Origin of the sequence: Enterobacter cloacae complex sp. P27C (assembly GCF_014895705.1) — a bacterium.
In the GTDB taxonomy this organism is placed as follows: Bacteria; Pseudomonadota; Gammaproteobacteria; order Enterobacterales; family Enterobacteriaceae; genus Enterobacter; species Enterobacter bugandensis.
This window is the reverse complement of the sequence record NZ_JADBQB010000002.1, coordinates 344,733-458,551: the sequence shown is the minus strand read 5'-3', so window position 1 is coordinate 458,551 and position 113,819 is coordinate 344,733. Positions and strand designations below refer to the sequence as shown.

Below are 113,819 nucleotides of genomic sequence, written 5' to 3'. Positions count from 1 at the left end.
CCGCTGGTGATGGCGGCGCTGGCGATCGGCGGCGGGTTTGCCACGCTTGCGATTCCGCTCGCGCTCTCCGCGCGGTGGACGGCGATGGCCTGGGCGCTGGAGGGGCTGGGCATCCTCTGGCTGGGCGTGCAGCAGCACCAGCGGCGCATGAGCTATAGCGGGACGGCGCTGCTGGTGCTGGCGCTCGGCAGCGCGCTGTGGGCGCAGATGAACGGCGTTACGCCGCTGAGCCTGCTGCTTATCTTCGCCATCCTTAGCCTTTGCTGGCTGGCTGCGGCCTGGCTGTGGCGGAACCTCTTTCTGCCGGTTAGCTGGGCGCTGCTGGCAGGCGGGCTGCTGTTCTGGCTCGTGGCGCTATTTGGCGCGTCGCGGCTGGTGTTGAAGCAGGAACTGCCTGTTCTGGCAGGCGTGCTGGCGCTGACGGCGGCGTCGGTCTGGGGCTGGCGGCAGGCTGCCGTTCGTCTGGCGTGGCGGGAGCTGGATGCCAGCAAATGGCTGCTGTGGCCGCTGATGCTGGTGATGGTGGGCTATCAGCTCTCGCACCAGCAGATGTTCGCCGCCGGCTGGTCAAATCTGGCCTGGGGTATTGCGCTTCCCGCCGCGCTGATGCTGCTGCGGCGCGACGGCGCCCGTTTAGCGCCGCGCATCTCTATGGGGCTGCATCTGGCGCTGTTCTGGATGATATTACTGGCGCTGGCGGCGGAGCTTTACTGGTTTGCCCGGTCGCTGCCGTGGGGCATGGCGGCCTGGGGCAGCGGGCTGGCGATGGCCGCAGGCGGCGGGGTGATTATGGCGCTCTCTGCGGCGGTGCGCCGTCGCGGGTGGCCGTTCCGGGAGTGGCCCGCGCTCTACGCGTGCATAGCACCGATCCCCGTGCTCGCGGCGCTGCTGGTATTGCTGGTGGTGACCAATTTCCAGGACGGCGTGGTTTATCGTCAGACCTGGCTGCCGCTGGTGAACCCGCTTGAAGAAGGCGCGGCGTTCGCGCTGCTGGGGCTGGTGGTCTTTTACCGGGCGGTGGATCGCTACTACCCGACGCAGCTCTTGCAGGCCCGTCCGTGGCCTGCCGTCGCGATTATGGCGTTTGGCTTCTGGTGGCTTAACGGTGCGCTGATGCGCGCCCTGGCCTGGTACGGCGACGTGGCCTGGAATATGGCGTCGCTGTGGGATTCGCGGCTGATCCAGACCTCGTTTGCCCTGTTCTGGATGCTGAGCGCGCTGGTTATCATGGTCCACGCCACCCGTAGAGCTTCCCGTCAGGAGTGGCTTGGCGGTGCCGCGCTGCTGGGCGTGGTGATGGTTAAACTGATGCTGGTGGACAGCGCGGGTGGAGGCGGTCTGTCGCGTGCGGTGGCGTTTATCGGCGTGGCAATACTGGTGCTGATCGTGGGGTATTTCTCACCGCTACCGCCCAAAACAGGAGATGAAAAATGAAATGGATGAAAGCGGTAGCTTGTATCGCTCTGCTGGCGCTTGCAGGCCCGGCGTTCTGCGACGAGGTACAAACGGAATCGCCCCGGGACTATGCCTTTGGCCGCTCGCTGGATACGTCTGCTCCTTCCCAGTGGTATCGGGTGACGCTGCCGCTCGCCGTCTATACGCAGAGCACGTCGCCGGATCTGCATGACGTTCGCGTCTTTAACCAGTCGGGCGAGCCGGTTCCTTTCAGCCTGGTCACCGCGACGCGTCCGCAGGTGGCAGCGCAATCCACGGCGCTGCGCCTCTTTCCTCTGGACGCCTCACCGCTTGCGCCTGCGCGTGGGGATGAGGGCAGCGATAAGATCCTGCTCCGTTCCGGAAACGGCGTAGAGATTGTGCTGCAGGGGCAAAAAGCCGCCGCAGCCGGGCAGCATTATCTGCTGACCCTGCCGGAGCAGTCTACGGGTGAGATTGCCCTGTCCCAGCTGCAGCTGCTCTGGAATACCCCGCAGGCGCCGTGGCAGGGAACGGCGTCGGTCTTTTACAGCGAGGATCTTAAGCGCTGGTATACCCTGCGCGAGGATATGCCGCTGCTGGACGTGATGAGCGGGCAGGATCGTCTTAAGCTCGATCGGATCGATACCGATATCGTTTTGTCTCCCGATACGAATCGCTATCTCCTGGTTGTGCTGAATGCTCAGAGCCAGGGGGTGACCTTAACCGGCGTTAACGCGATTAGCGCCCCTGCGCGGGCGACGCCGGACGCGATCGATCTTGAGGGGGTAGGGGAGCAGCTATCGACAAGCGAAGCGCAGTGGCACTGGGCGCAGCCGCAGCCGCTGAGTGCTATCAGCATTTTACTGAATGGCGACGGCGTCCTTCCCGTGGAGATAGCGTGGCGGAGTACGGAAAAAGACACATGGCACCCCCTGAAAAAAGAGGTGCTTTACCGTCTGGAGGGCAACACGTCTCCACCGGTTTCGCTTAGCGGAGGCCTGGTGCAGGCGGTGAAAATCACGACGCTGAATGCGCGCCTGCCGGAATACCTGCCGGGCGTCACCGGGCATCGTGACCGATATGATCTGGTGTTCAACGCGCAGGGAAAAGCGCCATACGTGCTTGCCTGGGGTAATGGCGCTGCAAAGCCTGCCAGCGTGGAGCCTGACATGCTGATCCCAGCCGATCTGCGCAAAACCTATGATATGGATCACCTGCCGCAGGCCGACATTCTGGATGATGTCGCGTTAGGCGGCGAGGGGCGTCTGACCGCTACCTCTGCGTCCGAGCGGGAGAGCCGGATGAACGCGCTGCTGGTGTGGGGCGTGCTAATTGCGGGCGTAATTCTGCTGGCGGGAATGGCCTGGCGCATCTGGCGAGAGACGCAGCGTAAGGCATAAAAAAAGGCCCGCATAAGCGGGCCTTCTTCGTAAACCGTGCCGATTACAGGCTGGATACGTTCTCAGACAGGTATTTAGCAACGCCGTCTGGGGACGCAGCCATACCTTCTTTACCTTTTTCCCACTGAGCCGGGCACACTTCGCCGTGCTCTTCGTGGAACTGCAGCGCGTCAACCATGCGCAGCATTTCGTCGATGTTACGACCCAGCGGCAGATCGTTCACAACCTGGTGACGAACGATGCCGTTTGCGTCGATCAGGAAGGAGCCGCGCAGCGCAACGCCAGCGTCCGGATGTTCGATACCGTAAGCCTGCTGGATTTCGCGTTTGATGTCCGCAACCATTGCGTATTTCACCGCACCGATGCCGCCTTTGTCGACAGGGGTGTTACGCCATGCGTTGTGTACAAATTCAGAGTCGAAGGAGACGCCAACCACTTCCACGCCACGCTTCTGGAATTCTTCATAACGTTTGTCGAACGCGATCAGCTCAGACGGGCAAACGAAAGTGAAGTCCATTGGCCAGAAGAACAGAACGGTCGCTTTACCGTTGGTGTGCTGTTTGAAGTTGAAGTTTTCAACGATTTCACCGTTGCCCAGAACTGCTGCAGCTGTAAAATCCGGAGCCGGACGAGTTACCAGAACCATATGATTCTCCTGTAGATACTAAGGTTATTTGGAACGCAACGCGAGCCAGTATAGAGAGTGTTCGTGGATAAGACAAAGAGGTGGTGACAATCGTTCCGCCAGCTTTTACCTATCAATGATCGTGCTGTCAGAGCTGCTTGTTTTTCGCCTGCGCCATCATGCGCGGATAAAACTGCCAGAATTGGCTCTCCAGCGCATCGTAATGCTCATCCAGGTCGTACCAGGAGTCCCGCAGCGCATCCAGCCGCGGGCGACGGCTCGCCATGCCATTCAAGACATTCTGGATAAAGTCCATCTCGCGATAGCGCTCCAGCCAGCGTTCCGACCACAGGTAGTTATTCAGATTCACAAAGCGCGGCGGCGAATCGGGCAGAATGATCGACACCTGCTGGTGGGCGTAGCGCACAAACGCCGGCAACGGCATCTCCGGCGAGAGCTGTTCCCAGTGGCGAGACAGGAAGTGGTCCCACATCACGTCGAGCGTGATCGGCGCAACGCGGCGCGTTTCAGGGCGAAACCACGCTTTCGCTTCCGTCACCTCGGGCAGATTATCAGTGATGACATCAATGCGGCGGTGCATAAAAATCCCGTCGACAACCTCGGGAGAATACGCTTCAGCGGGGTTGCCGCGCACGAAATCGGCCAGCAAATTGCCGGAAAGGGAGCTGTCAGCGAGGTGTGCGAGATGCAGGTGAGCGAGAAAATTCATGCGTTTTATTTGTCCAGTGGCGGCTAGTTGTTGCAGCAAAAGGGTGTGAGCACTAGACTATGCCGCCTGTTTTTAAGTCACGAGTATACGTCATGCGCGTCGCCGATTTCTCCTTTGAACTACCTGAATCCCTGATTGCTCACTATCCCATGCCTGAGCGCAGCAGCTGTCGCTTACTGTCACTGGATGGGCCAACGGGCGAGCTGACGCACGGTACTTTCACCGATTTGCTCGACAAGCTCAACCCTGGCGATCTGCTGGTCTTTAACAATACCCGTGTGATCCCGGCGCGCCTGTTTGGCCGTAAGGCCAGCGGCGGCAAGATTGAAGTGCTGGTCGAACGTATGCTCGATGATAAACGTATTCTGGCACATATTCGCGCTTCCAAAGCGCCGAAGCCGGGCGCGGAGCTGCTGCTGGGTGATGACGAAAGCATCAAGGCGACCATGACCGCGCGCCACGACGCGCTGTTCGAGGTGGCGTTCGACGACGAGCGCACGGTGCTCGACATCCTGAACGCCATCGGCCATATGCCGCTGCCGCCGTACATTGAGCGCCCGGACGAAGAGGCCGATCGCGAGCTGTACCAGACCGTCTACAGCCAGAAGCCAGGCGCGGTCGCGGCACCAACCGCAGGTCTCCACTTTGATGAACCGCTGCTGGAAAAGCTGCGCGCGAAGGGCGTTGAGATGGCGTTTGTGACGCTGCACGTCGGCGCGGGCACCTTCCAGCCGGTGCGGGTGGACAGCATTGAAGACCACATCATGCACTCCGAGTATGCCGAAGTGCCGCAGGATGTGGTGGACGCGGTGCTGGCGGCGAAAGCGCGCGGTAGCCGCGTCGTGGCCGTCGGTACGACGTCCGTGCGTTCACTGGAAAGCGCCGCGCAGGCTGCAAAGCGCGATCTTATCGAGCCGTTCTTTGGCGATACGCAGATCTTCATCTACCCGGGCTATCAGTACAAAGTGATTGACGCGCTGGTGACCAACTTCCATCTGCCTGAATCGACGCTGATTATGCTGGTCTCTGCGTTTGCGGGTTATCAGCATACGATGAATGCGTACAAGTCTGCGGTAGAACAAAAATATCGCTTTTTTAGCTACGGGGACGCGATGTTTATCACGTACAATCCGCTGGCTTTGAATGAGCGTGTCGGGGAATAAGTCCGCGGCACCGTATGACAACGTTGGACTGTTTTTCTGACGTCGGAGAAAAAATGAAATTTGAACTCGATACCACCGATGGCCGCGCGCGTCGCGGTCGCCTGGTGTTTGATCGCGGCGTGGTGGAAACCCCCGCGTTTATGCCTGTGGGCACGTACGGCACCGTAAAAGGGATGACGCCGGAAGAAGTTGAAGCCACGGGCGCACAGATTATCCTCGGCAATACCTTCCACCTGTGGCTGCGTCCGGGTCAGGACATCATGAAGCTCCACGGCGATCTGCACGATTTTATGCAGTGGAAAGGCCCGATTCTGACCGACTCCGGCGGCTTCCAGGTCTTCAGCCTGGGCGATATCCGCAAGATCACCGAGCAGGGCGTACACTTCCGTAACCCGATCAACGGCGATCCGATTTTCCTCGATCCCGAAAAGTCGATGGAGATTCAGTACGATCTCGGCTCCGACATCGTGATGATCTTCGACGAATGTACGCCGTACCCGGCAGACTGGGACTACGCGAAACGCTCTATGGAGATGTCTCTGCGCTGGGCGAAGCGCAGCCGCGACCGTTTTGACTCCCTGCAGAACAAAAATGCGCTGTTCGGCATCATTCAGGGCAGCGTTTACGAAGATTTACGCGATATCTCTGTTAAAGGTCTGGTAGAGATAGGTTTTGATGGCTACGCTGTCGGCGGTTTGGCTGTGGGTGAGCCGAAGGAAGACATGCACCGCATTCTGGAGCACGTCTGCCCGCAAATCCCGGCGGATAAACCACGATACCTGATGGGTGTGGGTAAACCCGAAGATCTGGTGGAAGGCGTACGTCGCGGCATTGATATGTTCGACTGCGTGATGCCAACCCGCAACGCGCGTAACGGTCATCTGTTCGTTACCGATGGCGTGGTGAAAATCCGTAACGCGAAGCATAAGAGTGACACCAGCCCGCTCGATTCCGAGTGCGATTGCTATACCTGTCGCAATTATTCTCGCGCGTATCTGCATCATCTCGATCGTTGTAATGAGATTTTGGGCGCGCGTCTCAATACGATTCATAATCTTCGCTACTATCAGCGCTTAATGTCTGGTTTACGCAAGGCTATCGAAGAGGGTAAATTAGAGAGCTTCGTGACCGATTTTTACCAACGTCAGGGGCGGGATGTTCCACCGTTGAACGTTGATTAATATTAATAATGAGGGAATTTGAATGAGCTTTTTTATTTCTGATGCGGTAGCGGCAACAGGTGCTCCGGCGCAGGGCAGCCCGATGTCTCTGATCCTGATGCTGGTTGTGTTCGGTCTGATCTTCTACTTCATGATCCTGCGCCCACAGCAGAAGCGTACCAAAGAGCACAAAAAGCTGATGGACTCCATCGCGAAAGGCGATGAAGTGCTGACCAACGGTGGTCTGGTCGGCCGCGTAACCAAAGTGGCTGAAAGCGGCTACATTGCTATCGCCCTGAACGACACCACTGAAGTGGTTATCAAACGTGACTTCGTAGCTGCCGTTCTGCCGAAAGGCACCATGAAGGCGCTGTAATCCCAACTTTTCCCAAAGGGAACTGCCGTGTTAAACCGTTATCCTTTGTGGAAGTACATCATGCTGGTCGTCGTGATTATCGTCGGCCTGCTGTACGCGCTTCCCAACCTGTATGGTGAGGATCCGGCCGTTCAAATCACTGGCGCGCGCGGTGTCGCCGCCAGTGAGCAAACGCTGATCCAGGTCCAGAAAACGTTACAAGAAGAAAAAATTACCGCTAAGTCTGTGGCTCTGGAAGAGGGTGCAATTCTTGCTCGCTTCGACACCACCGACACGCAGCTCCGCGCTCGCGAAGCGCTGATGGGCGTGCTGGGTGACAAATATGTCGTGGCGCTTAACCTTGCTCCTGCAACCCCTCGCTGGCTGGCTGCGCTGAACGCAGAGCCAATGAAGCTGGGTCTTGACCTGCGTGGCGGCGTTCACTTCCTGATGGAAGTGGATATGGATACCGCGCTCGGCAAGCTGCAGGAACAGAATATCGACAGCCTGCGCAGCGATCTGCGCGACAAAGGCATCCCATACACTACCGTGCGTAAAGAAGATAACTACGGCATGAGCATCACGTTCCGCGACAGCGCGGCGCGCGATCAGGCTGTAGATTACCTGACCCAACGTCACCGTGACCTGGTGATCACCTCTCAGGGCAGCAACCAGCTGCGTGCGGTGATGACCGATGCGCGTCTGAAAGAAGCGCGTGAATATGCCGTTCAGCAGAACATCAACATTCTGCGTAACCGTGTAAACCAGCTGGGTGTGGCTGAGCCGCTGGTACAGCGTCAGGGTGCTGACCGTATCGTGGTAGAACTGCCGGGTATCCAGGATACCGCGCGTGCGAAAGAGATCCTCGGTGCGACCGCGACGCTGGAATTCCGTCTGGTGAACTCCAATGTCGATCAGTCTGCCGCGGCGTCTGGCCGTATTCCGGGTGACTCCGAAGTGAAACAGACCCGCGAAGGTCAGCCGGTTGTGCTGTACAAGCGCGTGATCCTGACCGGTGACCACATCACCGACTCCACTTCAAGCCAGGATGAGTACAACCAGCCGCAGGTTAACATCTCGCTGGATAGCGCGGGTGGTAACATCATGTCTAACTTCACCAAGGACAACATCGGCAAACCGATGGCGACCCTGTTCGTGGAGTACAAAGACAGCGGTAAGAAAGATGCAAATGGTCGTGCGGTGCTGGTGAAAGAGGAAGAGGTGATTAACATCGCCAACATCCAGTCTCGTCTGGGTAACAGCTTCCGTATTACCGGTATTAGTAACCCGAACGAAGCGCGTCAGCTCTCGCTGCTGCTGCGTGCCGGTGCGCTGATTGCGCCAATTCAGATTGTTGAAGAACGTACCATTGGTCCAACCCTGGGTATGCAAAACATCCAGCAGGGTCTGGAAGCGTGTCTGGCCGGTCTGGCGGTCTCTATCCTCTTCATGATCTTCTTCTATAAGAAGTTCGGTCTGATTGCGACCTCCGCGCTGATCGCAAACCTGGTGCTGATCATCGGCATTATGTCCCTGCTGCCGGGGGCGACGCTGACCATGCCGGGGATTGCGGGTATCGTTCTGACCCTTGCGGTGGCGGTCGACGCCAACGTACTGATTAACGAACGTATCAAAGAAGAGTTGAGCAACGGTCGCTCTGTCCAGCAGGCGATTGACGAAGGTTATAAAGGCGCGTTCAGCTCTATCTTCGATGCGAACGTAACAACACTGATTAAGGTTCTTATCCTGTATGCAGTGGGTACTGGCGCGATCAAAGGCTTTGCGATTACCACCGGTATCGGTGTCGCAACGTCAATGTTTACCGCTATTGTCGGCACCCGTGCCATCGTGAACCTGCTGTACGGCGGCAAGCGCGTCAAAAAGCTGTCTATCTGAGGAGTGCGTTGTGGCACAGGAATATACTGTTGAACAATTGAACCATGGCCGTAAAGTCTGGGACTTTATGCGCTGGGACTACTGGGCCTTCGGCATTTCAGGTTTACTGCTGATTTTGTCCATCGTCATTATGGGCGTGAAAGGCTTTAACTGGGGTCTCGATTTCACCGGTGGTACGGTCATCGAGATCTCCCTGGAAAAACCGGTCGATATGGACCAGATGCGCGAATCGCTGCAGAAAGCGGGCTTTGAAGAGCCGCTGCTGCAGAACTTCGGCAGCAGCCGCGACATCATGGTGCGTATGCCGCCGGTGCACGATGCCAACGGCAGCCAGGAGCTGGGCAGCAAGGTCGTACAGGTCATTAACGAGACCACCAGCCAGAGCGCGGCGGTCAAGCGTATTGAGTTCGTCGGCCCGAGCGTGGGTGCGGACCTGGCGCAAACCGGCGCCATGGCGCTGCTGGTGGCGCTGATCTCCATCCTGGTGTACGTCGGTTTCCGCTTCGAGTGGCGACTTGCGGCCGGTGTGGTTATCGCCCTGGCGCACGACGTGGTGATCACCATGGGCATACTGTCTCTGTTCCACATTGAGATTGACCTGACCATCGTGGCATCCCTTATGTCCGTAATCGGTTACTCACTGAACGACAGTATCGTGGTATCTGACCGTATCCGTGAAAACTTCCGTAAGATCCGTCGCGGCACGCCGTACGAAATCTTTAACGTGTCGTTGACCCAGACGCTGCATCGTACCTTGATCACCTCCGGTACTACCCTGATGGTGATCCTGATGCTGTTCCTCTTCGGTGGCCCGGTGCTGGAAGGCTTCTCGCTGACCATGCTGATCGGTGTCTCCATCGGTACGGCGTCGTCTATTTACGTGGCGTCCGCTCTGGCACTGAAACTTGGCATGAAGCGCGAGCACCTGCTCCAGCAGAAGGTCGAGAAAGAAGGGGCGGATCAGCCGTCCATTCTGCCGTAAGGCGACGTTTAGCGCGTTATCGGAATCCCGGTCTGTTGACCGGGATTTTTTTTATCTGCTCCTGACAAACACTCCTGACAGTATGCTGTCAGGAGCCCTGCCGTAGACTCCTTCTGAACCCACACAACAGGCAGGAGGATGTATGAAAAGCGTAATTAACTGGTTTGAAATTCCGGTTTCGGATATGGATCGCGCCATCAAATTTTATGAGCAGGTGATGCAGCTCGCGCTGCGTCGCGAGAAAATGGACATTGCCGAGCTGGCGGTTTTCCCGCATGAGGATCCCGCCACCGGAGGAGCGCTGGCAAAATTTGACGGCGTTACGCCCTCTTTGCAGGGCGCTATTATTTACCTGCATACTGACAATCTGGCGGCCACGCTCGATCGCATTGCCTCTGCGGGCGGCGAGTGCGTGTTTGGCCCGCTGGAACTGCCGCATGGTATCGGCACTATCGCACTGTTTACCGACAGCGAGGGTAACCGCGTCGGCCTTCATCAACCTGCCTGAGAGCGAATGACGTTATGACCCGACGCGCTGACCGTTTGTTTCAGATTGTGCAGATCCTGCGGGGCAGGCGTCTGACAACGGCTGCGCATCTGGCGGACCGGCTTGGCGTGTCCGAGCGCACGGTCTACCGCGATATCCGCGACCTGTCGCTTTCCGGCGTCCCGGTGGAAGGCGAGGCGGGAAGCGGATATCGGCTGATGTCGGGTTTTGACCTGCCGCCGCTGATGCTGACAAATAAGGAATCCGAAGCGCTGATGGTCGCGATTCGCCTGCTCAAAACCTGGGGAGGTGAATCGCTGTCGCGCGAGCTGGAGTCGGCCCAGGAGAAGGTGCTTGCTATTCTGCCCGAGGAGAGCCGCAGAAAGGCGGAGCAGACGCGGATCTACGCCCCGGATTTTTGCATGCAAAGCCACTCCCGCAGCGATTTTGACATGATTCACCAGGCGATTTCCGCTCAGCGCGTATTGGCGCTGCATTATCGTGATGAAGCCGGGCTACTCTCAAAACGTGAGGTGCAACCGCTGGGGTTGTTCTTCTGGGGAGAGCGCTGGCTGCTGGCGGCATGGTGTGAACGGCGCGATGACTACCGCTGTTTCCGGCTCGACCGGTGTCTCAATGTTGTAATGACGGAGAGGCGGTTCAGTGAGAGTGCGGACAGGTCTTTGGCGGATTTTTTGCGCAAGGTGAAGCAGTAAAAAGCCGGGTGGCGAGGTAAAAGCAAAACGGCAACGATGTTGCCGTTTTTTGTGTTTGCACCCTCTCCCATGGGAGAGGGAAGGGGTGAGGGCACCAGCCCGCACAATCCCGCACTGATTAGAAGTTGTAACCCACGACCAGGTAACCACCCCAGCCGGTAGAGCGGACGCTAAAGTCGCCGTTACCGAAGTTCAGGCTCGCGTCGTCGTTCCACTGGCCACCGTTGTGCCAGTAACGCGCAACAACAGAGTAGTGCCAGTGATCGTAGTTCAGCGCCAGGATGTGGCTGGAGGCGATGGAATCGTTGGTACGCGCTTTCTTGCCGTTCAGGTCACGGAAATCGTCGTCGCCCAGGTCTGAGCCCCAGTCAAAGTTAGTGAAACCGATGTAGCTCAGATTACCGCCCCACAGCTGGGTAATTGGCACGAAGTATTTCACTTTGAAACGGTAGCCGTCCCACTCGTTTTCATTCGCTGCGCCGTAGTTCTGCCACTGGTATTTTGCATACACGTTCAGGGACAGGCTCATCGGCAGGCCGGTGTCAATGTCAGTACCCAGACCCATATACCAGGTGCTCTGACGACCGGACTTATTGCGGCCCATGTCGTAGATGTAGTTGTTCGCGAAGTACCACTCTTTGAACGGACCAAACGCCAGGCTGGTACCGGTCAGTTTGTCGATGGAGAAGCGCGGTTCAATCTCCATGAACAGTGGGGAACCGTGGTTCCAGATACCTTTTGCATCGGTGTTACCACCGAAGAACACAGGCGCATCCATATAGCCGTAGAAATCAAACCAGTCTTTCTTGGCGAACGCTTCATATTCCAGGTAGGTATCGTTGCGGATCTGCGGTCCGAAACGGGTGTGGTAGCTGCCTACCACGTTAACGCTCTGGTGCCACCAGTCGGAGAGGTATTGTGGTTTCTCGTTTTCCGCTGCGTTAACAGTGAAAGAGGAGGACAGTGCCAGAACTGCACCGGCTGCGAGTAATGTTTTTTTCATAATCATGCCACTGATTGAAATTCCCTTCCGGGAGTGAAAAATGCGCGAATTGCGTTTCTAAATATTTCGTGTTTCTGCGGTGCCTATTATAGGAATCCCTGCTCACAAAAATATGTGTTGTTTCACATATCTCTCACACGCGTAATCGATTGCGTTCACGTTTGCGTACTTTAAACGGCCGGGATTGTAGCGGCAATCATTTCTGTTGCCAATCCATACGAAATGTAAATGTTAGCGGAGTGACATTTCACTCCGCTCAAAAGGAAGGGATTACTGCGCGGCAGGTTGGATGTCGTGAATGCGGATAAAGCCTAACTGCTCAGGCGTAAGTCCGCTTAGCTGAAGTGGAATATCCACATCGCTGGGCGCTAACACGCTGGCCGGAGCGGTGAACAGCTGGTTCTTCACGTTCACCTCCTGGTAGCTCTCCGTGGTGCCCTGGATCTGGCCCCACTCTACGGTGCCGCTGAAGGCGGGCAGCGGCTCGTTGGACTCACCGTGAATACGTAATGTTGCGCGCGTACCATCCGCATTCGCCGCCACATTCACCAGAGACATCTTCAGCGTGCCAATCTGGCTATTAAGCAGGGCAGGCGTATTCGCTCCTGGCAGCAGATATACCCCGCTGGTGGATTTGGCGTTCAGCGCGTTTTGCTGGGTGATCTTCACCGTTTCTTTGTTCAGTTTGTCCATCGCCGTGTTGAGCGTATTCACGCTTTGTTTCATCTGGCGGACTTCGGTTTGCTGTGCACAGGCACTAAGGGTGAAGAGGCTCCCCACCAGTAAAATTTTCAGGTAACGTCTTGTCATAGCGTTTATTCCTTGAAATGACGGATCCCCATAATGGTAGCCAGCAACGTACCGCCAGACATAGATCCTTTATCTCAAAAGCTCCTCCTTTGTTGTCAGGCCAGATCAGGGTAAAATGAAAATCAGTTAACCAGATAACAGGGATACCGTATGCATTGCCCATTCTGCTCCGCTGTGGATACCAAAGTCATCGACTCTCGCCTTGTGGGCGAAGGGTCTTCTGTACGCCGTCGTCGGCAGTGTCTGGTGTGCAACGAGCGTTTCACGACCTTTGAGGTTGCAGAGCTGGTAATGCCGCGCGTGGTAAAAAGTAACGACGTGCGCGAGCCGTTTAACGAAGAGAAACTGCGCAGTGGAATGCTGAAGGCCCTCGAAAAACGGCCCGTCAGCGCGGATGATGTCGAAATGGCGTTAAACCACATTAAATCTTACCTGCGTGGCCTGGGCGAGCGTGAAGTGCCGAGCAAAATGATCGGCAACCTGGTGATGGAGCAGCTGAAAAAGCTCGATAAGGTCGCCTATATCCGCTTCGCCTCTGTCTACCGCAGTTTCGAAGATATCAAAGAGTTTGGCGAAGAGATCGCCCGCTTACAGGATTAAGCCCATGCAGGATGAGAAGTACATGGCGCGAGCCATGAAGCTGGCGCAGCGCGGTCGTTTTACCACCCATCCTAACCCCAACGTCGGGTGCGTTATCGTGAAAGATGGCGAGATCGTGGGGGAAGGGTTTCACTATCGCGCAGGCGAGCCGCATGCTGAAGTGCATGCCCTGCGTATGGCGGGGGAGAAAGCGCGAGGCGCGACGGCCTACGTGACGCTGGAGCCCTGCAGCCACCACGGGCGCACGCCGCCGTGCTGTGAAGCGCTGATTGCGGCAGGGGTTTCGCGCGTGGTCGCCGCTATGCAGGATCCTAACCCGCAGGTGGCGGGCCGCGGCCTGTATCGTCTGCAACAGGAAGGGATCGACGTCAGCCACGGCCTGATGATGCAAGATGCGGAAGCCATCAACAAAGGCTTTCTGAAGCGCATGCGCACCGGCTTCCCGTTTATTCAGCTTAAGCTGGGCGCCTCGCTGGACGGCCGTACGGCAATGGCGAACGGTGAAAGCCAGTGGATCACCTCGCCGCAGGCAAGGCGCGATGTGCAACGTCTGCGCGCGCAAAGCCATGCTATCCTCACCAGCAGTGAAACCGTTCTGGCTGACGATCCGGCCATGACCGTGCGCTGGGATGAGCTGAATGCCGATACCCAGGCGCTTTATCCGCAGGAGAACCTGCGCCAGCCGCTGCGTATTATTATTGATAGCCAGAACCGCGTGACCCCGGCGCACCGCATCGTGCAGCAGCCGGGTGAAACCTGGATTGCGCGCACCAAAGAAGATACGAGCGAATGGCCGGAAGGCGTGCGCAGCATTATGGTGCCGGAGCATAACGGACATCTGGATCTCGTGGTGCTGATGATGTTGCTCGGCAAGCAGCAGGTGAACAGTATCTGGGTCGAAGCCGGTCCGACGCTCGCCGGCGCGCTGCTCCAGGCGGGGCTGGTGGATGAACTGCTCGTCTACGTTGCGCCTAAACTGTTAGGTCACGACGCGCGCGGCCTGTTTGTGCTGCCTGGCCTTGAAAAACTGGCCGATGCACCGCAACTCACATTCAGCGAGATTCGTCCGGTGGGTCCGGATGTCTGCCTCCATTTAACGACAGCGTAATTGCTCCCGAAATAGGGAAGCAGTGCGCAAAGTATTATGATAAAATCCGCCCCCCTGCGGGGCCAAATGAACCCGTAAAGGAAGAGTATGAACATTATTGAAGCTGCTGTAGCTACCCCGGACGCTCGCGTCGCCATCACCATTGCGCGTTTCAACAACTTCATCAACGATAGCCTGCTGGAAGGTGCGATTGACGCCCTGAAACGTATCGGCCAGGTTAAAGATGACAACATTACCGTTGTTTGGGTTCCAGGCGCTTATGAACTGCCACTGGCGGCGGGCGCGCTGGCGAAAACCGGTAAATACGACGCGGTGATTGCGCTGGGTACCGTTATTCGTGGCGGCACTGCGCACTTCGAATACGTTGCGGGCGGTGCAAGCAACGGTCTGGCACACGTTGCGCAGGATGCTGAAATTCCTGTCGCGTTCGGCGTGCTGACCACCGAAAGTATTGAACAAGCCATCGAACGTGCTGGCACCAAAGCCGGTAACAAAGGTGCAGAAGCTGCACTGACCGCGCTTGAAATGATCAATGTATTGAAAGCCATTAAGGCCTGATTTTTTTGTAAGGGGAATTCCGTGAAACCTGCTGCTCGTCGCCGCGCCCGTGAATGTGCCGTCCAGGCACTTTACTCCTGGCAGTTGTCCCAGAACGACATCGCTGATGTTGAATACCAGTTCCTGTCAGAACAGGACGTGAAAGACGTTGACGTTCTGTACTTCCGTGAACTGCTGTCGGGAGTGGCGACTAATAGCGCGTATCTCGATGGCCTGATGAAGCCATACCTGTCCCGTCTGCTCGAAGAGCTGGGCCAGGTGGAAAAAGCAGTGTTGCGTATCGCGCTGTTTGAGCTGTCTAAACGTGATGATGTGCCGTACAAAGTGGCCATCAACGAAGCGATCGAACTGGCGAAAACCTTCGGCGCTGAAGACAGCCACAAGTTCGTTAACGGCGTACTTGATAAAGCCGCACCTGCGATCCGTCCCCACAAAAAGTGATCCGCAAACCGGAGTTCTGCATTGCCTGACGGGCAGTGCGGCTCCGGTTTTTTCTTTTATTTGCTGAGGCATAACGTATGGCATGCGGCGAATTCTCCCTGATTGCCCGTTATTTCGACCGTGTCAGAACCTCTCGTCTTGATGTTGAAACCGGCATTGGCGATGACTGTGCACTTCTCAATATTCCTGAAAAGCAGACGCTGGCAATCAGCACCGACACCTTAGTGTGCGGACGTCATTTCTTACGTGATATCGATCCTGCCGATCTGGCGTATAAAGCGCTGGCGGTCAACGTCAGCGATCTGGCGGCAATGGGCGCCGACCCGGCCTGGCTGACGCTGGCCCTGACGCTGCCGGAGGTGGATGAAGCCTGGCTTGAAGCGTTCAGCGATGCGCTGTTTGAACAGCTGAACTACTACGATATGCAGCTGATTGGCGGCGATACGACTGCCGGGCCGCTGTCGATGACCCTGGCGATCCACGGCTATGTGCCGCTCGGTCGCGCGCTGAAGCGCTCGGGCGCTAAACCGGGCGACTGGATCTACGTGACCGGGACGCCGGGAGACAGCGCGGCAGGGCTGGCGATCCTTCAGGATCGCTTAAACGTGAAGGACGCTGACGATGCGGCGTATCTGGTGAAGCGCCACCTGCGCCCGACACCACGTATTCTGCACGGTCAGGCGCTGCGCGAGCGGGCCAGTTCGGCTATCGATCTCTCTGACGGTCTCATCTCGGACCTCGGCCATATCCTGAAGGCCAGCGGGGTGGGCGCGCGCGTTGACCTGGATCTGTTCCCGCTGTCGGAGCAACTGCTTCGCCATGTGGAGCCTGAGCAGGCGCTGCGCTGGGCGCTCTCCGGTGGGGAAGACTACGAGTTGTGCTTCACGGTGCCAGAGCTGAACCGTGGAACGCTGGACGTGGCATTGGCCCATCTTGGCGCAAAGTTTACCTGCATCGGTCAGATCATGCCGGAGAGTGAAGGGCTGAAGTTTGTGAAAGACGGTGCGCCCGTTACGCTGGACTGGAAAGGGTACGATCACTTCGGGTAAGTTTGTGCGCTCAGTATTGCCGGGTAAGCGTACGCCACCCGGCAAGTGTTTACTTAAACCCCACCACCGGATGCTGCTGATACGGCGTCTCCAGCTCGGCAACCTGCTCCGGCGTCAGCGATAAATCCACCGCGCTTAACAACTCGTCCAGCTGTTCTTCCCGCGATGTACCAATAATCGGTGCGGCGACACCCCGCTTGCCCAGCAGCCACGCCAGCGCCACCTGCGCGCGCGTTGCGCCGATATCGTCGGCGATCCCGGCTAAACGTTCGGCAATCAGCGCATCGCTGGCTTCGGTACCGGAATAAAGTTTTTTACCCACTTCATCCGATACCAGCCGCGCCGTGGTTTCTCCCCACGGACGGGTTAAGCGTCCGCGCGCCAGCGGGCTCCACGGGATCACCGCCACGCCTTCCTGATAGCAGAGCGGCAGCATCTCGCGTTCTTCTTCCCGGTAAATCAGGTTGTAGTGATCCTGCATGGTGACAAAGCGTGCCCAGCCGTGCTGCGCCTGGAGATCGAGCGCCTGAGCAAACTGAGATGCGTGCATTGACGACGCGCCGATATAGCGCGCTTTACCTGCTTTCACGACATCGTTCAGCGCTTCAAGGGTTTCTTCAATTGGCGTGTTGTAATCCCAGCGGTGAATTTGCAGCAGGTCGACGTAATCCATGTTCAGGCGTCTGAGACTGTCATCAATGGAGCGCAGGATCTGCGCGCGAGAGAGGCCTTCAGCCAGATCGCCTGACGGGTAATACACCTTGGTGGCGACCACAATCTCATCCCGACGAGCAAAATCACGCAGAGCGCGGCCCACAATCTCTTCGCTGCTGCCGTCAGAGTAGCTGTTGGCGGTATCGAAGAAGTTGATGCCGCCGTCTATGGCGCGCTTGATGATAGGGCGGCTGCTCTCTTCCGGCAGCGTCCAGGCGTGATTTCCCCGGTCAGGCTCGCCAAAGGTCATGCAGCCCAGGCAAAGCCGGGACACCCTGAGGTCCGTTTTTCCTAATGTCGTGTATTGCATGGTTCCGCTCCTGCTGTTTAAACAATACGTTTAAGCATAGCAGGAGCGGAAAAGGGGAGGGATCAGGCCAGCCAGCTGCGGATTCTGGCTTCGATACCGGCGGCGTCCAGGCCGATGTCGGCACGCGCCTCGTCCTGTGTGCCTTGCGGGATGAAGTGGTCCGGCAGGCCGAGGTTCAGCACCGGAACCAATTTACGGTTCGCCATCAGTACCTCGTTAACGCCGCTGCCCGCACCGCCCATGATGGCGTTCTCTTCCAGCGTGACCAGCACGTCGTGGCTTTCCGCCATGCTCAGAATCAGAGATTCATCGAGCGGCTTCACAAAGCGCATATCCACCAGCGTCGCGTTCAGGGTTTCAGCGACTTTTGCCGCTTCCGGCATCAGCGTACCAAAGTTCAGGATCGCCACTTTTTCGCCGCGACGTTTCACCAGACCTTTACCGATCTCCAGTTTTTCCAGCGGCTGAAGTTCAACGCCAAGGGCATTGCCGCGTGGATAACGTACCGCGCAGGGGCCGTCCTGATAGTGGTAGCCGGTATACAGCATCTGACGACACTCGTTTTCGTCGCTTGGCGTCATGATGACCATGTCCGGAATGCAGCGCAGGAAGGAGAGATCAAACGCCCCCTGGTGCGTCTGGCCGTCGGCCCCCACGATGCCCGCGCGATCGATAGCAAACAGCACCGGCAGCTTCTGGATGGCAACGTCATGGATCACCTGGTCGTAGGCGCGCTGCAGGAAGGTGGAGTAAATCGCCACCACCGGCTTGTAGCCGCCAATCGCCAGGCCCGCCGCGAAGGTGACCGCGTGCTGCTCGGCAATGGCGACGTCGAAATACTGGTCCGGGTATTTTTTGGAGAACTCGACCATGCCGGAGCCTTCACGCATGGCTGGCGTAACCGCCATCAGCTTGTGATCTTTTGCCGCCGTCTCGCACAGCCAGTCGCCAAAGATTTTTGAGTAGCTCGGCATTCCGCCGCTGCTTTTCGGCAGGCAGCCGCTGGTATGGTCGAACTTTGGCACCGCGTGGAAGGTGATCGGATCTTTCTCCGCCGGTTCGTAGCCACGCCCTTTTTTAGTCATGATGTGCAGGAACTGCGGGCCTTTCAGGTCGCGCATGTTTTTAAGCGTGGTCACCAGACCCAGCACATCGTGCCCGTCCACCGGGCCGATATAGTTAAAGCCCAGCTCTTCGAACAGCGTGCCCGGTACGACCATGCCTTTGATGTGTTCTTCGGTACGCTTGAGCAGCTCTTTGATCGGCGGCACGCCGGAGAAAACTTTTTTCCCGCCTTCCCGCAGGGAGGAGTAAAGCTTGCCGGAAAGCAGCTGCGCCAGATGGTTGTTCAGCGCGCCGACGTTCTCGGAGATCGACATTTCGTTATCGTTGAGGATAACCAGCATGTCCGGCTTGATATCGCCCGCGTGGTTCATGGCTTCAAAAGCCATCCCGGCGGTGATCGCCCCGTCGCCAATCACGCAGACGGTGCGGCGCTGCTTATTCTCTTTTTCGGCGGCAACGGCAATACCGATGCCCGCAGAAATGGAGGTCGATGAGTGGCCGACGCTCAGCACGTCATACTCGCTCTCACCGCGCCACGGGAACGGGTGCAGGCCGCCTTTCTGACGAATGGTGCCAATTTTATCGCGACGTCCGGTCAGAATTTTGTGCGGATAAGCCTGGTGGCCCACGTCCCAGATAAGCTGATCGAACGGCGTGTTATAGACGTAATGCAACGCCACGGTCAGCTCAACCGTGCCAAGCCCGGAGGCGAAGTGGCCGCTGGAGCGGCTAACGCTGTCGAGCAGGTAGCGACGCAGCTCGTCACACAGCTTCGGCAGACTCTCTTTCGGCAACAGACGTAACTCCTGGGTGGAGTCAACTAACGCCAGTGTCGGGTATTTGGCAATATCAAAACTCATCAAAGGCTCATCGAGATATATAGTTTATTTATCACGCTGGATTATATAGTCCGCTAGCGCTTCCAGTGCCGAGGTATCCAGCGATTGCGCGGCCAGCTCATTCAGCGACTGGCGGGCATCGTCAATCAGATCCCGGGCTTTACGTTGGGCTTGCTCAAGACCCAGCAGGGCGGGATAGGTACTTTTGCCAAGCTGCTGGTCCGCACCCTGACGTTTACCCAATGTTGCAGTATCGCCCACCACATCCAGAATGTCATCCTGAACCTGGAATGCCAGACCGATACTTTCTGCGTATCTGTCCAGAATCGGCAGGGCTTTGCGCCCTTGCTCACCCGCGCTCAGCGCGCCCAGGCGAACGGCGGAACGAATAAGCGCGCCCGTCTTATGGCGATGAATACGCTCCAGCTGTTCCAGATTAACCTGACGTCCTTCCGCTTCAAGATCCAGCGCCTGACCGCCGCACATGCCGGCCACGCCGCTGGCCATTGCCAGTTCGGAGATCATCGCCAGGCGGTCGCGGTCGGCCACTTCCGCCATCGGCGCATCACTGAGAATCGAGAACGCCAGCGTCTGCAAGGCATCGCCCGCCAGAATGGCATTCGCCTCGCCAAACTTAATGTGGCAGGTTGGCTGACCCCGGCGCAGATCGTCGTCATCCATCGCCGGGAGATCGTCGTGGATCAGCGAGTAGGCGTGGATGCACTCCACGGCGGCAGCCGGGGCGTCCAGCGTATTATCACTGATGCCAAACATATTGCCCGTGGCATACACCAGGAACGGACGCAGGCGTTTACCCCCTAAGAGTGCGCCATAGTGCATGGCTTCAACCAGTGGAGTGTTCTGAAAAGGCTGCGGCTCAATAAAACGGCGTAGGGCGTCGTTGGCGCGAACGACGCGCGCCTGAAGCGCGTTGGTAAAATCCATTTACTCGGCGTCCGGTGTGAATGGCGTGGTTTTAGCGTCTTCGCTGTCGGAAAGCAGGATCTGCACACGCTGCTCGGCCTGCTGGAGTTTTACCTGCCCCTGGCGCGCAAGCTGCACACCGCGCTCAAATTCGTTGAGGGCGTCTTCCAGCGGTAAATCGCCGCTCTCGAGGCGGGTAACAATCTGCTCAAGCTCACTCAGCGCAGTTTCAAAACTGGCCGGTGCGTCGTTCTTCTTCGGCATAGTGAATTAACTCTTATATTCTTCGCCCCAACATGGTAACGGACTCGGGGCAATTATCAAATAACGCGAGTGGCGCGATGGTGGTATACTTGCGCGCCTGGATGCAGCCACGGGTGTGGGCTGCTGTATCATTTTCCACTACAAGCCTTTATAAGCTTGCCTAAGAAACATTGCCGCCATGAAGTTTATCATTAAATTGTTCCCTGAAATCACCATCAAAAGCCAATCTGTGCGTTTGCGCTTTATTAAAATTCTCACCGGGAACATTCGTAACGTATTAAAACACTACGACGAAACGCTCGCCGTGGTGCGTCACTGGGACCACGTTGAAGTCCGCGCGAAAGACGAAAGCAAACGCCTTGATATTCGCGACGCGCTGACCCGTATTCCAGGTATTCACCATATTCTGGAAGTGGAAGACGTTCCGTTCAGCGATATGCACGATATCTTCGAAAAGGCGCTGGTACAGTACCGCGATCAGATCGAAGGCAAAACCTTCTGCGTGCGCGTGAAGCGTCGCGGTAAGCACGAGTTCAGCTCGATTGAAGTCGAGCGCTACGTTGGCGGCGGTCTGAACCAGCACGTTGAGACGGCGCGCGTGCGCCTGACTAACCCGGACGTCACCGTTAACCTTGAGATCGAGAACGATCGTCTGCTGCTGGTTAAGGGCCGTTATGAAGGTATTGGTGGTTTCCCGATCGGCACGCAGGAAGATGTGCTGTCGCTGATCTCAGGCGGCTTCGACTCCGGCGTCTCCAGCTACATGCTGATGCGTCGCGGCTGCCGCGTGCACTACTGCTTCTTCAACCTCGGCGGCGCGGCGCATGAAATTGGCGTTCGTCAGGTGGCGCATTACCTGTGGAACCGCTTCGGCAGCTCCCACCGCGTGCGTTTTGTGGCGATCAACTTTGAGCCGGTAGTGGGCGAAATCCTTGAAAAAGTGGATGACGGCCAGATGGGCGTGATCCTCAAACGTATGATGGTTCGCGCGGCGTCCAAAGTCGCCGAGCGCTACGGCGTGCAGGCGCTGGTCACCGGCGAAGCGCTGGGCCAGGTCTCCAGCCAGACGCTGACCAACCTGCGTCTGATCGACAACGTATCAGATACGCTGATCCTGCGTCCGCTGATCTCCCACGATAAAGAGCACATCATCGACCTGGCGCGCGAAATCGGCACCGAAGACTTTGCCCGCACCATGCCGGAATACTGCGGCGTGATCTCAAAAAGCCCGACCGTCAAGGCAGTGAAGGCGAAGATCGAAGCGGAAGAAGAGAACTTCGATTTCAGCATCCTGGAAAGAGTGGTGGCAGAAGCGTCCAACATCGACATCCGCGAGATTGCCCAGCAGACCGAGCAGGAAGTGGTTGAAGTGGAAACCGTGAGCGGTTTCGGTGCGAACGATGCGATTCTGGATATCCGCTCCATTGACGAGCAGGATGACAAGCCGCTGAAGGTTGAAGGCGTAGAGGTGGTTTCTCTGCCGTTCTACAAGCTGAGCACTAAGTTTGGCGACCTCGATCAGAGCAAAACGTATCTGCTGTGGTGTGAGCGCGGGGTGATGAGCCGCCTGCAGGCGCTGTACCTGCGCGAGCAGGGATTCGCGAATGTGAAGGTGTATCGTCCGTAGCGTGCGGCCTGGTGCCCTCACATTAAAAACGGCAACCAAAGGTTGCCGTTTTGCTTTTACCTCGCACCACCCGGCTTTTTTTATGCACTACTCTTCATAGTAATTATAAATCCCCGCCGGCATCACCAGCGACGACGCCACTTCGTAGGCCTTCTCCCGCCCGACCAGCAGATCAATTATCTTTAAGCCAAAATCAATCGCGGTGCCGGGGCCCTGGCTGGTCAGCAGGTTGACGCGCGGATCCCAGACGACGCGTTTATCCACCCAATGATCTTCCGGGATCGTATCCTTAAGCCCCGGGAAGCCGGTCATATTGCCGATGGGGAAGATATCGTGCGGAATCAGAACTGTTCCAGCGGCGGCACAAATTGCCGCGACGATGCGGCCGGACAGATGAAACTGACGCACGGTTTCAACCAGCAGCGGGCTGTCGCGGAAACATTCCGCGCCTTTTAAGCCGCCGGGCAGGACGATGATGTCGTAATCGCCGTCAGCAACCTGGACAAGCGGTGCGTCTGCCAGGATTTTCACCCCTCGTGAACAGGTGATTGCCAGATTGCCGTCGCTGGCTACGCTGGCGGTTGTTACCTTAATGCCGCCACGTACCATTAAATCAATAGTGGTGACCGCTTCCATCTCTTCGCTACCAGGAGCGAGGCAAATCAGTGCCGACGCGCTCATATTCACTCTCCTTACGTTTAACCAGGTCATACAGACGGGCGTTTTCCGGCACGGCGATGCCGTGCGAGCGGGCGCGCTTTAGCAGATAGCCGGTAATGTAATCTATCTCCGTATGGCGTAATGCCCGAACGTCCTGCAGCATCGAGGAGATGTTCTCAGCCGTACTCTCAATAACCTGCTCGACATAACAGCGTAAATCCTCTGCTGAGGTGTGCAGGCCTTCTCGCTCAATGACCGACGCGACTTCTGCACACAGGGACGCCACCTCCTGCGGATGGTTTTTCAGTTCCCCGTTCGGGCAGTTCCACAGCGCCGTCAGCGGATTGATCACGCAGTTTACGGCCAGCTTGCGCCACAGCTGAGGGCGGATGTTGTTGTGCCAGGCGACGTCCGGCAAGACCTTTTGCAGAACATCGGCCAGATAGCTGTAGTCGCCATCCTGTGTTCTGGCCGGGCCGATGTGCGTCACGCCGCTGGCGACATGCACGATAATAGTCCCGTCGCGACGCGCAGCGTGGGTGGTGGTCGCCATTAGCAGAGGCTGCGGGACGCTTTTCAGCTCATCAAGGGTTCCCATACCGTTATGCAGCAGCAGAATGGGGGACGTGGGGGGGAGCTGCGCGGCCAGAGTCTTAACCGCATCTGAGACCTGCCACGCCTTGAGCGTCACCAGCAACAGGTCGCTTTGCGCCAGGAAATCAGGATCGTTTGCGGTGAGGGATTCGTTAAAAATGCTTCCGTCTTCACCAATCAGGTTGACACTGCAATAGGGCTGGGGCACGCGCAGCCAGCCCTGAACCTCATGTCCGTGCTTGCACAGCGCGGTCAGCCACAGCTGGCCGAGCGCTCCGCATCCGAGCACCGTAATTTTCATTGTTCCTCCTCACCTGCAACTGCGCCAGGTGTTACAGCTTAATTATACAGCTAAGCTTCTGTTGAGTTATGCCTCGTAGCGGGTATTATGCAACGCAACAAAAGTGAAGGGAGAAGAAAAGATGCCATCTTTCGATATTGTTTCCGAAGTTGATATCCAGGAAGTTCGCAACGGCGTTGAGAACGCAACCCGCGAAGTTGAGTCACGTTTCGATTTTCGCGGCGTTGAGGCGTCGTTTGAGCTGAACGACGCAAATAAGACTATTAAGGTGCTGAGCGAGTCTGATTTCCAGGTGAATCAGCTGCTCGACATTCTGCGCGCCAAGCTGTTAAAACGTGGCATCGAAGGAACGTCTCTGGACGTGCCGGACGAGTTTGTCCACAGCGGTAAGAACTGGTTTGTAGAAGCCAAACTGAAGCAGGGCATCGAGAGCGCGGTGCAGAAGAAGATCGTTAAGCTTATCAAAGACAGCAAGCTGAAGGTGCAGGCGCAGATTCAGGGCGAAGAAATTCGCGTGACCGGTAAATCTCGCGATGACCTCCAGTCCGTGATGGCGCTGGTGCGCGGCGGGGATTTGGGTCAACCTTTCCAGTTTAAAAACTTCCGCGATTAAGACAAAAAAGCCCGGTTCAACCGGGCTTTTTTTCAGGCCTTCAGCGCCTGCTCCACCTCAAAGCGGTTCGTCACTTTGCTGTCAATTTTGACATAAGCGCTGCGCTCTTCGGGGACAATCAGCACCTCTGTGACCCCTTCTTTTCCTTCCAGACGCTGCTTCAGCGCGTCGCTAATCTCCACGTCATCCGGGATTTCTACCCGCAGGCTGCTCACGTAGCGTGGCTCTTTCATGGTGCTGGCAACCAGCAGCCAGACTGTTGCCAGCAGCGCGCCCGCGAGAAACACGGTTTGTGAATCAAACAGGCCGTCGACCCAGCCGCCAAGCGAGCCGCCGATCGCCACGCCGAGGAACTGGCTGGTGGAGTAAATGCCCATTGCCGTGCCTTTGTAACCGGCGGGGGACTCTTTGCTGATCAGCGACGGCAGCAGCGCTTCCATCAGATTAAACGCCAGGAAGAACAGCTGCACGCCTGCGATCAGCTCCCAGAAGTGCGGGCCAGCGCCCCACAGCACAATCTCGGCAATCAGCAGTAACGCCACGCAGCCCACGAAGACGCGCTTCATTTTGCGCTTCACTTCGGCGTAGATGATGAACGGCACGACAGAGACAAACGAGATTAGCATCGTGACCAGATAAATTTTCCAGTGCTCGGCCGCCGGGAAACCTGCTGCGGCAAGCTGGCCGGGCAGGGCGACGAAGGTGGACATCAGCAGAATATGCAGGCACATAATGCCGAAGTTAAGCTTTAGCAGACGCGGCTCGGCGATGACTTTGCTAAAGCAGCCTTTAACCATCCCGGATTCACGGTTAAGAACGTGATTTTTACTGTCTGGCACAACCCACAGGGTGAGTGCGATCCCGATAGTCGCCAGCACCGCAATCATCCAGAACAGGGCATGCAGACCCAGTTTGTGCGTAATGATGGGACCGAGCACCATCGCAATCGCAAACGTTACGCCAAAGCTCACGCCGATGAACGCCATCGCTTTGGTGCGGTTTTGCTCACGGGTTAAATCTGACAGCAGCGCCATCACCGCAGCGGCAATCGCACCGGAGCCCTGCAGGGCGCGGCCCAAAATAATGCCCCAGATGGAGTGGGAGAGGGCGGCAATAACGCTCCCGAGCACAAAGATCAGCAGCCCGCCGACAATCAGCGGCTTGCGGCCCACCCGATCAGAGAGCAGGCCAAAGGGGATCTGGAAAATTGCCTGCGCCAGGCCGTAGATACCGATCGCCAGACCAATCAGCGCTTCGCTGGCACCCTGTAACGCCATGCCGTACGTGGTCAGAACGGGTAGGACCATAAACATGCCAAGCATCCGCAGCGAGAAAACAGTCCCTAAACCCCAGGTCGCACGCAGCTCGCCCGGCGTCATTTTATAATCGTTCATTACCACCTCAGTTCAAAAGCAGGCCATAGTGTAGTGCGGGGAAGGGGCGGGGTAAATAAAGGCTTATTTAACAAATATTACATGCGTAATTAATAGATTTCGTGAATAAAAAAGGGTGCCGAAGCACCCTTTTCATCATCACATAAACTTACCAGACGTAAGTCAGCAGGTTTTGCGAGTCCGGCACCATGAAGTCTACGGACATCATCACGGACAGGGAGGTGATGGCGACAATCGAGAACACAAACAGCTTGCGCGCCCAGACTTTGTCATCTTCCACCTTGTAGCCGCGCAGGGCCATGCCGAGCCACCAGACGCTCACCGCGGCCGCTACCACCAGATATTTATATCCGGCGTAACCGCCCAGAGAGAGCATCAGCGTTGCCACGGCAAAAGCGATGATGTAGAGCGTGATGTGGTTCTTGGCAACTGAAATGCCCTTCACGACCGGCAGAACCGGAATGTTCGCTGCCTGATAATCCTTGAAGCGGAAAATCGCGATGGCATAGGAGTGCGGCATCTGCCACAGGCTAAAGATAGCCAGCAGGATCAGCGCACCGCTGTCGAACTCGTTCGTGACGGCGCAGTAGCCAATCACCGGCGGCGCAGCGCCGGAAAGAGAACCAATCAGCGTGCCATAGACGGAGTGACGCTTCATATATAGGCTGTAGACGCCTACATACACCACGAACCCCATCACCCCCAGCCAGCAGGCCAGCGGGTTAGCACCAAACCACAGCAGCATAAAGCCAGCAATACCCAGCAAGGTGGCGTACACCAGCGAGACGGAAGGGGCAATCAGGCCTTTAACCAGCACCCGATTCTTGGTCCTTTCCATCTTCTTGTCGATATCCATGTCGATGTAGTTGTTAAATACACAACCGGACGCAACCACCAGTGACACACCGACCAGCGTGTAAATAAAGAGGGTGTAATCAATGCTGCCTTTAGAGGCCAGCAGGAACCCTCCGATTACGGAGATCAGGTTGCCAAAGATGATGCCTGGTTTCGTGACTTGCAGGTATTGCTTAAACATACTCGCCGCTCTTAGTGAACCATCATGTTGTAGTTGAGGTTCCACATAATCCAGATGGAACCGACTACCAGGATAGCGATGATAATCACGGTAAAGATAAAGGCAGTCATATTCCAGCCTTCATCGGACTTGGTGTTCATGTGCAGGAAGCAAACCAGATGCACCAGAATCTGAATCACCGCGGTCACCAGGATTGCTCCCAGGATAACCGGCTTGGACGCAGAACCGCTCATCACCATCCAGAACGGGATCACCGTCAGGATGATCGACAGGATGAAACCTGTCATGTAGGTTTTTACGCTGCCGTGGGAAGCGCCATGATCGTTAGAATGACTCATTACATCGCCCCCATCAGATAGACAACAGAGAACACGCAGATCCATACCACGTCCAGGAAGTGCCAGAACAGGCTCAGGCACATGATACGGGTACGGTTAGTGCTGGTCAGGCCGCGGCGGGAGATCTGGAACATCAGTACTGCCATCCAGATCAGACCCGAGGTCACGTGCAGACCGTGGGTACCCACCAGCGCGAAGAACGCGGACAGGAAGCCACTGCGATCCGGACCGAAGCCTTCCATAATCAGGTGGTGGAATTCATAGATTTCCATCCCGATAAAGCCAGCACCAAACAGCCAGGTCAACGCCAGCCAGGAGACAACCTGGCTCTTGTTGTTTTTGTACATGGCGATAGCCGCCATGCCGTAGGTGATGGAGCTGAATAACAGCAGTGCAGTTTCAACCAGAACGAACGGCAGTTCAAAAATGTCCTTGCCGGTCGGGCCGCCCGCTGTGCCGTTCACCAGAACGGCATAGGTCGCGAACAGACAGCAGAACAGAATGCAGTCGCTCATCAGGTAGATCCAGAAACCGAAGACTTTGGTCGGTCCTGTATCATGGTGCGCATGTTCATGCGCGTGGGCAGTTGAGTGCGCCAGAGTATCAGTTGCCATTTTTCAGCCCCGCTTTAGAAATCTCGTCGAAATGCTGATTTTCCAGCTTTTCAACTTCACGGACTGGTACGTAGTAGTCCACGTCCTCGTCAAAGCTCTTCACAATCCAGCTGATTACGATGCCAGCGAAGCCAACAATCGCCATCCACCAGATGTGCCAGATCATTGCGAAACCAAATACCGTTGCGAAAGCGGCAATCACGATGCCCGCAGCGCTGTTTTTCGGCATATGGATCTCTTCGTAATGCTCAGGTTGCTTGTACGCTTCACCTTTTTCTTTCATTTCCCAGAATGCGTCACGCTCGTGAATGTGCGGCACTACGGCAAAGTTATAGAACGGTGGTGGAGAAGAGGTTGCCCACTCCAGCGTACGGCCACCCCATGGGTCACCGGTCAGGTCGCGGTTCAGGTTACGGTCGCGGATGGACACGTAGTACTGAATCAGCTGGCACAGAATACCGCAGGCAATCAGCGCTGCACCGCCCGCTGCAACCATCAGCATTGGGTGGAACTGCGGATCGATCTGCTGGCTCAGACGACGGGTCATACCCATGAAGCCCAGCACGTACAGCGGCATAAACGCCACGAAGAAGCCAATGATCCAGAACCAGAACGCGCGTTTACCCCAGGTTTCGTTCAGCGTGAAGCCAAACGCCTTAGGCCACCAGTAAGTCACACCTGCGAAGCAGCCGAAGACCACACCACCGATGATAACGTTATGGAAGTGCGCAATCAGGAACAGGCTGTTGTGCAGAACGAAGTCAGCACCTGGCACCGCCAGCAGTACGCCGGTCATCCCACCTACGGAGAAGGTCACGATGAAGCCGATGGTCCACAGCATTGCTGAGTGGAATACGATACGGCCCTGATACATGGTGAACAGCCAGTTGAAGATCTTCACCCCGGTAGGGATGGCGATAATCATGGTGGTGATACCGAAGAAGGCGTTTACGTTCGCGCCCGCACCCATGGTAAAGAAGTGGTGCAGCCAAACGATGAACGACAGAACGGTAATACACACGGTTGCCCACACCAGAGAGGTGTAACCAAACAGACGCTTACGCGAGAAGGTTGCCGCGATTTCGGAGAACACACCGAAGACAGGCAGAACCAGAATGTACACTTCCGGGTGACCCCAGGCCCAAATCAGGTTGATGTACATCATCATGTTGCCACCCATATCATTCGTGAAGAAATGGGTGCCCAGGTAGCGGTCCAGGGTCAGCAGCGCGATGGTGACGGTCAGAATTGGGAACGACGCGATAATCAGTACGTTGGCGCACAGAGATGCCCAGGTAAATACTGGCATCTTGAACATCGTCATACCTGGTGCACGCATCTTCAGGATGGTCACGAAGAAGTTGATACCGGTCAGGGTGGTACCGACACCGGAGAGCTGAAGCGCCCAAATCCAGTAGTCAACGCCTACACCCGGACTGTATTCAATTCCCGAAAGCGGTGGGTAAGCCAGCCAGCCGGTCTGTGCGAATTCGCCCACGCCCAGTGACAGGTTAACCAGGATAACGCCGACAACCGTGAACCAGAAGCTCAGGTTGTTCAGGAACGGGAACGCTACGTCGCGCGCGCCAATCTGCAGCGGAACGACAACGTTCATCAGACCGATTACCAGCGGCATCGCCACGAAGAAGATCATGATAACGCCGTGGGCGGTAAAGATCTGATCGTAGTGGTGCGGTGGCAGGAAGCCGGCTTCGCCCGCAGACGCGAGTGCCTGCTGGCTACGCATCATGATTGCATCCGCAAAGCCACGAATTAACATGACGATACCGACGATGCAGTACATGATACCGAGTTTTTTGTGGTCAACCGAAGTCAGCCACTCATTCCACAGGTAGCTCCACTTACCGAAGTAAGTGATCAGGCCAACTAAGGCCGCGCCACCAATGATAATTGCAGCCACCGTAACCATGATAATCGGTTCATGGTAGGGCACTGCATCCAGTGTCAATTTTCCGAACATTTTCTTCCTCGGCCCCTTAGTGAGCGGTTTCCGCGTGGCTCATGTCCATGCCTTCCATACCTTCGTGCGCGCTGTGCTCGCCTTCTGGCTGGGTCATGTCCATGCTCTTGCCGTGATCCATAAATTTGCCAATAACGTCTTTGAACAAATCTGGTTTCACGTTAGAGAAGTACTCCACCTTGTTGTATTCGCTAGGTGCAGCCACTTTTTCGAACGCCGCCATGTCAGACATGGTGTTTGGAGACTGCTTCGCTTTTTCAACCCACTGGTCGAAAGCGGCACGGTCCGGCGTCGCAATAGCTTTGAACTTCATACCTGAGAAGCCCGGGCCGCTATAGCTGGCGGAGATACCATCGTAGGTGCCTGCTTCATTCGCGATCAGATGCAGGTTCGTCTGCATACCGGCCATCGCGTAAATCTGGCTACCCAGACGCGGGATGAAGAAGGAGTTCATTACGGAGTTGGAGGTCACTTTGAACTGAACCGGAGTGTTCGCCGGGAAGGCGATTTCATTCACGGTAGCAATGCCCTGCTCTGGATAGATGAAGAACCATTTCCAGTCCATGGAGACCACTTCAATGGTAATAGGTTTTTCATCGTGAACCAGCGGCTTGCTTGGCTCAAGTGAGTGAGTGGTTTTCCAGGTCAGCACGGCAAGGAACAGGATGATCAGGATAGGTACCGTCCAGACCACAGCTTCAACTTTGTTGGAGTGTGACCAGTTCGGGCTATACTTCGCATCTTTATTGCTCGCACGATACTTCCAGGCGAAACCAACAGCCATCAAAATGGCAGGAATAACCACAATCAACATCAGGCCAAAAGCCGTCAATATCAGTGAACGTTGTTCCAGTCCAATCTGTCCTTTGGGGTCTAGTAGTGCAGAATCACAGCCACTGAGTAATACAGTACCTGCGAATAATGACAACCATCCCAAACTTTTATTGTATTTCCTGAGTCTCATTTAACGACCTCAATTCCACGGGAGTCTGGTGGCGTTTAAAGTGTGCGGGCATTTTACGGGAAGGTTACATTACTGTAAACATCATTAGGCCTGTGTCAGGAAGGTGTTACCGGGTTCTGCCGCACGTGTCACAAGTGTTGCAGATTATGTCGGTTTTTATGACCGAAGCCGCATGATATGGGCTTTATAACGAAAGGACCCCCAAGCATACCCTAAAAGGGGCAATTGGTATAACCATTGTTAAAAATATACAAAAAATTAACAATTAATTATCAATAAAAAGACATCTAAAAAACGAAAAATCAAACTTTCCAATGCTGAATCGTTTAATGAAAAATAGCGTTTTGGAATTGGCTCCAATAATTTCCAAATCCTATCCCGCACAAAACAACAAATATTTTTTTAGCGGCTGTTGGCTATTTCACCGTTATAATTTCGGTTAGTGATTACAACGGGAAATAACCTTTCACTTTTTCTTCAGGTCATCTGCGTTTTACGCAATGCCATAAAATCGAGCAGACCCCCCGTCAGGATCCCGGCGATGGCCAGCAGGGCTCCAGCATCCAGCAGAAGGGCTTCGAGGGGGAGCGCCAGAGACGTACTGGCGTTAACGATAAGTACCACAAGCCATAGCGCCAGCGCGCCGCAGCCCGCCATTAGCAGACGTAACGCAAATCGGTAGGCGCGGTGATATTCAGTACGCGGCATAAAGTGTTCGGTCCGCTGGGTATATTCCAGCGTCTGGCGACACACCAGCAATAATAAAATCCCCGGCACGGCAGCCGCGACCGAGAAGAGATAAAACGTTGGCCAGCCGTGGGCTTCTACAAACCAGCCGGCAATCGGGCCTACGTACACGCGCCCAACGGCCGAGAGCGCCGAGAGCAGCGCAAACTGCGTAGCGGAAAACGATTTATTGCAAAGGGTCATCAGCAGGGCGACAAACGCCGCCGTCCCCATGCCGCCACAGAGATTTTCAAAGAACACCGCCGCGGCCATGCTGAACATATGCTTGTCAGTCACCGACAGCAGCCAGTAGCCCGCGTTAGATGCGCCCTGCAGGATGCCGAAGATCAGCAGCGCGCGGAACAGCGTCAGGCGCTGCATCAATACGCCGCCATAAAGCGCACCGACGATGGTCGCAAACAGCCCCAGCGTTTTATTCACCACGCCCACTTCACCGGCATCAAAACCGACGCCGCGGATCAGGAAGGTGGTGGTCAGGCTCATGGCAAAGGCATCGCCCAGCTTATAAAGGACGATGAGCAGCAGGATCAGCCAGGCATTGTTGCGGCCAAAAAAGTCACGCAGCGGTTCGGCCACGGCCTGTTCCAGCGAGCGGGGAACCGGAATGACGTCGCTCGGTTCGGGTGCAAATAGCGTAGCGATAATGCAGGGGATGAGCAGGGCAGCCATCAGCCAGTACATACCCTGCCAGCCGAGATAACGGTCGGCCAGCCACAACGCCAGCCCGCCGGAGACCAGCATCCCGAGGCGATAGCCCAGCACGCTGATCGCCGCACCGGCACCGCGCTCTTCCGCAGGTAACACGTCCGTCTTCCAGGCGTCGAACACGATATCCTGAGAGGCGGAACAGAAGGCTATCATCACCGCAAGCGCGGCCATCCAGCGGAGCTGTGTGGTCGGCTCAAGAAAGCCCATCGCCGCAATCGCCAGCAGCAGCAGGACCTGTGTCATCACTAACCAGCCGCGACGACGCCCCAGAAACGGCGGCGTATAGCGATCCATCACCGGCGACCACAGGAACTTAAAGACATACGCCTGACCGACAAGCGAGAAGAAACCAATGGTTTTGAGATCGATGTTCTCAACCGTCATCCACGCCTGAAGCGTGCCGGAGGTGAGCGCGAGGGGTAAACCGGAGGCAAAGCCGAGGATCAGCAGAATTGCTGATTTCGGTTGCTGGAAAATGCGTAAGTAGTGACTGGACATGTTCTTATGAACTGACCCGGTGAAGCACCGGGCCAGTGAGCAGGATTAACGTGCGTTCTGCTTGATAAAGTCGTGAATGCTGGTGTCCTGCGCCATATCGGCGATGGTGTCCGTCAGCACGCTGTTAACGGCGTTAGCAATATTCTTGTTAGAGGCCTGGAACGCGCCTTCAACAGAGTAGCTGGCGCGGTAGTTTTTGGTCATCTTGTTGCCGTTCTTCGCGGTGGCAATGATGGCGATATCCGCTTTGGTCGCAATGTTGTAGCGCACGTTGCCCTGAGAGACGTCTGCGTACAGGTTGTTGACGATAATCTGCAGATCAACCGCGCCGCTTGGGCCAATCATGTAGCCGCGAGCGGTCATTTGCTTCTCAAGCACTTCCTGCAGCAGGAAGCGCAGGTCGCGGGACGCGGTCAGCGTCACCTGCTGGTTGTCGCGGGTCACTTTTGCCAGCGCCTGGTCCTGACGCTGATCGGCACCGTTAATGCTCACGGTGACGCCCATCAGGCTTGGGTCCTGCTGAGGCAGGGTGATTTTTGGTGAGACATCAATAGTGGTAGGCGGAGTCGCACAGCCTGCCAGCATAAAAAGGGCTACCAACGGAAAGAAGAGTTTTTTAAACATTTTCAGGTTCTCAACGAATCGTAAGCATTAAAGAGAGAAAAATTGCCGCCATCATATCATCGACTACGGCCAGGGGAAGTGGTCAACGCATGTAAATTCATCGTCTTGTCTGAAAACTGACCAGCTCATCCTTTTTCTCCTCCCGCCAGAGACGACAGGTATGAGTCTCACAGTGAACTTCATGCATTTGAATGAGAAAATCAGACGAAAGCTAAATATTTGTTGTCAAGGTGTAATGAAAACGGTAAAAGCGGCTAACATTTAAAGGGATGGGTGACATCTTAGCGTTGTCGGAGGAGTAATTTCATGATGATACGTGAACAGATAGAAGAAAAATTAAGGGCAGCGTTCAACCCTGTGTTCCTCGAAGTCGTCGACGAAAGCTATCGTCATAACGTGCCGGCAGGTTCTGAAAGCCACTTTAAAGTGGTTCTGGTTAGCGATCGCTTCACGGGAGAACGTTTCCTGAACCGACATCGCCTGATCTACAGCACCTTGACGGAAGAACTCTCCACGACCGTGCATGCGCTGGCACTGCATACCTACACCATTAAGGAATGGGAAGGCTTGCAGGATACGGTTTTTGCGTCGCCGCCGTGTCGCGGTGCAGGCACCATCGCCTGATAAATCGGATTTGCAACGGCTGGAGCTTTTCCAGTATGTTGCTTACAGATTTCCTCAAAACGGCCTCCGGGCCGTTTTGTTTTGTCTGAGTTTTGAGCGGATGGTGCGATTTTAAGGCTAAAAATAGCCTTAAAGTGTGAAAAAAGCCGCAGCAACATGCTCCAACCGTTCTCGACTCACCTAAGTGATGCCGCTATAATGCCGCGTCTTATTGAATGTCTTCGGGATGATTCTGGCGACAGGGAATGTGAATCTGCACTAAGAGAGCATCCCGGTATAACAGACAGATTCAGAGTTGACCGAGCACTGTGATTTTTTTGAGGTAACAAGATGCAAGTTTCAGTTGAAACCACTCAAGGCCTTGGCCGCCGTGTAACGATTACTATCGCTGCTGACAGCATCGAAACTGCTGTGAAAAGCGAGCTGGTCAACGTAGCAAAAAAAGTACGTATTGACGGCTTCCGTAAGGGCAAAGTACCAATGAATGTTGTTGCTCAGCGTTATGGCGCTTCCGTGCGTCAGGATGTGCTGGGTGAACTGATGAGCCGCAACTTTATCGACGCGATCATCAAAGAAAAAATCAATCCAGCCGGCGCGCCAAACTACGTGCCAGGCGAATACAAACTGGGCGAAGACTTCACCTACTCCGTAGAGTTCGAAGTGTACCCGGAAGTTGAGCTGAAAGGCCTGGAATCTATCGAAGTTGAAAAACCGATCGTTTCCGTGACTGACGAAGACGTTGACGGCATGCTGGACACCCTGCGTAAGCAGCAGGCGAACTGGAAAGAGAAAGAAGGCGCTGTTGACGCGGAAGACCGCGTAACCATCGACTTCACCGGTTCTGTAGACGGCGAAGAGTTCGAAGGCGGCAAAGCGTCTGATTTCGTACTGGCAATGGGCCAGGGTCGTATGATCCCAGGCTTCGAAGACGGCATCAAAGGCCACAAAGCGGGCGAAGAGTTCACCATCGACGTGACCTTCCCTGAAGAGTACCACGCTGAAAACCTGAAAGGTAAAGCAGCGAAGTTCGTCATCAACCTGAAGAAAGTTGAAGAGCGCGAACTGCCAGAACTGACTGAAGAGTTCATCAAGCGTTTCGGCGTGGAAGATGGTTCTGTTGCAGGCCTGCGTACCGAAGTGCGTAAGAACATGGAGCGCGAGCTGAACGGTGCTGTGCGTAACCGCGTGAAATCTCAGGCGATTGAAGGTCTGGTAAAAGCGAACGAAATCGACGTTCCTGCTGCCCTGATCGACAGCGAAATCGACGTGCTGCGCCGTCAGGCTGCACAGCGCTTCGGTGGCAACCAGCAGCAAGCGATGGAACTGCCGCGCGAGCTGTTCGAAGAGCAAGCGAAACGCCGCGTTGTTGTTGGCCTGCTGCTGGGCGAAGTGATTCGTACCCACGAGCTGAAAGCTGACGAAGAGCGTGTGAAGGGCCTGATCGAAGAGATGGCGTCTGCATACGAAGATCCATCAGAAGTGATCGAGTTCTACGGTAAGAACAAAGAGCTGATGGACAACATGCGCAACGTCGCACTGGAAGAGCAGGCTGTTGAAGCGGTACTGGCGAAAGCGAAAGTGACCGAAAAAGCGACCTCTTTCAACGAACTGATGAACCAGCAGGCGTAATTTCGCTCTAACGGTTTAAAGTTTGAACAAAAAACCCGTTGCCTTCCGGCGACGGGTTTTTTTTATCGCGGCATGGGTTCTGGAAGGGTGCTAAAACGCCCTTTCAGTGTTAGCGTTACAACAAAAGGTTGTTATGCTTGAAATAGGGCGTGGCGAACCCCATAAGTATGTAATCACGATGATTGAGACTGGCTGATAATCCGTCCATAAGGTTACAATCAGTACAGCAGGTGTTTTCAATTTTGAACCAGGAGACGGAAATGTCATACAGTGGCGAACGAGATAACTTTGCACCCCATATGGCGCTGGTGCCAATGGTTATTGAACAGACCTCACGCGGTGAGCGTTCTTTCGATATCTATTCCCGTCTGCTCAAGGAACGCGTTATCTTTCTGACCGGCCAGGTAGAAGACCATATGGCTAACCTGATCGTGGCGCAGATGCTGTTCCTGGAAGCGGAAAACCCGGAAAAAGACATTTACCTGTACATCAACTCGCCTGGCGGTGTGATTACGGCGGGCATGTCCATTTATGACACCATGCAGTTCATCAAGCCAGATGTCAGCACTATCTGTATGGGGCAGGCTGCATCCATGGGGGCCTTCCTGTTAACCGCAGGGGCGAAAGGTAAGCGTTTCTGCCTGCCTAACTCCCGCGTGATGATTCACCAGCCGCTGGGGGGTTACCAGGGGCAGGCGACGGATATCGAAATCCACGCCCGCGAAATTCTGAAAGTAAAAGCGCGCATGAATGAACTTATGGCGCAGCATACAGGTCAATCTCTTGAGCAGATCGAGCGCGATACCGAGCGCGATCGCTTCCTCTCTGCTCCAGAGGCAGTTGAGTACGGCTTAGTCGACTCCGTATTGACCCATCGTAATTGATGCCCGCGACGCGAGTGTGCCGCTATACTAAGGTAGGGCGGCACGCTGCTTAAAGCACACGCGTCTTAGAATGGCATTTGCGTCGTCATGTGCGGCACAAAGAACTTAAAAAGAGGTTTGGACTCATGACAGATAAACGCAAAGATGGTTCGGGCAAACTGCTGTACTGCTCTTTTTGCGGCAAAAGCCAGCATGAAGTGCGTAAACTGATTGCCGGGCCGTCCGTGTATATCTGCGACGAATGCGTCGATTTATGTAACGACATCATTCGCGAAGAGATTAAAGAAGTTGCGCCGCACCGTGAGCGTAGCGCATTGCCAACGCCGCATGAGATTCGTCATCACCTTGACGACTATGTCATCGGTCAGGAGCAGGCCAAGAAAGTGCTGGCGGTGGCGGTATACAACCACTACAAACGTCTGCGTAACGGCGACACCAGCAATGGCGTAGAACTGGGCAAAAGTAACATTCTGCTGATCGGGCCAACCGGCTCCGGTAAAACGCTGCTGGCGGAAACCCTGGCGCGCCTGCTGGATGTTCCGTTTACCATGGCGGATGCCACCACCCTGACCGAAGCCGGTTACGTGGGTGAGGACGTTGAAAACATCATCCAGAAACTGCTGCAGAAGTGCGATTACGACGTTCAGAAAGCACAGCGCGGGATTGTTTATATTGATGAGATTGACAAGATCTCCCGTAAATCCGACAACCCGTCTATCACCCGTGACGTATCGGGTGAAGGCGTGCAGCAGGCCCTGCTGAAGCTGATCGAAGGTACGGTTGCGGCCGTTCCGCCGCAGGGTGGACGCAAACATCCGCAGCAGGAGTTCCTGCAGGTCGATACCTCCAAGATCCTGTTCATTTGCGGCGGCGCGTTTGCTGGTCTGGATAAAGTCATTTCCCACCGTGTTGAAACCGGCTCCGGCATCGGTTTTGGCGCAACGGTGAAGGCGAAGTCCGAGAAAGCCAACGAAGGTGAACTGCTTTCGCAGGTTGAGCCTGAAGATCTGATCAAATTTGGTCTGATCCCTGAATTCATTGGCCGTCTGCCGGTTGTGGCAACGCTGAATGAGCTGAGCGAAGACGCGCTGATTCAGATCCTGAAAGAGCCGAAAAACGCGCTGACCAAGCAGTATCAGGCGCTGTTCAATCTGGAAGGCGTTGAGCTGGAATTCCGTGACGAAGCGCTGGATGCGATTGCCAAGAAAGCGATGGCACGTAAAACCGGTGCGCGTGGTTTGCGCTCTATCGTTGAAGCGGCACTGCTCGACACCATGTACGATCTGCCGTCGATGGAAGACGTCGAAAAAGTGGTTATCGACGAGTCCGTGATCGGCGGCCAATCCAAGCCGCTGCTGATTTACGCTAAACCGGAAGCCCAGCAGGCATCTGGCGAATAATTCACCAAATCATACAAGCAGTTAATCAAAAAGGGGGGATTTTATCTCCCCTTTACTTTTTCCGTATTCATAGCGTTGAATGTGTGGGAAACATCCCCATATACTGGATACATGTTAATGGTTATGTGAAGCACTGTGACATGACCAGCTTACCTGGCGGACACTAAACTAAGAGAGAGCTCTATGAATCCTGAGCGTTCTGAACGCATTGAAATCCCCGTATTGCCGTTGCGCGATGTGGTGGTTTATCCGCACATGGTCATACCCTTATTTGTAGGGCGGGAAAAATCTATCCGTTGCCTCGAAGCCGCCATGGATCATGATAAAAAAATCATGCTGGTGGCCCAGAAAGAAGCATCAACGGATGAGCCGGGTGTAAACGATCTTTTCACCGTCGGGACCGTGGCCTCTATTTTACAAATGCTGAAGCTGCCGGACGGCACCGTGAAGGTGCTGGTCGAAGGCTTACAGCGTGCGCGTATTACCACGCTGTCAGACGATGGCGAACACTTCTCTGCCAAGGCAGAGTACCTTGATTCGCCTGAACTTGATGAGCGCGAGCAGGAAGTGCTGGTACGTACCGCGATTAGCCAGTTCGAAGGCTATATCAAGCTGAACAAGAAAATCCCACCAGAAGTGCTGACGTCGCTGAACAGCATCGACGATCCTGCGCGTCTGGCGGACACCATCGCTGCACACATGCCGCTGAAGCTGGCTGACAAACAGTCCGTGCTGGAGATGTCCGACGTTAACGAACGTCTGGAATATCTGATGGCGATGATGGAGTCTGAAATCGATCTGCTGCAGGTTGAGAAGCGCATTCGTAACCGCGTGAAAAAGCAGATGGAAAAATCTCAGCGTGAGTACTATCTGAATGAGCAAATGAAGGCCATTCAGAAAGAGCTGGGCGAGATGGACGACGCACCGGACGAAAACGAAGCGCTGAAGCGTAAGATTGACGCGGCGAAGATGCCGAAAGAGGCGAAAGAGAAAGCCGAAGCAGAACTGCAGAAGCTGAAAATGATGTCTCCGATGTCGGCTGAAGCAACCGTCGTGCGCGGTTACATTGAGTGGATGGTGCAGGTTCCGTGGAACGCCCGCAGCAAGGTCAAGAAAGACCTGCGTCAGGCCCAGGAGATCCTCGATACTGACCACTACGGCCTAGAACGCGTGAAAGACCGCATCCTTGAGTACCTCGCGGTACAGAGCCGTGTAAACAAAATTAAAGGCCCAATTCTGTGCCTGGTAGGACCGCCGGGGGTGGGTAAAACCTCTCTGGGCCAGTCCATCGCCAAAGCGACCGGACGTAAGTACATCCGTATGGCGCTGGGCGGCGTGCGTGATGAAGCGGAAATCCGCGGTCACCGCCGTACCTACATCGGTTCTATGCCGGGTAAACTGATCCAGAAAATGGCGAAAGTGGGGGTTAAAAATCCGCTGTTCCTGCTTGATGAGATCGACAAAATGTCGTCGGACATGCGCGGTGACCCGGCGTCTGCTCTGCTGGAAGTGCTTGATCCAGAACAGAACGTGGCGTTCAGCGATCACTACCTGGAAGTGGACTACGACCTCAGCGATGTAATGTTCGTGGCAACGTCCAACTCCATGAACATACCGGCACCGCTGCTGGACCGTATGGAAGTGATCCGCCTCTCCGGTTATACCGAAGACGAAAAGCTGAACATTGCTAAACAGCACCTGCTGCCGAAGCAGATTGAGCGTAACGCGCTGAAAGCCAACGAGTTGACCGTCGAGGACAGCGCGATTATCGGCATCATTCGCTACTACACCCGTGAAGCGGGCGTGCGTAGCCTTGAGCGCGAAATATCTAAGCTGTGCCGTAAGGCGGTAAAACAGCTGCTGCTGGATAAGAGCCTGAAGCACATCGTGATTAACGGTGACAATCTGCATGCCTACCTCGGCGTTCAGCGCTTCGACTATGGCCGCGCGGATAACGAAAACCGCGTGGGTCAGGTGACCGGTCTGGCATGGACGGAAGTGGGCGGCGATCTGCTGACCATCGAAACCGCCTGTGTGCCGGGCAAAGGCAAGCTGACCTACACCGGCTCGCTGGGTGAAGTGATGCAGGAGTCCATCCAGGCTGCGCTGACCGTGGTGCGCGCGCGCGCGGAAAAACTGGGTATCAACCCTGATTTCTACGAAAAACGCGACATTCACGTTCACGTTCCTGAAGGGGCGACGCCGAAAGATGGCCCAAGCGCGGGTATTGCCATGTGTACCGCTCTGGTTTCCTGTCTGACGGGCAACCCGGTACGTGCCGATGTGGCAATGACTGGTGAAATTACGCTGCGCGGTCAGGTCCTGCCAATCGGCGGGTTAAAAGAAAAACTGCTGGCGGCACACCGCGGTGGGATCAAAACCGTATTGATCCCTTACGAAAATAAACGCGATCTGGAAGAGATTCCGGACAACGTGATTGCCGATCTGCAGATCCATCCTGTTAAGCGAATTGAGGAAGTTCTCAGTCTCGCACTGCAGAATGAGCCCTCCGGAATGCAGGTTGTAACCGCAAAATAGTGACCTCGCGCAAAGAGCGTCAATAAAAACAAGGCTGGTAAGTCATTTCGCACTTGCCAGCCTTTTTTTGTATAGCTAATTTAGATTGCTGATTAGGTCAGCCATCAACAACGGGTGTTGTAAGGTCATGGCAGGCCTGATATAACTGCTGCGCGGTCGCGTTGTGAAGGACTCAGGCGCGATATAAATTATAAAGAGAGGAAGAGAACAGTGAATAAATCTCAACTGATTGACAAAATTGCTGCTGGTGCTGATATTTCTAAAGCTGCAGCTGGACGTGCGTTAGATGCATTAATTGCTTCTGTTACTGAATCTCTGCAGGCTGGGGACGACGTTGCACTGGTAGGCTTCGGTACTTTTGCTGTTAAAGAGCGTGCTGCCCGTACTGGCCGCAACCCTCAGACCGGTAAAGAGATCACCATTGCTGCTGCTAAAGTGCCGGGTTTCCGTGCAGGTAAAGCGCTGAAAGACGCAGTAAACTGATTGCTTTCCCGTTTCAGGGAAGCCGGATAGTACAAGGGCGCATCGTTTGATGTGCCTTTTTTGTTTGTCCAGACCTGATTTGTGCGAGTTTATGCGAGTTGTGGGCTGACAATCGCCCCGTTTTCTTGTCACAATACGCCTTCACGCGCGACGGGCAGGATTTTCCGTCAGCGTCAGGTAACCAGTCACCTACAGCGGAGTGTTGTTACACCATGATGGACAGCTTACGCACGGCTGCTAACAGTCTCGTGCTCAAGATTATTTTCGGTATCATTATCGTGTCGTTCATATTGACCGGCGTGAGCAGTTACCTTATTGGCGGTGGCGCGAACTATGCCGCAAAAGTGAATGGCCAGGAAATCAGCCGTGGTCAGTTCGAGAATGCTTTTGCCGGTGAGCGTAACCGTATGCAGCAACAGCTGGGCGACCAATTCTCTGAACTGGCGGCGAATGAAGGGTACATGAAAACCCTGCGCCAACAGACACTGAACCGTCTTATCGACGAAGCGCTGCTGGATCAGTATGCCAAAAAGCTGGGCCTTGGCATCAGCGACGAGCAGGTCAAAAAAGCGATCTTCGCCACTCAGGCATTCCAGTCTAACGGTAAATTCGACAACGCGCGTTACAACAGTATCGTTAACCAGATGGGCATGACGGCGGATCAGTACGCGCAGGCGCTGCGTAACCAGCTGACGACCCAGCAGCTCATTAACGCTGTCGTGGGTACCGATTTCATGCTTAAAGGTGAAACCGACGAACTGGCCGCGCTGGTGGCACAGCAGCGCGTGGTCCGTGAAGCGACCATTGATGTGAACGCCCTGGCGGCGAAACAGCAGGTGAGCGACGCAGACGTTAATGCTTACTACGAGCAGAATAAAAACGCCTTTGTTTCTCCGGAGCAGTTCCGCGTCAGCTACATCAAGCTGGATGCAGCTGCGCTGCAGGAAAGCGCGTCTGATGCCGAGATCCAGTCTTACTACGACCAGCATCAGGATCAATTCACTCAGCCGCAGCGTAACCGCTACAGCGTGATTCAGACCAAAACTGAAGCAGATGCTAAGGCGGTACTGGATGAGCTGAACAAAGGCGCTGATTTCGCCACCCTTGCGAAAGCGAAATCCACCGACATTATCTCTGCGAAAAACGGCGGTGATATGGGCTGGCTGGAAGACGCAACCACGCCCGACGAGCTGAAAAATGCCGGCCTGAAAGAGAAAGGCCAGCTGTCTGGTGTGATTAAATCATCCGTTGGTTTCCTGGTCGTGCGTCTGGACGACATCACCCCGGCGAAAACCAAGCCGCTGGCTGAGGTTCGTGATGATATTGCCGCGAAAGTGAAACAGGAAAAAGCCCTGGATGCCTACTACGCGCTGCAGCAGAAGGTGAGCGATGCTGCCAGCAACGACAACGAATCTCTGGCAGGTGCAGAGCAGGCGGCGGGTGTGAAAGCGGTTGAGACCGGCTGGTTTGGTCGCGACAACCTGCCGGAAGAGCTGAACTTCAAACCGGTTTCTGATGCCATCTTTAACGGTGGTCTGGTGGGCGAGAACGGCACGCCGGGCAGCAACTCTGACATTATTACCGTTGACGGCGATCGCGCCTTTGTTCTGCGCGTCAGCGAGCACAAGCCAGAAGCGGTCAAACCGCTGGCGGAAGTGAAGGATCAGGTCGTCGCTCAGGTTAAGCACAACAAAGCAGAACAGCAGGCTAAACTGGACGCTGAGAAGATTCTGGCCGATCTGAAAGCGGGTAAACAGGACGCGCTGAAAGCGGCAGGTCTGAGCTTCGGTGAGGCGAAAACGCTGAGCCGTACCGGTCAGGACCCAATCAGTCAGGCCGCGTTTAGCCTGACGCTGCCGGCAAAAGACAAGCCAAGCTTCGGTACCACCACCGATATGCAGGGTAACGTTGTTCTGCTGGCGCTGGACGACGTGAAAGCCGGCACTCTGCCAGAAGCGCAGAAGAAGGCGATGGTTCAGGGCATTACTCAGAACAATGCTCAGATTGCTTTCGAAGCCATGATGAGCAACCTGCGTAAAGACGCCAAAATCAAGCTGGGCGATGTCATGACTCAGCAGCAGTAATTACGTGTCTGCTCGCAGATTTTCGTAACGCTCTGCAAAAACTAAAGGCCGCTTTCGCGGCCTTTTCCATTTCTGCAATCTGCTGTTTGTGCCTGTTTTCACAGGCGGCTATCGTTGCGTGGCTGTCAACAAACAAGGAGATAACAGCATGAAATGTGGAATCAAAGCACTGTTAATTACGCTGGCTATTGCCACCACCGGGATGAGCGCGGGCGCGCAGGCGGCGACGCCCGCCGCCAAACCACAGGCTACGCAGAGCAAGTCAGACGCGGCCGCGCCGGTACAAGGGCAGACCAAAGCGGCTGACGCCGGTAAAAATGCGGATGATGACGGTACGCGGGTCAGCATTAACTCGGCCTCGGCAGAGGATCTCGCCCGCGCAATGAATGGCGTGGGCCTGAAAAAAGCGCAGGCTATCGTCAGCTATCGTGAAGAGTACGGCCCATTCAAAACGGTCGACGATCTCAAACAGGTTCCGGGCATGGGCAGCGCGCTGGTTGAGCGCAACCTCTCACACCTGACACTGTAATAACGCAATTTCTTGCACTGCGGCAAAAGTTTGCCAGGATAAAGAGGTCATACCAGTTATGACCTCTGATCCTAAAACAATGAAAGGCTATTGCGCTATGCAGACAAAAATCAAAGTACGCGGTTTCCATCTTGATGTTTATCAGCACGTCAATAACGCTCGCTATCTCGAGTTTCTTGAAGAAGCGCGCTGGGACGGGCTGGAAAACAGCGAAAGCTTTCAGTGGCTGACCGCGCACAACATCGCGTTCGTGGTCGTCAATATCAACATCAACTATCGCCGTCCGGCCGTGCTGGGCGATGTGCTCACCGTGACCAGCCAGGTACAACAGCTAAACGGCAAAAGCGGCGTGTTAAGCCAGGTGGTGACGCTCGATCCAGAAGGGCAGGTGGTGGCTGATGCACTGATCACCTTTGTCTGTATCGATCTGAAAACTCAGAAAGCGCTGCCGCTGGAAGGGGAATTGCGGGAAAAGCTGGAGTTGATGATCGTATAAGACATATTAAGGCGCACTCGTGCTGTCGACTCCTGTTTTGCGACAGCACGGTCAAAAAACGCTATTTAAGTCCGGTCTTTTGCTTCATTGCCGCCATCACGCCGACTTTATCAGCCAGGTAATGGTTAAGCCCGTTAGCGCGCAGATTACAGGCGGCGCACTGGCCGCAACCGTCGCCTTTGATGCCGTTATAGCAGGTGAGGGTTTCGCTGCGAACCAAATCCAGCTTGCCCCAGTAGTCGGCCAGCGCCCAGGTTTCGGCTTTATCCAGCCACATGAGCGGGGTTTCAAAGCGCGTCTCTTTCGCCATCCCCAGATTGACGGCGTGGTTGAGCGCTTTTACAAACTCATCGCGGCAGTCCGGGTATCCTGAGAAGTCGGTCTCGCATACGCCCGTAATTACCGCTTCGGCTTTTACCTGATAGGCATAAATCGCCGTCAGGGTCAGGAACAGAATATTACGCCCCGGCACAAACGTGTTCGGAATGCCGCTGGCATCGGGTTCGTAGTCCGGTACAGGAATACTGTCCCGGGTGAGGCTGCTGACGGCCAGTTCATTTAACAGCGTAACGTCCAGCACCTTGTGCGCGCGTGCCCCTAGTTTGAGGGCCAGTTCACGGGCAACGTCGATTTCAGCGCGGTGACGCTGGCCATAATCGAAAGTCACACAGTGAACTTCATCATACTGATGAAGAGCCTGAACCAGGCAGGTTGTAGAGTCTTGTCCTCCGCTGAACACGACGACGGCACGTTTCATAAATCATCTCGACTGTTACGGTAAAACCGTTATGTTACCGTCTGGCTACGGCGGCGACCAGCTTCTTCACGATTTGGGGGCGGGTAGCCAGGCTTCGGTAAAATCAAACCAGCCGCGGGTGTTGAGGCGTATGCCGTTGACTCCCGGCGGGGCGCTGATTTGATATTGATAGTTAAAAAGCGGCGTCAGCACCGCATTCTCCATCAGGCGGTTGAAAATGGCTTGCAGACCGGCGTGTCGGTCCCGAGCTTCGGCCTGAGACTGCACCGCATCCAGCGTGGCTTGCAGATGGGCGTAGGCCGGTGCGCTTAACACGTGCGGCCACAGGGCATCGCAGCGCAGCCACTGCTCAAGCGTATACGCTGGCGCTTCGCCAATCAGCCTGTCCCCCATCATGATGTCTGCATCGGCAAGCTGCTGGCATCCGTCCCACGTCTTGGCGTCGTGGAAGATGACGGTCAGGTCACAACCCTGTCGCGCCAGGTACGCCTTTAACTGGCTGGCCATGGTGTGAAGCTCAACGGGAAGATGGTAAACCAGCGTCAGCGCCTCAGGCAGGGCAACGCCCGTTAAGTCAGGCCATTCGGGGATTGTCCAGCCGGGAAGCAGTTCCCCGGTGGGCGTAATGAGTCCTTCGTTGAGCGGAAGCGTGTGCAGAAGCCTGGAGAGATGGATGATATTGATAAGCCGCTTCGCCTGGATCTCACTCAGACGCGCGCTCTGTTTCAGCGTGAGGTAACAGAAGCCCAGGCTGGTGCTGCTGCTGACCAGCCTCAGGGTTTCAAGCTCATCGGCCTCGCCAATCGCGATTTGCACCGGGTGACGACAGCTGGTGCCCAGCCTGTAATCAAACAGCTGGGGGGTGATCCAGTATTCGATGGCTTTGAGCAGCGGATGGCTCAGGTGGTATTGCTCATGGCTTTCCAGACGAACCAGGTCGGGCTCAAAGGCGGCCAGCCGGAAGGGGCCGCAGCCAAGTTCAGGATAGTCGGGATGCGCCAGACGGCTGCAGTAGGTTGCCAGCCTGTGCGCCAGCCAATAGTCCGGTTGATGCAGCATAAATGTCAGACACTGTGGATGTGTTGTTTCGATATGTAAAACGCTCCTGAACAGGGTGCGCAGGGGGGGAAGCGTCAACAGTGCCGTCAGGCTTCGCTGGAGCTGCGCCGTTTCTATTTTATCGCCGTTATGCCAGTGCAGGGTGGAGCGAATGTAGAAATGCCAGCGCAGCCCGTCAGCAGAGACCTCCCAGTGATGCGCGAGATCGCCCGTGGGTTCACTGCTGTTACCGTTAAAACGCGTCAAGCCTGAAAATACCTGTCCTGCCAGATGCTGCTCCGCCCGGCCAGGCAAAAAGCCCGGCTGAAGCGGCTCCAGCGAGCGATAGTAGGGGATGCGCAGCGTCGGCGTGTCGTTTTGCCACTGCCCGCCTAAAAACGGATGCAGCAACGATCTCAGCGCTTCAGGAGCAAGCTGGGCCAGCTCCAGCGCGTTATGCTGCTGCCCGCTCTTCAGCGCCTCTTCCATCATCGCATTGCGCAGTGACTCCGGGCTGGCATGGAACGTCAGCTCACCGCGCTTGCCGCGACCAGACCGCGCGTGCCAGCTGAGCCAGCCCGCCTCCTGAGCCTGACGCAGCAGGGTGCGGACATGGCGCTCGCTACAAAAACAGCGGCTGGCAAGCTCACTTATGGTGACCTGCTGTGGAGCGCCAGCGGAAGGTTGCCACAGGCGTTGATACTGGTTAAGACGGTTCAGCTGGCGCATAAGAAACCCGGAACAATAATTTTCATCTATTCACTATTACTTCCGTATATCTCACACGATACTGATGCACAAGTTAATCGCATCACATTTCAGGAGTAATCATGGCCCGCCTCGCTGCATTTGATATGGACGGTACGTTGTTAATGCCGGATCACCGTCTGGGGGAGAAAACGCTGAGTACCCTGAAGCGGCTGCGCGAGCGTGATGTCACCCTGACGTTTGCCACTGGCCGCCACGTGCTGGAGATGCGTCATCTGCTGGGCACGTTTTCCCTGGATGCGTTTTTAATCACGGGTAACGGAACGCGCATTCACACCGTTGAAGGAGAGGTGCTGCACCGCCAGGATCTCAACCCGGAAGTGGCGGATATTGTTCTGCACAGCACGTGGGACACGCAGGCCAGTATCCACGTATTCAACGATCAAGGCTGGTTTACCGGAAGCGAAATCCCCGAATTGTTGCACGCGCATGTTTATAGCGGCTTCAAATACCAGCTTATCGATCTGCGCCGGATCCCCGCCCACGCGGTGACCAAGATTTGCTTCTGTGGCGATCACGACGATCTTTGCCGCTTACGCATTCAGTTAAATGAGGCGCTGGGCGACCGGGCGCACCTGACCTTCTCGGCGGTGGATTGTCTTGAAGTCCTGCCGGTGGGCTGTAACAAAGGTTCAGCCCTGGCGGTGCTCAGCGACCACCTGGGCTTAACGCTGCAGGAGTGTATGGCGTTTGGCGACGCCATGAATGACCGCGAAATGCTGGGCAGCGTGGGGCGCGGCCTGATTATGGGGAATGCGATGCCGCAGCTGATCGCAGAGCTTCCTCATCTGCCGGTTATCGGACACTGCGGCAACGAAGCGGTGTCCCATTTTTTGACGCATTGGCTGGACAACAACAACCTCCCATATTCCCCCGAATAGTGAGACCCTTCCAGCAAGCCAGACCTCGGTCTGGCTTTTTTTTATTTCAGCAGCTGCGCAATCTGCGCTTTCCACGGAGTGATGTCGCCGATGTTGGCCTGTACCCACTCCGCATTGTAGTAGGTCTCAAGGTAGCGCTCGCCGCTGTCGCACAGCAGCGTGACGATGGAGCCGGTACGGCCTTCCTCGCGCATGCGTGCCGCAAGCTGCAGTACGCCCCACATGTTGGTGCCCGTTGATGCACCCACTTTGCGGCCGAGCTGCGTCTCCAGCCAGTGCGCGGTGGCGACGCTGGCGGCGTCCGGCACGCGGAGCATTTCGTCGACAACGTCAGGAATGAACGACGGTTCCACGCGCGGGCGGCCAATTCCTTCAATTTTACTGCCCACCGGGCTGCGCAGGCCGGCATCGCGGCTTTGCCAGTAGTCGAGGAACACGGAGTTCTGGGGGTCAACTACCATCAGCTGGGTATCGTAGCCCTGACAGCGAATGTAGCGTCCGATAGTGGCTGACGTGCCGCCCGTACCGGCGCTCATCACAATGTACGACGGAACCGGATGCGGTTCGTGGGTCATCTGGCGGAAAATACTGTCGGCAATGTTGTTATTGCCGCGCCAGTCCGTTGCGCGCTCGGCAAAGGTGAACTGGTCCATATAGTGGCCGTTTAGCTCGCGGGCGAGCATTTCAGAGGCGGCATAGATTTCGCAGGCGCTTTCCACAAAATGGCAGCGTCCGCCGTAAAATTCGATCTGCTCGATTTTGCGTTTTGCGGTGCAGGAGGGCATCACGGCGATAAACGGCAGGCCCAGCAGACGAGCGAAATAGGCTTCAGACACCGCCGTTGAACCGGATGAGGATTCAATAATGGTCGTGCCTTCTTTGATCCAGCCGTTGCACAAACCGTATAAAAACAGAGAGCGCGCCAGGCGATGCTTCAGGCTACCGGTAGGATGGGTGCTTTCATCCTTCAGGTAGAGCTGAATACCGTCAAATCCCGGCAGGGGGAGGCGAATCAGGTGGGTATCCGCCGAGCGCTGGTAGTCGGCATTGATTTCGCTGATGGCATGTTTAACCCAGGTGCTATTCATCGTAGTTATCCGTTTGTCATTTTGTGCCCAGCATAGCGAAAAGCACAGAAAAAATTGTTGCTATCTGGCCTTTAAAATAGAATGAAGGGAGAAAAATTTTCTCTATGAGGTGGGGATGCTAGATAAAATTGACCGTAAGCTCCTTTCATTGCTGCAAAGTGACTGTACCCTCTCTTTGCAGGCGCTGGCAGATGCCGTTAATCTGACCACCACACCGTGCTGGAAGCGCCTAAAAAAGCTGGAAGATGACGGCATTCTTCTGGGGCGCGTCGCATTACTCGATCCCGAAAAACTGGGGCTTGGGCTGACGGCATTTGTGCTGATAAAAACCCAACACCACAGCAGCGAGTGGTATTGCCGCTTCGTCACTCAGGTGTCTGAGATGCCAGAGGTGCTCGGCTTCTGGCGTATGGCCGGCGAGTACGATTACCTGATGCGCGTCCAGGTGGCTGACATGAAGCGCTATGATGATTTCTACAAGCGACTGGTGAACAGCGTCCCGGGCTTGTCGGACGTCACCTCAAGCTTCGCCATGGAACAGATTAAGTACACCACAGCCTTACCCATTGAATAACTTCGTAAAATACCTTCAGGAACAAACCGCGTGCGATTATTTGCCCAATTAAGCTGGTACTTTCGTCGGGAGTGGCAACGCTACCTCGGTGCAGTCGCCCTGCTTATTATCATTGCCATTTTGCAGCTGATCCCGCCAAAGGTGGTGGGCTACGTCGTGGATGGCGTCACTGAACAGCATTACACCACCGCACGGGTGTTGATGTGGGTTGGCACACTGGTGCTGACGGCGGTCATTGTTTATCTCCTGCGCTACGTCTGGCGCGTGCTGCTGTTTGGTGCGTCCTATCAGCTGGCCGTTGAGCTGCGTGAAGATTTTTACCGCCAGCTGAGCCGACAGCATCCCGAATTTTATCTGCGTCATCGCACCGGGGATCTCATTGCCCGCGCGACGAACGACGTCGATCGCGTGGTCTTTGCCGCCGGGGAAGGTGTGCTGACGCTGGTGGACTCGCTGGTGATGGGCTGCGCGGTGCTGATCGTCATGTCCACGCAGATCAGCTGGCAATTAACCCTGCTCGCCCTGCTGCCGATGCCGATCATGGCGCTGGCGATCAATCGCTACGGCGAACAGCTGCACGAGCGCTTCAAGCTGGCGCAGGCGGCGTTTTCTTCTCTGAACGATCGCACCCAGGAGAGCATGACCAGCATCCGCATGATCAAAGCGTTTGGCCTGGAAGATAGGCAGTCCGCGCTGTTTGCGGCCGATGCGGCAGACACGGGGGCGAAAAACATGCGCGTCGCGCGTATTGATGCGCGATTTGATCCAACGATTTATGTCGCAATCGGCATGGCAAACCTGCTTGCCATTGGCGGCGGGAGCTGGATGGTGGTGCAGGGCACATTGACCCTGGGGCAATTGACCAGCTTTGCGATGTATCTGGGGCTGATGATCTGGCCGATGCTGGCGCTGGCCTGGATGTTCAACATCGTAGAGCGCGGTAGCGCCGCCTACAGCCGCATCCGCGCCATGCTGGCCGAAGCGCCGGTGGTCAATGACGGCAGCGAAGCGGTGCCGGAAGGGCGCGGCGTTATGAACGTCGACGTTCGCAAATTTGTCTATCCGCAAACGGAACATCCGGTGCTGGAGAACGTTAGCTTTACGCTGCGGCCGGGCCAGATGCTGGGCATCTGCGGCCCGACGGGGTCCGGAAAAAGTACCGTGCTCTCTCTGCTTCAGCGCCACTTTGACGTCACCGAGGGCGATATCCGTTTCCATGATATCCCCCTGGCGAACCTGCTGCTGGACGAGTGGCGTGGCCGTCTGGCGGTAGTCAGCCAGACGCCGTTTTTATTTTCGGACACCGTGGCGAATAACATTGCGCTTGGTCACCCGTCGGCGACGCAGGAAGAGATCGAACACGTGGCGCGCTTAGCCAGCGTACATGACGATATTTTGCGTCTGCCGCAGGGCTACGAAACGGAAGTCGGGGAACGTGGCGTCATGCTGTCCGGCGGGCAGAAACAGCGAATCTCGATTGCCCGCGCGCTGCTGCTGAATGCTGAAATCCTCATTCTGGATGATGCGCTCTCCGCCGTGGATGGTCGTACCGAGCATCAGATTCTGCACAACCTGCGCCAGTGGGGCGACGGACGCACGGTGATTATCAGCGCCCACCGGTTGTCAGCGCTCACCGAGGCCAGCGAAATTCTGGTCTTACAGCACGGACACATTGCCCAGCGCGGGCAGCATGAAACGCTTGCCGAGCAGCCGGGCTGGTATCGCGATATGTACCGCTATCAACAGCTTGAGGCGGCGCTGGACGATGCGCCGGAACAGGATCAGGAGGCCACCAATGCGTAAGCTCGGAACGATGTGGCCGACGCTCAAACGTCTGCTGGCCTACGGCTCGCCGTGGCGCAAACCCCTCTCCGTGGCCGTGCTTTTACTCTGGATAGCGGCGATTGCTGAGGTGAGCGGGCCGCTGCTCATCAGCTACTTCATCGACAATATGGTCGCCAAAAGCTACCTGCCGCTGGGGCTGGTGGCGGGCTTAGGCGTGGCCTACGTTGGGTTGCAGCTGGCGGCGGCAGGGCTGCACTATGCGCAGTCGCTGCTGTTTAACCGTGCCGCCGTGGGCGTGGTTCAGCAGCTGCGCACGGATGTAATGGACGCGGCGCTTCGCCAGCCGCTCAGCGAGTTTGATATCCAGCCGGTCGGGCAGGTGATTTCGCGCGTGACCAACGATACCGAAGTGATCCGCGACCTGTACGTCACCGTGGTCGCGACGGTGTTACGCAGTGCGGCGCTGATCGGCGCGATGCTGGTGGCGATGTTCAGCCTCGACTGGCGCATGGCGCTGGTGGCGATTACCATCTTCCCGGCGGTGCTGATCGTGATGATCATCTACCAGCGCTACAGCACGCCAATCGTGCGTCGGGTGCGCGCCTATCTGGCCGACATTAACGATGGCTTCAACGAAGTGATTAACGGCATGAGCGTCATCCAGCAGTTCCGCCAGCAGGCGCGCTTTGGCGAGCGGATGGGCGAAGCCAGCCGATCGCACTACATGGCGCGTATGCAGACGCTGCGCCTCGACGGCTTCCTGCTGCGTCCGCTGCTCAGCCTTTTCTCTGCGCTGGTGCTTTGCGGTTTACTGATGCTCTTTGGCCTGAGCTCAAGCGGTACGATTGAAGTGGGCGTGCTGTACGCTTTTATTAGCTATCTGGGGCGCCTTAACGAGCCGCTGATCGAGCTCACGACCCAGCAATCGATGCTGCAGCAGGCGGTCGTCGCCGGCGAGCGCGTGTTTGAGCTGATGGACAGACCGCGCCAGGCCTACGGTCATGACGAGCGACCTCTGCAAAGCGGCGCCATTGCCTTTGATAACGTCTCGTTTGCCTATCGCGATGACCGGCTGGTGTTGCAGGACATTACGCTGGATGTTCCGTCGCGCGGTTTCGTGGCGCTGGTGGGACATACGGGCAGCGGCAAGAGCACGCTCGCCAGCCTGTTGATGGGCTACTACCCGGTCACGCAAGGCGAAATCCGCCTCGACGGACGCCCGCTCGCGTCTCTCAGCCACAACGTGTTGCGTAAAGGCGTCGCGATGGTGCAGCAGGATCCGGTCGTCCTGGCCGATACCTTCTACGCCAACGTGACCCTGGGGCGAGACTACTCTCAGGAGCAGGTATGGGAGGTGCTGGAAAAAGTGCAGCTGGCAGACCTGGCGCGCGGGTTTAGCGACGGGATTAATACCCGGCTGGGCGAGCAGGGAAACAACCTCTCCGTTGGGCAAAAGCAGCTTCTCGCGCTGGCGCGGGTGCTGATTGAAACCCCGCAGGTGCTGATTCTGGATGAAGCGACGGCCAGCATTGACTCCGGCACCGAGCAGGCCATCCAGCAGGCGCTGGCCGCGGTACGCGACCATACGACGCTGGTGGTGATTGCCCATCGCCTTTCCACCATTGTCGATGCCGATACCATTCTGGTGCTGCATCGTGGACAAGCCGTGGAGCGCGGGACGCACCGTGAGCTGCTGGAAGCCAAAGGGCGTTACTGGCAGATGTATCAGCTTCAGCTGGCGGGCGAAGAGCTCGCGGCCAGCGTGCGCGAGGAAGAGTCGCTCAGCGCCTGATGCACCAAAACAAAGCAACGCGCTAACAGTCATTCCTGTTGGTGCAATACTGAAACGCACCGTGCACCGACATGGTGCGTTTTTTTTCGCCGGTTCATTAAGGAAGACGGCATAACGCTCGTCGCACCGCTTTTCTCCCTCCATTTCATTTCTGGCACACCCCTTGCAATACCTTCTGCGTGAGCTGCGGCCATTACCGAATTCTGACTGGAGGGGATCTATGAAGCTGGTTACGGTGGTAATCAAACCATTCAAACTGGAAGACGTGCGTGAAGCATTGTCCTCAATGGGTATTCAGGGACTGACTGTCACCGAAGTGAAAGGCTTTGGTCGTCAGAAGGGTCATGCCGAGCTTTATCGCGGGGCGGAATACAGCGTTAACTTTCTGCCAAAAGTAAAAATTGATGTCGCGATTGCTGACGATCAGCTTGATGAAGTGATTGATGTGATTAGCAAAGCGGCCTACACCGGCAAAATTGGCGACGGCAAAATTTTCGTTGCCGAACTGCAACGCGTCATTCGCATTCGTACCGGCGAATCTGACGAAGCGGCACTGTAAATAACGCCTGGCACACAGTGATAGGGATCGAGAAAATGAAGATAGCAACACTTAAAACGGGTCTGGGTTCGCTGGCACTGCTGCCGGGCCTGGCGCTGGCTGCTCCTGCCGTGGCAGACAAAGCCGATAACGCCTTTATGATGATCAGCACCGCGCTGGTGCTGTTCATGTCTATCCCGGGCATTGCGCTGTTCTACGGCGGCCTGATCCGCGGCAAAAACGTTCTCTCCATGCTGACGCAGGTTGCCGTGACGTTCGCGCTGGTCTGCGTGCTGTGGGTGGTTTACGGTTACTCGCTGGCCTTCGGTACCGGCAACGCCTTCTTTGGTAACTTCGACTGGGTAATGCTGAAAAATATTGAGCTGACCGCGCTGATGGGCAGCTTCTACCAGTACATCCACGTCGCGTTCCAGGGCTCGTTCGCCTGCATTACCGTCGGGCTGATTGTGGGCGCGCTGGCGGAGCGCATCCGTTTCTCTGCCGTTCTGATCTTCGTGGTGGTCTGGCTGACCCTCTCCTATGTGCCGATTGCGCACATGGTCTGGGGCGGTGGTCTGCTGGTAACGCACGGCGCGCTGGACTTTGCGGGCGGTACCGTTGTACATATCAACGCCGCGGTAGCGGGTCTGGTGGGCGCATACCTGATTGGCAAACGCGTGGGCTTCGGTAAAGAGGCGTTCAAACCGCATAACCTGCCGATGGTGTTTACCGGTACGGCTATCCTCTACTTTGGCTGGTTCGGCTTCAACGCCGGCTCCGCAAGTGCCGCGAACGAAATCGCCGCGCTGGCCTTCGTAAACACCGTTGTGGCGACGGCGGGTGCAATTCTCTCCTGGGTATTCGGCGAGTGGGCGGTACGCGGTAAACCTTCCCTGCTGGGTGCCTGTTCGGGGGCGATTGCCGGTCTGGTCGGTATCACCCCGGCGTGTGGCTATGTGGGTGTCGGTGGTGCGCTGCTGGTGGGACTGGTCGCGGGCCTGGCAGGTCTGTGGGGCGTCACCGCACTGAAACGCGTGCTGCGCGTGGATGACCCTTGCGATGTGTTCGGCGTCCACGGCGTGTGCGGCATCGTCGGCTGTATCATGACCGGCATCTTCGCCGCGAAATCACTGGGTGGCGTGGGCTACGCAGAAGGTGTCACCATGGTTCATCAGGTGCTGGTGCAGCTGGAAAGTATCGCTATCACCGTGGTGTGGTCTGCCGTTGTCGCCTTCATCGGCTATAAGCTGGCGGATATGACCGTTGGGCTGCGCGTACCGGAAGAGCAGGAGCGCGAAGGTCTGGACGTCAACAGCCACGGCGAGAATGCGTATAACGCCTAATAAAAAGCAAAACGGCAACTTCGGTTGCCGTTTTTAATGTTTATTCCCTCTCCCATGGGAGAGGGGCAGGGTGAGGGCATCAGGCCGCACACCATCACCCGCGATTACGCATTACCCCTTCCTGCACCGTAGAAGCGACCAGCACGCCATCCTGGGTATAAAACTCTCCACGCACAAACCCGCGAGCGCTCGACGCTGACGTACTCTCCACGCTGTAAAGCAGCCACTCATTCATATTGAACGGACGGTGGAACCACATGGAGTGATCGATGGTTGCGACCTGCATCCCTTTTTCAAGGAAACCAACGCCGTGCGGCTGTAGCGCAACCGGCAGAAAGTTAAAGTCAGACGCGTAGCCCAGCAGATACTGATGCACGCGGAAATCTTCCGGCACGGTGCCATTGGCGCGGATCCAGACCTGACGCTTCGGCTCGGCGGTGTGGCCTTTCATGGGGTTGTGGAACTCAACCGGGCGGATCTCCAGCGGTTTATCGCAGAGAAACTTCTCTTTGACCTGCGGCGGAAGCAGATGCGCCAGCGCGCGGGCGATATCGGTCTCTGATTTGAGTTCGTCCGGCGACGGTGCTGGCGGCATCACTTTCTGATGTTCATACCCCGGTTCCGGTGCCTGGAAAGAGGCGGTCATATAAAAGATAGGCTTACCGTTCTGAACGGCCGCCACGCGGCGTGCGCTGAAGCTGTTACCGTCTCTCAGGACTTCAACGTCATACACGATCGGTTTTGCGCTGTCGCCAGGGCGTAAGAAATAGCTGTGGAATGAGTGCACCAGGCGGTCTGCAGGGACGGTCTCCTTTGCAGCGTAGAGCGCTTGTCCAACGACCTGGCCGCCGAAAACCTGACGTAAGCCGAGGTCTTCGCTCTGCCCGCGATAGAGTCCTTCCTCAATTTTTTCCAGATTCAGTAATGTCAGCAGATTGTTCAGTGCCTGACTCATAATTGTCCTCAATAAACGCCGTAGCGAAAGATAGGCAGAGTATAACGCAGAAATGAAAGTGGTCCGATGGGTAGAATAATCTGAATGTCGGCACGTTTTTAGGCATTAATCGGTGATCTGTGCCACACTTAAAAACGTTATGTGATTGAAACGACATCGGATGGGATCGATCCCGCTGGTGCATTGATGATAAGGAGACTTCAATGAAACTCGTGCCCATGCTAAGTGGTGTAGCTATTGCGGTGGCGTTGTCCGCCTGTGCCGGTAAGAGCGCCCAGGTGCCGGTACCAGCTGCAGATCCGAACGGGATTAATACCCTTTCACAGCAATCCATTCAGCAGCCTAACGTTTCCGGTACAATCTGGATTAAACAGAGAGTCGCTCTGCCGCCGGATGCGGTACTAACGGTCACGCTGTCTGATGCTTCCTTGGCGGACGCGCCGTCGAAGGTGCTGGCTCAGCGCGCGGTCCGTACTGAAGGTAAGCAGGCTCCGTTTAGCTTCGTGTTGCCGTATAACCCGTCAGACGTGCAGCCGAATGCCCGTATTCTTCTGAGCGCAGCGGTAACCATCAACGGCAAGCTGGTCTTTATCACCGATACGGTCCAGGAAGCGATTAACCACGGTGGAACCAAAATCGACCTGAATCTGGTGCCGGTGCAGCAAACCGAAGTCCCGGTTGCTCCACAGACCAATCAGCCGTCCCTGCCAACCCCACCGACCCAGATGTAACTGTTGCTCTTACCCTCTCCTTCGGGGGAGGGTTTAGTACACCCAGCGGTATTTCTGCAAATCTATCTGTCCTGCGCCCGACACCTGCACACCCTCTGAAAGCAATGCCTGACGCTGACGCTGGAGATCCGGCCCGGTCAGCGAGATAGCGCCATGACGGTTCACCACCCGATGCCAGGGCAGCGTACTTCCCTCCGGCAGCCGCTTCAGGACGCCGCCGACCTGTCGCGCCGCGCGCGGAGAGCCTGCCAGCCTTGCCACATCACCATAGGTGGTGACATAGCCTTCCGGAATCGAGGCCACGATTTGCCATACGCGCTGGGGAAAGGAGTCGTTTTCGTCCATACCTTCACCTGTGGGGATGTTTGGACCGTCATGGTAAACGAAGATCGTCCTGATTGCTGCGCCTGTTTGCGCAAGAAACCAGCATCCGGTTCCTGGTCGCTTGCAATTGGCTCTTCGCACAGGGATAATGCGCCAGCGCGTTGGTTATCAACGCTCTCAATGGGGGCTCTGTTGGTTCTCCCGCAACGCTACTCTGTTCACCAGGTCAGGTCCGGAAGGAAGCAGCCAGGGCAGACGACGTGGGTGCCGGGATGTAGCTGGCAGGGCCCCCACCCATTTCTGGCCTCATCCATCTTTCCTGTTTCCATCTCTTTTTAGCCTTTATTCCACAATAATATAATGCCTATAACGTGTAATATATATTTCATCGCTCTGAAATATTACTGTAATAAACCTGTAATAATAGACTGGCATTTTATAATTGGACGTCTATTTTCGTCAAAATTCAAAAAATATAGATCTGGATAACAGTGATAACTTCGTGTATTAAATAAAGTACTTATTCCGAAGGGAAGTGACAAACATGGCTACTGCAGTTTTAAATGTTAAAATTGACGAAGCGCTAAAAGAAAGACTCCGCCACTATGCGGAAGTAAATAACGAAAATTTAAGCGTGACCACAGAGAAACTGCTGCTGCTGGCGTTTGAAGCAGTAGAAGAGGCGGGAGTATCGGAAGAGGATATTGATAATCAGCATACGGAAGAAGAGAATGTTTCTCCTTTTACTCCTAAAGAAATCAAGGCTCTACGTAAACTTCTGAAGAAGAGAAAATGAAACAACAACTGTCAACTGCCAGTGACTACAACGAGGCCTGCGCTCTGTTGCGTTCAGGCTACGTGAAGCATGTACGTCTTGGCTGGAATGTTGGAAGCGATGAGTTCTTTCGTATTGCGTCTGACTGGTGTGATACCGGTGCAAAAATAAAGAAAGACGGTGATAATTTCGTTATTTCCCTGAAAGGTTTCCCCATTCCTCCTCAGCACTAAATCCTGACCAGTGAAAACTGCTGACTGCATATATTACAGTCAGCAGTTTTTATTTTATGATCCAGTTCAAAATTTTAATATTAAACCAGGCGGCGTTTTACTGCTGGCGTATTTGAATTTAGCGCGAGCCATAACGGTTTAATCCGCAGCAATGCCGCTTCCAGCTCCGCTGGCTCCAGCGAAAAGGGCATACGTAAAAAGCGGTCAAACGCCCCCGATAAGCCAAACCGCGTCCCGGTTCCCAGGTTAATCCCGATGATTTCTGCCCGTGCGGCAAGCTGTGTCGCCAGCATGCCAGGAAGTTCGATCCAGTAAGATAGTCCGCCCTCCGCCTCATGAAACGTCCACTCCGGGAAATGTTCTCGCAGCAGGTTACTGCATCGATCGCGCCGTTCCGCCAGCATCTTGCGGCGAGCGGGCAGAAAACGCTCGCTGTTGTCGATAAGCCACAGCGTCGCCAGCTGCTCAAGCAGCGGCGAGCCTAAATCCAGCGTATCGCGCGTCTGGGCGAGCGTGGCGATAGTCCGCGAGGAGGCGCGGATCCAGCCGAGACGCAGCCCGCCCCAGAAGCTTTTTCCGGCAGAGCCTAGCGTAATCACGCTGGTCTGCGGGTTAAACGATGCCAGCGGTGGCGGCGGTGGCGAATCAAACCAGAGATCGACCATCGTTTCATCCACGACCAGCACCGTGCGGGTCTGGGCTGCTATATCAGCGATTGCCTGACGGGTGGCGATATCCATACATCGACCGGTTGGGTTGTGAAAATCTGGCATCAGGTAGGCCAGGCGCGGCGCGGTCTGGGCAAGCGTAGCCGCAAAGCCATCCGTATCCCAGCCCGTTTCCGGCAACGACACTCCTACTGGCCGACACTGTGCTCCCTGAATAGCGGCAATCGCCAGCGGATAGGTGGGGTGATCGACCACGACGCGATCCCCCGGTCCGGCCATCATCCGCAGCACCAGCGCGAACCCGCTGACGGCACCGTTGACCACCATCACCTCGTCTGCCCGGGTTGGAAGACCTCGCGCGGTATAGCGCGCAGCGATGGCCTCCCGTAGCGCCGGCAGCCCAAGCTGCTCGTAGCCCGTCAGCGAGAGGTGTTGAGTAATAGCCGTAAGTGCATGGGTGTAAGCCTGGTGGATCTCCGGCCCGGCGCTGAGGGCGGCAGTGGAAAGATCCAGGGCGACGCTCGCTGCGGAAAGGGTGGGAACGGCGCGTGCATCCGGGAGGATGACGCGCGACCCGCTGCCGTGGCGGCTTTCAAGATAACCCTCTTCACGCAGGTGGGCGAGGGCGCTGCTGACGGTGGTTCGGCTGACGTTCAGCACCGTCGCCAGCTCACGCTCACCCGGCAGGCGCGTATGCAGCGCCAGCCGGCCATCAAGGATTAATAAGCGCAGCGCGTCGGCCAGCTGGCGCCAGAGCGGAGTGCGGGATGAAGTTTGCTGCCAGTGCCCTAAAAGGCGTACCAAAGACTGGCTTCCGAAGCGGCGTGATGACATAAGCAGTCCACTATTTAAAAACTGGACATTAATCTTAGTGCCATTTTAGGTCAGGATGAAAGTCGGGTTCACTGGAGAAGATAAAAATGGTACGTCGTCTGCTACAACTTTATGTCGGTTTAGGGCTGTATGGGCTTTCCACCGCGATGTTTATTCGTGCGGATCTGGGGGTCGATCCATGGGATGTGTTTCACCTTGGCGTAGGAATACAGCTGGGGATGAGCATCGGGACGGTGATCATTTTGACCGGGGCTGCGGTGCTCTTACTGTGGATCCCACTGCGTCAGATGCCCGGTCTTGGCACGATCAGCAACGTGATTTGTATCGGTCTGGCGGCGGACGCCAGCATGGCGCTTATCCCCGAACTGAGTTCGTTATCCGTGCGCATCGCTTTCCTGGTGTCGGGCATCGTGATGAACGCGATCGCCACCAGCATGTACATCGGGGCCGGTTTCGGGCCTGGTCCGCGCGACGGCCTGATGACCGGCATTCACGCCCGGCTGGGGTGGTCCATTCGCAGCGTGCGTACCTCCATCGAAGTGTCCGTCCTGCTGATTGGGTGCGTGCTGGGTGGCTCGTTTGGGGTGGGAACCGTGGCGTATGCTCTGACCATTGGCCCGCTTATTCAGCTCTGTTTGCCCTGGTTCCGCCAGAAGCCGCGCGGTGAAAAAATGACGCAGCCGGAGCGGGTTGTTTAATTTGCGAAGCGCTCACATGTTTTAACGGCGTCGCTGTGCCAGAATAGACGCTTCGAAAATCGCGATGCCAGAACGCATGAAAGCAATCACTCTTTATGATGTCGCCCTCCTTGCGGGGGTTTCTTATCAGACCGTTTCCCGCGTGATTAACGACGCGGAGCACGTCTCTGCCCGCACGCGGGAAAAGGTGCAGCAGGCAATGGCGGAGCTGCATTACGTTCCCAACCTGCGGGCGCAGCAGCTGGCGGGGAAACGCACCCGTACGCTGGGGCTCATTACCACCGATCTGGCGCTGCACGCGCCTTCGCAAATTGTCTCGGCGGTAAAATCCCGGGCTGCAGGGCAGGGGGCGAGCGTCCTGATTTCCATGGTGGAGCAGCCGCAGCAGTGTCAGGCGGCGCTTCAGGCGCTGCTGGCGCAGCGGGTAGACGCGCTGCTGGTAAATGTGCCGCTTGACGATCCGCACGCCGAAGCGCTCAGGTCGCTGGCGACGCCCGTCCCGGTGCTGTTCCTCGACGTGTCACCTTCAGCGCAGGTAAATAGCCTCGTGTTTAACGCCGAGGAGGGGGCACGCCTGGGCGTTGAGCATCTGCTTTCGCTGGGGCATCAGCATATTGCCCTGCTGAGCGGGCCGGAAAGCTCGGTCTCTGCGCGCGCGCGTCTGGCGGGATGGAAAGCGACGCTGGCGCAGGCGGGTCTTGACGCGGCTGCGGTGGCCTACGGCGACTGGAGCGCGGCCAGCGGCTATGAGAAGGGACATGTGCTGCTCTCGGGGGCGGTACTGCCGGATGCCATTCTGGTGGCGAACGATCAGATGGCGCTTGGGGTAATGCGCGCCTGTGCGGAAAAAGGGATAGCTGTTCCTGGCCAGATATCGGTGGTCGGGTTTGACGATACGGCCGACAGCGCCTGGTTTTCTCCGCCGCTGACGACCATTCGTCAGGCGTTTCGCGAGGCGGGCGAGCGCAGCGTGGAGTGGCTTCTGTCCCCCAGCGGGGGGGAGGAGTGCTGGCAGGTTCAGCTGCCGGTAACGCTGGTGACCCGCCATTCCAGCGCGCGCCGTACCCCGCAGCAGGCCGAACGCGAGGATCTGGCGCAGCAGCTCAGAAGCCTGGCCCTCCTTGCCGGGCAGCTTGCCCGCAAATAAAACTTTGTGATCGGACTCGCTACCCCGCGATTGCGTGCTTTACCGTCGCCGGGTGCCAGGGCATGTTAACCAAAATTGTGAGCGCTTCGCAAAGAGGTTAATATGCCCAACACTTTATCGCTGACTCTCAGCGCCATTCTGGCCCGACGGGACTGGGAAAACCCGGGTGTCACCCAGTGGAACCGTCTGGAGGCACATGCGCCGTTACACAGCTGGCGTCTTGAACAGCCTGCCCTGGATGATGCTGGATCCGCCAGCAGACGCTCCCTCAATGGGGTGTGGCGATTTAACTACTTTCCTGCACCCGAGCAAATCCCGGAGGCGTGGGTAACCGAAGACTGTGCGGACGCTGTTGCGATGCCCGTGCCGTCGAACTGGCAGATGCAGGGGTTTGACACGCCCATCTACACCAACGTCACCTATCCTATCCCCGTTAATCCGCCTTTTGTGCCGCAGGAAAACCCAACCGGCTGTTACTCGCTCACATTTAATGTGGATGACGCGTGGCTTCAGAGCGGGCAGACCCGCATCATCTTTGACGGCGTGAACTCTGCGTTTCATCTGTGGTGCAACGGGCGGTGGATGGGCTATTCCCAGGACAGCAGGCTGCCTGCCGAATTCGATCTCTCGACGGTCCTGCGGCCCGGTGAGAATCGCCTGGCGGTCATGGTGTTGCGCTGGTGCGACGGCAGCTATCTGGAAGATCAGGACATGTGGCGCATGAGCGGTATTTTCCGCGATGTGACGCTACTGCATAAACCCGAAACGCAGATTGCCGATTATCGCGTGGTGACGGACCTGAATGCGGAGCTGGACCGCGCGGTGCTTAAGGCAGATGTCGCGCTGGCAGGGGGGGGCTTTGCAGACTGCGAGGTGGTCTTTACCCTGTGGCGCAAGGGTGAAAAATGCGCCAGCGTTTCCCGGCGTCCGGGGTCTGCCGTTGTGGACGAGCGCGGCGGCTGGGACGAACGCTTAACGGTGGCGATCCCCATTGACCGCCCCGCGCTCTGGAGTGCTGAAACGCCGGAACTGTATCGCCTGACGATGGCGCTTCTCGGCCCACAGGGTGAGGTGCTGGAGGTTGAGGCGTGCGATGTGGGCTTCCGCCGCGTTGACATCAGCAACGGCCTGCTGAAGCTTAACGGTAAGCCGCTGCTGATCCGCGGCGTTAACCGACACGAGCATCACCCGGAAAACGGTCAGGTGATGGACGAGGCGACCATGCGTCGCGACATCGAAATCATGAAGCAGCATAACTTTAACGCCGTGCGCTGCTCGCACTACCCGAACCATCCGCTGTGGTACCGGCTTTGCGATCGCTACGGGCTGTACGTCGTTGACGAAGCCAATATTGAAACCCACGGCATGGTGCCGATGAGCCGCCTCGCTGACGATCCGCGCTGGCTGCCCGCCATGAGCGAGCGCGTGACCCGCATGGTGCAGCGCGATCGCAATCATCCCTCAATTATCATCTGGTCGCTGGGTAACGAGTCCGGCCACGGTGCGAATCATGATGCGCTGTACCGCTGGCTGAAAACCACCGATCCCACGCGCCCGGTGCAGTACGAAGGCGGCGGGGCGAATACGGCGGCGACCGATATTGTTTGCCCGATGTACGCCCGGGTCGATCAGGATCAGCCTTTTCCGGCGGTGCCTAAATGGTCAATCAAGAAATGGATCGGCATGCCCGACGAAACGCGTCCGCTGATCCTCTGTGAATACGCCCACGCGATGGGAAACAGCTTCGGCGGGTTTGCGAAATACTGGCAGGCGTTTCGCAGCCATCCTCGCCTGCAGGGTGGGTTTGTCTGGGACTGGGTCGATCAGGCACTGACGAAGAAAGACGAAAAGGGCAACGCGTTCTGGGCCTACGGCGGGGACTTTGGCGATACGCCGAACGATCGGCAGTTTTGCCTTAACGGACTGGTCTTCCCCGATCGCACGCCGCACCCGGCGCTGTACGAGGCGCAGCGCGCCCAGCAGTTCTTTACCTTTACGCTGGTCAGTACCTCTCCGCTGGTGATTGAGGTGCAAAGCGGCTACCTGTTCCGCCCTACCGATAACGAGGTGCTGAGCTGGACGGTTGTACGTGGCGGAGACGTGCTGGCCGCAGGTGAGGTGACGCTCGCGATAACGCCTGAAGGCGCCCGGCGTCTGGAGCTCGACCTGCCGGAGCTGAAGGCCGGGCCGGGTGAAATCTGGCTGAACGTTGAGGTTCGCCAGCCGCGGGCAACGCCGTGGTCACCGGCAGGCCATCGCTGCGCGTGGGAGCAGTGGCCGCTTCCCGCTCCACTCTTTATTGCACCGCCAGCCTCTACGGGCGAGCCGCCAGTTTTAACGCAAAACGATCGCATCCTGGAGGTCACGCATCGTCAACAGCGATGGCAGTTCGATCGCGCATCCGGATACCTGACTCAATGGTGGCGAAATGGCGTTGAAACGCTGCTTTCACCCGTGACGGATAACGTCAGCCGCGCGCCGCTGGACAACGACATTGGGGTGAGCGAAGCGACGCGCATCGATCCAAACGCGTGGGTTGAACGCTGGAAAGCGGCGGGCATGTACGATCTCACCTCGCGCATGCTGCACTGTGAGGCAGAGCAGCATGCGCGTGAGGTGGTGGTTACCACGCTTAATGTCCTGGAGCATCGCGGCAGGGCGCTGTTCCTGAGCCGTAAAATCTGGCGGGTGGACGAGCAGGGGGTTCTGTATGGCGACATTCAGGTCGATATTGCGTCTGATATCCCGGAGCCCGCGCGCATTGGCCTGAGCGTTCATCTCGCTGAAACGCCAGAAAAGGTTGACTGGCTGGGGCTGGGGCCGCATGAAAACTACCCGGACAGAAAGCTGGCGGCGCAGCAGGGGCACTGGACACTGCCCCTGGCAGACATGCACACGCCGTATATCTTCCCGACGGAAAATGGTTTGCGCTGCGATACCCGCAAACTTGTGCTGGGTGCGCATCAGCTGAATGGCGCGTTCCATTTCTCCGTGGGCCGCTATAGCCAGCAGCAGCTGCGTGAGACAACCCATCATCATCTGCTGCGGGAAGAGCCGGGGTGCTGGCTCAACCTGGATGCGTTTCATATGGGGGTGGGCGGCGATGACTCCTGGAGCCCCAGCGTTTCGCCGGAATTTATCCTGCAGACGCGCCAGCTTCGTTATACCTTTAGCTGGCAGCAGACTCTTACCTGACCAGAGAGGCGGCCACCGGGCGTGGCCGCCTGCTTACGCCAGAATGCCGCTCAGGCCATGCAAGCTCATGTAAATTCCTACCACGATAATCAGCGCAGCGGAGATCCACGGCGCTTTGCGGGAAAGTTCGCTAAATCCGGGCCAGCGTTTTGTCGCGTGCTTAAGGCTTAAGGCGGCAATTGCGCCGGAAGCGACCAGCGTTAACGCCAGACCAATGCTGAAGCTGAATACCAGCGTCGCGCCGAGCGCAAAATGCTTCAGCTGCAGGCAGATCAGCAGAACGGTGATAGACGCCGGGCAGGGGATAAGCCCGCCGGTCAGGCCAAACATCGCGATCTGTCCTGTCGTCACGTTTTGTCCGTTGAAACGCCGGTTGATATCCTGCGCGTGCGCGCGCTGGTGGGCGTCCTGCCACTCCTCTTCAACCAGCGGGTGTTCATGGGGATGATCATGGTGGTCATGGTCATGGTCATGGTCATGGTCATGATGGTGGTGGCAATCGTGATGATGATCGTGCGGCCGGCTCTCTTTCCAGGTTCGCCACGCCATCCACAGGGCGATTGCAACGATCAACACCCCGGAGATCAGCTGGAACCAGGGTTCAGACGTATGTACGTCCCAGCCGCGGCCAAACCATAGTCCTGCCATGGCAATGATCCAGACTACCGCCGTATGGGAAAGCGTAGCCGCCAGACCGAGCAACACCGCCTGCTTCAGCGTGCCGCGGATAGCCACGATAAAGGCAGCCATCATTGTTTTTGAGTGGCCCGGCTCCAGGCCATGCAGCGCACCGAGGAGGATAGCGCTGGGAACAAACAGCCAGGCATTGCCCTGCTGCAGGAGTGAGGCAAAATCGTTCATTGAAATTTCCAGTATGGAAAGCGTGCGCAAATAGTACTCCCCCCCAGTAGGTTAATACTACCCCCCAGTAGAAAAATACTCAGGGGGAGTAGAGCGTGATATGCTTTAAAAGCCAAAACTGAGGGAGACAGAGATGTCACATACCGTTCGCGATAAGAAGATGTTATTGACTCGCCTGAAGAAAATTCAGGGGCAGAGCACCGCGCTGGAGAAGATGCTCAACAGCGATCACGAATGTGCCGAGGTGTTACAACAGCTGGCGGCGATCCGTGGCGCGGTCAATGGCATGATGATGCAGGTGATTGAAGGGCATCTTACCGATCATGTCGTGAAAGAGCCCGAAGAGGCGCAGCGTGAAGCCGATCTTGGCGTTGTGCTGCAGGTGATCAAATCCTATCTTAAGTAGAGCGCGTGGCGAGGTTGTTCTCTGCCCAAAGGATAAATTCCGTCCTGGGCAGCGCCTTACTGTAGAACCACCCCTGCCCATACTGCACGCCGTGGCGGTGCAGCCAGGTAAGCTGCCCTTCGGTCTCCACGCCTTCCGCCACCATTGCCAGCTGCAGCGACTTCGCCATTTCGATAATGTGCGGCGTTACGTTTTTGTACTCCAGTGCATCCACGAACGATTTGTCAATTTTTAGCGTGTCGACATCGAGATGCTGCAGATAGCTGAGGCTGGAATAGCCCGTGCCAAAATCATCAATGTAGACAGGGTGGCCCGAACGGCGAAACGCGGCGATAGCCGGCGCGCTGATTTTGGGGTCGGCAAAGCCACGCTCGGTTAACTCAAGAGCGATTTGTCGGGGATGAATCTGCCACTTATTCAGGAGTTGGCTCAGTAAAGGCGGCAGATTACCGGAGGTCAAATCGGCCGGGGCGAGGTTGATGGAGATATGCTGATCGGGGTGGAGCCGCAGCCAGTGGCCCATATCTTCAAACACTTTTTCCATAACTAACTGCGTCAGCTGCGAGATGAGGCCGGTTTGCTCGGCAAGCGGCACAAATATATCAGGCGAGAGACTGCTTCCGTCTGGCTGGGGCCAGCGCGCAAGCGCTTCCGCACCCACGATTTTTCCACTGCACAGCGCCACGATGGGCTGATAGTGAACCACAAAATCGCGGCTGTTAATGGCGTCCAGCAGGCGATTGCGCGGCGACTGGATACGTCGCAGGATCCGCAGGACAAACAGTGCCGCCAGCAGGCTTATCATGACGCCAAACGGCAGCCAGAAAAGCAGCTGTCGGTGCCAGCTTTCAGCCAGGGGGGTGAGCGATGCCCACGTGACGACAGTAAATCCAAGCTCAGGTACCGGCTTCATGACGTACATGGAGCCCTTGTACTGAACGCTGGAGACGCCTAGATCGTTGATCCGATCGCGGATATGCGGATCAAGCGTGTTACTGCTGGCGAAAATAAGATGCGTTGCGCTTCCCACCAGAGCGGCATCAATGGCAATCGCCCCGAAAGGGATCACATCCACAAGCGAGGCAGGATCGACCAGAACAAGGTAATGGCCCTTCCCGAGCACGGCCATATAGCGGTGAAAGCCAAGATCGTTCTGTGCGGTAAGCCACGCGCTGTAGCCATCTTCGGTGATACGCATGGGAGGAGGATAAGCGGCGGATTTACTCGCCTGCTCAAGCGAAGAGCAGAGGGGTGTGAGGTTGTCGATATAGATCACCTCCTGGATATAGCGCCACGAGAACGCGACCCGACGTATCTCCCTCAAATGCAGCGGACTACAGGGAACGCCCTTAAATCCCTGCAGGTGATTTAACGCTTCTTTAGCCTGATCCACGACCCTGTCGGTGCGCATCAGCACGCGAGAAGCATAGCTATCCAGCGCATCAACAAATTTCTCTTCCGCCTGGCGATGGGCAAGCCAGATGCTGAGGCAAATGGGAACCAGCACGGAAAAGATAAGTACGCCAGTCACCAGACTGACCAGATGTCGGGTTTTCATGCTGTCGTTTCCTTTCCCATATGCCCGAATCCGGACGCTGAGTTTCCTGCCTGAAGAGAAAGATTTTACCGCGAAATGAAATAGTTATAGCACGTGGGGGCAGGGTTTTCATGTTATCTAAAGCAAATCAGAAAATATCCTCAGGAGAGAGAGGGTTGTTTTTTCAACCTTGCCTGGATATTATTTGTTATGTTATAACAAAACACAAAGGATTTATGATGAAACCAAACATCCATCCAGCGTATCGCACCGTGGTATTCCACGACACCAGTGCCAATGAATACTTTAAAGTGGGTTCAACCATTAAAACCGACCGCGAAATTGAGCTCGACGGTGAAACGTATCCGTACATCACTATCGAGGTTTCTTCAAAATCGCATCCGTTTTATACCGGTAAGCAAAAAACGTTTTCCACGGATGGCAGCGCAGCGCGCTTCCGCAAGCGTTTTGGCGGTTTTCTTAATGCGAAGCGGGGCTAACCATGCAGGTGCTTAACTCATTGCGCAGCGCAAAACAGCGTCACCCGGATTGCCAGATAGTCAAACGCAAGGGACGCTTATACGTGATTTGCAAATCCAATCCGCGTTTTAAGGCGGTGCAGGGACGTAAAAAAAGACGCTAGAAGCGCGTTTCTCGCCAGCTTTCCAGGGATCTTTTCTGTTTGCCATCGGCAGTAAAATTGTCGGTGGCAAGCCAGCCTTCAAAGGCGCTCGCCAGCGCCGGCCACTCTTTGTCGAGAATCGAAAACCAGTCGGTATCCCGGTTACGGCCTTTTATGACCAGCGCCTGGCGAAAACGGCCTTCAAATTGAAAGCCCAGACGCAGTGCCGCTTTGCGTGATGGTTCGTTCAGGCTGTTGCACTTCCATTCATATCGCCGGTAGCCCAGGGTATCGAACGCGTACCGCATCAGCAGATATTGCGCTTCTGTTGACATGGGCGTGCGGCTTAACAGCACGGAGAAGTGAACGTGTCCCACTTCCACAACGCCGTTTTTAGGATCGATCCGCATCAGGGCCAGCGTCCCGACCGGGGCCTGGGTCTGATTATCTATAACGGTAAAGTGCATCGGGTCAGATAACTCACACACGCTTGCCACCCATTCGGTAAACTCAGCGGCCGTGGCATCGGGTTCGCGCAGTAGCCACGTCCAGCTCCGGGTGTCTCCGGCCAGAGCATAGGCGGAGAACAGCGCCCCGGCATGCTCCACGCGCAGCGGTTCAAGCCGACAATAATGCCCCTGCAGTACCACCCGGGACGGATGAGGGCGAGGCTGCCAGTCGATAAGGGCTTCGCCCACAGGTTGTCCAAACTCATTGAATGTCTTCATCTTTATTTCCGTGACGTTGAGAAGAGTTCCAGATTAGAAAATTACTGGTTCCTTAAAAAGAACCACTCGGCTATGTTTTGGTGGTACCACAAGGAGATGAGATGAACATACCGGGCGATGAACTTTATACCTTGCTCCATGCTGCGCTTAAAACGCGTGGGGAAGAGACGCTCCAGCGCGCGCTCTATCTCGCTTTGCGGGAGGCCATACTGGGCGGAAGGCTTCGGTCCGGCAGCCAGCTGTCCGGCTCGCGAACGCTGGCGCAGCAGCTTTCCGTTTCACGGAACACCGTCAATGCGGCGCTGGACCAGCTCACGCTCGAAGGCTATTTGCTGCGTAACCGTCAGGGGACGCGGGTGGCGCAATTCGCCCATCGTGCCAGCCCGCGGGTTCTGACCGATCCTGAGGTCAGGCTGGCAAAACGTGTCGTCCAGCTGCCTGCGCCTGTGCCGCGCGACACCCCGGTGATGGCCTTTACGCCGGGAACGCCCGCCATCAACTATTTCCCCTTGCCGCTGTGGCGGCGATTGTACGATCGCGTCCTGCGGGAGGAGGGGAGCGCTCTGCTGGGCTATGGCGAACCGGCCGGTGAGCCGTCGCTGCGGGCAGCCATCGCCCGTCACCTTGCGATTTCTCGCGGCATTGACTGCGACGCCAGCCAGATTGTGATAACCGAAGGGGCGCTGGAGGGCGTCAATCTGTGCACGATGCTGTTAAGCGAGCCGGGGGATGTCGCCTGGGTGGAAAATCCCGGCTACAGCGGGGCCAAAAGCGCCTTCGTCAAAACCGGCCTTGCGATGATCGGCATACCGGTGGATGACGAGGGAATGTGCTGGGAAGGGCTGCATGCGCCTTCACCTGCGCTCGTTTTCACTTCGCCGTCGCATCAGTTTCCTTACGGGAGCGTGCTCAGCGCGCGGCGGCGTCTGGCGCTGCTGGAACTGGCCCGCCAGCACAAGGCGTGGATCATTGAGGACGATTATGACAGCGAGTTCCGCTATGTCGGCGAGCCCGTACCGGCGATGCTGGGCATGGTTAACAATGCGCCCGTTGTGTATCTGGGGACGTTCAGTAAAACGCTGTTTCCGTCGCTCCGAATGGGGTTCATGGTGTTACCGCCAGCGCTGGCGAAAGCAGCGCGTCCGGCCATCGGCTCGCTGCTGCGCGGCGGGCATCGCGCAGAACAGCGCACCCTGGCGCTGTTTATCGAGGAGGGGCACTATGCCCGTCATCTTGCCGCCATGCGTCGCCTGTATCGTAAGCGTTACCGCCAGCTGCGGGAGGTGCTGAGCGCAGAGCTTTATACTCCGCACCGTGTTCTTGCCGGTGAAGGGGGAATGCACCTGGCATTGGCGATTGACGGTATCGACGACCAGCGGCTGGTAGAGAAAGCGAGGGCATTTCAGCTGGCACCCGCTGCGCTGAGCGGCTATTACCTGGAGACGAAGCAGGGGCAAACCGGCCTGGTTTTAGGTTACGGCAACACCTCTGCTTCGCAGTTTGCGCCGGGTATCCGACGCCTGCAGGCGTTAATTACGCAGCAGCAGAGCGGGAAAGGGTAAAAACATCATAAAAAGAGAGCTGGCCTTTCGTTGCGACCATTTTCTGCAGCTTCTCTTTGTGCACGGTTTCGACAGCCGGAGAGTGCAGGATGCTGTCGATAAGCTCATTTGGCACAAAACGCGTGTTGTACCATTCGCCGTTGTAGCAGACCCGAAAATCGAGGACGTCGATATCTTCGTAACGGTAGCGGGGATTCACGTCGAAAAAGAAAAAGGCGTTAAACACGACAAACAGCACCACCAGCAGCCAGACGGAGTCCACCAGCGTTTCGGACTTCAGCATGACAATCAGCGTCGCCAGCCAGGCGGCATACATGGCAACAAACAGCCCGGGATGTTTGCGGATAAAGCTAATGCTAAAGCGCGGGCGATTGTCTCGCTTTTCGCGGTGGTTAAGATCGTCGATGGTGGCGGTAAGCAGGCGCTGTATCTCGGTCATTTTTGGCCTTTTGAGAGTTGACAATACAGGGTATCTGCCAATTTTAGGGGAGCCATCCGACTGAAAAAAGTAACAGTCGGGCGCTAAAAGACCATAACAGTTGGCTCCCCGGATCGTTACAGCGTTTTGATGATTTTCGCCGGGTTGCCGCCCACGACGACGTTAGCCGGCACGTCTTTCGTCACGACGGCACCGGAAGCCACAACCACATTATCCCCGATGGTGACGCCTGGGTTAATGACCGCACGTCCACCAATCCAGACATTATTGCCAATGGTGACGGGCTTACCAAACTCCACTCCGCTGTTACGTTCTTGCGCATCCAGCGGATGGGTGGCCGTATAAATATGAACGCCCGGCGCGAGCATGCAGTTGTCGCCAATATGTACAGGGCAGACATCCAGCATTACGCAATCGAAGTTGGCGTAAAAGTCTTTGCCCAGATAAATGTTATATCCATAGTCACAGCGGAAGCTCGGCTCAATATACGCCCCTTCGCTTTGTCCCAGCAGTTCCGCCAGAATATTCTGGCGTTCTGTTTTTTCGTCAGGCGCGGTGTGGTTATAGCGGTGAAGCAGATGGCGCGCCCGAAGCCGGTCGGCGCGTAACGTCTCATCACCAGGGCGGTAATGTTCACCTGAAATCATCTTCTGTTTTTCTATGCTCATCGGAAACCTCTCTGGATGTTATTCCTGAAGGGTAATCGCAACAGGCGTTAAGGGGAACGTTCCCGGAAGGCCGATGTGACCACAGTCACAACATTGTTGCTGATGAGCGCGTTTAACACGGAGACCTGGCTTTCGCGCAGGGAGCATAACGGGACAGGTGAATACAGCTTATAACGTGGCGTAGAAACTCTACAGACACACTTCAAAGATTAACGGACAAATTTCCATACAGAAGTAGGGATTTTGTCATACAGCTTATTCATCGTTAGCTCTGCAAGGCGATGGTCAGCGGCTGAATAAAATACCGCCAGTTCATTATCAGAAAGCTCGTATTTATTCTTTTCAATGACGCGTTCAAGGGTGTCAATTGACTGACAACGTCGTAAGCGCATCAAATAATCGATTTTTGTGAGTGGTTTATCAGACATAAATTCACCTTAGTAATTGTAATAATTTTAACAGGAAAGACTAACCGGGTTAGCTCTGCTCACGTTGACGAAACAGCGGAATAGCCGGTTTCCCGATTTACGCCATTTTTGCAAATCCTGAGTGTTAATGCCGTAACTGCTGAACAACATAAAGGTGTCGTCCAGGTATTCATCAATTTGCTCAATGAGCTTATTATCTTCATTGTACTTAATTTTATAATTAAGTGCGAAGGTAGCGATATGCTCTATCAGCTCATTCAACTGTAAATTGATGGCAGACGTTGGGTCATTTACCCAGCCATGGTTGCTTTCATCAAGATTGGCAAGGCAGTCATGGTACAAGGATTCGCAGAGAAATTTCAACTGCGCGATATCATGCCTTTTTGGCGAGTACTCGTCCATAGCGCATCCCCTTCTGAGTGATTTCTTACTCACCGAACATCATTGTCGGGATGGATACATCTGACTTAGCTACATGAGCGCTGTGTTCCTGATAACCTAACTATAAGCCACTCCTTCCTGGATTTCACCGCGCTATTACGAAAAATTACAAATAAAACCGCAGGCTGCGAGCGTCTACGCAAATGTTCATCCGAAACTGAACTTTTTTATCAGGATTAACGATAGTTTTTTTCGCTTCCTTACATTTCATTGGCTTAGCTTACAGCCATAAGAAAAGTTCACATCCGGAGTTCCGTTTGTCTTAACTTTTAATTAGGAATATTCCTAACAACTTAAGCAGGGAAATAGATTTAAAAAAATCCTGAGTTCACCTATTAAGTTATCAGTTAAATATGATATGTCTGTTTAAGATGACAGAAAATAAATAGGACCTCAATAAGCTTATTTTATGATTTTTTCTGAAAATGAAAAAGGCCGCAAATGCGGCCTTTTTATTATATGAAACCGGTATCAGTGAGGTTCTACCGAATGACTGTGCTCAACATCTTCATTCTTCCGGCTGAAGCGGCGGCGCACCACCACGAAGAACACCGGGACGAAGAAGATAGCCAGTACGGTCGCGGTGATCATACCGCCCATTACACCTGTACCGACCGCGTTCTGCGCACCGGAGCCTGCACCGGAGCTAATAACCAGCGGCATTACGCCGAGGATGAACGCCAGAGAGGTCATCAGGATTGGACGCAGACGCATACGCACCGCTTCCAGCGTCGCCTCAATAAGGCCTTTACCCTCTTTCTCCATCAGATCTTTGGCGAATTCAACGATAAGTATCGCGTTCTTCGCCGACAAGCCAATGGTTGTCAGCAGGCCTACCTGGAAGTACACGTCGTTGGTCAATCCACGGAACGTTGCCGCAAGCAGCGCACCAATAACCCCGAGTGGAACCACCAGCATAACGGAGAACGGAATTGACCAGCTCTCGTACAGCGCCGCCAGACACAGGAAGACCACAATCAGGGAAATGGCGTACAGGGCAGGGGCCTGGTTACCGGACAGACGTTCCTGATAGGACATACCAGTCCAGTCATAGCCGATACCCGCAGGCAGTTTGCTAGCCAGCTCTTCCATCAGATTCATGGCTTCACCGGTGCTTCGGCCCGGTGCTGCCTGACCCAGGATTTCCATCGACGGCAGACCGTTGTAACGTTCCAGACGCGGAGAGCCGTATTCCCAGTGTGACGTTGAGAAGGATGAGAACGGCACCATCTGACCGTTGCTGCCGCGAACGTACCAGTTGTTAATATCGTTCGGCAACATACGGTACTGCGCTTCGGACATGACGTACACTTTCTTCACGCGACCACGGTCGATGAAGTCGTTAACGTAGCTACCGCCCCAGGCCGCGCCCAGCGTAGTATTGATGTCGCTGATGGACACGCCCAGCGCCTGCGCTTTTTCCTGATCGATGTTGATCTTATACTGCGGCGTATCTTCCAGTCCGTTTGGACGTACGCCGACCAGCAGGTCAGGGTGTTTAGCCACTTCGCCGAACAGCTGGTTACGCGCCTGCGTCAGTTTCTCGTGACCCAGACCGCCCTGGTCGATCAGCTGGAAGTCGAAGCCGGTCGCCGTACCCAGTTCAACAATCGCTGGCAGGTTAAAGGCGAAGACCATCGCATCTTTAATCTGCGAGAAGGTGCCCATGGCACGGCCCGTGATCGCTTCAACTTTATTCTCATCGCCAGGACGATCCGCCCAGTCTTTCAGAGAAACGAAGGCGATACCGGTGTTCTGACCACGACCCGCAAAGCCAAAGCCGTTAACCGCAAACACGGATTCAACGTTCGCTTTCTCTTTGGTGAGATAGTAGTCCGTCACTTCGTCCAGCACCTTCTGGGTACGCTCTTGCGACGCCCCTGCCGGAAGCTGTGCCATCGTCAGGAACACGCCCTGGTCTTCATCTGGCAGGAACGAGCTTGGCAGACGAACGAACAGGAACGCCATCCCCACTACGATGATGATATAGAGCAGCAGATAACGACCGGTGCTGCGCAGGATATTGCCCACGCTGTCGGTATAGTGGTGCGTGCTCTTATCAAACATGCGGTTAAACCAGCCGAAGAACCCTTTATGCTCGCCGTGACCGCCTTTCTGAACCGGCTTCAGCATGGTGGCACACAGCGCTGGCGTCAGGATTAACGCTACCAGTACCGACAGCGCCATCGCGGAGACGATGGTAATGGAGAACTGGCGGTAAATCGCACCCGTAGAGCCCCCGAAGAAGGCCATCGGGATAAATACCGCGGACAGCACCATCGCAATACCGACCAGTGCGCCCTGGATCTGGCCCATAGATTTACGGGTGGCTTCCTTCGGCGGCAAACCTTCTTCCGCCATCACGCGCTCGACGTTCTCTACCACCACGATGGCGTCATCCACCAGCAGGCCGATGGCGAGCACCATCCCGAACATCGTCAGGGTGTTTATCGAGAACCCAAAGGCTGCAAGGATGGCAAAGGTCCCCAGCAGAACGACCGGCACGGCGATGGTTGGGATCAGCGTCGCGCGGAAGTTTTGCAGGAACAGATACATCACCAGGAATACCAGGATGATCGCTTCTACCAGCGTTTTAACCACTTCGTGAATCGAAATTTTAACGAACGGCGTAGTGTCATACGGATAAACGATTTTCAGGCCTGACGGGAAGAACGGTTCCATCTTCTTCAGTTCCGCACGGATCGCCGTCGCGGTGTCCAGGGCGTTCGCGCCTGTCGCCAGTTTGATACCCAGACCGGACGCCGGTTTACCGTTAAACTTCGCGATGATGTCGTAGTTCTCACCACCCAGCTCAACCCTGGCCACGTCGCGCAGACGAACCTGCGAACCGTCCTGGTTCACCTTCAGCAGAATTTTGCTGAACTCATCGGCAGAGGTCAGACGGGTTTGCGCAATAATGGACGCGTTAAGCTGCTGGCCTTTCACCGGCGGCGTACCGCCTAGCTGACCGGCTGCCACCTGGGCGTTCTGCGCTTTAATCGCGTTAATCACGTCAACCGGCGTCAGCTGGAAGTTGTTCAGTTTGTTCGGATCCATCCAGATACGCATCGCGTACTGGGAACCGAACAGCTGAACGTCACCCACACCGGACGTACGGCTGATGGCGTCCTTCATGTTGGCGCCCACGTAGTCGGAAATATCCTCCTGCGTCATGGTGCCGTTGGTGTTAATAACGCCGACAACCATCAGGAAGCTGCTGGACGATTTCTCGACGCTCACACCCTGCTGTTGCACTTCCTGCGGCAGAAGAGGCATTGCCAGCTGCAGTTTGTTCTGCACCTGAACCTGCGCAATGTCCGCATCCGTACCGGATTCAAAGGTCAGGGTGATCTGAACCGTACCGGTGGAGTCACTGTTTGAGGACATGTACATCAGGTTATCGATACCGTTCATGTTCTGTTCGATAACCTGAGTCACGGTATCCTGCACCGTTTTCGCATCAGCCCCCGGGTAGGTTGCGGAGATCGTTACCGCCGGTGGCGCAATCGTTGGATATTGCGCAACAGGCAGCTTCAGGATCGCAAGTCCCCCGGCCAGCATGATGATAATGGCGATCACCCACGCAAATATGGGGCGATCGATAAAGAAATTAGGCATGTCTTAACGGCTCCTGTTTAAGTTAAGACTTGGTTTGTTCTGACTGGCCAGCGGCCGAAGCTTGTTGTTTATCGTCAGATGTCACTTCCTGTGCTTTTACCTGCGCGCCAGGACGTACTTTTTGCAAACCAGTAACAATCACGCGATCGCCATCTTTCAGACCTTCCGTCACCAGCCATTTATCGCCAATCGCCTGCGTGGCGGTGATATTGCGCGTTTCGACTTTGTTATCTGCCCCAACAACCAGTGCGCTCGCATCGCCGCGTGGCGTACGGGTCACACCCTGCTGTGGAACAAGAAGTGCGGTTGGATTCGTTCCTTCTTCCAGACGCGCGCGAACGAACATACCTGGCAGCAGATTTTTGTCAGGGTTCGGGAAAATCGCACGTAAGGTGATGGAACCGGTGGTCTGGTCGACCGTCACATCAGAGAATTCCAGAGTACCTTCCTGCGGGAACTTGATACCGTCGTTGGTAACCAGCTCCACTTTGGCTTTGCCGTTTTCCTGCTTCAGGGTGCCGTTAGCCAGCTCCTGTTTCAGGCGCAGGAAATCGTTGCTGGACTGCGTCACGTCAACGTAGATCGGATCAAGCTGCTGCACGGTAGCCAGCGCAGTGGTCTGTCCGTTCTGCACCAGCGCCCCTTCCGTCACGGAAGATTTACCAATACGACCACTGATAGGGGAGGTCACTTTGGTATAGGCCAGGTTAATGCGTGCAGTTTCGACAGCCGCTTTGGCTGCTACCACGGCCGCGTTAGCCTGCTGGGCATCTGCCAGCGCGGTATCGTAATCCTGTTGACTGATGTACTTCGTGCCGAGCAGTTTCTGATAGCGGTTCAGCGTCAGCTGAGCGATTTTTGCCGCCGCTTGTGCTTTAGCCAGGTCACCTTTCGCGCTTTCATAAGAAGCCTGATAGGTCGCGGGATCAATCTGATACAGAGACTCACCGGCGTTCACATCGCCGCCTTCGGTAAAGTTACGTTTCAGGATAATGCCGCTAACCTGAGGACGCACTTCCGCAATGCGGTAAGCGTTTGTACGGCCTGGTAATTCTGTGGTGATCTGCAGAGGTTCAGATTTGAGTGTCACAACGCCGACTTCTGGCGCCTGCTGAGCTCCTTGTTGAGCCGGTTTGTCGTCACATCCTGTAAGCGCTAAGCTGCCTGAGAGCATCAGAACGACCGCCAGAGGCGTTAACCCTCTGTTTTTGTTCATATGTAAACCTCGAGTGTCCGATTTCAAATTGATCAAGGGTCCTGAGTCTAAAAACCCATTGCTGCGTTTATATTATCGTCATGCTATGGTACATACATTCACAAATGTATGTAAATCTGACTCCTGTAAATTCACCCACCTATGGCACGAAAAACTAAACAACAAGCGCTGGAAACCCGACAACACATTCTGGATGTGGCAATACGTTTGTTCTCTCAGCAGGGTGTTTCTTCTACCTCGCTGGCGCAAATTGCTCAGGCTGCCGGTGTGACGCGGGGAGCGATTTACTGGCATTTTAAAGACAAGTCAGATCTGTTCAGTGAAATCTGGGAGCTTTCAGAGTCCAGCATTAGCGATCTCGAGAGTGAGTATCGGGCAAAATTCCCTGACGATCCACTCTCAGTATTAAGAGAAATATTAGTATATATCCTTGAAGCAACGGTAGTTGAAGAGCGTCGCAGATTAATGATGGAAATTATCTTTCATAAATGTGAGTTCGTGGGCGAGATGGCGGTGGTGCAACAAGCGCAGCGCAGCCTCAGCCTGGAGAGCTACGATCGTATCGAACAGAACCTGAACCTGTGTATGCAGGCAAAGCTGTTACCGGCCAATTTACTCACCCGCCGGGCGGCCATCCTGATGCGCAGCTACATTTCAGGTCTGATGGAAAACTGGCTTTTTGCGCCGCAATCCTTTGACCTCAAAGAGGAAGCCCGCAGCTACGTGGCGGTTTTACTGGAAATGCTACAGCTCTGCCCGACGCTGCGCAGCGACGCGCTTTCGCTCACGGCCTGAGTCCTTCCAGGATTTATCTCAGAGGCTTACGTTCTCGCTATTCTGCTTCCGACGAGCGTGATATTCTTCACGCCGGACTATTTTCGGTCATCTGCTGACATCATTCACAACTATGCTGCCCATCAATCGCTCGCAACATCCTGTATTTGCATTGCTCTTTGCTATGCTGTTTTTCTTCGCCACGGCGCCGCTGACCTGGGCCCGCGCCGACAACAGTAACGATATCCCCACGCGCGCTGATGTTCAGTCGCAGCTCGACACGCTGAATAAACAAAAAGAACTCTCTCCTCAGGAAAAACTGACGCAGCAGGATCTGACGGAAACGCTGGAAACGCTGGATAAAATTGAACGCGTTAAGGCTGAAACTGCACAGCTTCGTCAGAAGGTGGCGCAGGCGCCGGAGAACATGCGTAAGGCCACGGAAGCGCTAAGCGCACTAAGCGACGTCGATAACGACGATGAAACGCGCAAAACGCTCTCCACGCTCTCCTTACGCCAGCTGGAATCGCGCGTCGCGCAATTGCTCGACGATCTGCAAACCGCACAGTCCGATCTCGCTACCTATAACAGCCAGCTCGTCTCCCTGCAAACCCAGCCCGAGCGCGTGCAAAACGCGATGTACGCCGCGTCTCAGCAGCTGCAGCAGATCCGCAACCGCCTGAACGGCACGACGGTAGGGGAGGGCACGCTGCGCCCGACCCAGCAAACCCTGCTGCTGGTTCAGCAGTCGCTGCTCAATGCGCAAATTGAACAGCAGCGTAAAAGCCTGGAAGGGAATACGGTGCTGCAGGACACGCTCCAGAAGCAGCGTGATTACGTCACCGCGAACATTAATCGTCTGGAGCATCAGCTTCAGCTGTTGCAGGAGGCGGTAAACAGCAAACGCCTGACCCTGACGGAAAAAACCGCTCAGGAAGCCGTCTCGCCGGACGAAACTGCCCGCATTCAGGCCAACCCGCTGGTGAAACAGGAGCTTGAAGCTAACCACCAGCTCAGCCAGCGCCTGATACTGGCGACGGAAAGCGGCAACTCGCTGGTTCAGCAAAATATCAAAGTGAAGAACTGGCTGGATCGCGCGTTGCAGGCGGAGCGCAACATCAAAGAGCAGATCGCGGTTCTGAAGGGCAGCCTCCTGCTGTCGCGTATTCTCTACCAGCAGCAGCAGACGCTGCCGTCTGCCGACGAGCTGGAGGACATGACCAACCGCATTGCGGATTTACGTCTGGAGCAGTTTGACGTCAACCAGCAGCGCGATGCCCTTTTCCAGAGTGATGCCTTCGTCGCCAAAATTGAAGAGGGGCACTCCAGTGACGTAAACCCGGAAGTACATGACGCGCTGCTCCAGGTGGTGGATATGCGCCGTGAACTGCTTGACCAGCTCAATAAACAGCTGGGCAACCAGCTGATGATGGCAATTAACCTGCAGATCAACCAGCAGCAGCTGGTCAGCGTGTCAAAAAGCCTGCAGGAGATTTTGACGCAGCAGATTTTCTGGGTGAACAGCAACAAGCCGATGGACTGGGACTGGATTAAGTCCTTCCCGGAGACGCTGAAAACGCAGATTAAAAGCATGAAAATCACCGTGAACTGGGAGAAAGCCTGGCCTGCGGTAATGATTGCTTTCCTGGCGGGCTTACCGCTGCTGCTGATTGCCGGTCTGATCCGCTGGCGTTTGAAATGGCTGAAACAGTACCAGGCGAAGCTGGCCTCGGAAGTGGGGCAACTGCGTAACGACAGCCAGCTCCATACGCCAAAAGCGATTCTGATCGATCTCATTCGCGCGCTGCCGGTGTGCCTGATTATTCTGGCCGTGGGCCTGATCCTGCTCACGATGCAGCTTAACGTCAGCGATCTGCTCTGGGCGTTCAGTAAAAAACTGGCGCTGTTCTGGCTGGTATTTGGCGTGTGCTGGAAGGTGCTCGAAAAAGACGGCGTGGCGGTGCGTCACTTCAACATGCCGGCTCAGCTGACCAGCCACTGGCGTCGCCAGATTGTGCGCGTCAGCCTGGCGCTCCTGCCGCTGCACTTCTGGTCGGTAGTCTCCGAGCTTTCCCCGCTGCATCTGATGGATGATGTGCTGGGTCAACTGGTCATTCTGCTCAACCTGCTGCTGATTGCGATCCTGATGTGGCCGATGTGCCGCGACAGCTGGCGTGATAAAGAGTCCCACAATATCCGTCTGGCCACCGTGACGGTGCTGGCGATCATTCCGCTGGCGCTGATGGTGCTTACGGCAACAGGCTACTTCTACACCACGCTGCGCCTGTCCGGGCGCTGGATCGAGACGGTCTATCTGGTGATCGTCTGGAACCTGCTCTATCAGACCGTGCTGCGCGGCTTAAGCGTCGCGGCCCGTCGCATTGCTTACCGTCGTGCCATTGCGCGTCGTCAGCATCAGGTGAAAGAGGGGGCTGAAGGCGCGGAGCCGCAGGAAGAGCCGACCATCGCGCTGGAGCAGGTTAACCAGCAGACGCTGCGTATCACCATGCTGGTGATGATCGCGCTGTTTGCGGTGATGTTCTGGGCGATCTGGTCTGATTTAATTACCGTCTTCGCCTATCTCGACAGTATTACCCTCTGGCAGTACAACGGTACCGAAGCCGGCGCGGCGGTGATGAAAAGCGTCACCATGGGCAGCCTGCTGTTTGCGCTGGTGTCGTCGGTGGTGGCCTGGGCGCTGATTCGTAACCTGCCGGGTCTGCTGGAAGTGCTGGTGCTCTCAAGGCTGAACCTGCGCCAGGGGGCGTCTTACGCCATCACCACCATCCTGAATTACGTCATCATTATCGTCGGGGCGATGACGGTATTCGGCTCGCTGGGCGTCTCGTGGGATAAACTGCAGTGGCTGGCGGCGGCTCTCTCGGTCGGTCTTGGTTTTGGCCTGCAGGAGATCTTCGGTAACTTTGTCTCCGGCCTGATTATCCTCTTCGAACGTCCGGTGCGTATCGGCGATACCGTCACCATCGGCACGTTCTCCGGGACCGTCAGCAAGATCCGAATTCGTGCGACCACCATCACCGACTTCGATCGTAAAGAGGTGATCATCCCGAACAAAGCGTTCGTGACCGAGCGTCTGATCAACTGGTCGCTCTCTGATACGGTGACGCGCGTGGTGATCCGCCTGGGCGTAGCCTATGGATCGGATCTGGATAAGGTGAAAGAGGTGCTGCTGAAGGCGGCGTCTGAGCATCCGAAAGTGATGCACGATCCTGCCCCGGCTGTGTTCTTCACCACCTTTGGGCCGAGTACGCTGGATCACGAGCTGCGTTTATACGTGCGCGAGCTGCGCGACCGCAGCTACACGGTCGATGAGCTTAACCGCTCTATCGATCGCCTGTGCCGTGAAAACGATATTAATATCGCCTTCAACCAGCTTGAGGTTCACCTGCGTAACGAGAAAGGTGATGAGCATACGGAAGTGAAGCGCGACATTAAGGGCGACGACCCGACTCCGGCTTAATCTATTTTCCCTCTCCCACGGGGAGAGGGTTAGGGTGAGGGGGAAGTTTCCCCTCAAAATCCCGCCGCACAATCTCCAGCGCTTTAAGCACCGTCCCGGCGGGGATCTCATGATTCTCCAGCAGCATAATCAAATCGACGGCCAGCTTGACCTCATCGGGTGCATTTTCCAGTGACATAGATGTGGCTCCAGTTAACGGGTCAGGCGTTCAATCACGCGTTCAATATCATCCAGCGCCTGACGGCAGCGGACGATGCGGCCTTCCAGCGCGCTAATCTCGCGCATCAATAGCTGCTGCTCTTCCAGCGTTTCGCTGTTGTTCAGGCGGGCTTCGCGCTCGCGCTTCATCTCAAACAGACGCCGCTCAAACTCCTGGTTCTCCAGCCGCTTGCGCTGCCATTTTCCCAGCCCAGGCGAGGCGCTGTCCCACACCCGTAGCGGCCAGGCGGCGATTTCGCGGTGCAGGGCGGCGATCTGCTCGGTAAGATGCTCAGCAAGCCACACCACCTGTTCCTGCTGTTCACTCTCAACCGCGTGGCGAAGCTCATCGAGGTTGGTCTGCATCTCAGCAAGGTAATCCTGAATGACGGTGCTGCGGGTGCGGAAAAGCTGCCGGTCAAAGCGCGGTTTCAGCGTGGCGTGTCCCATCAGCGGCGTGGCCTGCGCCCGCAGAGCGATCAGCTGATTTTGCAGCTTCTCAAGAAGCAGTGCTGTTTTCAATGCGCTCTCCAGTGGTAAAGTAGCCGTTCAGTTTGATAACGATTCGCATTATGCAGCGTACTATTTTAATCATCATTGGCTGGCTCGCGGTAGTGCTGGGTACGCTAGGTGTGGTTTTGCCCTTGCTGCCGACCACCCCGTTTATCCTGCTGGCCGCCTGGTGCTTCGCCCGCTCGTCGCCGCGTTTTCACCACTGGCTGCTGTACCGCTCGTGGTTCGGCGGCTACCTGCGGCACTGGCAAAAACACCGGGCCATGCCGCCCGGGGCCAAGCCGCGCGCCATTGCCTTTATCCTGATCACCTTCGCCGTTTCGTTATGGCTGGTGAACATGATGTGGGTGCGTATTCTGCTGCTGGCGATCCTGGCCTGCCTGCTGATCTTCATGTGGCGGATCCCCGTGGTTGATGAAAAGCAACAAAAGCACTGAAGCCTCATCATGGCGGTTGCAATTATGGCGCGCAGCCAGTAAATTCGACCGTTTTCGAGCACAGGTGCGCCTGGTCAAAGGTTAAACAACTGTTACTTTGACCGACTCGTCGCGCGCCGTGAGTAACACTGTTTCATTTAGGCACAAACCGATGACCGCAACTGCACAGCAGCTTGAATATCTGAAAAATAGCATCAAAAGCATCCAGGACTATCCAAAGCCTGGCATTCTTTTCCGTGATGTCACCAGCTTGCTGGAAGACCCGAAAGCGTACGCGCTCAGCATTGAACTGCTGGTCGAACGTTATAAAAACGCCGGGATCACCAAAGTAGTAGGTACCGAAGCCCGCGGCTTCCTGTTTGGCGCACCGGTTGCGCTGGCGATGGGCGTGGGTTTTGTGCCGGTGCGTAAGCCGCGCAAACTGCCGCGTGAAACCATCGCGGAGAGCTACGAGCTGGAGTACGGCACCGATCAGCTGGAGATCCACGTTGACGCGATCAAGCCCGGCGACAAAGTGCTGGTGGTTGACGATCTGCTGGCAACCGGCGGCACCATTGAAGCGACCGTCAAGCTGATCCGCCGTCTGGGTGGTGAAGTGACCGACGCGGCCTTCATCATCAACCTGTTCGATCTTGGCGGTGAGCAGCGCCTGGAAAAACAGGGCATTACCAGCTACAGCCTGGTGCCTTTCCCGGGTCATTAATCCCGGTTTTCACAACCTCGCTCAATGGGTGAGGTTGTGATAGCATTCCCCTCCATAAATTCACCTTCCAGCGTTGCAGAGCCTGCCCATGAGTTATCAGGTGTTAGCCCGTAAATGGCGACCACAAACCTTTGCTGACGTTGTCGGTCAGGAACATGTGCTGACGGCCCTGGCGAACGGCTTGTCGCTAGGTCGCATCCATCATGCCTATCTTTTTTCCGGCACCCGCGGCGTCGGTAAGACTTCTATTGCCCGTCTGCTGGCGAAAGGTCTGAACTGCGAAACCGGGATCACCGCCACCCCGTGCGGCGTGTGTGACAACTGCCGCGAGATCGAGCAGGGGCGTTTTGTCGATCTGATCGAGATCGACGCCGCCTCGCGTACCAAGGTGGAAGACACCCGCGATCTGCTCGACAACGTGCAGTACGCCCCGGCGCGCGGCCGCTTCAAGGTCTACCTGATCGATGAAGTGCACATGCTGTCGCGCCACAGCTTTAACGCCCTGCTGAAAACGCTGGAAGAGCCGCCCGCGCACGTTAAATTCCTGCTGGCGACCACCGATCCGCAAAAGCTGCCGGTCACCATCCTGTCGCGCTGTCTGCAGTTCCACCTGAAGGCGCTGGACGTTGAGCAGATCCGCGCGCAGCTTGAGCACATCCTTGATGAAGAGAAGATCGTTCACGAGCCGCGCGCCCTGCAGCTGCTGGCCCGCGCGGCTGACGGTAGCCTGCGTGATGCGCTAAGCCTGACCGACCAGGCGATTGCCAGCGGTGACGGCAAGCTCTCGACCGAAGCGGTTAGCACCATGCTCGGCACGCTGGATGACGATCAGGCGCTGTCGCTCATCGAAGCGATGATTGCCGCCAACGGCGAGCGCGTGATGTCGCTGGTGAACGCGGCCGCTGCCCGCGGTATTGAGTGGGAAGCGCTGCTGGTTGAGATGCTCAGCCTGCTGCACCGCGTGGCGATGCTGCAGCTGTCTCCGTCGGCCATCGGTGCGGATATGGCCGCTATTGAACAGCGGATGCGTGAACTTGCCCGCACCGTGCCGCCTGCCGACGTGCAGCTGTATTACCAGACGCTGCTGATTGGCCGCAAAGAGCTACCGTTCGCGCCGGACCCCAGGATGGGCGTCGAAATGACGCTGCTGCGCGCGCTGGCGTTCCACCCGCGCATGCCGTTGCCGGAACCGGAAGCGCCCCGACAGTCCTTTGCGCCGGTTGCTCCGACCGCGGTAATGTCACCGCAGCAGGTGCCACCGCAGCCGACGCCGCCGCCACAGCAAAATGTGCCGCTGTCGGATGCCACCAGTTCGGTGCTTGCCGCACGCAGCCAGCTGCAGCGTGCGCAGGGAGTAACCAAACCAAAAAAGAGTGAACCGGCAGCGCCAGGAAGAGCGCGGCCGGTGAACAACGCCGCGCTTGAACGACTGGCCTCGGTAACGGAGCGCGTACAGTCGCGTCCGGCACCGTCCGCGCTCGAGCAGAAAGCCCCGGTGAAAGAAGAGGCTTACCGCTGGAAGGCGACCACCGTTGTTGAAACGGTCAAGGAAGTGGTCGCCACGCCGAAAGCGCTGAAAAAGGCGCTGGAGCATGAAAAAACGCCGGAGCTTTCCGCTAAGCTCGCCGAAGAGTCCATCGCGCGCGACGCCTGGGCCGCTGAGGTCAGCCAACTCCAGTTGCCGAAGCTGGTGGAGCAGGTCGCGCTAAACGCCTGGAAAGAGCAGGACGGCAATCAGGTGCGTCTGCACCTGCGTCCGGGCCAGCGGCACCTCAATTCCCCTGGCGCGCAAAAGGCGCTGGCCGAGGCGCTTGCTGCTTTACAGGGTTCACCGGTTGAATTGACTATCATTGAAGATGATAATCCGGCAGTGAAAACGCCGCTCGAGTGGCGCCAGGCCATTTATGAAGAGAAGCTCGCGCAGGCGCGCGAGGCAATTATTGCGGATAACAACATTCAGACCCTGCGCCGGTTCTTCGACGCCGATCTGGATGAAGAGAGTATTCGCCCCATTTGATCGTGAGTCTGACTTACGGTTGTAATCCTTAACGTGAAAGAAGAGAGAAGCCTATGTTTGGTGGAAAAGGCGGTCTGGGTGGCCTGATGAAGCAGGCTCAGCAGATGCAGGAAAAAATGCAGAAGATGCAGGAAGAGATCGCTCAGCTGGAAGTCACGGGTGAATCCGGTGCCGGTCTGGTCAAGGTGACCATCAACGGTGCGCACAACTGCCGTCGCGTTGAAATCGACCCGAGCCTGCTCGAAGACGACAAAGAGATGCTGGAAGATCTGGTAGCAGCCGCGTTTAACGATGCCGCTCGCCGTATCGACGAAACCCAGAAAGAGAAAATGGCCTCTGTTTCCAGCGGTATGCAGCTGCCGCCGGGCTTTAAGATGCCATTCTGATGCAAACCAGTCCGCTGCTCACGCAGTTAATGGAAGCACTGCGCTGCCTGCCGGGCGTTGGCCCGAAGTCGGCGCAGCGCATGGCGTTTACGCTATTGCAGCGCGACCGCAGCGGCGGGATGCGCCTGGCGCAGGCTCTGACCCGCGCCATGTCAGAAATTGGTCACTGTGCGGATTGCCGGACCTTTACCGAGCAGGACGTGTGTAACATCTGTACGAACCCGCGTCGTCAGGAGAACGGCCAGATTTGCGTGGTGGAGAGTCCGGCGGACATCTACGCCATCGAACAAACCGGGCAGTTTTCCGGCCGCTATTTCGTGCTGATGGGGCATCTCTCCCCGCTGGACGGCATTGGCCCGGACGATATCGGTCTTGACCGCCTTGAACAGCGTCTTGAATCCGAAATGATCAAAGAGGTGATCCTCGCCACCAACCCCACGGTGGAAGGGGAGGCAACCGCCAACTACATCGCCGAGCTGTGCGCGCAGTACGGCGTTGACGCCAGCCGCATCGCCCACGGCGTGCCGGTCGGCGGCGAGCTGGAAATGGTCGACGGCACCACGCTGTCGCACTCTCTGGCCGGACGTCACAAGATTATTTTCTGACCAAACGGAGGCCGCGCGCGCGGCCTCCGCTTGAAAATTTCCCCCCGTATCCCCATCTCTCACTCAACGTTTTAAAACCCCATTAAATGGCATTGTTGAGGTCGACATAGATGAAAGGACAAGAAACCCGTGGTTTCCAGTCAGAAGTAAAACAGCTTCTGCACCTGATGATCCATTCCCTGTATTCCAACAAAGAAATTTTCCTGCGTGAGCTGATTTCCAACGCCTCCGATGCGGCGGACAAGCTGCGCTTCCGCGCGCTGTCTAACCCGGATCTGTACGAAGGCGACGGCGAGCTGCGCGTGCGCGTCTCTTTCAACAAAGAGAACCGCACCCTGACGATTGCCGATAACGGCATCGGGATGAACCGCGACGAGGTCATCGACCACCTCGGGACCATCGCGAAATCCGGCACCAAAGCGTTCCTGGAGTCCATGGGCTCTGACCAGGCGAAAGACAGCCAGCTGATTGGCCAGTTCGGCGTAGGCTTCTACTCGGCGTTCATCGTGGCGGACAAAGTCACCGTGCGCACCCGCGCGGCGGGCGACAGCGCCGAGAACGGCGTGCTGTGGGAATCCAAAGGGGAAGGCGAATACACCGTTGATGACATCACCAAAGCGGATCGCGGCACCGAAATCACCCTCCACCTGCGCGAAGGCGAAGATGATTTCCTGAACGACTGGCGCGTACGCTCCATCATCAGCAAATATTCCGACCACATCGCGCTGCCAGTAGAGATTGAAAAACAGGAAGAGAAAGACGGTGAAACCGTTGTTTCCTGGGAGAAAATCAACAAGGCGCAGGCGCTGTGGACGCGTAACAAGGCTGAAATCAAAGACGACGAGTACAACGAGTTTTATAAGCACATCGCTCACGACTTTACCGACCCGCTGACCTGGAGCCACAACCGCGTGGAAGGGAAGCAGGAGTACACCAGCCTGCTGTACATTCCGGCACAGGCACCGTGGGACATGTGGAACCGCGATCACAAGCACGGCCTGAAGCTGTACGTGCAGCGCGTCTTCATCATGGACGACGCCGAGCAGTTCATGCCGAACTACCTGCGCTTTGTTCGTGGCCTGATAGACTCCAACGATCTGCCGCTGAACGTCTCCCGTGAAATCCTCCAGGACAGCACCGTTACCCGTAATCTGCGTAACGCTCTGACCAAACGTGCGTTGCAGATGCTGGAAAAACTGGCGAAAGACGACGCGGAAAAATACCAGACCTTCTGGAAACAGTTCGGCCTGGTGCTGAAAGAAGGCCCGGCTGAAGACATGGCGAACGTTGAAACTATCGCCAAACTGCTGCGCTTCGCCTCTACGCATACCGACTCCTCCGCCCAGACCGTGTCGCTGGAAGAGTACGTCTCCCGCATGAAGGAAGGGCAGGAGAAGATCTACTACATCACTGCCGACAGCTATGCGGCAGCGAAGAGCAGCCCGCACCTGGAGCTGCTGCGTAAGAAAGGCATTGAAGTGCTGCTGCTTTCTGACCGCATCGACGAGTGGATGATGAACTACCTGACCGAGTTCGACGGTAAGGCGTTCCAGTCCGTTGCCAAAGCCGACGAGTCCATCGACAAGCTGGCGGATGAAGTGGACGAAAGCGCGAAAGAAGCCGAGAAGGCGCTGGAGCCGTTCGTTGAGCGTGTCAAAACCCTGCTGGGCGACCGCGTGAAAGAGGTGCGCTTTACGCACCGTCTGACCGATACTCCGGCTATTGTCACCACCGATGCGGACGAAATGAGCACCCAGATGGCGAAGCTGTTCGCCGCGGCGGGCCAGGCCGTGCCGGAAGTGAAATATATCTTTGAGCTTAATCCGGATCATCCGCTGGTGAAACGCGCGGCGGATACCCAGGACGAAGCTCGCTTTGCCGAGTGGGTTGAACTCCTGCTGGATCAGTCCCTGCTGGCCGAGCGCGGCACCCTGGAAGATCCTAACCTGTTCATTAAACGTGTGAATGCGCTGCTGCTGGCGTAACTGACCATGTCTCCCTGGTCTTCTCCCTCTCCCCGTGGGTGAGGGCCGGGGTGAGGGCACCAGACCGCACTCTCCCAAATTATCTCCCCCCATTAACCGTTTCAGCCTTCCCGCCTTCCTTGAGCCACGCCCGTTCTGGTGGTATTGTTTAGCGCTTTTGAAAAATTGAAACGACATTTGAGGGGATTTTCGCAATGCGTATTATTCTGCTTGGCGCTCCGGGCGCGGGTAAAGGAACTCAGGCTCAGTTCATCATGGAGAAATACGGTATTCCGCAAATCTCCACCGGTGACATGCTGCGCGCCGCTGTAAAATCTGGCTCCGAGCTGGGTAAACAAGCGAAAGACATCATGGACGCAGGCAAGCTGGTAACCGACGAGCTGGTTATCGCGCTGGTTAAAGAGCGCATTGCGCAGGAAGACTGCCGTAACGGTTTCCTGCTGGACGGCTTCCCGCGCACCATTCCTCAGGCTGACGCCATGAAAGAAGCGGGCATCAACGTGGACTACGTTCTGGAGTTCGACGTACCGGACGAGCTGATCGTTGACCGTATCGTTGGCCGTCGCGTGCACGCTGCCTCTGGCCGCGTTTACCACATCAAATTCAACCCGCCTAAGGTTGAAGGCAAAGACGACGTGACCGGCGAAGAGCTGACCACCCGTAAAGACGATCAGGAAGAGACCGTGCGTAAACGCCTGGTTGAATACCATCAGATGACCGCGCCGCTGATTGGCTACTACACCAAAGAAGCGCAGGCGGGTAACACCAAATACGCCAAAGTTGACGGCACCAAAGCCGTGGCTGACGTACGTGCAGAGCTGGAAAAAATCCTCGGCTAATCGCGCGCCTCTCACCCGGGCTCCCGGGTGAGAAATATTCTCATCTTACCTATTACAGCAATGGGTTTCGTTTAAACGCATTTCCGCTACAATTGACAACCTATCAAATGGTTAAGAGGCGTGAATGAGTCAGGCGAAAACCGGCATCCTGCTTGCCAATCTGGGCACCCCAGAAGCACCCACTCCAGCGGCGGTAAAACGCTACCTGCGACAATTTTTAAGCGACACGCGCGTCGTGGATTTTCCGAGACTGCTGTGGTGGCCGCTGCTGCGTGGCGTCATTCTGCCGATTCGCTCTCCGCGCGTCGCCAAACTTTATCAGTCCGTCTGGATGGAAGAGGGCTCGCCGCTGATGGTGTACAGCCGTCGTCAGGAAAAAGCGCTGGCCGCCCGTCTGCCGGATATGCCCGTCGCACTCGGCATGAGCTACGGTAAACCTTCGCTGGAAAGCGCCGTCGACGCGCTGCTGGCACAGGGCGTGGATCATATCGTCGTGCTGGCCTTGTATCCGCAGTACTCCTGCTCGACGGTGGCCGCCGTCTGGGACGAGCTGGCGCGTATTCTGAAGACGCGTCGCCGCATTCCAGGCGTGACCTTTATTCGCGATTACGCCGATAACGACCTCTACATCAAGGCCCTTGCCAACAGCGCTCGTGCGTCGTTTGAAAAGCACGGCGAACCGGATCTGCTGCTGCTCTCCTATCACGGTATTCCGCAGCGTTTCGCCAATGAAGGGGATGATTACCCCCAGCGCTGCCGCGATACCACCCGCGAGCTGGTCTCCGCCCTTGGCCTGCCGCCGGAGAAGGTGATGATGACCTTCCAGTCGCGCTTTGGCCGCGAGCCGTGGCTGACGCCGTACACCGATGAAACCCTCAAAATGCTTGGCGAGAAGGGCGTGAAGCACATTCAGGTGATGTCGCCGGGCTTCTCGGCGGACTGCCTTGAAACGCTGGAGGAGGTCGCGGTGCAAAACCGGGAATTTTTCCTTGAGGCCGGCGGCGAAAAGTATGAGTACATTCCGGCGCTTAACGACTCACCTGAGCATATCGACATGATGGTCTCGCTGGTGACGAACAGCCGCTGATCGCACTCCGGGCCGGGTTTGTGCTACCATTCCCGGCCCATATTCTTCGTACAGTTCAGACCATGAAATTTCCCGGTAAACGCAAATCCAAACACTACTTTCCCGTCGATGCCCGCGATCCGCTCCTGCAGCAAATCCAGCCTGAAAATGAAACCAGCGCGGCCTGGGTTGTCGGTATCGACCAGACGCTGGTGGACATTGAAGCGAAAGTGGATGATGAGTTTGTCGCCCGTTACGGTCTGAGCGCCGGTCACTCGCTGGTGATTGAGGACGACGTTGCCGAAGCGCTGTATCAGGAGCTGGTGCGCGAAAATCTGATTACCCATCAGTTCGCTGGCGGCACCATCGGCAACACCATGCACAACTACTCGGTGCTGGCAGATGACCGCTCGGTGCTGCTCGGCGTGATGTGCAGCAATATCGAAATCGGTGGCTACGCCTACCGCTACCTGTGCAACACCTCCAGCCGCACCGATCTTAACTATCTCCAGGGCGTAGACGGGCCGATTGGCCGCTGCTTTACGCTGATCGGCGAATCCGGCGAGCGTACCTTTGCCATCAGCCCGGGCCACATGAACAAGCTGCGCGCGGAAAGCATTCCCGAAGAGGTGATCGCGGGCGCGTCTGCGCTGGTACTGACCTCCTACCTGGTGCGCTGCAAGCCGGGCGAGCCTATGCCGGAAGCGACCATGAAGGCGATTGAGTACGCGAAAAAGTACGATGTGCCGGTAGTGTTAACCCTGGGCACCAAATTTGTGATTGCCGATAACCCGGAGTGGTGGCAGACCTTCCTGAAAGAGCACGTCTCGATTCTGGCGATGAACGAAGAAGAGGCCGAGGCGCTGACCGGTGAAAGCGATCCGCTACTGGCGTCCGACAAAGCGCTGGACTGGGTGGATCTGGTGCTCTGCACCGCGGGTCCGGTTGGGCTGTATATGGCGGGGTTCACGGAAGAAGAGAGCAAGCGCAAAACCCAGCACCCGCTGCTGCCGGGGGCGATTGCGGAGTTCAACCAGTACGAGTTCAGCCGCGGCATGCGCCACAAAGACTGCGTGAATCCGCTGCGTATCTACTCCCACATTGCGCCGTATATGGGCGGGCCGGAGAAGATCATGAACACTAACGGCGCGGGCGACGGTGCGCTGGCCGCGCTGCTGCATGACATTACCGCGAACGCCTATCACAAAACTAATGTGCCGAACTCCAGCAAGCACAAGTTCAGCTGGCTGACCTATTCGTCGCTGGCGCAGGTGTGTAAGTACGCCAACCGCGTGAGCTACCAGGTGCTGAACCAGCATTCGCCGCGCTTAACGCGCGGTCTGCCGGAACGAGAAGACAGCCTCGAAGAGGCGTACTGGGACAGGTAAAAGCAAAACGGCAACCTGTGGTTGCCGTTTTTAGTATTTGTTCCCTCTCCCTGTGGGAGAGGGCCAGGGTGAGGGCATCAGGCCGCAGTAAACTTACCCCGTAACCGCCTCTTCAACTGGCGGCTTCGTCAGCAGCGTCAGCATGGTGTTCGCAATCTCACGCTCGCCCATCACCACCTGATTCGCGCCGCGCTCGGTAATGTACTCCACCTCGTCGTCATAGTGCGCTCGGGCAATGATCTCAATACCGGGGCACTTCTCACGCGCGGAGGCCACAATCTCACCCGCTTCATAACCGTTTGGAATGGTCAGCAGCAGCCAGCGGGCGCAGTCCAGATGTGCCAGCTCCATGATCTCTTCGTTTGCCGCATTGCCCAGCACCGCACGAATCCCGCGCTCGCGAAGCTCATCCACGCGGGTGCGTGACGTCTCAATCACCACCAGCGGGATCCCCTGAGCCATCAGCTTCTCGCCGAGCAGGCTACCCACGCGGCCAAAGCCCACCAGCAGGGCGTGATTACAAATATCCACCGGGATCTGCTTCTCTTCTTCCGTTGCCTCTTCCAGCGTCTGCTCTTCGAGGGTTTCGGTCTTCTCGAGGTATTTTTCCAGCAGGGCAAACAATACCGGGTTTAGCATGATGGAGAGGATTGCCCCTGCCAGCACCAGATTTTGCCCCGCCTGTGGCAGCAGGTTCAATGCCATGCCCAGACCGGCCAGAATAAAGGCGAACTCACCGATCTGCGCCAGGCTGGCGGCAATGGTCAGCGCCGTGCGCGGGGAGTGGCCGAACATTCGCACCAGGAAGAAAGCCGCGAGCGACTTACCAAAAATAATGATCGCCAGCGTGCCCAGCACGGCCAGCGGCTGCTGGATCAGCACCAGCGGGTCGAACAGCATCCCGACGGAGACGAAGAACAGCACGGCAAACGCATCGCGCAGCGGCAGCGTGTCGTGCGCCGCACGGTGGCTCAGCTCGGATTCGTTCAGCACCATCCCGGCGAAGAACGCCCCCAGGGCAAAGGAGACATCAAACAGCTCAACGGCACCGAAGGCGATGCCCAGCGCCAGCGCCAGCACGGAGAGGGTAAACAGCTCGCGGGAGCCGGTTGCCGCGCTGCGGGACATGATCCACGGCACCAGACGGCGACCCACCAGCATCATGATGGCGATAAACGCCACCACTTTACCGATGGTGATGCTCATATCCAGCGCCAGCGAGGCGAAGCCGACGTTGTCTTTTTCCATCATCCCGGCGACGGCGGGCAGCAGTACCAGCGTCAGGACCATGACCAGATCTTCTACAATCAGCCAGCCAATCGCGATTTGCCCGCGCTGGCTGTCTATCAGCTGCCTCTCTTCAAGCGCGCGCAGCAGCACCACGGTACTGGCGGTGGAGAGGCACAGCCCAAAGACGATGCCGGTCATCAGCGACCAGCCCAGCACTGCCGAAAGCGCCATGCCCAGCAGCGTCGCCACCCCTATCTGGGCGATCGCTCCGGGTATGGCGATCGACTTTACCGCCATCAGGTCCTTCAGCGAAAAATGCAGACCGACGCCAAACATCAGCAGAATCACGCCCAATTCCGCCAGTTCAGGAGCCAGTTTGGTATCCGCAACAAAACCTGGCGTAAACGGTCCCGCCAGCACACCTGCCAGCAGATAGCCGACAAGAGGAGAAATACGCAGCTTATTGGCAATCATGCCAAGGATAAAAGCGAGCACAAGTCCACCAACAATGGTGGTAATAAGCGGTGTGGCGTGGTGCATTCCGTCTCCTTTCGTGGTGAGTGTTCCATTTTTGGCGTGAATACCAAAAAGCCAGGTAATAGTTTATGACAATTTTTACCCTTATGTTTATGAATAATTGTTGAAGTTTGAATAAAACAGCAATATGCGCGTAAAAAAGCGCATTTTGATAAATTACGCAAGAGGAGAAAGAAGAAACCCTTATGGCATCAGGCTGTCAGGCAGCCAAAGTCAAACTTTGGCTGCCCGTAATTTACGCTTTGTGGCGATTATCAGGCAGAAATATGGTCAACATCCCAAGAAGCGGCAGGAAAGCGCAGATTTTGTAAACCAGGAAGATGCTGGTGTGATCCGCAACCATCCCTAATACGGCTGCGCCAAGGCCGCCCATCCCAAAGGCGAAACCGAAAAAGAGCCCGGAAACCATACCAATACGGCCCGGCAGCAGCTCCTGAGCATAGACCAGGATAGCGGAAAACGCGGAGGCGAGGATAAAACCGATTATCACGGTTAAAATCCCGGTCCATTCCAGGCTTGCGTACGGCAAAATAAGGGTAAACGGCGCCACCCCGAGGATAGAGCCCCAAATGACATATTTACGGCCAATTTTATCCCCCACCGGCCCGCCAATGACCGTTCCTGCGGCCACCGCGAAGAGGAAAGCAAACAGGTGAAACTGCGCGTTTTGTACCGATAATCCGAATTTTTGCATCAGATAAAAGGTGTAATAGCTGCTAATGCTCGCCATATAGAAGTATTTCGAGAAAATCAGCACCAGCAGCACGGAGACCGCAAGAATGACCTTATTACGAGGCAGGGGATTGATAACCTTCGCTTTAGGTTTCCCTTTGTTCACGCGATGCTGGGCGGCGTACCAGCGGCTGATCTGTGCCAGCACGACAATGGCGAGCAGGGCGGCCAGCACAAACCAGGCCACATTGCCTTTGCCATACGGGGCGATAATCACCGCCGCCAGCAGCGGGCCGAGGGAGCTACCGAAGTTGCCCCCTACCTGGAAGAGTGACTGCGCCAGCCCGTGACGGCCACCGGAGGCCATACGCGCCACGCGTGAGGACTCCGGATGGAAGACGGACGAGCCGGTCCCCACCAGCGCGGCGGCGAGCAGAACCGCTTCAAAACTGCCTGCCATAGCCAGCAGCACCAGCCCGCTTAAGGTAAAGCACATGCCTATCGGCAGCGACCACGGCATCGGGTATTTATCCGTCCAGTAACCCACCACCGGCTGCAGCAGCGACGAGGCCAGCTGGAAGGTCAGGGTGATCATCCCGATCTGTACGAAGGTTAACGAAAATTCGGACTGCAGCAGCGGGTAGATCGCCAGAATTAACGACTGGATCATGTCGTTGAGCAGGTGCGAGAGGCTGATTGCGCCTAAAACTTTAAAAGAGGTGCGCGACGCCGGCGCGCCCGGAGCGGGCTGGGTTGATTCACTGATTGCCATAAATACCACGTCAATTTGTTATTAGAGATGCAGGGAGTAATTATTATCCGACTAACATACTCGTCCGTGACATTTGAAGAAAGTCGCAATTCTGAAAACTTATTTGTCTATTCTTGTTAGTCACTGTAATTTTTGCCTTTGTCTATTGGTCAGGGAGAGAGAAGATGAAGTTAATGAAGCGGGGCGTCGCGCTGGCGCTTATTGCCGCATGGGGCCTGGCAAGCCTGCCCGCGCAGGCGTATGAAAAAGATAAAACCTATAAAATCACCATTCTGCATACCAACGATCATCACGGTCATTTCTGGCGCAGTGAATACGGCGAGTATGGTCTGTCGGCGCAAAAAACACTGGTGGACGGCATTCGCAAAGAGGTGGCGGCCCAGGGCGGCAGCGTGCTGTTGCTCTCAGGCGGGGATATTAATACCGGCGTGCCGGAATCGGATTTACAGGATGCTGAACCCGATTTCCGCGGCATGAATTTAATCGGTTACGACGCGATGGCCGTTGGCAACCACGAGTTTGACAATCCGCTGAGCGTGCTGCGCCAGCAGGAGAAATGGTCCAAATTCCCGTTCCTCTCCGCCAATATTTACCAGAAAAGCACCGGCGAACGTCTGTTTAAACCGTGGGCGCTGTTTAAGCGTCAGGATCTCAAAATCGCGGTCATCGGCTTAACCACCGACGATACGGCAAAAATCGGTAACCCTGAGTTCTTCACCGATATCGAATTCCGCAAACCGGCAGACGAAGCGAAGCTGGTGATTCAGGAGCTGCAGCAGAACGAAAAGCCGGACGTGATTATCGCCACTACCCACATGGGACACTACGATAACGGCGAGCACGGCTCCAATGCGCCCGGCGACGTGGAGATGGCGCGCAGCCTGCCAGCGGGCTCGCTGGCGATGATTGTGGGCGGTCACTCGCAGGATCCGGTGTGCATGGCGTCGGAGAACAAAAAGCAGGTGGACTACGTGCCGGGCACGCCGTGTGCGCCAGATCGTCAGAACGGGATCTGGATTGTGCAGGCCCACGAGTGGGGTAAATACGTGGGTCGGGCGGACTTTGAGTTTCGTAACGGTGAGATGAAGCTGGTGCGCTATCAGCTTATCCCGGTGAACCTGAAGAAGAAAGTCACCTACCCGGACGGGAAAAGCGAGCGCGTACTTTACACGCCAGAGATTGCTGAAAACCAGCAGATGCTCTCCCTGCTGACGCCGTTCCAGAACAAAGGCAAGGCGCAGCTGGACGTGAAAATCGGCACGCTGAACGGTCGTCTGGAAGGGGACCGCAGTAAAGTCCGCTTCGTGCAGACCAACATGGGCCATCTGGTGCTGGCGGCGCAGATGGCGCGCACGAATGCGGACTTCGGCGTGATGAGCGGCGGCGGCATTCGTGACTCCATCGAAGGCGGAAACATCACCTATAAAGACGTGCTGAAGGTGCAGCCGTTCGGCAACGTGGTGGTGTATGCGGATATGAGCGGGAAAGAGGTCGTTGACTACCTGACCGCCGTGGCGCAGATGAAGCCGGACTCGGGTGCCTATCCGCAGTTTGCCAACGTCAGCTTTGTGGCGAAGGACGGCAAGCTCAACGATCTCAAAATCAAAGGCGAGCCGGTAGACCCTGCGAAAACCTACCGTCTGGCGACGTTAAGCTTTAACGCCACCGGCGGCGACGGCTATCCGCACATCGATAATAAACCGGGCTACGTAAACACCGGTTTTATTGATGCGGAAGTGCTGAAGCAGTACATCGAGCAGAACTCGCCGATTGACGTGAATGCCTATGAGCCGAAAGGTGAAGTGAGCTGGCAGTAGTGTTGTGCGGCCTGATGCCCTCATTCCAACCCTCTCCCACAGGGAGAGGGCGCGAACACAAAAAACGGTAACGCCTGTTACCGTTTTGCTTTTACCTCGTAGCCGCCACCCGGCTTTTTTTACTCCCGGCGGGCAATATCCGCAAACTTCGCGTCCAGCATTTTCGCCAGATCGCCCGCGGCCAGTTCAATATCCAGCCCGCGTTTACCGCCCGAAATATAGATCGTCTCAAATTCCTGCGAAGGCGCATCGATCAGCGTCGGCAGGCGCTTTTTCTGTCCGAGCGGGCTGATCCCGCCCACCAGATAGCCCGTGGTGCGTTGCGCAACCATCGGGTCCGCCATATCCACCTTTTTCGCCCCCAGCGCTTTCGCTACCTTTTTGAGATCGAGCTGTCCGGCAACGGGCGTTACCGCCACGGCGAGGTGCTTCATATCGCCATTCACCGCCACCAGCAGCGTTTTATAGACCTGATCAGCGTTCAGCCCCAGCTTGCGCACCACTTCATCACCAAAGTTGGTTTCGTTCGGATCGTGATCGTAAGTATGGATCCGGAAAGAAATATTGTTTTTTTCGAGTAATTTAACGGCGGGAGTCATAGCTATCCTTCTTACGTCAGACAATTCATGCAGCCAGCATACGCCTGACGTTTGTCTAAAAAATAGCACCATCTTGCGCAATAGTGTTGGCAGTGATGGTCACTTTGAGCGACAATCGGCTCAGCCGAAGGTCACTTCGGTATAATAAAAACGATGAAATTCCTCTTTGACGGGCCAATAGAGATATTGGCCATTTTTTTATTTCAACAGCGACGGCAAATTCCCTTCGCCGTATAAATGCAGCGCCCCGACCGCGACCACGTACTCCCCCGCAGGTAAAGCATGCAGCGTCTCTCGCCAGGCTTTGTTGCGCGCATTCATCAGCACATCATAAAGCGATTCACTGAACGTCGACGGTAGCGCCAGCTTACCGTCCGCGGGCGGCGCATCCAGCCACCAGCCAATCATGGTTTGCAGCAGACGCGCGTTGGTGTGCCAGTGGGTCAGGGTATCATCCAGCAGCATCAGACCGTCGTCAGGAAGCTGGCGCAGGAGCGCAATCTGGCTGTCCGTCCCTTCCAGCTCGATGATGGGCATACGGCGCGCCCGCGCCACGTTCAGCAGCTGGTAATCAATGCCGTAGTCACCGCGCAGGCCCAGACGCTGCGCCTGCGTGGCCTGCAGCACCATCGCAATTTGCCACAGCGGCAGGTTGTCAATCATGGAGAGCGACACGCCGGTTTCTGCCGCCACGCGCCTCAGCTCCGCGAGCTGGTCGTCGTTCAGGCGCTCCGCCAGCGGGAGATCGCTTTCAAGCCCGGCAAACGGCGACTCGTGGCCGGAAATGTCCGCCTCGACGACCAGCGCGTCGGCGCGCTTCAGGCGTTTTATCAGACCGGATGGCAGAGGAGACATTCCCTGCGTGCCCATATGGATGCTGCCGACCAGGTGCAGGTGTTGCCCGCCGGGAAGCGAGATATCCAGGCCGGGCCAGGCATAGCGGCGGGGAAAGAGGGCGCGAAACGATGCTTTTATACGATTAAACAGACTCATACGCGCTCCATGACCGGAAAGGATCATGCTAGCGCGTACGAGAACAAGGTTCAATCCTTCGGTTTAAACCGCAGCAGACGGTTGGCGTTGCTCACCACGGTAATGGAAGAAAGTGCCATCGCCGCACCCGCAACCACCGGGTTCAGCAGGGTGCCGGTTAGCGGCCACAAAATGCCGGCAGCAACCGGAATACCGAGCGAGTTATAGATGAACGCCCCCAGCAGGTTCTGCTTCATGTTGCGCAACGTGGCTTTCGAAATGGCCAGGGCGTCGGCAACGCCCATCAGGCTGTGGCGCATCAGCGTAATGGCGGCGGTTTCAATGGCGACATCGCTCCCGCCACCCATGGCTATCCCTACGTCCGCCTGGGCCAGCGCCGGGGCGTCGTTGATGCCGTCGCCCACCATCGCCACCTGGCGACCCTGACTTTGCAGGTTCTTGATGGCGTCCGCTTTGCCGTCCGGCAGCACGCCCGCAATCACCTCATCAATACCGGCCTCTTTCGCGATGGCGTTGGCGGTGGTCGGGTTATCCCCGGTCAGCATCACCAGGCGATAGCCCGCGCGGTGCAGGCGCTGTAAGGCATCCACGCTGTCCTGGCGAAGCGGATCGCGCACGGCCAGCAGCGCGGCGGCTTTGCCATCCACCGCCAGCAGAACCGGAGTGGCGCCCCGAGACGCCTGTGCTTTCAGCTCTTCTTCCAGCGCGGACGTATCAACACCGTTTTCATTCAGCAATGCCTGGTTACCCAGCAGCAGCGCGTGGCCGTCGGCTTCACCGCTGACGCCAAGCCCGCGCAGGGTACGGAAATTGCTGACCTGCGGCAGGGCAGAAGCATTCGCCTTATCGAGAATGGCGCGGGCCAGCGGGTGGCTGGAACCCTGCTCCAGCGCGGCGGCAAGGCGCAGCGCGTCCTCTTGCGCAATGCCAGCGGTGCTCACGGCCACTACCTGCGGTTTGCCCTCGGTCAGCGTGCCGGTTTTATCAAAGACAATCGTATCCAGGGTGCTTGCCCGCTGCAGGGCATCCGCATCACGGACCAGCACGCCAAACTCGGCGGCACGGCCCACGCCGGAGATAATCGACATCGGCGTCGCCAGGCCAAGAGCGCACGGACAGGCGATGATCAGCACCGTAGTGGCGATGACCAGGGTGTAGACAATCTGCGGTGCCGGGCCGAAGAAATACCAGATTGCCGCGCTCAGCAGAGCAATGCCGACCACTACCGGCACAAAAATGGCCGAGATTTTGTCAGCAAGCTGGCCAATCTCCGGCTTGCTGCTCTGGGCCTGGCGGACCATGCGGATAATACGTGACAGCGTGGTGTGGCTACCGACGGCACTGGCGCGGAACAGCACGCTGCCGTCCTGCACTACCGTACCGGCATGAACCGCATCGCCCTGTGATTTTTGTTGGGGGATCGGCTCCCCGGTCAACATCGCTTCATCCAGCCAGGCGTCGCCCTGGGTGATTTCACCGTCGACGGGCACCCGGTCGCCGGTGGTCAGGCGCAGCGTCATGCCCGGCTGTACCTTCGCCAGCGGGACGCTTTTTTCCCCATCGTCCGTGACCACGCGGGCCGTCGGCGGGGTTAAATCGAGCAAGCGTTCCAGCGCTTTCGAGGAGCGCTGACGGGCACGCGCTTCCAACATGTGGCCCAGGTTAATCAGGCCGATAATCATGGCGCTGGCTTCATAATAGAGATGGCGGGCTTCCATCGGGAACCACTGGGGCCAGACGTTCACGCTCATGGAGTACAGCCACGCCGCGCCGGTACCGAGCGCAACCAGCGTATCCATCGTCGCCGTGCGGTTTTTCAGGCTCTTCCAGGCGCTGGTATAAAAATGCCCACCTGCAAAGACCATGACCGCAAGGGTAATTAAACCAATCACCAGCCACAGCGTGCGGTTGTCTGCGGTGACCATCATGTTGTCACCCATCATGCCCCACACCATCACCGGAATACCGACCAGCAGGGCGACGATCGCCTGCCAGCGGAAGCGCTTCATGGTGGCAATAGCCGTTTCCTGCTGGCGCTCGCGGCGCTCGGCATCATCTTCGATGGCCTCCGCCCCGTAGCCCGCTTTTTCCACGGCCTGCACTAAATCTGCGGCGGAGGCACTGCCCATCACCAGCGCAGTACGCTCCGCAAGGTTGACCCGTGCCTGTGCGACGCCCGGTACCGCCTGCAGGGCGTTCTGCACGCGGGAGACGCAGCTGGCGCAGCTCATGCCGTTGATCAGCAGCTGTTGGCTGTCATCAATATCATCTGCTGCCGGAAGCTCAGGAGTGGCCGCTGTCAGCGCTTCCGACGGGGATGATGACTCTGCCAGCGGGTTAGCCTTTGGGTGGCTTAACTCCGCCCCATAACCGGCCTGTTTAATGGTATCAATCAGCGCGTCCGCGCTGGCGCTGCCGGTCACGGCGGCATGGTCGATAGTCACTTCAGCGCTTTCAACGTCAGGACGCTGTTCCAGGCTTTCTTTAACGCGTTTGACGCAGTGGCCGCAGGAGAGGCCGTCCAGCGTCAGGTCGATAGTGTGAGACATAACAAAACTCCCGTATAATATATTGGTCAGTTGTTGACCGGAGTAACGCTTTTCGCTAACTGTTATGAAGGTTAAACCTTCCATCAAGGGGAAGGTCAAGGGGGAAATGTGAATATCAGTGACGTGGCAAAAAAAACCGGCTTAACCAGCAAGGCGATCCGCTTTTATGAAGAGAAGGGGCTGGTAACGCCACCGCTGCGCAGTGAAAACGGCTACCGCAGCTACACGCAGCTGCATCTCGATGAACTGACGCTGCTGCGCCAGGCAAGACAGGTGGGGTTTAACCTGGAAGAGTGCGGCGAGCTGGTTAACCTGTTTAACGATCCGAAGCGCCACAGCGCGGACGTGAAAAAACGCACGCTGGAAAAAGTGGCGGAGATCGAGCGCCACATTATCGAGCTACAGGCGATGCGCGAACAGCTGCTGCAGCTGGCGGAATCCTGTCCGGGTGATGACAGCGCCGACTGCCCGATTATTGATAATCTTGCCGGCTGCTGCCATCGCAAAACCCACGTCTAGCAGGCTTTTACCCGCAGCGTAATCCCTTCCACCGCAATGACCTCAACCTGCGTTCCGGCACTGAGGTCGTCGTCGGCCACCACCGGCCACGAGCTGTCGCCCACGCGCATGTGCCCGCGCCCGTTCACCAGCGCGGCGTCGAGCGTAAAGCGCTTGCCGACAATTTGCTGTCCGCGCTGGTTAAGATGCGCGTCCAGCGGTTTCTGCTCTTTGACCTGACGGTTAAGCCAGCGCCACCACAGCCAGGCGGCAACCAGCGTCAACACGGCAAACAGCGCGCCCTGCCACGCCCAGCCCAGAGGAAGGATCCAGACCAGCAGGCCCGTAATGACTGCGGCAACACCGCTCCAGAGCAGGTAGCCGTTGCCGCCAAGCATCTCCGCCGCCAGCAATAAGCCACCGAGGCTTAGCCAGAAGGCATGAGGATGTGCAACGATGAGCTCAATCATTTTTTACGCTCGTTTCCGCTGTCTTTGATCAGTTCGGCGATCCCCGCGATAGAGCCCATCAGGCTGCTGGCGTCCAGGGGCATCATCACCACTTTGCTGTTGTTCGCGGAGCCGATCTCTTTCAGCGCATCGGTATATTTTTGCGCCACGAAGTAGTTCACGGCCTGGATATCTCCGGCGGCAATCGCCTCGGAGACCATCTGTGTCGCACGGGCTTCCGCTTCTGCGGAACGTTCACGCGCTTCCGCCTGTAAGAACGCGGACTGACGGTCGCCTTCGGCTTTCAGAATCTGCGACTGTTTTTCCCCTTCCGCTTTAAGGATCTCCGCCTGACGGACCCCTTCGGCTTCCAGAATATAGGCACGCTTGGTACGCTCGGCCTTCATCTGCGCGTTCATGGAGGCGATCAGCTCTGCCGGTGGGCGCACGTCGCGGATCTCAATACGGGTGACTTTGATCCCCCACGGGTTCGTTGCCTCGTCAACAATGTGCAGCAGGCGGGTATTGATGCTGTCGCGCTGGGAGAGCATTTCGTCCAGCTCCATCGAGCCGAGCACGGTACGGATGTTGGTCATCGTCAGGTTGACGATCGCCAGCTCCAGGTTGCTCACCTCATAGGCCGCTTTCGGCGCATCAATCACCTGAATAAAGCAGACGGCATCAATGGTAACGTTGGCGTTATCTTTGGAGATCACTTCCTGAGAGGGGATATCCAGCACCTGCTCCATCATGTTGATCTTGCGGCCGATCCGGTCCATGAACGGAACAATCAGGCTCAGGCCGGGCTGCAGCGTGTTGGTATAGCGGCCGAAGCGCTCGACGGTCCACTGGTAACCCTGAGGGACAATTTTGACACCTGCGCCCACGATAACCAGCGCGACGAATATAAGGACGGGAACAACGATGAGCATAAAAACCTCCTGTTTTGCATGCTTTGATGAGAAAAAGCGCGTGTTTGCTATTCGTAAGTATATCGGCTAATGGGCTAAAATTCGCCCCGTCCGACGGGCGGGGCAGAGCGTTAGTGGTAGCTGTAGGTAAAGTCAGCGATCAGCGCATCGTCACCCGCATCGGCGATGGCTTTCGACAGGCCGTGATAGAAGGTCTCCAGCCCAATCTCTTCGACCTGGCGCAGCTGCTCGCGGATCGGCGCGCAGAACAGTTCCGCATTGCCCGCGCCCACGCGCTTGTTGTTCGGCGGAAGCTGACCGGTGATCCCTTTGAACCAGGTGCGAACCGCGCCCTTCAGAGAGGTGGGCGCGTCGTTGACGGCGTCGTGTCCCGTCAGAATTTGCAGCGTCGGGAACTGGTCTGCACAGACTGCCGTTTTCATACGCGCATAAAACTGGCTGAAGAGTTCGAAAGACTGCAGATCGGTGACTTTGGGTTTGGTCGTTTTGCCCTGAACGTTGCCTGTCTTTTTCGCCGCGGGCTGCGCGGGCGCCAGCTTATTGAGCTGCAGATCGAACAGCAGGTTCGCGTGTTCGCGTCGTTTGCTTACGTCCGGGAAGCGCTCAATAAACGCGCGGATAAATTCCGGCGTCATCAGGTCCGCAAAATCATGGTTGACCAGCCACTGGCCGCGGGCAAACTCACCGGGAGACTGGAACCAGGCCGGAACCTTGCCCGGCTCGAACTCTTTGACATTCCCTCTGCCGTCGATTTCAACGAAGCGAGTGCCGTTATCAAACGCAAAGCGGCAATTCTTCAGCTGAATGACCGGCTTCATCTTCAGCAGGCCCTTAACGAACCGGACAAGCTCTCCCCCGAACACATAAGCCGTAACGGATTCTGAAGCAATGGCAGCAAGAAGCTGATCGATGGTTTTCACGCCGGGTTCAAGTTCAGAAAACTCATAAAAAGTGTGAATATTAGACATTCTTGTACTTCCTTATTGTGTTGCGGGCAGAGCTTAACACCACTTTAACGAATGTTCTAAACCAGGGATACGGAAGTGTCGCTAAGGTCACGGCGTAAACTGTAAAGCGAAAGTGTAAAGCATGTCTAATGAATGCACGGTAAACACAATCGGAAGTCTTGGTGGCGAAAGGGGGCGCTAAAACGCGTTGTGACGAACGTGCGGCACGGATTATGCTAATTACGCTCAGGAGTTACTGGAAAAAATATGAACAACGAAAATGCAGTTTTGCAGATAAAGGACGTCGGCTTTCGTGTCGCAAATAACACGATCCTTCAGCATGTCGGGTTTAACCTTTCTCCCGGTGAGTTCAAGCTGATAACGGGACCGTCAGGCTGCGGTAAAAGCACCTTACTGAAGATTGTGGCCTCACTGCTGAGCCCAACGGAGGGAACCATTCTGTTTGAAGGGCAGGATATTGCGTCACTTTCCCCGGAAAGCTATCGCCAGCAGGTCTCTTATTGCGTCCAAACGCCCGTGCTTTTTGGCGACACGGTTTTTGATAACCTGATTTTTCCGTGGCAAATCCGCAATAAAACGCCGGAGCCGGAAAAATTCATCGACGATCTGGCCCGTTTTGGCCTGGCGAAGGAGACGCTGACCAAATCCATCAGTGAGCTCTCGGGCGGCGAAAAGCAGCGCGTCTCGCTGATCCGTAATCTGCAGTTCTTACCGAAGGTATTGCTGCTGGATGAGATCACCAGCGCGCTCGATGATGCCAACAAACGCAACGTCAACGAGATTATTCATCGTTACGCCCGCGAGCAGAATATTGCCGTGCTGTGGGTGACGCACGACTCAAACGAAATTACCCATGCGGATGACGTGATTACGCTCCAGCCGCACGGCGGGAAAATGCAGGAGGCCAACCGTGGGTGAGCATAACATTACCAATGAATCTCTGGCGTTTTCGATGGTGCTGGTGCTGATTGCTATCGTCGTCAGCTACCGGGAAAAGCTGGGCCTGGAAAAAGATATTGTCTGGAGTATCTGCCGCGCGGTGGTTCAGCTCATCATCGTCGGCTATGTGCTGAAGTATATTTTCAACGTCAACCACGCGGTGCTGACGCTGCTGATGGTGCTCTTCATCTGCTTTAACGCGGCGTGGAACGCGCAGAAACGCAGTAAATATATTGATAAGGCGTTTATCTCGTCATTTATCGCGATTACCACCGGGACGGCGCTCACCCTGGCGGTGCTGGTGCTCTCTGGCTCGATTGAGTTTACGCCGATGCAGGTGATCCCTATCTCCGGGATGATTGCGGGAAACGCCATGGTGGCCGTTGGCCTGTGCTACAACAACCTCGGCCAGCGTTTCAGCAGTGAACAGCAGCAGCTGCAGGAGAAGTTAAGCCTGGGGGCGACGCCAAAAGTGGCTTCAGCGCGGCTGATTCGTGAGAGCATTCGCTCATCGCTGATCCCGACCGTGGATTCTGCCAAAACGGTGGGGCTGGTGAGCCTGCCGGGCATGATGTCGGGGCTGATCTTTGCCGGTATCGATCCGGTAAAAGCGATTAAGTATCAGATCATGGTGACGTTTATGCTGCTTTCCACGGCGAGCCTGTCCACCATCATTGCCTGCTACCTGACCTATCGGAAGTTCTACAACCCACGCCACCAGCTGGTGGTGACGCAGTTGAAAAAGACGGGGTAATATCGGTTTTTGTAGGCCCGGTAAGCGTTAGCGCCACCGGGCATTTTTTGTTAGTAGAGCAGCGCGTACAACTGACGACGATACTTCGACGCCAGCGCGTCTCCGGTGCCCAGCGCGGCCAGGATCTCCTGGAACATCTTGCGCGCCTGACCGTCTGCGGCAGCCAGATCTTTCTGCAGGTGGCTGAACAGCAGCTCCAGCGCCTCTTCGTTACGTCCCACCTGATGCAGCTGGAGCGCCAGCTGGCTTGCCAGCGCGGCATCCGCCGGGTTGTCGGCCACCTGCTGCTGCAGCTGCTGAATTTCCGGAGTGTCCGCCGCCTGCTTCAGCAGCTCAATCTGCGCCACCAGCCCCTGATAGCGGGTGTCCTGATCCTGCATTGGAACCGTCTTGAGCACGGCTTCCGCGTCTTCTGAACGGTGCAGGGCGATCTGCGTTTCCGCCAGCAGCAGGCCGATCTGGCTGTTCTGGTTCGACAGCTGCCACGCCTCTTTCAGCAGCGGCAGCGCCTCGTCGTATTTGCCTTCCTGCATCAGCGCCATCGCTTCCTGCGCTTTCAGCTCTTCTTCGCGCGGCAGCACTTTATCCAGCAGGGCGCGAATCGCCTCTTCCGGCTGGGGGCCCTGGAAGCCATCGACAGGCTGGCCGTTCTGGAACAGATAAACGGTTGGAATGGCGCGCAGACCAAACTGCGACGCCACCATCGGTTCGGCGTCACAATCCAGTTTCGCCAGAATGAACTGACCGTTGTACTGCGCGGCAAGGCTTTCCAGCACCGGCGTCAGCTGCAGACAGTGCTGGCTGCGCTCAGACCAGAAGTAGAACAGCACCGGTTTAGCCATCGACTGTTCGAGGACCTGTTGCAGGTTTGCTTCTGTAATATTGACGATATTCTGTACGGACATGCGGCTTTCTCTTTTGTCGGTTTACTCTTTACATGGGGATGAGCGTCGTCGCTTCAACTCAGCCGTGCAAAATTTTGTCCATTATCCTGCCCGGCAGCAGGCGCTTTAACCAGCCGACGGCATGGGTGACCAGCGTCACCGGATAGCGCATTTTGGGATGCTCGCTCTCAAAAGCATGGCGCACTTTGGCAACCACCGCCTCTGGCCCGAGGGTAAAACGTGCGGCGATGCCGGGGTTTTCGACCGGTTTATCCGCCTGGGTCTGGTTAACGTTTTCGGTAAAGCGGGTGCGGATCGGGCCGGGTTCAATCAGGCTGACCTTGATGCCGCTGTGGCGCAGCTCCATGCGCAGGGCGTCGGACCAGGCTTCCAGCGCATATTTGCTGGCCGCGTAGGCGCCGCGGCCCGGGGTGGAAATCAGCCCCATCACTGACGATGTCATCACGATGCGCCCTTCGCCGTGCGGCAGCATGGCCGGGAGCAGACGCATGGTGAGCTGATGGACGCCAAAGAAATTGGTTGAAAACTGCTTCTCCAGCGTTTCGCGCGAGAGCGTATCCAGCGGGCCATACACGCCGTAACCGGCATTATTAAAGAGACCGTACAGACGGCCTTCGGTCAGGGCTATCACCTCGTCGGCGGCGCCTTCAACGCTCTCCGGCGAGTCCATATCCAGCTGTATGCCGGTAAAGCCCAGCCCGTTCATGCGCTCGACATCGTCAGGCTTGCGGCACGCTGCCAGCACCCTGAATCCCTGGCGCTTTAGTTCAAGCGCGCTCTCAAGGCCGATTCCGCTGGAACATCCTGTAATTAAGACCGATTTTTGCATAACTTTACCTGTCAGGAACTCCGCTGAATTACGAGTCATGTTTAACTAAAGGAGCCAGCCGCGTTGCCATCCAGTCGGCAATAAACGGCTGCGCATCGCGATTGGGGTGGATACCGTCGTCCTGCATCCACTGGGGTTTGAGATAGACCTCTTCCATGAAAAATGGCAGGAGCGGAATATCAAACTCTTTGGCAAGCTTAGGGTAGATCGCGCTAAAGGCCTCATTATACCGACGACCGTAGTTGGCGGGCAGGCGAATTTGCATTAGCAGCGGCTGGGCGTTTGCCGCCTTGATGTCCCGTAAAATGGTGCGCAGCGTTTGCTCGGTTTGCTGAGGCTGGAAGCCACGCAGGCCGTCATTACCGCCAAGCTCAACCAGCACCCAGCGCGGCTGATGCTGCTTGAGCAGCGCAGGCAGGCGCGACAGACCCTGCTGCGAGGTATCGCCGCTGATGCTGCCGTTGATAACGGTCGTCTTGCTTTGCCATTTGTCATTGAGCAGAGCCGGCCAGGCCGCGCTGGCCGCCATGCGGTAGCCCGCGCTCAGGCTGTCGCCAAGAATCAGTAACGTGTCCGCTGCCGCCGCGCGGAAGGTCATCAGCATCAAAAACAGGAAGGGCAAATGCCAGCGGAAAACAGTGTTGAAGTTCATCGTCTTAAGAAGTCCGTCGGTCAGGGGGAGCAGGAGCTTTCAATCCTTACCGGAGTTGAACTCGTTGTCAAACGCGCCGAAACCATCGCGCTGATTGGCGAATCCGGTTCCGGCAAGTCTACGCTGCTGGCGATTCTGGCCGGTCTGGACGACGGCAGCAGCGGCGAAGTCCACCTGGTCGGGCAACCGCTGCACCAGCTTGATGAAGAGGCGCGAGCCGCGCTGCGCGCGCGGCATATCGGTTTTGTCTTTCAGTCTTTTATGCTGATCCCGACCCTGAACGCGCTGGAAAACGTCGAGCTCCCGGCGCTGCTGCGCGGCGAAAAGAGCCGCGAAAGCCGCACGCATGCGAAGGCGCTGCTGGAACAGCTCGGCCTGGGCAAGCGCCTCGACCACCTTCCGGCACAGCTTTCCGGCGGCGAGCAGCAGCGCGTGGCGCTGGCGCGGGCGTTTAACGGCCGCCCGGAAGTGCTGTTTGCCGATGAACCCACCGGCAACCTTGACCGTAAAACCGGGGATAAAATTGCTGATCTGCTGTTTTCGCTTAACCGCGAACATGGCACCACGCTGATCCTCGTGACCCACGATCCGCAGCTGGCCGCCCGCTGCGACCGCCGCCTGCGGCTGGTGAACGGTATTCTTCAGGAGGAAGCATGATCGCCCGCTGGTTCTGGCGCGAATGGCGCTCGCCCTCACTGCTGATTGTCTGGCTGGCGTTAAGCCTGGCGGTGGCCTGCGTGCTGGCGCTCGGCAGCGTCAGCGACCGTATGGAAAAAGGGCTCAGCCAGCAGAGCCGCGAATTTATGGCCGGGGACCGGGCGCTGCAAAGCTCGCGTCCTGTGCCGCCTGGCTGGATTGAGGAAGCGCGCAAGGAAGGGCTAAAGGTGGGGGAGCAGCTCACCTTCCAGACCATGACCTTCGCGGGGGACACCCCGCAGCTCGCCAGCGTGAAGGCCGTGGATGACATCTACCCGATGTACGGGGAATTACAAACCAGCCCGCCGGGGCTAAAGCCGACGCCCGGCACGGTGCTGCTGGCATCGCGCCTGATGGCACTTCTCAACCTGAAACCCGGCGACAGTATTGACGTTGGCGATGCCACGCTGAAAATCGCCGGGGAAGTGGTGCAGGAGCCCGACTCCGGCTTTAACCCGTTCCAGCTCGCGCCGCGCCTGCTGATGAACACCGCCGATGTCTCGAAAACCAACGCCGTCCAGCCGGGAAGTCGCGTCACCTGGCGCTACAAGTTTGGCGGCACGCCCACGCAGCTGGAGGCGTATGAAAAATGGCTTCTGCCGCAGCTCAAGCCGGAACACCGCTGGTACGGGCTGGAGCAGGACGAAGGGGCGCTCGGCAAATCCCTCGAACGTTCCCAACAGTTCCTGCTGCTGTCGGCGCTGTTAACCCTGCTGCTGGCGGTGGCGGCGGTTGCCGTGGCGATGGGGCACTACTGCCGCAGCCGCTACGACCTGGTGGCGATCCTTAAAACCCTCGGCGCGGGGCGGGCGCAGCTGCGCAAGCTGATCGTCGGTCAGTGGCTGATGCTGCTGGCCCTCTCTGCGCTCACCGGCGGAATAATAGGCCTGCTGTTTGAAAAACTGCTGATGGTGATGCTGAAACCGGTGCTGCCGGCCGCGTTGCCCCCGGCAAGCCTCTGGCCGTGGCTGTGGGCGATGGGCGCGATGACGGTGATCTCGGTGCTGGTGGGGCTGCGCCCGTACCGCCTGCTGCTCGCGACGCAGCCGCTGCGGGTGCTGCGCAATGATGTGGTAGCGAACGTCTGGCCGCTGAAGTTCTATCTTCCGGCGATTATTGCTGTTGCGGTCGGGCTGCTGGCCTGGCTGATGGGCGGCAGCACCCTGCTGTGGGCCGTGCTGGCCGGCGCGGTGGTACTGGCGCTGCTGTGCGGCGTGCTGGGCTGGATACTGCTCAACGTCCTGAAAAGGCTGACGGTAAAATCCCTGCCGGTGCGGCTGGCGGTCAACCGCCTGCTGCATCAGCCCTGGTCAACGCTCAGCCAGCTGTCGGCCTTTTCGCTGTCGTTTATGCTGCTGGCGCAGCTTCTCGTGCTTCGCGGAGATCTGCTGGATCGCTGGCAGCAGCAGCTTCCGCCGGAAAGCCCGAACTATTTCCTGATCAACATCGCACCGGAACAGGTGACGCCGCTGAAGGGCTTCCTGTCGGAGCATCACATTATCCCCGAGTCGTTCTATCCCATCGTCCGTGCGCGTCTGACGCAGATCAACGGCCAGTCAACCGAGGGGAACAAGGACGAGTCGCTTAACCGCGAACTCAACCTGACCTGGCAGGAGAAACGTCCCGACCATAACCCGATTACCGCCGGTACCTGGCCGCCGAAAGCGGGAGAGGTGTCGATGGAAGAGGGGCTGGCGACGCGCCTGAACGTGAAGCTCGGGGACAGCGTGACCTTCACCGGTGATACCCAGGATTTTACCGCCAAAGTCACCAGCCTCCGTAAAGTGGACTGGGAAAGCCTGCGGCCAAACTTCTTCTTCATCTTCCCGCCGGGCGCGCTGGACGGGCAGCCGCAGAGCTGGCTGACCAGCTTCCGCTGGGAAAACGGCAACGGCATGCTGACGCAGCTTAACCGGGAGTTCCCGACGGTGAGCCTGCTGGATATTGGCGCAATCCTCAAACAGATCGGGCAGGTGCTGGAGCAGGTGAGCCGCGCGCTGGAGGTGATGGTGGTGCTGGTAACAATCTGCGGCATATTGCTGCTGCTGGCGCAGGTGCAGGTGGGCATGCGCCAGCGTCATCAGGAACTGATAGTCTACCGCACGCTCGGCGCGGGTAAGCGGCTGCTGCGGGCGACGCTCTGGAGCGAGTTTGCGCTGCTTGGGCTGGTGGCGGGTCTGGTCGCGGCGATTGGCGCGGAGACGGCGCTGGCGGTGCTGCAGACAAAGGTCTTCGACTTCCCGTGGGAGCCTGACTGGCGTCTCTGGCTAGTACTCCCTCTCTGCGGCGCGGTGCTGCTCTCCCTCTGCGGGGGCTGGCTCGGGGCGCGATTGTTAAAGGGCAAGGCTCTGTTCCGGCAGTTTGTGAATTGATTTGGCATGGTAATAATTACGCACCGGTTTTTATGCCGGTGCGTAATGCTTAAATAGCACAAAGTGATAATGCCAACGCATTTAGTAGCACAAAACATTAAAAACCCGCCCACACAGCCCGAAAATTTCCGGTTAATATTCACCAGCTAAATATTTAGCAGCGTGTCTATTAAGGAAAAATAATGACTATAAAAAAATCAGCGCTGGCGGCAACGATCGGCGCGGCAGTGGCATTGACTACTTTTGCATCTCAGGCAGAAATCACCGTGCTTAAGCAGGATCCTCAGGCGGGTAACCCGCTGAGCCGCCTGAACTTCACCGTTGGCGGCAGCATTCGTCCGCAATTCCAGAACATGACCGGCGATGACGGCAAAAACGGCTACAAGCGTAACGGCTTTGACGGCGGTACCCGCTTCCGTTTCGCGGCAGACTACTACCTGTTCGATGACATCAGCTGGATCAGCTACTACGAGCTGGGGGTGAACATTCCGGCGCAGTTTAACTGGGATAACCACTACGCCGACGGCGCGCACGACACCTCACGCCGTATGCTCTACACCGGCCTGAAGAGCGATACCTGGGGTACGCTGACCTTCGGCCAGCAGAACAGCGTGTACTATGATGTGGTGGGCGCGAAAACCGATATCTGGGACTACGACATGATCGGCCAGGCGCCGGGTAACGGGATCAACGGCGACTACGACGGCTCTTACCGTTCACGCCAGATGCTGAAATATAAGAAAACCGTGGGTGATGCGGACATCTATGCATCCTACCTGTTTGAAGACAGCGAATACCTGCCGGGCAACGGCCTGCGCTACAAGCGTAAAGGCGGCGGCTCACTGGGTATCGATTACCACCTGACCACCGATCTGACCTGGGGCGCTGCGTGGAACTACACACGCGCCGACATGCGTAACCCGGACAACGGCGACAGCAAATCCTACGACCAGAATATTGTTGGTACCGCGCTGAGCTGGACGCCGGACAACTGGACCTTCTCCGCTGGCGGCGGCTGGTACCAGAACTTCCTGACCACCAAAAAAGTGTCTGTTAACGACTACTTTGCGGGCGACGCGTGGGGTATTGAATACTTCGCAGGGTACAAATTCCCAATCGGTCAGTACGCGGTGAAATCCATCCAGCCTTACTTCATGGGTGACCGCATCGAGTACGTGAACGGCCGTAACTACCAGCGCATCGACAACGGCGTGGGTATCAGCTTCCAGCTGGATTACGGTTTCCGCGTGGATTACGAACACGTGTTCACCTCCAGCACCGACAACCTGGGCGACATGAACCTGGTGCGTCTGCGTTACGACTTCTAAGGTGTCATGTAGGGTGCGGCCTGATGCCCTCACCCTGACCCTCTCCCACGGGGAGAGGGAAAAAACATTATAAACGGCAACCCAGGTTGCCGTTTTGCTTTTACCTCGCCACCCGGCTTTTTTTAGCGATTAAGCCACTCGGCAATTTCTGCGAACGTCCCGCGATAGACAATCTTCTCCGCTTTCTTCTCCAGCTGATAGCCGTACATCGGGTCGTAATAGTCCTTCAGCAGCGGTACAAGCCAGCTGAAATGCGCGTCGGTGCTGCCCGTTCGCTGTTGTTCGGCAAGTGCCGCGTCCAGCAGCGCCGTAAATTCCGCAAAACGCTGTAGCCCAAGCCGACGGCGAATGGCAAACAGGCCGTGGTGCAGGTACTCGCTGTACTCCTTCCAGCCCGCCTCCTCACCGTACGCGGCAGAAAAATCCGCCCACATGTGGTCAAAATACTCTTCGCGCAGGCGCTCAAGTCGGGTTTCAAACGGGTCTTCGACGACAACGATAGGGGCGTCAACCATGCGGTCGCGCAGGCACTCCGGCAGGTGGTTGGAGCCAATCATCCGGCCCTCGTCCTCCAGCACCCAGCGCGCGGCGTCTTTTTTCAATAGCTCAACCGCAAGGTGATTCTCGAAGCTCGCCTGGGAAAGCTGCGGCGTAAGCGTGCGGCCAAACGACGAGCCGCGATGGTGCGCCAGCCCTTCCAGATCGATGCCCTGCGCGTGCTGCTTCACCAGCAGCGTTTTACCGTTGCCGGTACAGCCGCCGATAAGCACCATCGGCTTTTGCGACTGCTCAATGGTGACCTGAATCGCCGTCTGGCGCAGGGCCTTATAGCCGCCGCGGATCAGCGGGTAGTCGATGCCAGCCTCTTTCAGCCAGGCCTGAGAGATATGTGAACGCTGACCGCCGCGCGCACAGCAGAGATAGCCTTCGGGGTGCGCAAGGCTGGCTTCGCGCCAGGCGTTAATGCGCGCCTCCCGCGTCTCGCCGCTCACCAGGCTATGGCCGAGCGCCAGCGCGGCGTCGGGTCCCTGGCGCTTATAGCAGGTACCGACGGCGGCACGCTCGTCGTCGTTCATTAAGGGCAGGTTGAGTGCGGCGGGCATCGCACCCTGGGCAAATTCGATCGGCGCGCGAACGTCGATTAAAGGGGTATCAGACGCGAGGATCGCGCGATAGTCCGTTCCATCGTTCATGGTGATTCCAGAAGAAAACTCAGCAGCAATGGGCGGGGATTGTACGCCGGGGAAGGGGAAGGTCAACTCCCCGGCGCAGATGTCTTACTTGAGCTTTGACTGTGCCCAGACAATTCCGCTCGCGTATTCTGGCGGCAGGAGAGGAACGATCGCCTCCAGGGTGGCGCTAAGGCGGTCGGTATCGCTGTCGTTCAGGTTGAGATGACCCACTTTACGACCCGCGCGAACCTCTTTGTCATACCAGTGCAGATGCACCAGCGGCAGCTTCAGCCAGTCGTAGTTCAGATCGGTCCCGATCAGGTTGATCATCACCGACGGGCTGTTAACGACGGGCTGTGGCAGCGGCAGGTCGGTGATGGCACGCAGGTGCAGTTCGAACTGGCTGATAGAGGCGCCGTTTTGCGTCCAGTGGCCGCTGTTGTGCACGCGCGGCGCCAGCTCGTTGATCAGCAGGCCCGACGGCGTGACGAAGCACTCCATCGCCATCACGCCCACGTAGCCCAGCTCGTGCATGATGGCAGAAAGCATCTCTTCCGCCTGCGCCTGCTGGTCGGCATTGGCCTGCGGGAAGGCGACGCTGGTGCGCAGAATGCCGTCCTGATGCAGGTTATGCGTCAGCGGGTAAAACACCGTGCGGCCATCGTGCCCGCGTGCGCCAACCAGCGACACTTCGCCGCTGAAGTTGATGCCCTGCTCAACGATGCACTCGCCGTAGCAGTCGTCCGGCAGCTCGGCGGTGTCGCCTGCGCGCAGGCGCCACTGGCCGCGACCGTCGTAGCCACCCACGCGGCGCTTCACAATCGCCAGCTCGCCCAGCATGGCGAAGACGTCATTCCACTCGCTTTTATCAGACAACAGCTGCCACGGGGCGGTTGCGAGGCCCAGCTTGTCGAACAGCTGCTTCTGCGTCAGACGGTCGGCAATGATCGGGAACACGTCGCGGTTCACAAAGGCGTTATGGCGCGCCAGCTCGCGGGTCAGGGCGGTTTCCGGCCAGCGTTCAATTTCGGCGGTGATTACGCTCTGATGGAACGGCACCGCTTCCGGCTCGGCGTCCAGCCCGACGGGCCAGACGGCAATCCCCAACGGTTCGCCGGCCTGATGCAGCATGC

At 56.7% G+C, this 113,819-nt stretch carries 106 protein-coding genes, 1 other RNA gene, 1 pseudogene and 1 other annotated feature (2 of these 109 cut by a window edge); of the genes and pseudogenes, 60 read left to right on the top strand and 48 right to left on the bottom strand.

Annotation, left to right across the window (positions count from 1 at the left end):
- Together IM291_RS05630 and IM291_RS05625 are read left to right on the top strand one after the other, a co-directional pair.
- A protein-coding gene (locus IM291_RS05630) for a DUF2339 domain-containing protein (protein ID WP_192986316.1) crosses the window boundary here: on the top strand, positions 1-1,434 show its 3' portion. The gene continues 1,188 nt to the left of window position 1, outside the view; only the last 1,434 of its 2,622 coding nucleotides appear in the window; its start codon lies beyond the left edge, outside the window; it ends in the stop codon at positions 1,432-1,434.
- On the top strand, positions 1,431-2,816 hold the full coding sequence (locus IM291_RS05625; RefSeq protein ID WP_192986314.1) for a DUF3999 domain-containing protein: 1,386 nt from the start codon (positions 1,431-1,433) through the stop codon (positions 2,814-2,816). Before IM291_RS05630 ends, IM291_RS05625 begins: the two co-directional genes overlap by 4 nt.
- 43 nt (positions 2,817-2,859) lie before the next feature.
- On the opposite strand, the gene IM291_RS05620 is transcribed toward IM291_RS05625, so the two are convergent.
- Together IM291_RS05620 and acpH are read right to left on the bottom strand one after the other, a co-directional pair.
- Positions 2,860-3,462, bottom strand: a complete 603-nt coding sequence (locus IM291_RS05620; RefSeq protein ID WP_008503347.1) for a peroxiredoxin — start codon at positions 3,460-3,462, stop codon at positions 2,860-2,862.
- A 127-nt stretch (positions 3,463-3,589) separates the two neighbouring features.
- A complete protein-coding gene (gene acpH / locus IM291_RS05615; protein ID WP_041911095.1) occupies positions 3,590-4,171 on the bottom strand; it encodes an ACP phosphodiesterase in 582 nt (193 codons plus the stop codon).
- Between the two features lie 92 nt (positions 4,172-4,263).
- Here acpH and queA point away from each other — a divergent pair, with 92 nt between their 5' ends.
- The 7 genes from queA to IM291_RS05580 all read left to right on the top strand — a co-directional run bounded on the left by queA (position 4,264) and on the right by IM291_RS05580 (position 10,930).
- The gene (gene queA, locus IM291_RS05610) at positions 4,264-5,334 is read left to right on the top strand and encodes a tRNA preQ1(34) S-adenosylmethionine ribosyltransferase-isomerase QueA (protein ID WP_047367601.1); all 1,071 of its coding nucleotides are present in this window, start codon (positions 4,264-4,266) and stop codon (positions 5,332-5,334) included.
- Positions 5,335-5,387: 53 nt separating this feature from the next.
- Positions 5,388-6,515, top strand: coding sequence for a tRNA guanosine(34) transglycosylase Tgt (gene tgt / locus IM291_RS05605; RefSeq protein WP_192986313.1), 1,128 nt, complete (start codon positions 5,388-5,390; stop codon positions 6,513-6,515).
- Between the two features lie 22 nt (positions 6,516-6,537).
- Positions 6,538-6,870: a preprotein translocase subunit YajC gene (gene yajC / locus IM291_RS05600; protein ID WP_000007630.1), complete on the top strand. Its 333-nt coding sequence runs from the start codon at positions 6,538-6,540 to the stop codon at positions 6,868-6,870.
- Between the two features lie 27 nt (positions 6,871-6,897).
- Positions 6,898-8,745 (top strand): protein translocase subunit SecD, encoded by a 1,848-nt coding sequence (gene secD / locus IM291_RS05595; RefSeq protein WP_072031998.1) that lies wholly within the window; start codon positions 6,898-6,900, stop codon positions 8,743-8,745.
- A 10-nt stretch (positions 8,746-8,755) separates the two neighbouring features.
- The gene (secF, locus tag IM291_RS05590) at positions 8,756-9,727 is read left to right on the top strand and encodes a protein translocase subunit SecF (RefSeq protein WP_047367602.1); all 972 of its coding nucleotides are present in this window, start codon (positions 8,756-8,758) and stop codon (positions 9,725-9,727) included.
- Positions 9,728-9,869: 142 nt separating this feature from the next.
- On the top strand, positions 9,870-10,235 hold the full coding sequence (locus IM291_RS05585; protein ID WP_192986311.1) for a VOC family protein: 366 nt from the start codon (positions 9,870-9,872) through the stop codon (positions 10,233-10,235).
- 14 nt (positions 10,236-10,249) lie between these two features.
- Positions 10,250-10,930 carry a YafY family protein gene (locus IM291_RS05580; protein WP_028012145.1) on the top strand — a complete coding sequence of 227 codons (681 nt, stop codon included), beginning with the start codon at positions 10,250-10,252 and terminating at the stop codon, positions 10,928-10,930.
- 118 nt (positions 10,931-11,048) lie between these two features.
- On the opposite strand, the gene IM291_RS05575 is transcribed toward IM291_RS05580, so the two are convergent.
- Positions 11,049-11,933, bottom strand: a complete 885-nt coding sequence (locus tag IM291_RS05575) for a nucleoside-specific channel-forming protein Tsx (RefSeq protein WP_028012146.1) — start codon at positions 11,931-11,933, stop codon at positions 11,049-11,051.
- Positions 11,934-12,203: 270 nt separating this feature from the next.
- Complete coding sequence (locus tag IM291_RS05570) at positions 12,204-12,743, bottom strand: DUF3251 domain-containing protein (RefSeq protein ID WP_150142945.1); 540 nt, start codon at positions 12,741-12,743, stop codon at positions 12,204-12,206.
- Positions 12,744-12,893: 150 nt separating this feature from the next.
- Here IM291_RS05570 and nrdR point away from each other — a divergent pair, with 150 nt between their 5' ends.
- The 5 genes from nrdR (at position 12,894) to thiL (ending at position 16,499) form a co-directional block, all read left to right on the top strand.
- Positions 12,894-13,343 (top strand): transcriptional regulator NrdR, encoded by a 450-nt coding sequence (gene nrdR, locus IM291_RS05565; RefSeq protein WP_008503337.1) that lies wholly within the window; start codon positions 12,894-12,896, stop codon positions 13,341-13,343.
- A 4-nt stretch (positions 13,344-13,347) separates the two neighbouring features.
- Positions 13,348-14,451, top strand: coding sequence for a bifunctional diaminohydroxyphosphoribosylaminopyrimidine deaminase/5-amino-6-(5-phosphoribosylamino)uracil reductase RibD (gene ribD / locus IM291_RS05560; protein ID WP_192986309.1), 1,104 nt, complete (start codon positions 13,348-13,350; stop codon positions 14,449-14,451).
- An 87-nt stretch (positions 14,452-14,538) separates the two neighbouring features.
- The gene (gene ribE, locus IM291_RS05555) at positions 14,539-15,009 is read left to right on the top strand and encodes a 6,7-dimethyl-8-ribityllumazine synthase (protein WP_006176874.1); all 471 of its coding nucleotides are present in this window, start codon (positions 14,539-14,541) and stop codon (positions 15,007-15,009) included.
- A gap of 21 nt (positions 15,010-15,030) precedes the next feature.
- Entirely contained in the window at positions 15,031-15,450 is a 420-nt protein-coding gene (gene nusB / locus IM291_RS05550) for a transcription antitermination factor NusB (protein WP_006809908.1), read from the top strand.
- 77 nt (positions 15,451-15,527) lie between these two features.
- Positions 15,528-16,499 carry a thiamine-phosphate kinase gene (gene thiL / locus IM291_RS05545; protein WP_049001891.1) on the top strand — a complete coding sequence of 324 codons (972 nt, stop codon included), beginning with the start codon at positions 15,528-15,530 and terminating at the stop codon, positions 16,497-16,499.
- Between the two features lie 49 nt (positions 16,500-16,548).
- On the opposite strand, the gene IM291_RS05540 is transcribed toward thiL, so the two are convergent.
- The 4 genes from IM291_RS05540 to xseB form a co-directional block, all read right to left on the bottom strand.
- Positions 16,549-17,523 (bottom strand): aldo/keto reductase, encoded by a 975-nt coding sequence (locus IM291_RS05540; protein ID WP_192986307.1) that lies wholly within the window; start codon positions 17,521-17,523, stop codon positions 16,549-16,551.
- A gap of 62 nt (positions 17,524-17,585) precedes the next feature.
- The gene (gene dxs, locus IM291_RS05535) at positions 17,586-19,448 is read right to left on the bottom strand and encodes a 1-deoxy-D-xylulose-5-phosphate synthase (RefSeq protein ID WP_126345114.1); all 1,863 of its coding nucleotides are present in this window, start codon (positions 19,446-19,448) and stop codon (positions 17,586-17,588) included.
- A gap of 24 nt (positions 19,449-19,472) precedes the next feature.
- Positions 19,473-20,372: a (2E,6E)-farnesyl diphosphate synthase gene (ispA, locus tag IM291_RS05530; protein ID WP_028012152.1), complete on the bottom strand. Its 900-nt coding sequence runs from the start codon at positions 20,370-20,372 to the stop codon at positions 19,473-19,475.
- Positions 20,373-20,615, bottom strand: coding sequence for an exodeoxyribonuclease VII small subunit (gene xseB, locus IM291_RS05525; RefSeq protein ID WP_003859094.1), 243 nt, complete (start codon positions 20,613-20,615; stop codon positions 20,373-20,375).
- Between the two features lie 178 nt (positions 20,616-20,793).
- On the opposite strand from xseB, the gene thiI reads away from it, so the two are divergent.
- Positions 20,794-22,242 (top strand): tRNA uracil 4-sulfurtransferase ThiI, encoded by a 1,449-nt coding sequence (thiI, locus tag IM291_RS05520; protein ID WP_045259896.1) that lies wholly within the window; start codon positions 20,794-20,796, stop codon positions 22,240-22,242.
- 87 nt (positions 22,243-22,329) lie between these two features.
- Here the strand turns inward: thiI and yajL are convergent, their stop codons facing one another.
- The gene (gene yajL / locus IM291_RS05515) at positions 22,330-22,923 is read right to left on the bottom strand and encodes a protein deglycase YajL (RefSeq protein ID WP_048999045.1); all 594 of its coding nucleotides are present in this window, start codon (positions 22,921-22,923) and stop codon (positions 22,330-22,332) included.
- The gene (panE, locus tag IM291_RS05510) at positions 22,886-23,797 is read right to left on the bottom strand and encodes a 2-dehydropantoate 2-reductase (RefSeq protein ID WP_041911083.1); all 912 of its coding nucleotides are present in this window, start codon (positions 23,795-23,797) and stop codon (positions 22,886-22,888) included. The genes yajL and panE overlap by 38 nt, the downstream gene beginning before the upstream one ends.
- Before the next feature lie 121 nt (positions 23,798-23,918).
- Here panE and IM291_RS05505 point away from each other — a divergent pair, with 121 nt between their 5' ends.
- The gene (locus IM291_RS05505; RefSeq protein ID WP_023293165.1) at positions 23,919-24,410 is read left to right on the top strand and encodes a YajQ family cyclic di-GMP-binding protein; all 492 of its coding nucleotides are present in this window, start codon (positions 23,919-23,921) and stop codon (positions 24,408-24,410) included.
- 32 nt (positions 24,411-24,442) lie between these two features.
- Here the strand turns inward: IM291_RS05505 and IM291_RS05500 are convergent, their stop codons facing one another.
- From IM291_RS05500 to IM291_RS05465, 8 genes are all read right to left on the bottom strand, one after another.
- The gene (locus tag IM291_RS05500) at positions 24,443-25,804 is read right to left on the bottom strand and encodes an MFS transporter (RefSeq protein ID WP_192971482.1); all 1,362 of its coding nucleotides are present in this window, start codon (positions 25,802-25,804) and stop codon (positions 24,443-24,445) included.
- 148 nt (positions 25,805-25,952) lie between these two features.
- Positions 25,953-26,840, bottom strand: coding sequence for a heme o synthase (gene cyoE / locus IM291_RS05495; protein WP_003859062.1), 888 nt, complete (start codon positions 26,838-26,840; stop codon positions 25,953-25,955).
- Positions 26,841-26,851: 11 nt separating this feature from the next.
- Entirely contained in the window at positions 26,852-27,178 is a 327-nt protein-coding gene (locus IM291_RS05490; RefSeq protein WP_006176899.1) for a cytochrome o ubiquinol oxidase subunit IV, read from the bottom strand.
- Positions 27,178-27,792: a cytochrome o ubiquinol oxidase subunit III gene (locus IM291_RS05485; RefSeq protein WP_003859057.1), complete on the bottom strand. Its 615-nt coding sequence runs from the start codon at positions 27,790-27,792 to the stop codon at positions 27,178-27,180. Before IM291_RS05485 ends, IM291_RS05490 begins: the two co-directional genes overlap by 1 nt.
- Positions 27,782-29,773: a cytochrome o ubiquinol oxidase subunit I gene (gene cyoB / locus IM291_RS05480; RefSeq protein ID WP_028012157.1), complete on the bottom strand. Its 1,992-nt coding sequence runs from the start codon at positions 29,771-29,773 to the stop codon at positions 27,782-27,784. Before cyoB ends, IM291_RS05485 begins: the two co-directional genes overlap by 11 nt.
- Before the next feature lie 16 nt (positions 29,774-29,789).
- Entirely contained in the window at positions 29,790-30,737 is a 948-nt protein-coding gene (cyoA, locus tag IM291_RS05475; protein WP_048999051.1) for a cytochrome o ubiquinol oxidase subunit II, read from the bottom strand.
- A gap of 477 nt (positions 30,738-31,214) precedes the next feature.
- Positions 31,215-32,690, bottom strand: a complete 1,476-nt coding sequence (gene ampG / locus IM291_RS05470) for a muropeptide MFS transporter AmpG (protein ID WP_045259899.1) — start codon at positions 32,688-32,690, stop codon at positions 31,215-31,217.
- 45 nt (positions 32,691-32,735) lie between these two features.
- A complete protein-coding gene (locus IM291_RS05465; protein WP_028012160.1) occupies positions 32,736-33,314 on the bottom strand; it encodes a lipoprotein in 579 nt (192 codons plus the stop codon).
- Between the two features lie 306 nt (positions 33,315-33,620).
- On the opposite strand from IM291_RS05465, the gene bolA reads away from it, so the two are divergent.
- The 9 genes from bolA to IM291_RS05420 all read left to right on the top strand — a co-directional run bounded on the left by bolA (position 33,621) and on the right by IM291_RS05420 (position 43,981).
- Positions 33,621-33,938, top strand: a complete 318-nt coding sequence (gene bolA / locus IM291_RS05460; RefSeq protein ID WP_003859051.1) for a transcriptional regulator BolA — start codon at positions 33,621-33,623, stop codon at positions 33,936-33,938.
- A gap of 330 nt (positions 33,939-34,268) precedes the next feature.
- Entirely contained in the window at positions 34,269-35,567 is a 1,299-nt protein-coding gene (gene tig / locus IM291_RS05455; RefSeq protein WP_008503318.1) for a trigger factor, read from the top strand.
- 260 nt (positions 35,568-35,827) lie between these two features.
- The gene (clpP, locus tag IM291_RS05450; protein WP_014069126.1) at positions 35,828-36,451 is read left to right on the top strand and encodes an ATP-dependent Clp endopeptidase proteolytic subunit ClpP; all 624 of its coding nucleotides are present in this window, start codon (positions 35,828-35,830) and stop codon (positions 36,449-36,451) included.
- Positions 36,452-36,576: 125 nt separating this feature from the next.
- Complete coding sequence (gene clpX, locus IM291_RS05445) at positions 36,577-37,851, top strand: ATP-dependent protease ATP-binding subunit ClpX (protein ID WP_192986305.1); 1,275 nt, start codon at positions 36,577-36,579, stop codon at positions 37,849-37,851.
- A gap of 183 nt (positions 37,852-38,034) precedes the next feature.
- On the top strand, positions 38,035-40,389 hold the full coding sequence (gene lon / locus IM291_RS05440) for an endopeptidase La (RefSeq protein ID WP_023334706.1): 2,355 nt from the start codon (positions 38,035-38,037) through the stop codon (positions 40,387-40,389).
- A 210-nt stretch (positions 40,390-40,599) separates the two neighbouring features.
- The gene (gene hupB / locus IM291_RS05435) at positions 40,600-40,872 is read left to right on the top strand and encodes a nucleoid-associated protein HU-beta (protein ID WP_002444653.1); all 273 of its coding nucleotides are present in this window, start codon (positions 40,600-40,602) and stop codon (positions 40,870-40,872) included.
- A 212-nt stretch (positions 40,873-41,084) separates the two neighbouring features.
- Positions 41,085-42,956, top strand: a complete 1,872-nt coding sequence (ppiD, locus tag IM291_RS05430; protein WP_028012162.1) for a peptidylprolyl isomerase — start codon at positions 41,085-41,087, stop codon at positions 42,954-42,956.
- 148 nt (positions 42,957-43,104) lie between these two features.
- Complete coding sequence (locus IM291_RS05425) at positions 43,105-43,485, top strand: helix-hairpin-helix domain-containing protein (protein WP_028012163.1); 381 nt, start codon at positions 43,105-43,107, stop codon at positions 43,483-43,485.
- 97 nt (positions 43,486-43,582) lie between these two features.
- Positions 43,583-43,981 carry a YbgC/FadM family acyl-CoA thioesterase gene (locus IM291_RS05420; RefSeq protein ID WP_014830880.1) on the top strand — a complete coding sequence of 133 codons (399 nt, stop codon included), beginning with the start codon at positions 43,583-43,585 and terminating at the stop codon, positions 43,979-43,981.
- Between the two features lie 61 nt (positions 43,982-44,042).
- Here IM291_RS05420 and queC read toward each other — a convergent pair whose 3' ends face one another.
- Together queC and IM291_RS05410 are read right to left on the bottom strand one after the other, a co-directional pair.
- Positions 44,043-44,738 carry a 7-cyano-7-deazaguanine synthase QueC gene (gene queC / locus IM291_RS05415; RefSeq protein WP_023332238.1) on the bottom strand — a complete coding sequence of 232 codons (696 nt, stop codon included), beginning with the start codon at positions 44,736-44,738 and terminating at the stop codon, positions 44,043-44,045.
- Between the two features lie 66 nt (positions 44,739-44,804).
- Positions 44,805-46,505, bottom strand: a complete 1,701-nt coding sequence (locus tag IM291_RS05410; RefSeq protein ID WP_192986303.1) for an SgrR family transcriptional regulator — start codon at positions 46,503-46,505, stop codon at positions 44,805-44,807.
- A gap of 101 nt (positions 46,506-46,606) precedes the next feature.
- On the opposite strand from IM291_RS05410, the gene cof reads away from it, so the two are divergent.
- Positions 46,607-47,425 carry an HMP-PP phosphatase gene (cof, locus tag IM291_RS05405; protein ID WP_028012168.1) on the top strand — a complete coding sequence of 273 codons (819 nt, stop codon included), beginning with the start codon at positions 46,607-46,609 and terminating at the stop codon, positions 47,423-47,425.
- Positions 47,426-47,466: 41 nt separating this feature from the next.
- On the opposite strand, the gene IM291_RS05400 is transcribed toward cof, so the two are convergent.
- On the bottom strand, positions 47,467-48,513 hold the full coding sequence (locus IM291_RS05400; protein ID WP_048999055.1) for a PLP-dependent cysteine synthase family protein: 1,047 nt from the start codon (positions 48,511-48,513) through the stop codon (positions 47,467-47,469).
- A 115-nt stretch (positions 48,514-48,628) separates the two neighbouring features.
- Between IM291_RS05400 and IM291_RS05395 the strand changes: the two genes are divergently transcribed.
- The 5 genes from IM291_RS05395 (at position 48,629) to amtB (ending at position 54,545) form a co-directional block, all read left to right on the top strand.
- Entirely contained in the window at positions 48,629-49,087 is a 459-nt protein-coding gene (locus tag IM291_RS05395; RefSeq protein WP_008503307.1) for an Lrp/AsnC family transcriptional regulator, read from the top strand.
- A 30-nt stretch (positions 49,088-49,117) separates the two neighbouring features.
- The gene (locus tag IM291_RS05390; RefSeq protein ID WP_045259904.1) at positions 49,118-50,890 is read left to right on the top strand and encodes a SmdA family multidrug ABC transporter permease/ATP-binding protein; all 1,773 of its coding nucleotides are present in this window, start codon (positions 49,118-49,120) and stop codon (positions 50,888-50,890) included.
- Positions 50,883-52,664 carry a SmdB family multidrug efflux ABC transporter permease/ATP-binding protein gene (locus IM291_RS05385; RefSeq protein ID WP_192986301.1) on the top strand — a complete coding sequence of 594 codons (1,782 nt, stop codon included), beginning with the start codon at positions 50,883-50,885 and terminating at the stop codon, positions 52,662-52,664. The genes IM291_RS05390 and IM291_RS05385 overlap by 8 nt, the downstream gene beginning before the upstream one ends.
- 220 nt (positions 52,665-52,884) lie before the next feature.
- Positions 52,885-53,223, top strand: a complete 339-nt coding sequence (gene glnK / locus IM291_RS05380) for a P-II family nitrogen regulator (protein ID WP_008503304.1) — start codon at positions 52,885-52,887, stop codon at positions 53,221-53,223.
- A gap of 35 nt (positions 53,224-53,258) precedes the next feature.
- The gene (gene amtB / locus IM291_RS05375) at positions 53,259-54,545 is read left to right on the top strand and encodes an ammonium transporter AmtB (RefSeq protein WP_192971474.1); all 1,287 of its coding nucleotides are present in this window, start codon (positions 53,259-53,261) and stop codon (positions 54,543-54,545) included.
- A gap of 94 nt (positions 54,546-54,639) precedes the next feature.
- Here the strand turns inward: amtB and tesB are convergent, their stop codons facing one another.
- On the bottom strand, positions 54,640-55,500 hold the full coding sequence (gene tesB, locus IM291_RS05370; RefSeq protein WP_028012172.1) for an acyl-CoA thioesterase II: 861 nt from the start codon (positions 55,498-55,500) through the stop codon (positions 54,640-54,642).
- Between the two features lie 203 nt (positions 55,501-55,703).
- Here tesB and IM291_RS05365 point away from each other — a divergent pair, with 203 nt between their 5' ends.
- A complete protein-coding gene (locus IM291_RS05365; protein WP_028012173.1) occupies positions 55,704-56,231 on the top strand; it encodes a YbaY family lipoprotein in 528 nt (175 codons plus the stop codon).
- A 33-nt stretch (positions 56,232-56,264) separates the two neighbouring features.
- On the opposite strand, the pseudogene IM291_RS05360 reads toward IM291_RS05365, so the two are convergent.
- A pseudogene (locus tag IM291_RS05360) lies at positions 56,265-56,661 on the bottom strand (MGMT family protein).
- Positions 56,662-56,745: 84 nt separating this feature from the next.
- On the opposite strand from IM291_RS05360, the gene ffs reads away from it, so the two are divergent.
- From ffs to IM291_RS05345, 3 genes are all read left to right on the top strand, one after another.
- An RNA gene (gene ffs / locus IM291_RS05355) (signal recognition particle sRNA small type) lies at positions 56,746-56,842 on the top strand.
- A gap of 257 nt (positions 56,843-57,099) precedes the next feature.
- Positions 57,100-57,351, top strand: coding sequence for a hypothetical protein (locus IM291_RS05350; RefSeq protein WP_192986299.1), 252 nt, complete (start codon positions 57,100-57,102; stop codon positions 57,349-57,351).
- Positions 57,348-57,563 (top strand): hypothetical protein, encoded by a 216-nt coding sequence (locus IM291_RS05345; protein ID WP_028012176.1) that lies wholly within the window; start codon positions 57,348-57,350, stop codon positions 57,561-57,563. Before IM291_RS05350 ends, IM291_RS05345 begins: the two co-directional genes overlap by 4 nt.
- An 80-nt stretch (positions 57,564-57,643) precedes the next feature.
- Here the strand turns inward: IM291_RS05345 and IM291_RS05340 are convergent, their stop codons facing one another.
- The gene (locus IM291_RS05340; RefSeq protein ID WP_192986297.1) at positions 57,644-59,065 is read right to left on the bottom strand and encodes a PLP-dependent aminotransferase family protein; all 1,422 of its coding nucleotides are present in this window, start codon (positions 59,063-59,065) and stop codon (positions 57,644-57,646) included.
- Between the two features lie 86 nt (positions 59,066-59,151).
- Between IM291_RS05340 and IM291_RS05335 the strand changes: the two genes are divergently transcribed.
- From IM291_RS05335 to IM291_RS05325, 3 genes are all read left to right on the top strand, one after another.
- A complete protein-coding gene (locus IM291_RS05335; protein ID WP_028012178.1) occupies positions 59,152-59,763 on the top strand; it encodes a YitT family protein in 612 nt (203 codons plus the stop codon).
- A gap of 76 nt (positions 59,764-59,839) precedes the next feature.
- Complete coding sequence (locus IM291_RS05330; protein ID WP_028012179.1) at positions 59,840-60,910, top strand: LacI family DNA-binding transcriptional regulator; 1,071 nt, start codon at positions 59,840-59,842, stop codon at positions 60,908-60,910.
- Between the two features lie 102 nt (positions 60,911-61,012).
- A complete protein-coding gene (locus tag IM291_RS05325) occupies positions 61,013-64,105 on the top strand; it encodes a beta-galactosidase (protein ID WP_192986295.1) in 3,093 nt (1,030 codons plus the stop codon).
- Between the two features lie 33 nt (positions 64,106-64,138).
- Here the strand turns inward: IM291_RS05325 and IM291_RS05320 are convergent, their stop codons facing one another.
- Complete coding sequence (locus IM291_RS05320; RefSeq protein ID WP_192986293.1) at positions 64,139-64,966, bottom strand: nickel/cobalt efflux protein RcnA; 828 nt, start codon at positions 64,964-64,966, stop codon at positions 64,139-64,141.
- Between the two features lie 133 nt (positions 64,967-65,099).
- Between IM291_RS05320 and IM291_RS05315 the strand changes: the two genes are divergently transcribed.
- Positions 65,100-65,372 carry a metal/formaldehyde-sensitive transcriptional repressor gene (locus tag IM291_RS05315; protein WP_028012182.1) on the top strand — a complete coding sequence of 91 codons (273 nt, stop codon included), beginning with the start codon at positions 65,100-65,102 and terminating at the stop codon, positions 65,370-65,372.
- On the opposite strand, the gene IM291_RS05310 is transcribed toward IM291_RS05315, so the two are convergent.
- A complete protein-coding gene (locus IM291_RS05310; RefSeq protein WP_048999065.1) occupies positions 65,365-66,930 on the bottom strand; it encodes an EAL domain-containing protein in 1,566 nt (521 codons plus the stop codon). The genes IM291_RS05315 and IM291_RS05310 overlap by 8 nt on opposite strands.
- A gap of 218 nt (positions 66,931-67,148) precedes the next feature.
- On the opposite strand from IM291_RS05310, the gene IM291_RS05305 reads away from it, so the two are divergent.
- A complete protein-coding gene (locus IM291_RS05305) occupies positions 67,149-67,409 on the top strand; it encodes a type B 50S ribosomal protein L31 (protein ID WP_006176933.1) in 261 nt (86 codons plus the stop codon).
- A 2-nt stretch (positions 67,410-67,411) separates the two neighbouring features.
- Positions 67,412-67,552: a type B 50S ribosomal protein L36 gene (ykgO, locus tag IM291_RS05300; protein WP_003859006.1), complete on the top strand. Its 141-nt coding sequence runs from the start codon at positions 67,412-67,414 to the stop codon at positions 67,550-67,552.
- Here the strand turns inward: ykgO and IM291_RS05295 are convergent.
- On the bottom strand, positions 67,549-68,259 hold the full coding sequence (locus tag IM291_RS05295; RefSeq protein WP_192986291.1) for a GNAT family N-acetyltransferase: 711 nt from the start codon (positions 68,257-68,259) through the stop codon (positions 67,549-67,551). The two genes, ykgO and IM291_RS05295, sit on opposite strands and share 4 nt — an antisense overlap.
- A 101-nt stretch (positions 68,260-68,360) precedes the next feature.
- Between IM291_RS05295 and IM291_RS05290 the strand changes: the two genes are divergently transcribed.
- A complete protein-coding gene (locus IM291_RS05290; protein ID WP_192986289.1) occupies positions 68,361-69,821 on the top strand; it encodes a PLP-dependent aminotransferase family protein in 1,461 nt (486 codons plus the stop codon).
- Here IM291_RS05290 and IM291_RS05285 read toward each other — a convergent pair.
- From IM291_RS05285 to acrA, 6 genes are all read right to left on the bottom strand, one after another.
- Positions 69,793-70,260, bottom strand: a complete 468-nt coding sequence (locus IM291_RS05285; RefSeq protein WP_059354006.1) for a YlaC family protein — start codon at positions 70,258-70,260, stop codon at positions 69,793-69,795. The two genes, IM291_RS05290 and IM291_RS05285, sit on opposite strands and share 29 nt — an antisense overlap.
- A 116-nt stretch (positions 70,261-70,376) precedes the next feature.
- Positions 70,377-70,928, bottom strand: a complete 552-nt coding sequence (gene maa / locus IM291_RS05280) for a maltose O-acetyltransferase (protein WP_028012187.1) — start codon at positions 70,926-70,928, stop codon at positions 70,377-70,379.
- A gap of 209 nt (positions 70,929-71,137) precedes the next feature.
- Positions 71,138-71,356: an HHA domain-containing protein gene (locus IM291_RS05275; protein WP_008499287.1), complete on the bottom strand. Its 219-nt coding sequence runs from the start codon at positions 71,354-71,356 to the stop codon at positions 71,138-71,140.
- 27 nt (positions 71,357-71,383) lie between these two features.
- Entirely contained in the window at positions 71,384-71,758 is a 375-nt protein-coding gene (tomB, locus tag IM291_RS05270) for an Hha toxicity modulator TomB (protein WP_028012188.1), read from the bottom strand.
- Positions 71,759-72,268: 510 nt separating this feature from the next.
- Entirely contained in the window at positions 72,269-75,415 is a 3,147-nt protein-coding gene (gene acrB / locus IM291_RS05265) for a multidrug efflux RND transporter permease subunit AcrB (RefSeq protein ID WP_041911061.1), read from the bottom strand.
- Between the two features lie 22 nt (positions 75,416-75,437).
- Positions 75,438-76,631 carry a multidrug efflux RND transporter periplasmic adaptor subunit AcrA gene (gene acrA, locus IM291_RS05260; RefSeq protein ID WP_192986288.1) on the bottom strand — a complete coding sequence of 398 codons (1,194 nt, stop codon included), beginning with the start codon at positions 76,629-76,631 and terminating at the stop codon, positions 75,438-75,440.
- Positions 76,632-76,772: 141 nt separating this feature from the next.
- Here acrA and acrR point away from each other — a divergent pair, with 141 nt between their 5' ends.
- Both acrR and mscK read left to right on the top strand, forming a co-directional pair.
- Positions 76,773-77,426 carry a multidrug efflux transporter transcriptional repressor AcrR gene (gene acrR, locus IM291_RS05255; RefSeq protein WP_063942740.1) on the top strand — a complete coding sequence of 218 codons (654 nt, stop codon included), beginning with the start codon at positions 76,773-76,775 and terminating at the stop codon, positions 77,424-77,426.
- A gap of 112 nt (positions 77,427-77,538) precedes the next feature.
- Entirely contained in the window at positions 77,539-80,886 is a 3,348-nt protein-coding gene (gene mscK, locus IM291_RS05250; protein WP_192986286.1) for a mechanosensitive channel MscK, read from the top strand.
- Between the two features lies 1 nt (position 80,887).
- On the opposite strand, the gene rsmS is transcribed toward mscK, so the two are convergent.
- Positions 80,888-81,064 (bottom strand): pleiotropic regulatory protein RsmS, encoded by a 177-nt coding sequence (gene rsmS, locus IM291_RS05245; RefSeq protein WP_032644839.1) that lies wholly within the window; start codon positions 81,062-81,064, stop codon positions 80,888-80,890.
- Between the two features lie 14 nt (positions 81,065-81,078).
- Positions 81,079-81,606, bottom strand: a complete 528-nt coding sequence (gene priC, locus IM291_RS05240) for a primosomal replication protein N'' (protein WP_028012193.1) — start codon at positions 81,604-81,606, stop codon at positions 81,079-81,081.
- A 50-nt stretch (positions 81,607-81,656) separates the two neighbouring features.
- Between priC and IM291_RS05235 the strand changes: the two genes are divergently transcribed.
- The 9 genes from IM291_RS05235 (at position 81,657) to IM291_RS05195 (ending at position 91,023) form a co-directional block, all read left to right on the top strand.
- On the top strand, positions 81,657-82,034 hold the full coding sequence (locus IM291_RS05235) for a DUF454 family protein (protein WP_028012194.1): 378 nt from the start codon (positions 81,657-81,659) through the stop codon (positions 82,032-82,034).
- A gap of 151 nt (positions 82,035-82,185) precedes the next feature.
- Positions 82,186-82,737: an adenine phosphoribosyltransferase gene (apt, locus tag IM291_RS05230; RefSeq protein ID WP_000127359.1), complete on the top strand. Its 552-nt coding sequence runs from the start codon at positions 82,186-82,188 to the stop codon at positions 82,735-82,737.
- Positions 82,738-82,825: 88 nt separating this feature from the next.
- Positions 82,826-84,754, top strand: a complete 1,929-nt coding sequence (dnaX, locus tag IM291_RS05225; RefSeq protein ID WP_047367624.1) for a DNA polymerase III subunit gamma/tau — start codon at positions 82,826-82,828, stop codon at positions 84,752-84,754.
- Positions 84,084-84,148, top strand: a sequence feature (DnaX frameshifting element). It overlaps the preceding gene by 65 nt.
- A gap of 53 nt (positions 84,755-84,807) precedes the next feature.
- Positions 84,808-85,140, top strand: a complete 333-nt coding sequence (locus IM291_RS05220; protein WP_003858972.1) for a YbaB/EbfC family nucleoid-associated protein — start codon at positions 84,808-84,810, stop codon at positions 85,138-85,140.
- Entirely contained in the window at positions 85,140-85,745 is a 606-nt protein-coding gene (recR, locus tag IM291_RS05215; RefSeq protein WP_048999083.1) for a recombination mediator RecR, read from the top strand. Before IM291_RS05220 ends, recR begins: the two co-directional genes overlap by 1 nt.
- A 110-nt stretch (positions 85,746-85,855) precedes the next feature.
- Positions 85,856-87,730 (top strand): molecular chaperone HtpG, encoded by a 1,875-nt coding sequence (gene htpG, locus IM291_RS05210; RefSeq protein WP_045259919.1) that lies wholly within the window; start codon positions 85,856-85,858, stop codon positions 87,728-87,730.
- Between the two features lie 194 nt (positions 87,731-87,924).
- A complete protein-coding gene (gene adk / locus IM291_RS05205) occupies positions 87,925-88,569 on the top strand; it encodes an adenylate kinase (protein WP_006809841.1) in 645 nt (214 codons plus the stop codon).
- Between the two features lie 124 nt (positions 88,570-88,693).
- Complete coding sequence (gene hemH / locus IM291_RS05200; RefSeq protein ID WP_192986284.1) at positions 88,694-89,656, top strand: ferrochelatase; 963 nt, start codon at positions 88,694-88,696, stop codon at positions 89,654-89,656.
- A gap of 62 nt (positions 89,657-89,718) precedes the next feature.
- On the top strand, positions 89,719-91,023 hold the full coding sequence (locus IM291_RS05195; RefSeq protein WP_045260696.1) for an inosine/guanosine kinase: 1,305 nt from the start codon (positions 89,719-89,721) through the stop codon (positions 91,021-91,023).
- 93 nt (positions 91,024-91,116) lie between these two features.
- On the opposite strand, the gene ybaL is transcribed toward IM291_RS05195, so the two are convergent.
- Both ybaL and IM291_RS05185 read right to left on the bottom strand, forming a co-directional pair.
- Entirely contained in the window at positions 91,117-92,793 is a 1,677-nt protein-coding gene (ybaL, locus tag IM291_RS05190) for a YbaL family putative K(+) efflux transporter (protein ID WP_045260697.1), read from the bottom strand.
- A gap of 232 nt (positions 92,794-93,025) precedes the next feature.
- Complete coding sequence (locus IM291_RS05185) at positions 93,026-94,234, bottom strand: MFS transporter (protein ID WP_028012201.1); 1,209 nt, start codon at positions 94,232-94,234, stop codon at positions 93,026-93,028.
- 164 nt (positions 94,235-94,398) lie between these two features.
- On the opposite strand from IM291_RS05185, the gene ushA reads away from it, so the two are divergent.
- Positions 94,399-96,051 carry a bifunctional UDP-sugar hydrolase/5'-nucleotidase UshA gene (gene ushA / locus IM291_RS05180; protein WP_028012202.1) on the top strand — a complete coding sequence of 551 codons (1,653 nt, stop codon included), beginning with the start codon at positions 94,399-94,401 and terminating at the stop codon, positions 96,049-96,051.
- Positions 96,052-96,170: 119 nt separating this feature from the next.
- Here ushA and ybaK read toward each other — a convergent pair whose 3' ends face one another.
- From ybaK to copA, 3 genes are all read right to left on the bottom strand, one after another.
- Positions 96,171-96,650, bottom strand: coding sequence for a Cys-tRNA(Pro)/Cys-tRNA(Cys) deacylase YbaK (ybaK, locus tag IM291_RS05175; protein ID WP_008499307.1), 480 nt, complete (start codon positions 96,648-96,650; stop codon positions 96,171-96,173).
- A gap of 198 nt (positions 96,651-96,848) precedes the next feature.
- On the bottom strand, positions 96,849-97,643 hold the full coding sequence (locus IM291_RS05170; RefSeq protein ID WP_049000966.1) for a TraB/GumN family protein: 795 nt from the start codon (positions 97,641-97,643) through the stop codon (positions 96,849-96,851).
- 50 nt (positions 97,644-97,693) lie between these two features.
- Positions 97,694-100,192, bottom strand: coding sequence for a copper-exporting P-type ATPase CopA (copA, locus tag IM291_RS05165; protein WP_192986282.1), 2,499 nt, complete (start codon positions 100,190-100,192; stop codon positions 97,694-97,696).
- A 108-nt stretch (positions 100,193-100,300) separates the two neighbouring features.
- Between copA and cueR the strand changes: the two genes are divergently transcribed.
- Positions 100,301-100,711: a Cu(I)-responsive transcriptional regulator gene (gene cueR / locus IM291_RS05160; RefSeq protein ID WP_028012206.1), complete on the top strand. Its 411-nt coding sequence runs from the start codon at positions 100,301-100,303 to the stop codon at positions 100,709-100,711.
- On the opposite strand, the gene IM291_RS05155 is transcribed toward cueR, so the two are convergent.
- The 3 genes from IM291_RS05155 to IM291_RS05145 form a co-directional block, all read right to left on the bottom strand.
- Complete coding sequence (locus IM291_RS05155; protein ID WP_028012207.1) at positions 100,708-101,160, bottom strand: NfeD family protein; 453 nt, start codon at positions 101,158-101,160, stop codon at positions 100,708-100,710. The two genes, cueR and IM291_RS05155, sit on opposite strands and share 4 nt — an antisense overlap.
- The gene (locus IM291_RS05150; RefSeq protein WP_008499312.1) at positions 101,157-102,071 is read right to left on the bottom strand and encodes an SPFH domain-containing protein; all 915 of its coding nucleotides are present in this window, start codon (positions 102,069-102,071) and stop codon (positions 101,157-101,159) included. The genes IM291_RS05155 and IM291_RS05150 overlap by 4 nt, the downstream gene beginning before the upstream one ends.
- A 110-nt stretch (positions 102,072-102,181) precedes the next feature.
- On the bottom strand, positions 102,182-103,039 hold the full coding sequence (locus tag IM291_RS05145; RefSeq protein WP_041911048.1) for a hypothetical protein: 858 nt from the start codon (positions 103,037-103,039) through the stop codon (positions 102,182-102,184).
- Between the two features lie 246 nt (positions 103,040-103,285).
- Here IM291_RS05145 and fetA point away from each other — a divergent pair, with 246 nt between their 5' ends.
- Complete coding sequence (gene fetA, locus IM291_RS05140; protein WP_028012209.1) at positions 103,286-103,957, top strand: iron ABC transporter ATP-binding protein FetA; 672 nt, start codon at positions 103,286-103,288, stop codon at positions 103,955-103,957.
- Positions 103,950-104,732, top strand: a complete 783-nt coding sequence (fetB, locus tag IM291_RS05135) for an iron export ABC transporter permease subunit FetB (protein ID WP_045260704.1) — start codon at positions 103,950-103,952, stop codon at positions 104,730-104,732. The genes fetA and fetB overlap by 8 nt, the downstream gene beginning before the upstream one ends.
- Positions 104,733-104,782: 50 nt before the next feature.
- On the opposite strand, the gene IM291_RS05130 is transcribed toward fetB, so the two are convergent.
- The 3 genes from IM291_RS05130 to tesA are packed head-to-tail and all read right to left on the bottom strand — an operon-like array spanning position 104,783 to position 107,118.
- Positions 104,783-105,637, bottom strand: coding sequence for a co-chaperone YbbN (locus IM291_RS05130; protein ID WP_028012211.1), 855 nt, complete (start codon positions 105,635-105,637; stop codon positions 104,783-104,785).
- Positions 105,638-105,695: 58 nt separating this feature from the next.
- On the bottom strand, positions 105,696-106,505 hold the full coding sequence (locus IM291_RS05125) for an SDR family oxidoreductase (RefSeq protein WP_120247342.1): 810 nt from the start codon (positions 106,503-106,505) through the stop codon (positions 105,696-105,698).
- On the bottom strand, positions 106,495-107,118 hold the full coding sequence (tesA, locus tag IM291_RS05120) for a multifunctional acyl-CoA thioesterase I/protease I/lysophospholipase L1 (protein ID WP_028012213.1): 624 nt from the start codon (positions 107,116-107,118) through the stop codon (positions 106,495-106,497). Before tesA ends, IM291_RS05125 begins: the two co-directional genes overlap by 11 nt.
- On the opposite strand from tesA, the gene ybbA reads away from it, so the two are divergent.
- From ybbA to IM291_RS05105, 3 genes are all read left to right on the top strand, one after another.
- Positions 107,089-107,775, top strand: coding sequence for a putative ABC transporter ATP-binding protein YbbA (gene ybbA, locus IM291_RS05115; RefSeq protein WP_041912055.1), 687 nt, complete (start codon positions 107,089-107,091; stop codon positions 107,773-107,775). The two genes, tesA and ybbA, sit on opposite strands and share 30 nt — an antisense overlap.
- Positions 107,772-110,186 carry a putative ABC transporter permease subunit YbbP gene (gene ybbP, locus IM291_RS05110; protein ID WP_192986280.1) on the top strand — a complete coding sequence of 805 codons (2,415 nt, stop codon included), beginning with the start codon at positions 107,772-107,774 and terminating at the stop codon, positions 110,184-110,186. The genes ybbA and ybbP overlap by 4 nt, the downstream gene beginning before the upstream one ends.
- Positions 110,187-110,368: 182 nt before the next feature.
- Positions 110,369-111,514 (top strand): porin, encoded by a 1,146-nt coding sequence (locus tag IM291_RS05105; protein ID WP_047367634.1) that lies wholly within the window; start codon positions 110,369-110,371, stop codon positions 111,512-111,514.
- Positions 111,515-111,636: 122 nt separating this feature from the next.
- Here the strand turns inward: IM291_RS05105 and mnmH are convergent, their stop codons facing one another.
- A complete protein-coding gene (gene mnmH, locus IM291_RS05100) occupies positions 111,637-112,707 on the bottom strand; it encodes a tRNA 2-selenouridine(34) synthase MnmH (protein WP_045260707.1) in 1,071 nt (356 codons plus the stop codon).
- Positions 112,708-112,791: 84 nt separating this feature from the next.
- A protein-coding gene (purK, locus tag IM291_RS05095; RefSeq protein ID WP_192986278.1) for a 5-(carboxyamino)imidazole ribonucleotide synthase crosses the window boundary here: on the bottom strand, positions 112,792-113,819 show its 3' portion. 40 nt of this gene lie beyond the right edge of the window; the window shows 1,028 of its 1,068 coding nt (coding positions 41-1,068); its start codon lies off the right edge, out of view; its stop codon occupies positions 112,792-112,794.

What these genes read in the sequence shown, in the direction of transcription:
- IM291_RS05625 (WP_192986314.1), top strand. Translation starts at nt 1,431, where the DNA reads ATGAAATGGATGAAAGCGGTAGCTTGTATCGCTCTGCTGGCGCTTGCA.
- IM291_RS05620 (WP_008503347.1), bottom strand. Translation starts at nt 3,462, where the DNA reads ATGGTTCTGGTAACTCGTCCGGCTCCGGATTTTACAGCTGCAGCAGTT.
- acpH (WP_041911095.1), bottom strand. Translation starts at nt 4,171, where the DNA reads ATGAATTTTCTCGCTCACCTGCATCTCGCACACCTCGCTGACAGCTCC.
- queA (WP_047367601.1), top strand. Translation starts at nt 4,264, where the DNA reads ATGCGCGTCGCCGATTTCTCCTTTGAACTACCTGAATCCCTGATTGCT.
- tgt (WP_192986313.1), top strand. Translation starts at nt 5,388, where the DNA reads ATGAAATTTGAACTCGATACCACCGATGGCCGCGCGCGTCGCGGTCGC.
- yajC (WP_000007630.1), top strand. Translation starts at nt 6,538, where the DNA reads ATGAGCTTTTTTATTTCTGATGCGGTAGCGGCAACAGGTGCTCCGGCG.
- IM291_RS05585 (WP_192986311.1), top strand. Translation starts at nt 9,870, where the DNA reads ATGAAAAGCGTAATTAACTGGTTTGAAATTCCGGTTTCGGATATGGAT.
- IM291_RS05580 (WP_028012145.1), top strand. Translation starts at nt 10,250, where the DNA reads ATGACCCGACGCGCTGACCGTTTGTTTCAGATTGTGCAGATCCTGCGG.
- IM291_RS05575 (WP_028012146.1), bottom strand. Translation starts at nt 11,933, where the DNA reads ATGAAAAAAACATTACTCGCAGCCGGTGCAGTTCTGGCACTGTCCTCC.
- IM291_RS05570 (WP_150142945.1), bottom strand. Translation starts at nt 12,743, where the DNA reads ATGACAAGACGTTACCTGAAAATTTTACTGGTGGGGAGCCTCTTCACC.
- nrdR (WP_008503337.1), top strand. Translation starts at nt 12,894, where the DNA reads ATGCATTGCCCATTCTGCTCCGCTGTGGATACCAAAGTCATCGACTCT.
- ribD (WP_192986309.1), top strand. Translation starts at nt 13,348, where the DNA reads ATGCAGGATGAGAAGTACATGGCGCGAGCCATGAAGCTGGCGCAGCGC.
- ribE (WP_006176874.1), top strand. Translation starts at nt 14,539, where the DNA reads ATGAACATTATTGAAGCTGCTGTAGCTACCCCGGACGCTCGCGTCGCC.
- thiL (WP_049001891.1), top strand. Translation starts at nt 15,528, where the DNA reads ATGGCATGCGGCGAATTCTCCCTGATTGCCCGTTATTTCGACCGTGTC.
- IM291_RS05540 (WP_192986307.1), bottom strand. Translation starts at nt 17,523, where the DNA reads ATGCAATACACGACATTAGGAAAAACGGACCTCAGGGTGTCCCGGCTT.
- dxs (WP_126345114.1), bottom strand. Translation starts at nt 19,448, where the DNA reads ATGAGTTTTGATATTGCCAAATACCCGACACTGGCGTTAGTTGACTCC.
- ispA (WP_028012152.1), bottom strand. Translation starts at nt 20,372, where the DNA reads ATGGATTTTACCAACGCGCTTCAGGCGCGCGTCGTTCGCGCCAACGAC.
- xseB (WP_003859094.1), bottom strand. Translation starts at nt 20,615, where the DNA reads ATGCCGAAGAAGAACGACGCACCGGCCAGTTTTGAAACTGCGCTGAGT.
- thiI (WP_045259896.1), top strand. Translation starts at nt 20,794, where the DNA reads ATGAAGTTTATCATTAAATTGTTCCCTGAAATCACCATCAAAAGCCAA.
- yajL (WP_048999045.1), bottom strand. Translation starts at nt 22,923, where the DNA reads ATGAGCGCGTCGGCACTGATTTGCCTCGCTCCTGGTAGCGAAGAGATG.
- panE (WP_041911083.1), bottom strand. Translation starts at nt 23,797, where the DNA reads ATGAAAATTACGGTGCTCGGATGCGGAGCGCTCGGCCAGCTGTGGCTG.
- IM291_RS05505 (WP_023293165.1), top strand. Translation starts at nt 23,919, where the DNA reads ATGCCATCTTTCGATATTGTTTCCGAAGTTGATATCCAGGAAGTTCGC.
- IM291_RS05500 (WP_192971482.1), bottom strand. Translation starts at nt 25,804, where the DNA reads ATGAACGATTATAAAATGACGCCGGGCGAGCTGCGTGCGACCTGGGGT.
- cyoE (WP_003859062.1), bottom strand. Translation starts at nt 26,840, where the DNA reads ATGTTTAAGCAATACCTGCAAGTCACGAAACCAGGCATCATCTTTGGC.
- IM291_RS05490 (WP_006176899.1), bottom strand. Translation starts at nt 27,178, where the DNA reads ATGAGTCATTCTAACGATCATGGCGCTTCCCACGGCAGCGTAAAAACC.
- IM291_RS05485 (WP_003859057.1), bottom strand. Translation starts at nt 27,792, where the DNA reads ATGGCAACTGATACTCTGGCGCACTCAACTGCCCACGCGCATGAACAT.
- cyoB (WP_028012157.1), bottom strand. Translation starts at nt 29,773, where the DNA reads ATGTTCGGAAAATTGACACTGGATGCAGTGCCCTACCATGAACCGATT.
- cyoA (WP_048999051.1), bottom strand. Translation starts at nt 30,737, where the DNA reads ATGAGACTCAGGAAATACAATAAAAGTTTGGGATGGTTGTCATTATTC.
- ampG (WP_045259899.1), bottom strand. Translation starts at nt 32,690, where the DNA reads ATGTCCAGTCACTACTTACGCATTTTCCAGCAACCGAAATCAGCAATT.
- IM291_RS05465 (WP_028012160.1), bottom strand. Translation starts at nt 33,314, where the DNA reads ATGTTTAAAAAACTCTTCTTTCCGTTGGTAGCCCTTTTTATGCTGGCA.
- bolA (WP_003859051.1), top strand. Translation starts at nt 33,621, where the DNA reads ATGATGATACGTGAACAGATAGAAGAAAAATTAAGGGCAGCGTTCAAC.
- tig (WP_008503318.1), top strand. Translation starts at nt 34,269, where the DNA reads ATGCAAGTTTCAGTTGAAACCACTCAAGGCCTTGGCCGCCGTGTAACG.
- clpP (WP_014069126.1), top strand. Translation starts at nt 35,828, where the DNA reads ATGTCATACAGTGGCGAACGAGATAACTTTGCACCCCATATGGCGCTG.
- clpX (WP_192986305.1), top strand. Translation starts at nt 36,577, where the DNA reads ATGACAGATAAACGCAAAGATGGTTCGGGCAAACTGCTGTACTGCTCT.
- lon (WP_023334706.1), top strand. Translation starts at nt 38,035, where the DNA reads ATGAATCCTGAGCGTTCTGAACGCATTGAAATCCCCGTATTGCCGTTG.
- ppiD (WP_028012162.1), top strand. Translation starts at nt 41,085, where the DNA reads ATGATGGACAGCTTACGCACGGCTGCTAACAGTCTCGTGCTCAAGATT.
- IM291_RS05425 (WP_028012163.1), top strand. Translation starts at nt 43,105, where the DNA reads ATGAAATGTGGAATCAAAGCACTGTTAATTACGCTGGCTATTGCCACC.
- IM291_RS05420 (WP_014830880.1), top strand. Translation starts at nt 43,583, where the DNA reads ATGCAGACAAAAATCAAAGTACGCGGTTTCCATCTTGATGTTTATCAG.
- queC (WP_023332238.1), bottom strand. Translation starts at nt 44,738, where the DNA reads ATGAAACGTGCCGTCGTCGTGTTCAGCGGAGGACAAGACTCTACAACC.
- IM291_RS05410 (WP_192986303.1), bottom strand. Translation starts at nt 46,505, where the DNA reads ATGCGCCAGCTGAACCGTCTTAACCAGTATCAACGCCTGTGGCAACCT.
- cof (WP_028012168.1), top strand. Translation starts at nt 46,607, where the DNA reads ATGGCCCGCCTCGCTGCATTTGATATGGACGGTACGTTGTTAATGCCG.
- IM291_RS05400 (WP_048999055.1), bottom strand. Translation starts at nt 48,513, where the DNA reads ATGAATAGCACCTGGGTTAAACATGCCATCAGCGAAATCAATGCCGAC.
- IM291_RS05395 (WP_008503307.1), top strand. Translation starts at nt 48,629, where the DNA reads ATGCTAGATAAAATTGACCGTAAGCTCCTTTCATTGCTGCAAAGTGAC.
- IM291_RS05385 (WP_192986301.1), top strand. Translation starts at nt 50,883, where the DNA reads ATGCGTAAGCTCGGAACGATGTGGCCGACGCTCAAACGTCTGCTGGCC.
- glnK (WP_008503304.1), top strand. Translation starts at nt 52,885, where the DNA reads ATGAAGCTGGTTACGGTGGTAATCAAACCATTCAAACTGGAAGACGTG.
- amtB (WP_192971474.1), top strand. Translation starts at nt 53,259, where the DNA reads ATGAAGATAGCAACACTTAAAACGGGTCTGGGTTCGCTGGCACTGCTG.
- tesB (WP_028012172.1), bottom strand. Translation starts at nt 55,500, where the DNA reads ATGAGTCAGGCACTGAACAATCTGCTGACATTACTGAATCTGGAAAAA.
- IM291_RS05365 (WP_028012173.1), top strand. Translation starts at nt 55,704, where the DNA reads ATGAAACTCGTGCCCATGCTAAGTGGTGTAGCTATTGCGGTGGCGTTG.
- IM291_RS05350 (WP_192986299.1), top strand. Translation starts at nt 57,100, where the DNA reads ATGGCTACTGCAGTTTTAAATGTTAAAATTGACGAAGCGCTAAAAGAA.
- IM291_RS05345 (WP_028012176.1), top strand. Translation starts at nt 57,348, where the DNA reads ATGAAACAACAACTGTCAACTGCCAGTGACTACAACGAGGCCTGCGCT.
- IM291_RS05340 (WP_192986297.1), bottom strand. Translation starts at nt 59,065, where the DNA reads ATGTCATCACGCCGCTTCGGAAGCCAGTCTTTGGTACGCCTTTTAGGG.
- IM291_RS05335 (WP_028012178.1), top strand. Translation starts at nt 59,152, where the DNA reads ATGGTACGTCGTCTGCTACAACTTTATGTCGGTTTAGGGCTGTATGGG.
- IM291_RS05330 (WP_028012179.1), top strand. Translation starts at nt 59,840, where the DNA reads ATGAAAGCAATCACTCTTTATGATGTCGCCCTCCTTGCGGGGGTTTCT.
- IM291_RS05325 (WP_192986295.1), top strand. Translation starts at nt 61,013, where the DNA reads ATGCCCAACACTTTATCGCTGACTCTCAGCGCCATTCTGGCCCGACGG.
- IM291_RS05320 (WP_192986293.1), bottom strand. Translation starts at nt 64,966, where the DNA reads ATGAACGATTTTGCCTCACTCCTGCAGCAGGGCAATGCCTGGCTGTTT.
- IM291_RS05315 (WP_028012182.1), top strand. Translation starts at nt 65,100, where the DNA reads ATGTCACATACCGTTCGCGATAAGAAGATGTTATTGACTCGCCTGAAG.
- IM291_RS05310 (WP_048999065.1), bottom strand. Translation starts at nt 66,930, where the DNA reads ATGAAAACCCGACATCTGGTCAGTCTGGTGACTGGCGTACTTATCTTT.
- IM291_RS05305 (WP_006176933.1), top strand. Translation starts at nt 67,149, where the DNA reads ATGAAACCAAACATCCATCCAGCGTATCGCACCGTGGTATTCCACGAC.
- ykgO (WP_003859006.1), top strand. Translation starts at nt 67,412, where the DNA reads ATGCAGGTGCTTAACTCATTGCGCAGCGCAAAACAGCGTCACCCGGAT.
- IM291_RS05295 (WP_192986291.1), bottom strand. Translation starts at nt 68,259, where the DNA reads ATGAAGACATTCAATGAGTTTGGACAACCTGTGGGCGAAGCCCTTATC.
- IM291_RS05290 (WP_192986289.1), top strand. Translation starts at nt 68,361, where the DNA reads ATGAACATACCGGGCGATGAACTTTATACCTTGCTCCATGCTGCGCTT.
- IM291_RS05285 (WP_059354006.1), bottom strand. Translation starts at nt 70,260, where the DNA reads ATGACCGAGATACAGCGCCTGCTTACCGCCACCATCGACGATCTTAAC.
- maa (WP_028012187.1), bottom strand. Translation starts at nt 70,928, where the DNA reads ATGAGCATAGAAAAACAGAAGATGATTTCAGGTGAACATTACCGCCCT.
- IM291_RS05275 (WP_008499287.1), bottom strand. Translation starts at nt 71,356, where the DNA reads ATGTCTGATAAACCACTCACAAAAATCGATTATTTGATGCGCTTACGA.
- tomB (WP_028012188.1), bottom strand. Translation starts at nt 71,758, where the DNA reads ATGGACGAGTACTCGCCAAAAAGGCATGATATCGCGCAGTTGAAATTT.
- acrB (WP_041911061.1), bottom strand. Translation starts at nt 75,415, where the DNA reads ATGCCTAATTTCTTTATCGATCGCCCCATATTTGCGTGGGTGATCGCC.
- acrA (WP_192986288.1), bottom strand. Translation starts at nt 76,631, where the DNA reads ATGAACAAAAACAGAGGGTTAACGCCTCTGGCGGTCGTTCTGATGCTC.
- acrR (WP_063942740.1), top strand. Translation starts at nt 76,773, where the DNA reads ATGGCACGAAAAACTAAACAACAAGCGCTGGAAACCCGACAACACATT.
- mscK (WP_192986286.1), top strand. Translation starts at nt 77,539, where the DNA reads ATGCTGCCCATCAATCGCTCGCAACATCCTGTATTTGCATTGCTCTTT.
- rsmS (WP_032644839.1), bottom strand. Translation starts at nt 81,064, where the DNA reads ATGTCACTGGAAAATGCACCCGATGAGGTCAAGCTGGCCGTCGATTTG.
- IM291_RS05235 (WP_028012194.1), top strand. Translation starts at nt 81,657, where the DNA reads ATGCAGCGTACTATTTTAATCATCATTGGCTGGCTCGCGGTAGTGCTG.
- apt (WP_000127359.1), top strand. Translation starts at nt 82,186, where the DNA reads ATGACCGCAACTGCACAGCAGCTTGAATATCTGAAAAATAGCATCAAA.
- dnaX (WP_047367624.1), top strand. Translation starts at nt 82,826, where the DNA reads ATGAGTTATCAGGTGTTAGCCCGTAAATGGCGACCACAAACCTTTGCT.
- IM291_RS05220 (WP_003858972.1), top strand. Translation starts at nt 84,808, where the DNA reads ATGTTTGGTGGAAAAGGCGGTCTGGGTGGCCTGATGAAGCAGGCTCAG.
- recR (WP_048999083.1), top strand. Translation starts at nt 85,140, where the DNA reads ATGCAAACCAGTCCGCTGCTCACGCAGTTAATGGAAGCACTGCGCTGC.
- htpG (WP_045259919.1), top strand. Translation starts at nt 85,856, where the DNA reads ATGAAAGGACAAGAAACCCGTGGTTTCCAGTCAGAAGTAAAACAGCTT.
- adk (WP_006809841.1), top strand. Translation starts at nt 87,925, where the DNA reads ATGCGTATTATTCTGCTTGGCGCTCCGGGCGCGGGTAAAGGAACTCAG.
- hemH (WP_192986284.1), top strand. Translation starts at nt 88,694, where the DNA reads ATGAGTCAGGCGAAAACCGGCATCCTGCTTGCCAATCTGGGCACCCCA.
- IM291_RS05195 (WP_045260696.1), top strand. Translation starts at nt 89,719, where the DNA reads ATGAAATTTCCCGGTAAACGCAAATCCAAACACTACTTTCCCGTCGAT.
- ybaL (WP_045260697.1), bottom strand. Translation starts at nt 92,793, where the DNA reads ATGCACCACGCCACACCGCTTATTACCACCATTGTTGGTGGACTTGTG.
- IM291_RS05185 (WP_028012201.1), bottom strand. Translation starts at nt 94,234, where the DNA reads ATGGCAATCAGTGAATCAACCCAGCCCGCTCCGGGCGCGCCGGCGTCG.
- ushA (WP_028012202.1), top strand. Translation starts at nt 94,399, where the DNA reads ATGAAGTTAATGAAGCGGGGCGTCGCGCTGGCGCTTATTGCCGCATGG.
- ybaK (WP_008499307.1), bottom strand. Translation starts at nt 96,650, where the DNA reads ATGACTCCCGCCGTTAAATTACTCGAAAAAAACAATATTTCTTTCCGG.
- IM291_RS05170 (WP_049000966.1), bottom strand. Translation starts at nt 97,643, where the DNA reads ATGAGTCTGTTTAATCGTATAAAAGCATCGTTTCGCGCCCTCTTTCCC.
- copA (WP_192986282.1), bottom strand. Translation starts at nt 100,192, where the DNA reads ATGTCTCACACTATCGACCTGACGCTGGACGGCCTCTCCTGCGGCCAC.
- IM291_RS05155 (WP_028012207.1), bottom strand. Translation starts at nt 101,160, where the DNA reads ATGATTGAGCTCATCGTTGCACATCCTCATGCCTTCTGGCTAAGCCTC.
- IM291_RS05150 (WP_008499312.1), bottom strand. Translation starts at nt 102,071, where the DNA reads ATGCTCATCGTTGTTCCCGTCCTTATATTCGTCGCGCTGGTTATCGTG.
- IM291_RS05145 (WP_041911048.1), bottom strand. Translation starts at nt 103,039, where the DNA reads ATGTCTAATATTCACACTTTTTATGAGTTTTCTGAACTTGAACCCGGC.
- fetA (WP_028012209.1), top strand. Translation starts at nt 103,286, where the DNA reads ATGAACAACGAAAATGCAGTTTTGCAGATAAAGGACGTCGGCTTTCGT.
- IM291_RS05130 (WP_028012211.1), bottom strand. Translation starts at nt 105,637, where the DNA reads ATGTCCGTACAGAATATCGTCAATATTACAGAAGCAAACCTGCAACAG.
- IM291_RS05125 (WP_120247342.1), bottom strand. Translation starts at nt 106,505, where the DNA reads ATGACTCGTAATTCAGCGGAGTTCCTGACAGGTAAAGTTATGCAAAAA.
- ybbA (WP_041912055.1), top strand. Translation starts at nt 107,089, where the DNA reads ATGCCAGCGGAAAACAGTGTTGAAGTTCATCGTCTTAAGAAGTCCGTC.
- tesA (WP_028012213.1), bottom strand. Translation starts at nt 107,118, where the DNA reads ATGAACTTCAACACTGTTTTCCGCTGGCATTTGCCCTTCCTGTTTTTG.
- ybbP (WP_192986280.1), top strand. Translation starts at nt 107,772, where the DNA reads ATGATCGCCCGCTGGTTCTGGCGCGAATGGCGCTCGCCCTCACTGCTG.
- IM291_RS05105 (WP_047367634.1), top strand. Translation starts at nt 110,369, where the DNA reads ATGACTATAAAAAAATCAGCGCTGGCGGCAACGATCGGCGCGGCAGTG.
- mnmH (WP_045260707.1), bottom strand. Translation starts at nt 112,707, where the DNA reads ATGAACGATGGAACGGACTATCGCGCGATCCTCGCGTCTGATACCCCT.